General features: G+C 59.9%; 103 protein-coding genes, 1 tRNA gene, 1 other RNA gene and 1 riboswitch (1 of these 106 running past the window's edge). Of the genes, 43 read left to right on the top strand and 62 right to left on the bottom strand.

Translation table 11 applies throughout. From position 1 onward, the window contains the following. Positions 1 to 446 precede the first annotated feature (446 nt). Positions 447 to 1,487, bottom strand: coding sequence for a J domain-containing protein (locus ACLB1Z_RS02985; protein WP_409561973.1), 1,041 nt, complete (start codon positions 1,485 to 1,487; stop codon positions 447 to 449). 512 nt (positions 1,488 to 1,999) lie between these two features. On the opposite strand from ACLB1Z_RS02985, the gene ACLB1Z_RS02980 reads away from it, so the two are divergent. The 3 genes from ACLB1Z_RS02980 to ACLB1Z_RS02970 are packed head-to-tail and all read left to right on the top strand — an operon-like array spanning position 2,000 to position 6,186. Further along, positions 2,000 to 3,460, top strand: coding sequence for a TMEM143 family protein (locus ACLB1Z_RS02980; RefSeq protein WP_409561972.1), 1,461 nt, complete (start codon positions 2,000 to 2,002; stop codon positions 3,458 to 3,460). A gap of 6 nt (positions 3,461 to 3,466) precedes the next feature. Beyond that, positions 3,467 to 4,342, top strand: a complete 876-nt coding sequence (locus ACLB1Z_RS02975; protein ID WP_409561971.1) for a 50S ribosomal protein L11 methyltransferase — start codon at positions 3,467 to 3,469, stop codon at positions 4,340 to 4,342. A 32-nt stretch (positions 4,343 to 4,374) separates the two neighbouring features. Continuing rightward, positions 4,375 to 6,186, top strand: a complete 1,812-nt coding sequence (locus ACLB1Z_RS02970) for an aminopeptidase P family protein (protein ID WP_409561970.1) — start codon at positions 4,375 to 4,377, stop codon at positions 6,184 to 6,186. A gap of 9 nt (positions 6,187 to 6,195) precedes the next feature. Here the strand turns inward: ACLB1Z_RS02970 and ligA are convergent, their stop codons facing one another. The 19 genes from ligA to mraZ all read right to left on the bottom strand — a co-directional run bounded on the left by ligA (position 6,196) and on the right by mraZ (position 29,658). Beyond that, a complete protein-coding gene (gene ligA / locus ACLB1Z_RS02965; protein ID WP_409561969.1) occupies positions 6,196 to 8,337 on the bottom strand; it encodes an NAD-dependent DNA ligase LigA in 2,142 nt (713 codons plus the stop codon). A 119-nt stretch (positions 8,338 to 8,456) separates the two neighbouring features. Further along, positions 8,457 to 9,359, bottom strand: coding sequence for an outer membrane protein assembly factor BamD (locus ACLB1Z_RS02960; RefSeq protein ID WP_409561968.1), 903 nt, complete (start codon positions 9,357 to 9,359; stop codon positions 8,457 to 8,459). A gap of 221 nt (positions 9,360 to 9,580) precedes the next feature. After that, positions 9,581 to 10,522 carry a UDP-3-O-acyl-N-acetylglucosamine deacetylase gene (lpxC, locus tag ACLB1Z_RS02955; protein ID WP_013945988.1) on the bottom strand — a complete coding sequence of 314 codons (942 nt, stop codon included), beginning with the start codon at positions 10,520 to 10,522 and terminating at the stop codon, positions 9,581 to 9,583. Between the two features lie 372 nt (positions 10,523 to 10,894). Next, positions 10,895 to 12,463 (bottom strand): cell division protein FtsZ, encoded by a 1,569-nt coding sequence (ftsZ, locus tag ACLB1Z_RS02950; RefSeq protein ID WP_409561967.1) that lies wholly within the window; start codon positions 12,461 to 12,463, stop codon positions 10,895 to 10,897. A gap of 96 nt (positions 12,464 to 12,559) precedes the next feature. After that, the gene (ftsA, locus tag ACLB1Z_RS02945; RefSeq protein ID WP_409561966.1) at positions 12,560 to 13,816 is read right to left on the bottom strand and encodes a cell division protein FtsA; all 1,257 of its coding nucleotides are present in this window, start codon (positions 13,814 to 13,816) and stop codon (positions 12,560 to 12,562) included. A 9-nt stretch (positions 13,817 to 13,825) separates the two neighbouring features. Beyond that, complete coding sequence (locus ACLB1Z_RS02940; RefSeq protein ID WP_409561965.1) at positions 13,826 to 14,833, bottom strand: cell division protein FtsQ/DivIB; 1,008 nt, start codon at positions 14,831 to 14,833, stop codon at positions 13,826 to 13,828. Next, on the bottom strand, positions 14,821 to 15,774 hold the full coding sequence (locus ACLB1Z_RS02935; RefSeq protein ID WP_409561964.1) for a D-alanine--D-alanine ligase: 954 nt from the start codon (positions 15,772 to 15,774) through the stop codon (positions 14,821 to 14,823). The genes ACLB1Z_RS02940 and ACLB1Z_RS02935 overlap by 13 nt, the downstream gene beginning before the upstream one ends. A 39-nt stretch (positions 15,775 to 15,813) precedes the next feature. Then, the gene (murB, locus tag ACLB1Z_RS02930) at positions 15,814 to 16,782 is read right to left on the bottom strand and encodes a UDP-N-acetylmuramate dehydrogenase (RefSeq protein ID WP_409561963.1); all 969 of its coding nucleotides are present in this window, start codon (positions 16,780 to 16,782) and stop codon (positions 15,814 to 15,816) included. Next, positions 16,782 to 18,218: a UDP-N-acetylmuramate--L-alanine ligase gene (gene murC, locus ACLB1Z_RS02925; protein ID WP_409561962.1), complete on the bottom strand. Its 1,437-nt coding sequence runs from the start codon at positions 18,216 to 18,218 to the stop codon at positions 16,782 to 16,784. The genes murB and murC overlap by 1 nt, the downstream gene beginning before the upstream one ends. Positions 18,219 to 18,274: 56 nt before the next feature. Then, on the bottom strand, positions 18,275 to 19,402 hold the full coding sequence (gene murG, locus ACLB1Z_RS02920) for an undecaprenyldiphospho-muramoylpentapeptide beta-N-acetylglucosaminyltransferase (protein ID WP_409561961.1): 1,128 nt from the start codon (positions 19,400 to 19,402) through the stop codon (positions 18,275 to 18,277). 10 nt (positions 19,403 to 19,412) lie between these two features. Then, positions 19,413 to 20,594 (bottom strand): FtsW/RodA/SpoVE family cell cycle protein, encoded by a 1,182-nt coding sequence (locus ACLB1Z_RS02915; protein WP_409561960.1) that lies wholly within the window; start codon positions 20,592 to 20,594, stop codon positions 19,413 to 19,415. Next, the gene (gene murD, locus ACLB1Z_RS02910; RefSeq protein WP_409561959.1) at positions 20,591 to 22,006 is read right to left on the bottom strand and encodes a UDP-N-acetylmuramoyl-L-alanine--D-glutamate ligase; all 1,416 of its coding nucleotides are present in this window, start codon (positions 22,004 to 22,006) and stop codon (positions 20,591 to 20,593) included. Before murD ends, ACLB1Z_RS02915 begins: the two co-directional genes overlap by 4 nt. Before the next feature lie 37 nt (positions 22,007 to 22,043). Then, complete coding sequence (mraY, locus tag ACLB1Z_RS02905; RefSeq protein ID WP_013945977.1) at positions 22,044 to 23,126, bottom strand: phospho-N-acetylmuramoyl-pentapeptide-transferase; 1,083 nt, start codon at positions 23,124 to 23,126, stop codon at positions 22,044 to 22,046. A 35-nt stretch (positions 23,127 to 23,161) separates the two neighbouring features. Next, positions 23,162 to 24,586 carry a UDP-N-acetylmuramoylalanyl-D-glutamyl-2,6-diaminopimelate--D-alanyl-D-alanine ligase gene (locus ACLB1Z_RS02900; protein ID WP_409561958.1) on the bottom strand — a complete coding sequence of 475 codons (1,425 nt, stop codon included), beginning with the start codon at positions 24,584 to 24,586 and terminating at the stop codon, positions 23,162 to 23,164. Further along, a complete protein-coding gene (locus tag ACLB1Z_RS02895) occupies positions 24,586 to 26,031 on the bottom strand; it encodes a UDP-N-acetylmuramoyl-L-alanyl-D-glutamate--2,6-diaminopimelate ligase (protein ID WP_409563221.1) in 1,446 nt (481 codons plus the stop codon). The genes ACLB1Z_RS02900 and ACLB1Z_RS02895 overlap by 1 nt, the downstream gene beginning before the upstream one ends. 94 nt (positions 26,032 to 26,125) lie before the next feature. Beyond that, a complete protein-coding gene (locus ACLB1Z_RS02890) occupies positions 26,126 to 27,751 on the bottom strand; it encodes a peptidoglycan D,D-transpeptidase FtsI family protein (protein ID WP_409561957.1) in 1,626 nt (541 codons plus the stop codon). Between the two features lie 41 nt (positions 27,752 to 27,792). Continuing rightward, entirely contained in the window at positions 27,793 to 28,092 is a 300-nt protein-coding gene (ftsL, locus tag ACLB1Z_RS02885) for a cell division protein FtsL (protein WP_013945973.1), read from the bottom strand. A 40-nt stretch (positions 28,093 to 28,132) separates the two neighbouring features. After that, positions 28,133 to 29,137, bottom strand: a complete 1,005-nt coding sequence (rsmH, locus tag ACLB1Z_RS02880) for a 16S rRNA (cytosine(1402)-N(4))-methyltransferase RsmH (RefSeq protein WP_409563220.1) — start codon at positions 29,135 to 29,137, stop codon at positions 28,133 to 28,135. A gap of 29 nt (positions 29,138 to 29,166) precedes the next feature. Next, positions 29,167 to 29,658, bottom strand: coding sequence for a division/cell wall cluster transcriptional repressor MraZ (gene mraZ / locus ACLB1Z_RS02875; protein WP_409561956.1), 492 nt, complete (start codon positions 29,656 to 29,658; stop codon positions 29,167 to 29,169). Positions 29,659 to 30,206: 548 nt separating this feature from the next. On the opposite strand from mraZ, the gene ACLB1Z_RS02870 reads away from it, so the two are divergent. Beyond that, positions 30,207 to 31,046, top strand: a complete 840-nt coding sequence (locus ACLB1Z_RS02870) for a DUF2189 domain-containing protein (RefSeq protein WP_409561955.1) — start codon at positions 30,207 to 30,209, stop codon at positions 31,044 to 31,046. A gap of 7 nt (positions 31,047 to 31,053) precedes the next feature. Here ACLB1Z_RS02870 and ACLB1Z_RS02865 read toward each other — a convergent pair whose 3' ends face one another. Both ACLB1Z_RS02865 and ACLB1Z_RS02860 read right to left on the bottom strand, forming a co-directional pair. Next, complete coding sequence (locus ACLB1Z_RS02865; protein ID WP_409561954.1) at positions 31,054 to 31,971, bottom strand: alpha/beta hydrolase; 918 nt, start codon at positions 31,969 to 31,971, stop codon at positions 31,054 to 31,056. 16 nt (positions 31,972 to 31,987) lie between these two features. Then, on the bottom strand, positions 31,988 to 32,851 hold the full coding sequence (locus ACLB1Z_RS02860; protein WP_409561953.1) for a helix-turn-helix domain-containing protein: 864 nt from the start codon (positions 32,849 to 32,851) through the stop codon (positions 31,988 to 31,990). Between the two features lie 128 nt (positions 32,852 to 32,979). Between ACLB1Z_RS02860 and ACLB1Z_RS02855 the strand changes: the two genes are divergently transcribed. Continuing rightward, a complete protein-coding gene (locus tag ACLB1Z_RS02855) occupies positions 32,980 to 33,495 on the top strand; it encodes a hypothetical protein (RefSeq protein ID WP_409561952.1) in 516 nt (171 codons plus the stop codon). Positions 33,496 to 33,518: 23 nt separating this feature from the next. On the opposite strand, the gene rnpB is transcribed toward ACLB1Z_RS02855, so the two are convergent. Continuing rightward, positions 33,519 to 33,956: RNase P RNA component class A (gene rnpB / locus ACLB1Z_RS02850), an RNA gene on the bottom strand. 215 nt (positions 33,957 to 34,171) lie between these two features. Between rnpB and ACLB1Z_RS02845 the strand changes: the two genes are divergently transcribed. Continuing rightward, positions 34,172 to 34,336 (top strand): hypothetical protein, encoded by a 165-nt coding sequence (locus ACLB1Z_RS02845; protein ID WP_409561951.1) that lies wholly within the window; start codon positions 34,172 to 34,174, stop codon positions 34,334 to 34,336. An 87-nt stretch (positions 34,337 to 34,423) separates the two neighbouring features. Here the strand turns inward: ACLB1Z_RS02845 and eutB are convergent, their stop codons facing one another. The 12 genes from eutB to ACLB1Z_RS02785 all read right to left on the bottom strand — a co-directional run bounded on the left by eutB (position 34,424) and on the right by ACLB1Z_RS02785 (position 45,720). Next, on the bottom strand, positions 34,424 to 36,643 hold the full coding sequence (gene eutB, locus ACLB1Z_RS02840) for an ethanolamine ammonia-lyase subunit EutB (RefSeq protein WP_409561950.1): 2,220 nt from the start codon (positions 36,641 to 36,643) through the stop codon (positions 34,424 to 34,426). A 242-nt stretch (positions 36,644 to 36,885) separates the two neighbouring features. Next, positions 36,886 to 37,119 carry a hypothetical protein gene (locus ACLB1Z_RS02835; RefSeq protein ID WP_409561949.1) on the bottom strand — a complete coding sequence of 78 codons (234 nt, stop codon included), beginning with the start codon at positions 37,117 to 37,119 and terminating at the stop codon, positions 36,886 to 36,888. Positions 37,120 to 37,326: 207 nt separating this feature from the next. After that, positions 37,327 to 38,157, bottom strand: coding sequence for a pentapeptide repeat-containing protein (locus ACLB1Z_RS02830; RefSeq protein WP_409561948.1), 831 nt, complete (start codon positions 38,155 to 38,157; stop codon positions 37,327 to 37,329). A gap of 127 nt (positions 38,158 to 38,284) precedes the next feature. Beyond that, positions 38,285 to 39,934 (bottom strand): phosphoethanolamine transferase, encoded by a 1,650-nt coding sequence (locus ACLB1Z_RS02825; protein ID WP_409561947.1) that lies wholly within the window; start codon positions 39,932 to 39,934, stop codon positions 38,285 to 38,287. A 110-nt stretch (positions 39,935 to 40,044) separates the two neighbouring features. Continuing rightward, a complete protein-coding gene (locus tag ACLB1Z_RS02820) occupies positions 40,045 to 40,815 on the bottom strand; it encodes an N-acetylmuramoyl-L-alanine amidase (RefSeq protein WP_409561946.1) in 771 nt (256 codons plus the stop codon). Next, the gene (locus tag ACLB1Z_RS02815; protein ID WP_409561945.1) at positions 40,812 to 41,540 is read right to left on the bottom strand and encodes a TerB family tellurite resistance protein; all 729 of its coding nucleotides are present in this window, start codon (positions 41,538 to 41,540) and stop codon (positions 40,812 to 40,814) included. Before ACLB1Z_RS02815 ends, ACLB1Z_RS02820 begins: the two co-directional genes overlap by 4 nt. 162 nt (positions 41,541 to 41,702) lie before the next feature. Further along, the gene (locus tag ACLB1Z_RS02810; RefSeq protein ID WP_409561944.1) at positions 41,703 to 42,041 is read right to left on the bottom strand and encodes a DUF2852 domain-containing protein; all 339 of its coding nucleotides are present in this window, start codon (positions 42,039 to 42,041) and stop codon (positions 41,703 to 41,705) included. Positions 42,042 to 42,136: 95 nt separating this feature from the next. After that, on the bottom strand, positions 42,137 to 42,595 hold the full coding sequence (locus ACLB1Z_RS02805; RefSeq protein WP_409561943.1) for a DUF2852 domain-containing protein: 459 nt from the start codon (positions 42,593 to 42,595) through the stop codon (positions 42,137 to 42,139). 116 nt (positions 42,596 to 42,711) lie between these two features. After that, on the bottom strand, positions 42,712 to 42,921 hold the full coding sequence (locus ACLB1Z_RS02800; protein ID WP_013945958.1) for a hypothetical protein: 210 nt from the start codon (positions 42,919 to 42,921) through the stop codon (positions 42,712 to 42,714). Between the two features lie 161 nt (positions 42,922 to 43,082). Continuing rightward, positions 43,083 to 43,736 (bottom strand): TetR/AcrR family transcriptional regulator, encoded by a 654-nt coding sequence (locus ACLB1Z_RS02795; RefSeq protein WP_013945957.1) that lies wholly within the window; start codon positions 43,734 to 43,736, stop codon positions 43,083 to 43,085. Positions 43,737 to 43,778: 42 nt separating this feature from the next. Next, the gene (locus ACLB1Z_RS02790) at positions 43,779 to 44,438 is read right to left on the bottom strand and encodes an extensin family protein (RefSeq protein ID WP_409561942.1); all 660 of its coding nucleotides are present in this window, start codon (positions 44,436 to 44,438) and stop codon (positions 43,779 to 43,781) included. A gap of 505 nt (positions 44,439 to 44,943) precedes the next feature. After that, a complete protein-coding gene (locus tag ACLB1Z_RS02785) occupies positions 44,944 to 45,720 on the bottom strand; it encodes an alpha/beta fold hydrolase (RefSeq protein WP_409561941.1) in 777 nt (258 codons plus the stop codon). 103 nt (positions 45,721 to 45,823) lie between these two features. On the opposite strand from ACLB1Z_RS02785, the gene ACLB1Z_RS02780 reads away from it, so the two are divergent. From ACLB1Z_RS02780 to ACLB1Z_RS02765, 4 genes are all read left to right on the top strand, one after another. Continuing rightward, positions 45,824 to 46,066: a zinc-finger domain-containing protein gene (locus ACLB1Z_RS02780; RefSeq protein ID WP_013945954.1), complete on the top strand. Its 243-nt coding sequence runs from the start codon at positions 45,824 to 45,826 to the stop codon at positions 46,064 to 46,066. Positions 46,067 to 46,091: 25 nt separating this feature from the next. Next, positions 46,092 to 47,294 (top strand): FAD-dependent monooxygenase, encoded by a 1,203-nt coding sequence (locus ACLB1Z_RS02775; RefSeq protein ID WP_409561940.1) that lies wholly within the window; start codon positions 46,092 to 46,094, stop codon positions 47,292 to 47,294. Then, on the top strand, positions 47,288 to 47,734 hold the full coding sequence (locus ACLB1Z_RS02770; RefSeq protein WP_409561939.1) for an NUDIX domain-containing protein: 447 nt from the start codon (positions 47,288 to 47,290) through the stop codon (positions 47,732 to 47,734). The genes ACLB1Z_RS02775 and ACLB1Z_RS02770 overlap by 7 nt, the downstream gene beginning before the upstream one ends. A gap of 86 nt (positions 47,735 to 47,820) precedes the next feature. After that, positions 47,821 to 48,504, top strand: a complete 684-nt coding sequence (locus ACLB1Z_RS02765; RefSeq protein WP_013945951.1) for a MarC family protein — start codon at positions 47,821 to 47,823, stop codon at positions 48,502 to 48,504. Positions 48,505 to 48,510: 6 nt separating this feature from the next. On the opposite strand, the gene ACLB1Z_RS02760 is transcribed toward ACLB1Z_RS02765, so the two are convergent. Then, positions 48,511 to 49,290: a gamma-glutamyl-gamma-aminobutyrate hydrolase family protein gene (locus ACLB1Z_RS02760; protein WP_409561938.1), complete on the bottom strand. Its 780-nt coding sequence runs from the start codon at positions 49,288 to 49,290 to the stop codon at positions 48,511 to 48,513. A 188-nt stretch (positions 49,291 to 49,478) separates the two neighbouring features. Between ACLB1Z_RS02760 and ACLB1Z_RS02755 the strand changes: the two genes are divergently transcribed. Beyond that, positions 49,479 to 50,666, top strand: a complete 1,188-nt coding sequence (locus ACLB1Z_RS02755; protein ID WP_409561937.1) for an acyl-CoA dehydrogenase — start codon at positions 49,479 to 49,481, stop codon at positions 50,664 to 50,666. Continuing rightward, on the top strand, positions 50,663 to 51,862 hold the full coding sequence (locus tag ACLB1Z_RS02750) for a CaiB/BaiF CoA transferase family protein (RefSeq protein ID WP_409561936.1): 1,200 nt from the start codon (positions 50,663 to 50,665) through the stop codon (positions 51,860 to 51,862). Before ACLB1Z_RS02755 ends, ACLB1Z_RS02750 begins: the two co-directional genes overlap by 4 nt. 11 nt (positions 51,863 to 51,873) lie before the next feature. On the opposite strand, the gene ACLB1Z_RS02745 is transcribed toward ACLB1Z_RS02750, so the two are convergent. Next, on the bottom strand, positions 51,874 to 53,709 hold the full coding sequence (locus tag ACLB1Z_RS02745; RefSeq protein WP_409561935.1) for a putative bifunctional diguanylate cyclase/phosphodiesterase: 1,836 nt from the start codon (positions 53,707 to 53,709) through the stop codon (positions 51,874 to 51,876). Between the two features lie 676 nt (positions 53,710 to 54,385). On the opposite strand from ACLB1Z_RS02745, the gene ACLB1Z_RS02740 reads away from it, so the two are divergent. The 4 genes from ACLB1Z_RS02740 to ACLB1Z_RS02725 all read left to right on the top strand — a co-directional run bounded on the left by ACLB1Z_RS02740 (position 54,386) and on the right by ACLB1Z_RS02725 (position 59,352). Continuing rightward, positions 54,386 to 55,954: a glucan biosynthesis protein gene (locus tag ACLB1Z_RS02740; protein ID WP_013945944.1), complete on the top strand. Its 1,569-nt coding sequence runs from the start codon at positions 54,386 to 54,388 to the stop codon at positions 55,952 to 55,954. Between the two features lie 295 nt (positions 55,955 to 56,249). Next, complete coding sequence (locus ACLB1Z_RS02735) at positions 56,250 to 58,556, top strand: FdhF/YdeP family oxidoreductase (protein ID WP_409561934.1); 2,307 nt, start codon at positions 56,250 to 56,252, stop codon at positions 58,554 to 58,556. Then, the gene (locus ACLB1Z_RS02730; protein ID WP_409561933.1) at positions 58,553 to 58,876 is read left to right on the top strand and encodes a hypothetical protein; all 324 of its coding nucleotides are present in this window, start codon (positions 58,553 to 58,555) and stop codon (positions 58,874 to 58,876) included. The genes ACLB1Z_RS02735 and ACLB1Z_RS02730 overlap by 4 nt, the downstream gene beginning before the upstream one ends. Positions 58,877 to 59,094: 218 nt before the next feature. Next, a complete protein-coding gene (locus ACLB1Z_RS02725; protein WP_409561932.1) occupies positions 59,095 to 59,352 on the top strand; it encodes a hypothetical protein in 258 nt (85 codons plus the stop codon). A 355-nt stretch (positions 59,353 to 59,707) separates the two neighbouring features. Here the strand turns inward: ACLB1Z_RS02725 and ACLB1Z_RS02720 are convergent, their stop codons facing one another. From ACLB1Z_RS02720 to ACLB1Z_RS02710, 3 genes are all read right to left on the bottom strand, one after another. Beyond that, positions 59,708 to 60,178: a CreA family protein gene (locus ACLB1Z_RS02720; protein ID WP_409561931.1), complete on the bottom strand. Its 471-nt coding sequence runs from the start codon at positions 60,176 to 60,178 to the stop codon at positions 59,708 to 59,710. Between the two features lie 91 nt (positions 60,179 to 60,269). Then, on the bottom strand, positions 60,270 to 60,407 hold the full coding sequence (locus tag ACLB1Z_RS02715; protein WP_409561930.1) for a hypothetical protein: 138 nt from the start codon (positions 60,405 to 60,407) through the stop codon (positions 60,270 to 60,272). Between the two features lie 119 nt (positions 60,408 to 60,526). Beyond that, positions 60,527 to 60,790 (bottom strand): hypothetical protein, encoded by a 264-nt coding sequence (locus ACLB1Z_RS02710; protein WP_409561929.1) that lies wholly within the window; start codon positions 60,788 to 60,790, stop codon positions 60,527 to 60,529. A gap of 290 nt (positions 60,791 to 61,080) precedes the next feature. Here ACLB1Z_RS02710 and ACLB1Z_RS02705 point away from each other — a divergent pair, with 290 nt between their 5' ends. From ACLB1Z_RS02705 to ACLB1Z_RS02675, 7 genes are all read left to right on the top strand, one after another. Next, entirely contained in the window at positions 61,081 to 61,941 is an 861-nt protein-coding gene (locus tag ACLB1Z_RS02705) for a hypothetical protein (RefSeq protein ID WP_409561928.1), read from the top strand. Positions 61,942 to 62,031: 90 nt separating this feature from the next. Beyond that, positions 62,032 to 62,430 (top strand): hypothetical protein, encoded by a 399-nt coding sequence (locus tag ACLB1Z_RS02700; RefSeq protein WP_013945934.1) that lies wholly within the window; start codon positions 62,032 to 62,034, stop codon positions 62,428 to 62,430. Positions 62,431 to 62,590: 160 nt separating this feature from the next. Then, positions 62,591 to 62,998 carry an Hsp20/alpha crystallin family protein gene (locus tag ACLB1Z_RS02695; RefSeq protein ID WP_409561927.1) on the top strand — a complete coding sequence of 136 codons (408 nt, stop codon included), beginning with the start codon at positions 62,591 to 62,593 and terminating at the stop codon, positions 62,996 to 62,998. A gap of 10 nt (positions 62,999 to 63,008) precedes the next feature. Continuing rightward, entirely contained in the window at positions 63,009 to 65,420 is a 2,412-nt protein-coding gene (gene lon, locus ACLB1Z_RS02690) for an endopeptidase La (RefSeq protein WP_409561926.1), read from the top strand. Between the two features lie 64 nt (positions 65,421 to 65,484). Beyond that, positions 65,485 to 66,447 carry a cation diffusion facilitator family transporter gene (locus ACLB1Z_RS02685; protein WP_409561925.1) on the top strand — a complete coding sequence of 321 codons (963 nt, stop codon included), beginning with the start codon at positions 65,485 to 65,487 and terminating at the stop codon, positions 66,445 to 66,447. Between the two features lie 275 nt (positions 66,448 to 66,722). Further along, positions 66,723 to 67,607 (top strand): alpha/beta fold hydrolase, encoded by an 885-nt coding sequence (locus ACLB1Z_RS02680; RefSeq protein WP_409561924.1) that lies wholly within the window; start codon positions 66,723 to 66,725, stop codon positions 67,605 to 67,607. A gap of 134 nt (positions 67,608 to 67,741) precedes the next feature. Continuing rightward, positions 67,742 to 68,665 (top strand): hypothetical protein, encoded by a 924-nt coding sequence (locus ACLB1Z_RS02675; RefSeq protein WP_409561923.1) that lies wholly within the window; start codon positions 67,742 to 67,744, stop codon positions 68,663 to 68,665. A gap of 153 nt (positions 68,666 to 68,818) precedes the next feature. On the opposite strand, the gene ACLB1Z_RS02670 is transcribed toward ACLB1Z_RS02675, so the two are convergent. The 4 genes from ACLB1Z_RS02670 to ACLB1Z_RS02655 all read right to left on the bottom strand — a co-directional run bounded on the left by ACLB1Z_RS02670 (position 68,819) and on the right by ACLB1Z_RS02655 (position 74,104). Next, on the bottom strand, positions 68,819 to 69,385 hold the full coding sequence (locus tag ACLB1Z_RS02670; protein ID WP_409561922.1) for a hypothetical protein: 567 nt from the start codon (positions 69,383 to 69,385) through the stop codon (positions 68,819 to 68,821). A 95-nt stretch (positions 69,386 to 69,480) separates the two neighbouring features. Next, positions 69,481 to 71,571 carry a TonB-dependent receptor plug domain-containing protein gene (locus ACLB1Z_RS02665; RefSeq protein WP_409561921.1) on the bottom strand — a complete coding sequence of 697 codons (2,091 nt, stop codon included), beginning with the start codon at positions 71,569 to 71,571 and terminating at the stop codon, positions 69,481 to 69,483. 260 nt (positions 71,572 to 71,831) lie between these two features. Then, a riboswitch (cobalamin riboswitch) is annotated at positions 71,832 to 72,058 on the bottom strand. Between the two features lie 209 nt (positions 72,059 to 72,267). After that, positions 72,268 to 73,572 carry a nicotinate phosphoribosyltransferase gene (pncB, locus tag ACLB1Z_RS02660; protein WP_409561920.1) on the bottom strand — a complete coding sequence of 435 codons (1,305 nt, stop codon included), beginning with the start codon at positions 73,570 to 73,572 and terminating at the stop codon, positions 72,268 to 72,270. Between the two features lie 103 nt (positions 73,573 to 73,675). Next, entirely contained in the window at positions 73,676 to 74,104 is a 429-nt protein-coding gene (locus ACLB1Z_RS02655) for a MarR family winged helix-turn-helix transcriptional regulator (protein ID WP_013945925.1), read from the bottom strand. 67 nt (positions 74,105 to 74,171) lie between these two features. Between ACLB1Z_RS02655 and ACLB1Z_RS02650 the strand changes: the two genes are divergently transcribed. After that, positions 74,172 to 74,534: a VOC family protein gene (locus tag ACLB1Z_RS02650; protein WP_409561919.1), complete on the top strand. Its 363-nt coding sequence runs from the start codon at positions 74,172 to 74,174 to the stop codon at positions 74,532 to 74,534. A gap of 517 nt (positions 74,535 to 75,051) precedes the next feature. Here ACLB1Z_RS02650 and ACLB1Z_RS02645 read toward each other — a convergent pair. Then, the gene (locus ACLB1Z_RS02645; RefSeq protein WP_409561918.1) at positions 75,052 to 76,740 is read right to left on the bottom strand and encodes a bifunctional protein-serine/threonine kinase/phosphatase; all 1,689 of its coding nucleotides are present in this window, start codon (positions 76,738 to 76,740) and stop codon (positions 75,052 to 75,054) included. A 13-nt stretch (positions 76,741 to 76,753) separates the two neighbouring features. Further along, positions 76,754 to 78,229, bottom strand: coding sequence for a PLP-dependent aminotransferase family protein (locus tag ACLB1Z_RS02640; RefSeq protein ID WP_409561917.1), 1,476 nt, complete (start codon positions 78,227 to 78,229; stop codon positions 76,754 to 76,756). Positions 78,230 to 78,382: 153 nt separating this feature from the next. Here ACLB1Z_RS02640 and ACLB1Z_RS02635 point away from each other — a divergent pair, with 153 nt between their 5' ends. From ACLB1Z_RS02635 to ACLB1Z_RS02625, 3 genes are all read left to right on the top strand, one after another. Next, the gene (locus ACLB1Z_RS02635) at positions 78,383 to 79,810 is read left to right on the top strand and encodes an APC family permease (RefSeq protein WP_409561916.1); all 1,428 of its coding nucleotides are present in this window, start codon (positions 78,383 to 78,385) and stop codon (positions 79,808 to 79,810) included. A gap of 67 nt (positions 79,811 to 79,877) precedes the next feature. Next, entirely contained in the window at positions 79,878 to 80,669 is a 792-nt protein-coding gene (locus ACLB1Z_RS02630) for an aldolase (RefSeq protein ID WP_409561915.1), read from the top strand. Positions 80,670 to 80,693: 24 nt separating this feature from the next. Next, complete coding sequence (locus ACLB1Z_RS02625) at positions 80,694 to 81,602, top strand: dihydrodipicolinate synthase family protein (protein WP_409561914.1); 909 nt, start codon at positions 80,694 to 80,696, stop codon at positions 81,600 to 81,602. Positions 81,603 to 82,424: 822 nt separating this feature from the next. Here the strand turns inward: ACLB1Z_RS02625 and ACLB1Z_RS02620 are convergent. The 8 genes from ACLB1Z_RS02620 to ACLB1Z_RS02585 form a co-directional block, all read right to left on the bottom strand. Next, positions 82,425 to 83,069 (bottom strand): class I SAM-dependent methyltransferase, encoded by a 645-nt coding sequence (locus ACLB1Z_RS02620; RefSeq protein WP_013946155.1) that lies wholly within the window; start codon positions 83,067 to 83,069, stop codon positions 82,425 to 82,427. A 38-nt stretch (positions 83,070 to 83,107) separates the two neighbouring features. After that, positions 83,108 to 83,797 (bottom strand): tetratricopeptide repeat protein, encoded by a 690-nt coding sequence (locus ACLB1Z_RS02615; RefSeq protein WP_409561913.1) that lies wholly within the window; start codon positions 83,795 to 83,797, stop codon positions 83,108 to 83,110. Between the two features lie 51 nt (positions 83,798 to 83,848). After that, positions 83,849 to 84,733: an SDR family NAD(P)-dependent oxidoreductase gene (locus tag ACLB1Z_RS02610; protein ID WP_409561912.1), complete on the bottom strand. Its 885-nt coding sequence runs from the start codon at positions 84,731 to 84,733 to the stop codon at positions 83,849 to 83,851. After that, positions 84,690 to 85,358, bottom strand: coding sequence for a TenA family transcriptional regulator (locus ACLB1Z_RS02605; protein WP_409561911.1), 669 nt, complete (start codon positions 85,356 to 85,358; stop codon positions 84,690 to 84,692). Before ACLB1Z_RS02605 ends, ACLB1Z_RS02610 begins: the two co-directional genes overlap by 44 nt. Beyond that, on the bottom strand, positions 85,355 to 86,845 hold the full coding sequence (locus ACLB1Z_RS02600; RefSeq protein ID WP_409561910.1) for an AMP-binding protein: 1,491 nt from the start codon (positions 86,843 to 86,845) through the stop codon (positions 85,355 to 85,357). Before ACLB1Z_RS02600 ends, ACLB1Z_RS02605 begins: the two co-directional genes overlap by 4 nt. Next, positions 86,838 to 87,410 carry a thermostable hemolysin gene (locus ACLB1Z_RS02595; protein WP_409561909.1) on the bottom strand — a complete coding sequence of 191 codons (573 nt, stop codon included), beginning with the start codon at positions 87,408 to 87,410 and terminating at the stop codon, positions 86,838 to 86,840. The genes ACLB1Z_RS02600 and ACLB1Z_RS02595 overlap by 8 nt, the downstream gene beginning before the upstream one ends. 191 nt (positions 87,411 to 87,601) lie before the next feature. Next, the gene (locus ACLB1Z_RS02590; RefSeq protein ID WP_409561908.1) at positions 87,602 to 88,987 is read right to left on the bottom strand and encodes a sensor histidine kinase; all 1,386 of its coding nucleotides are present in this window, start codon (positions 88,985 to 88,987) and stop codon (positions 87,602 to 87,604) included. A 2-nt stretch (positions 88,988 to 88,989) separates the two neighbouring features. Then, positions 88,990 to 89,667, bottom strand: coding sequence for a response regulator (locus ACLB1Z_RS02585; protein WP_409561907.1), 678 nt, complete (start codon positions 89,665 to 89,667; stop codon positions 88,990 to 88,992). 900 nt (positions 89,668 to 90,567) lie between these two features. Here ACLB1Z_RS02585 and ACLB1Z_RS02580 point away from each other — a divergent pair. Together ACLB1Z_RS02580 and ACLB1Z_RS02575 are read left to right on the top strand one after the other, a co-directional pair. Beyond that, positions 90,568 to 90,822: an FAD:protein FMN transferase gene (locus tag ACLB1Z_RS02580; protein ID WP_409563219.1), complete on the top strand. Its 255-nt coding sequence runs from the start codon at positions 90,568 to 90,570 to the stop codon at positions 90,820 to 90,822. 482 nt (positions 90,823 to 91,304) lie between these two features. After that, positions 91,305 to 93,305 carry a DEAD/DEAH box helicase gene (locus ACLB1Z_RS02575; RefSeq protein ID WP_409561906.1) on the top strand — a complete coding sequence of 667 codons (2,001 nt, stop codon included), beginning with the start codon at positions 91,305 to 91,307 and terminating at the stop codon, positions 93,303 to 93,305. 343 nt (positions 93,306 to 93,648) lie between these two features. On the opposite strand, the gene ACLB1Z_RS02570 is transcribed toward ACLB1Z_RS02575, so the two are convergent. The 4 genes from ACLB1Z_RS02570 to ACLB1Z_RS02555 form a co-directional block, all read right to left on the bottom strand. Then, entirely contained in the window at positions 93,649 to 93,945 is a 297-nt protein-coding gene (locus tag ACLB1Z_RS02570; RefSeq protein ID WP_409561905.1) for a hypothetical protein, read from the bottom strand. A gap of 311 nt (positions 93,946 to 94,256) precedes the next feature. After that, positions 94,257 to 96,860, bottom strand: a complete 2,604-nt coding sequence (locus tag ACLB1Z_RS02565) for a TonB-dependent receptor domain-containing protein (protein WP_409561904.1) — start codon at positions 96,858 to 96,860, stop codon at positions 94,257 to 94,259. Between the two features lie 559 nt (positions 96,861 to 97,419). Further along, a tRNA-Ser gene (locus ACLB1Z_RS02560) sits at positions 97,420 to 97,509 on the bottom strand. Between the two features lie 65 nt (positions 97,510 to 97,574). Beyond that, entirely contained in the window at positions 97,575 to 98,615 is a 1,041-nt protein-coding gene (locus tag ACLB1Z_RS02555; RefSeq protein ID WP_409561903.1) for a hypothetical protein, read from the bottom strand. 288 nt (positions 98,616 to 98,903) lie between these two features. Between ACLB1Z_RS02555 and rplU the strand changes: the two genes are divergently transcribed. From rplU to ACLB1Z_RS02500, 11 genes are all read left to right on the top strand, one after another. Continuing rightward, positions 98,904 to 99,218 (top strand): 50S ribosomal protein L21, encoded by a 315-nt coding sequence (gene rplU / locus ACLB1Z_RS02550; RefSeq protein ID WP_409561902.1) that lies wholly within the window; start codon positions 98,904 to 98,906, stop codon positions 99,216 to 99,218. 30 nt (positions 99,219 to 99,248) lie between these two features. After that, a complete protein-coding gene (rpmA, locus tag ACLB1Z_RS02545; RefSeq protein ID WP_013945766.1) occupies positions 99,249 to 99,521 on the top strand; it encodes a 50S ribosomal protein L27 in 273 nt (90 codons plus the stop codon). Between the two features lie 139 nt (positions 99,522 to 99,660). Then, positions 99,661 to 100,182, top strand: coding sequence for a GNAT family N-acetyltransferase (locus ACLB1Z_RS02540; RefSeq protein ID WP_409561901.1), 522 nt, complete (start codon positions 99,661 to 99,663; stop codon positions 100,180 to 100,182). Continuing rightward, entirely contained in the window at positions 100,179 to 101,219 is a 1,041-nt protein-coding gene (gene obgE, locus ACLB1Z_RS02535; protein WP_013945764.1) for a GTPase ObgE, read from the top strand. Before ACLB1Z_RS02540 ends, obgE begins: the two co-directional genes overlap by 4 nt. A gap of 228 nt (positions 101,220 to 101,447) precedes the next feature. Then, the gene (locus tag ACLB1Z_RS02530; RefSeq protein WP_409561900.1) at positions 101,448 to 102,551 is read left to right on the top strand and encodes a calcium:proton antiporter; all 1,104 of its coding nucleotides are present in this window, start codon (positions 101,448 to 101,450) and stop codon (positions 102,549 to 102,551) included. A gap of 149 nt (positions 102,552 to 102,700) precedes the next feature. Continuing rightward, on the top strand, positions 102,701 to 103,861 hold the full coding sequence (proB, locus tag ACLB1Z_RS02525; RefSeq protein ID WP_409561899.1) for a glutamate 5-kinase: 1,161 nt from the start codon (positions 102,701 to 102,703) through the stop codon (positions 103,859 to 103,861). Between the two features lie 3 nt (positions 103,862 to 103,864). Next, a complete protein-coding gene (locus ACLB1Z_RS02520; RefSeq protein ID WP_409561898.1) occupies positions 103,865 to 105,151 on the top strand; it encodes a glutamate-5-semialdehyde dehydrogenase in 1,287 nt (428 codons plus the stop codon). Between the two features lie 26 nt (positions 105,152 to 105,177). Further along, on the top strand, positions 105,178 to 105,831 hold the full coding sequence (locus ACLB1Z_RS02515; RefSeq protein WP_409561897.1) for a nicotinate-nucleotide adenylyltransferase: 654 nt from the start codon (positions 105,178 to 105,180) through the stop codon (positions 105,829 to 105,831). A 111-nt stretch (positions 105,832 to 105,942) separates the two neighbouring features. Further along, the gene (gene rsfS, locus ACLB1Z_RS02510) at positions 105,943 to 106,404 is read left to right on the top strand and encodes a ribosome silencing factor (RefSeq protein WP_013945759.1); all 462 of its coding nucleotides are present in this window, start codon (positions 105,943 to 105,945) and stop codon (positions 106,402 to 106,404) included. 66 nt (positions 106,405 to 106,470) lie between these two features. Continuing rightward, on the top strand, positions 106,471 to 106,953 hold the full coding sequence (rlmH, locus tag ACLB1Z_RS02505; RefSeq protein WP_409561896.1) for a 23S rRNA (pseudouridine(1915)-N(3))-methyltransferase RlmH: 483 nt from the start codon (positions 106,471 to 106,473) through the stop codon (positions 106,951 to 106,953). A 37-nt stretch (positions 106,954 to 106,990) separates the two neighbouring features. Then, positions 106,991 to 107,503, top strand: a complete 513-nt coding sequence (locus ACLB1Z_RS02500) for a DNA-deoxyinosine glycosylase (protein WP_409561895.1) — start codon at positions 106,991 to 106,993, stop codon at positions 107,501 to 107,503. Between the two features lie 15 nt (positions 107,504 to 107,518). Here the strand turns inward: ACLB1Z_RS02500 and ACLB1Z_RS02495 are convergent, their stop codons facing one another. From ACLB1Z_RS02495 to ACLB1Z_RS02485, 3 genes are all read right to left on the bottom strand, one after another. Beyond that, on the bottom strand, positions 107,519 to 108,343 hold the full coding sequence (locus ACLB1Z_RS02495; RefSeq protein ID WP_409561894.1) for an SDR family NAD(P)-dependent oxidoreductase: 825 nt from the start codon (positions 108,341 to 108,343) through the stop codon (positions 107,519 to 107,521). A gap of 190 nt (positions 108,344 to 108,533) precedes the next feature. Further along, complete coding sequence (locus tag ACLB1Z_RS02490) at positions 108,534 to 108,926, bottom strand: META domain-containing protein (protein WP_409561893.1); 393 nt, start codon at positions 108,924 to 108,926, stop codon at positions 108,534 to 108,536. A 26-nt stretch (positions 108,927 to 108,952) separates the two neighbouring features. Further along, a complete protein-coding gene (locus ACLB1Z_RS02485) occupies positions 108,953 to 110,632 on the bottom strand; it encodes an acyl-CoA dehydrogenase family protein (RefSeq protein WP_409561892.1) in 1,680 nt (559 codons plus the stop codon). A gap of 354 nt (positions 110,633 to 110,986) precedes the next feature. On the opposite strand from ACLB1Z_RS02485, the gene ACLB1Z_RS02480 reads away from it, so the two are divergent. Next, a complete protein-coding gene (locus tag ACLB1Z_RS02480; protein WP_409561891.1) occupies positions 110,987 to 111,895 on the top strand; it encodes a YihY/virulence factor BrkB family protein in 909 nt (302 codons plus the stop codon). A 74-nt stretch (positions 111,896 to 111,969) separates the two neighbouring features. On the opposite strand, the gene ccrA is transcribed toward ACLB1Z_RS02480, so the two are convergent. Continuing rightward, a complete protein-coding gene (ccrA, locus tag ACLB1Z_RS02475; protein WP_013945752.1) occupies positions 111,970 to 113,283 on the bottom strand; it encodes a crotonyl-CoA carboxylase/reductase in 1,314 nt (437 codons plus the stop codon). A 224-nt stretch (positions 113,284 to 113,507) separates the two neighbouring features. Here ccrA and ACLB1Z_RS02470 point away from each other — a divergent pair, with 224 nt between their 5' ends. Further along, a complete protein-coding gene (locus tag ACLB1Z_RS02470; RefSeq protein ID WP_409561890.1) occupies positions 113,508 to 113,870 on the top strand; it encodes a hypothetical protein in 363 nt (120 codons plus the stop codon). A 135-nt stretch (positions 113,871 to 114,005) separates the two neighbouring features. Further along, positions 114,006 to 114,572, top strand: the beginning of a protein-coding gene (locus tag ACLB1Z_RS02465; RefSeq protein ID WP_409561889.1) for a methylmalonyl-CoA mutase family protein. Its footprint extends 1,410 nt past the window's final position; only the first 567 of its 1,977 coding nucleotides appear in the window; its start codon is at positions 114,006 to 114,008; its stop codon lies beyond the right edge, outside the window.

The following is a 114,572-nucleotide window of genomic DNA, read 5'->3' as shown; positions in this document are numbered from 1 at the left end:
ATCAGCTGCTGTAAATCTTTGCGCCGCCGGTTCATTACCGGCCGACGACGCATGCGTTGCGACCTAAGTTCCTGAAATAAAATGAAAAAAAAGTTGCGGGAGCGTGAAACTCGAGCGGGAATTCTTGGTTTGGGAGGGTAGAGTCCTTGAAAGGAGCTATCCATGAGCACTTACCGCTTTCCTCTGAGAGGTAAGATAGGCGTCGTGCGCGGGAAGGACGGGGAAACCCTAACGCGACGCATTGGTGCCCAGCGCGATTTGAGCCGGGCCAACCGGCGCAATTATGAATTAGCCGATATGCAACAGCCGCTGACCGAGGAGGAAGTCCGTAATCTTCCGGTCGCACATCGTTCTTCATCCTGATGACAGGCAAGAACAGCAAACCAGGACTCGAATGAACGGCATCGCAAATCGCGGTGCCGTTTATTTCTCTACAATCACCGTTATCAAGCCGCAGCCGCCCGCTTCACCTTCAACAAGTCCCACGCCGCATTGACCTGCTTGATCCGCTGCTCGCGATACCGCCGGTCGGCTTCGTTCTTGGCGTGATCCGGATGCCACGACATCCTCAGCGCGTCGACGATCTTCTTGACCGCCGCATCTGGTGCATCCGGGTTGAGACCCAGGATGCGGTAAGCCTCGAACACGGTTGACGGCACATCGGGCTCAGGCGCCGCCGACGCCCGCATCTCGGCCGAAGCCGGCATTGCCCCCTGCGCAATCCGGCTGACACGATCGAGATCCCGCACAATCGTCCGGATCGCGCTATTGACCCGCTCTACGCCAAGCTGCGCCTCACGACGTCCCAGATCCGCGAGGCGATCATGCAAGCTATCGAGTTCCGACGTGAGGACGTCACGCAACAAGAGATCAGCTGGAAGCATCGAAACGAGAAACTCGGTTTCGTGCAATCGTGTACGGATCGGCGCCAGCATCTCGGAGCCGTCGTCGTCATCGTCGGCTGCTGACGATCCCGGCCGCCAAGACTCGAACCGCCGCTGAAACAGCGAGAATGGCGCTGCCGCGAACTCCCAGAATCGCGCCCCAGCCGGAACAGCGTTTCCGGCTCCGAATGAAAATTCGAACGCCATCAGCTGCCGCCGCCGCACCAGAACGATGCACGCGAGCAAGAGCGACACCAACAGCGTTGAAATCACGCCCGCTACTTTAAAGGCGTTGCCGGTCGCAGCCGGAGGCGCTGCGACGGGATCGACGACGGTCACCCAAGCCGCGGATTCAGGTTCCACCTTCTGCGCCGGCGCCTCGATCACCGCATCGCGCGATAGCTTCTCTGAGGTGACGCTCGGCAGCATTGTCGTTTTGCCGAACCCGGGAAGAACGAAGCGGCCTTTGAGGCGGCTCACCGGCGCATATCCTGGCGGGAGTTTTTCCGGCAGGACGACGCCCAACGCCTTGGCTGAAGCGGCCACCTTGGCCCAAGCAACGCGTTCCCCGCCACACTCGACGGTGAACTTGTGGACCATCATCGTTTCGCAGGTCCAAGCCGCTGAAGATGCACAAGCTGTAAAGGGCTGATCTTCCCGTGGTCCGACAATCCGGTACGTTGTCATTTCGGACGGAGCGAGACGCGGAACACCTCTATCCATTATGCAGGAATAAGGCAGCACAAGCTCGTCAGCCGCCGCGACGGTGCTCGCAAGGGCCATGCACACAGCAAAGCCCAAGGCTAAAAAACGCAAAGCCCCCATTTCGCGCCCCCGCAAAATCCCCTGTCGTGCCGCCGTTCATGATCCTAGCTAAACAGCGGCAACACTGTGGCGAAAGAGCAAGTTATAAACGCAAATTATACAAGGCATGCGTGCATTTAATGATGTATCATCAACCAACTAGCGGACAACAAGTCCTTTGATCCTTGCGCCACGGCACGCGTCATTTTTCGGCGAAGAAGTGCTGACACGCTCGAAAATTCCCCGGTGACTCTATATGAGGTCCTGGGGGCAAGAAACTGGATCGCAAAGCAAGTTCGGGGGAGAGCATAATGGCGGCGACGGACTTTGCATCGGGTCGAATGCGCCGGAAGCAAAGCCTGTACGACAGGCTCTCGGATTTGGCCGACCTCGATCCAAAGCCAGCCGCGATGCCCGAGGACGCCGCGCGCGAACCCATCGATATTCTCGCGCCCGACGATAAGCGCAAACGCGAACGTTTCATCCCGGTGACGCGGTTCGCGCTGCTTGACCGCCTTACGCAGACGCACCTCTGGGCGCCCGGACGAGCCGCCGAGGCGCGGCGCTTCTTCCGCTATCTCGATTACTGGCGGCAACAGCAGTATTTCTCGATGCTGTTGGAACTCGAACAGACGTATGAGGCGTTCTCTCCCGACAGCGACCTCCTGATGACCCGCAAGTTCTCTGACGACGATCGCGAGGCCTTGCAGCATCGGGTCTTCGAAGGCGTCGAAAGCCTGCTCGTACGCGCCAACTACGAGCGCATCGATCCCAACGACGTCGAAGTCATCCTCACTCGCGAAAGCCATTACGGCCTCGATCTCTTCGTCGATATGAAAGCTTTCGAGCGGATTGCGATCTACTATCGCGGCGCTTCAAACCGGAAATACGAGAAACGCTCCCTGCGCAAATTCCTGCACAAGGAAGAGTTCGACGTACCAATTTTCCAGCGTCTGTTCCTGATGTTCAAACTGAAGACCACCGAGACACGCGTCGAAGAAGTCATGCGCGAGAGAAAGATGTCGCGCGATGCCGCGGAAAAATGGGTCGAACATCGTCGCCAGCATCTGCCGCCCAGCATCAACGACAGAAACATTTATCTGAAGCTCTTCAAGAATATTCCGCGCACTGACGTCGAGATGATCTTCCCGAACACCGAAGTTCGCTTTCGCGCCATGGACAAGCTACGCCTGGGCGTGACGGCCGGCGGCGGGCTCGGCATGGGCGCAGTCGGAGCGGCGGGCAAACTCGCGCTGGTGTTGAGCAATCCGATTGCAGCCATCGGCGCGTTGGCGGGCCTTGGCGGCATCGCCGTCCGCCAAGCGATGGGCTTTCTCAATCAGAAACAGCGCTACATGGTCGTGATGGCGCAGAACCTCTATTTTCACACGATGGCCGACAATCGCGGCGTCATCCTGAAAATCGCAGCGCGCGGCGCCGAGGAAGATGTGAAAGAGGAAATGCTGCTCTACAGCGTTCTCGCCAAGGAGCCCGCGACCCGCGCCGACCTGCCCTCCATCGACCTCGCCATTGAAAACTACCTGACGCGCACGTTCGGCATGAAAATCGACTTCGAGATCGACGATGCTTTGGATCGCCTAATCCGCGATGGAATCGTAACTGAAAAGCCCGACGGCACTTTTGTCACGTTGCCGCCGGCCGAGGCGGCGAAGCACATCGACGACAAATGGGATTTGTTCCTCGATCACCTGCCCGATCCGATTACCTCCGAGGGCTATGAATACGAGGGCAAATCCGTCCCCAACCCTTAGCATCCGATGTCAGTCAGAAAAGTCACAGCTCTTTTCGCCGATCGCACGCTCGCGTACGCGACCGGCAACGCCATGCAAGATCTGCTTGAGCCGCCGCCCGATGCCCTGACCGTCTTCGAAGACGGCCCGGATCGCTGGCGCGTCGAAGCTTATTTCGACGCCGAGTCCGGCGAACGCGACGTTGCCGCTGAATTGGCCGCGTTCGTCGAATGGCCGCTGCCGCCATTCGAAACAGAAGCGGTGCCGGAGTTAAACTGGGTCGCGATTTCGCAAGCTGCCCTGCCGCCCGTGCCCGCCGGTCGTTTCACGATCCATGGCAGCCACGATAAGGGCCGTGTCGCGCACGGACCGAACGCCATCCTGATCGACGCGGGCGAAGCCTTCGGAACGGCCCATCACGCGACGACGCTTGGATGCCTTCTCGCCATCGACCGGCTGACGCGCGCGCACGCTTACAAGAACATGCTCGACCTCGGCTGCGGCTCGGGCGTACTCGCTATCGCTGCCGCAAAGGCCATGCCGCACACACGCATCGTCGCCGCCGACATGGACCCGCAGTCTGTCAAGGTCGCGAGCGAAAACGTCCGCCTCAACGGTGCGGGCAAACGTATCGCGCTGTTCGTCGGTAACGGTCTTGGACATCCGAGAGTTCGCGAGCGCGCACCCTTTGATTTCCTGGTCGCAAATATCCTGGCGGGACCGCTGATTTACCTTTCGTCGTCGATTGCCTGCGCCGTCATTCCAGGAGGAACACTGGTGCTCTCCGGCATTCTCTTGCCGCAAGCGCCCGAGGTCATCGCGACATACCTGGCTCACGGCTTCACCCTTCAGCGCCACGACCGCATCACCGGCTGGTCGACCTTGACCTTCCGGCGGCGTTGAAATCTCACCGTCCGGTGCTTAGAAAATCAGCCATGCTGCAGACATTCCATTCCTTGTCCGAGCCCGAGCGCGTTGCGGAACGCGTAAAGGCGCTCCGTGCCTACATGGCGAAGTCGAAAATCGACGCCGTTCTTGTTCCCCGGGCCGATAAGCATCAGGGCGAATACGTTCCAGCCTGCGCCGAGCGCCTGAAATGGCTGACGGGGTTTTCGGGGTCCGCCGGCATCGCCGTTGTCGGCAAAAAAGCCGCCGTGCTGGCGATCGACGGCCGCTACACCGTGCAGGCCGCAGCCGAAACCGATACGAAGGTTTTCGAAGTTTCGCTCTTGTTACGTCCGAAGCTGGCGGACTGGTTGATCGCGAACGTCGCCAAGGGTGGCACGGTCGGATTCGACCCTTGGAACCACACCGCCGGAGAGATCAATCGCCTGACGGCGGCACTCGCGCCGAAAGGCATCAAGCTCAAGGCGCTGTCGAAAAATCCGATCGACGTTCTGTGGGGCAAGGACCGCCCTAAGCCGCCGCAAAATCCTGTCATCGCCCAGCCGATTGCCTTTGCAGGCCGAACGGCCGCCGACAAAATCTCCGAATTGCAGACGCGCTTGAAACAAGACGGCCAGAGCGCCGTCATCCTGACGCTGCCGGATTCGATCTGCTGGCTGTTCAACATTCGCGGCAGCGACGTTGCACATAACCCTGTCGTTCTCGCTTTCGCCATCGTTCCCGCGAGTGGCAAAGCCGAACTCTTCATTGCGCCCGATCGCCTCGACAACGAAGCCCGCGCCGACGTCGCACCCGTCGCCAGGCTGCTCCCACCCGCGATGCTGCCGGACCGCGTAAAAGAGCTGAAAGCCAAAGGCAAACGGGTTCGCCTCGATCCCGAAACAGCTGCCTATTGGTTCGAGCAAAAGCTCGGTGCCAAGCTCATCTCGCGCGGCCAGGATCCGTGCATCCTTCCCAAAGCCATCAAGTCCGATGCGGAGGTCGTCGGTGCACGCGCCGCCCATGTCCGCGACGGTCACGCCGTGGTACGTTTCCTCGCCTGGCTCGATGACTGGGCATCCGACGGCACGCTCGACGAAATCACCGCCGTGCAGAAGCTCGAAGAATTCCGCCGCGACACCAACATGCTGCGCGATGTGAGCTTCCCGACGATCTCCGGCTCCGGCCCAAACGGCGCCATCGTGCATTACCGCGTCTCCGACGAAACCAACCGCCGCGTGAAGCCCGGAGAACTGTTCCTGATCGACAGCGGCGGCCAGTATCCTGATGGCACCACCGACATCACCCGCACGATTGCCGTCGGCAAACCGACCAAGGACATGCAGCGGCATTTCACGGCTGTCCTGAAAGGTCATATTGCCGTCGCGACTGCGCGCTTTCCGAAAGGCACACGCGGCATCGACCTCGACCCGTTCGCACGTCGCGCACTTTGGCAGATCGGCGCTGACTTCGATCACGGCACAGGCCACGGAATCGGCAGCTATCTGTCAGTCCATGAAGGACCGCAGTCGATCTCGCGCGCCGGCATGGCGCCGTTGCACCCCGGCATGCTGATCTCGAACGAGCCCGGTTATTACAAGGTCGGCGAATACGGCATCCGCATCGAAAACGTCGTGCTCGTGACGATGCCCGACACCGTCGAGGGCGGCGACCGCGAAACGATGGAGTTCGAAACGTTGACGCTCGCACCCATCGACCGGCGGCTCATCCTTCCCGAGATGTTGGAAAAGAGCGAACTCGACTGGCTCAACGCCTATCACAAGCGCGTCTACGATACGCTTGCGCAGGGCCTCGATCCTTCGACGCGCAATTGGCTGAAGCAGGCGACGGCACCGGTTTAAGCGAGCTGCTCACGCCTGCCCGATCAGCGCGAGCCATTCGTCTTCATCGAGCACGGTAACGCCCAGCGCCCGTGCATTATCGAGCTTCGAGCCCGCTTCCGCGCCTGCAACGACGTAATCCGTCTTCTTCGAAACGGAACCTGAAACCTTCGCGCCGAGACGCTCCGCCTGCGCTTTCGCTTCATTGCGCGTTAGCTTGGTCAACGTTCCGGTGAAGACGACCGTCTTGCCTGTGACCGGCGACGCTTTCGTTTGCGTACGCACAAAAGGTGTAACGGTCACTTCCTTCAACAGTGCGGCGATCTGTTCCTGGTTGTGGTCCTCACCGAAGAAATCGACCAACGCATCGACCACCGTCTCGCCGATGCCTTCGATATTGTCGATATCCTGATAGGCGTCGCTTCCTTTTCCACCCTCGACCGCCGCATCGACGGCCGAACGCAGCGCTTCAAGCGTGCCGTATGCCTTGGCAAGGTCCTTGGCGGTCGTCTCGCCAATATGCCGGATGCCGAGCGAGAACAGGAAGCGATCAAGCGGCACCTCACGGCGCGCGTCGATGGCGGCAAACAGCTTGCGGACCGACGTTTCCTTGAAACCGCGGACTTTCAGCAGCGGTTCGTCCGACGCCTTATCGCGGGCTTCCAGCGTGAAAATATCCGCAGGCGATTTGATCCGCCCCGTATCGAAGAAAAACTCGATCTTCTCCGTGCCCAATCCCTCAATATCGAAGGCATTGCGCGACACGAAATGCTTCAGACGCTCTTTGACTTGCGCCGGACAAATGAGACCGCCCGTGCAACGGCGCACGACGTCCGCCTTGCCCGTTTCCTCGACGGCCTCTCGCACTGCATGACTGCCGCACACCGGGCAAACGGTCGGAAACTTGAATGGATGCGAGTGCGAGGGGCGCTTCGCCAGCACCACTTCGACGACCTGAGGAATGACATCGCCCGCTCGCTGCACGATGACCGTATCGCCTTCGCGAATATCTTTGCGCGCGATCTCATCTTCGTTGTGCAGCGTCGCGTTCGACACGACGACGCCGCCGACAGTCACGGGCTTCAGCTTCGCGACCGGCGTCAGCGCACCCGTGCGCCCCACTTGAATATCAATCTTTTCAAGAACGGTCGTCGCCTGCTCGGCGGCGAACTTGTGCGCAATCGCCCAGCGCGGCGAGCGCGACACAAACCCCAACCGTTCCTGGTAGTCGAGCCGGTTCACCTTGTAGACGACACCGTCGATGTCATAGCCCAGCGACGCGCGCTTCTCTTCGATATTGCGATAGAACGCCAGCAGCTCCTCCGTCGTCGTCGCGATCCGCATCAGTGGATTGACCGGCAATCCCCAATGCGCGAACGCTTTGACGACGCCCGCTTGCGTGTCCGCCGGAAGTTTCGAAACCGCACCCCACGCATACGCGAAAAAACGCAGCGGGCGCTTCGCCGTAATCGACGCATCGAGCTGCCGAAGCGAACCGGCAGCGGCGTTGCGGGGGTTGGCAAAGATCTTATCGCCGCTTTCAGCCTGTGCGGCATTCAACGCTTCGAAATCTTTGTGGCCGAGATAGATCTCGCCGCGAATGTCGATCAGCTCGGGAATGTCCTTGCCCTTGAGCTTATGCGGAATCTCGCGAACTGTCTTGATGTTGGCCGTAACGTTCTCGCCTTCCGCCCCATCGCCGCGCGTGGCGGCCTGCACCAACTCGCCATGCTCATAGCGGATCGAAATCGAAAGCCCGTCGATCTTCGGCTCGGAAGTCACTTCGAGCGTGTCGTCTTCGCCGAGCATGAGAAAACGGCGCACCCGCTCGACGAAATCGACGACGTCCTGATCGTCGAACGCGTTGCCCAGCGACAGCATCGGTACGTCGTGGCGAATCTTGCCGAACGCCGCGACCGGAGCCGCACCGACCTTCACCGTTGGGCTGTCTTCGCGCCGAAGCTCGGGATGGGCTTTCTCAAGATCACCAAGACGGCGACGCAGCGCATCGTATTCGGCGTCGGAAATCTCCGGTGCGTCATGCCGGTAATAAAGCTGATCGTGATGCGCGATTTCGGCTGATAGCCGGGCAATCTCGTCGGCAGGCGTCCCGCTTCCCGCTGACGCCGCTGAGACGGTCTTGCGCTTCTTTCTTGATTTGGCGTCAGACATCGTAATTTTCAAAGCATCGGAAAAAGCACAAGCCCGAAATAAAATCGGGCCCCGCTTTCAGATCTAGCACAATGTGGAGGGTGTTACAGCGACAGGTTCCACCCGCCGGACCGACAAGATCAGCCGCTACCCATGCTGATGCTCGGCATCTTGATCGTCGGGACCGAGAGCTTCGGAACGGAATTCCAGGTCTTGCTCAGCCAGGAATCGCTGTCCTCGCGTGGCGCCAGACCGCCCGATTCCAGTAGAGCGTAGGAATCCTTGTACCACTTGCTGTCGGGATAGTTGTGCCCAAGGATCGCCGCTGCGTTCTGGGCTTCCTTGGTGATGCCGAGCGCCATATAGCATTCGACAAGACGCGCCAGCGCCTCCTCGACATGCGCCGTCGTCTGATAATCGCTGACGACCGTCTTGAAGCGATTGATGGCGCCGACGTAGTTGTGCCGATCAAGATAATACCGCCCGACATTCATCTCTTGAGCGGCGAGATTGTCCAAGCAGATGCGAATTTTGTTGTCGGCGTCCTTAGCGTACTCGCTGTCCGGATAACGCGCCTTCAAGATTTTGAGCTGCTCAAGCGCCTTGCGAGCCGCCGTCTGATCGCGGTCCGCCTTGTTCATCTGATCGAAATAGGCTTCCGCGATAATATGGTGCGCCATGGGCGCTTCTTTCGTGCCCGGATGCATCGCGACGTAACGCTCGGCCGAGGCGATCGCTTCCGGCGCCTTGCCGGCACGATAATACGCATATGCGGCCATCACGATCGATTTGCGCGCTTCCTGCGAATAGGGGTGGTCACGATCGACGGCTTCGAACTTCGTCGCGGCGTCTTCGAAATTGCCTTTCGTCATCATCGCGTCGGCGTCGGCGAACATCTTCGCTGGCGGATCGGGATTGAGCGCAGCCGTATCGAGCTTCGGTCCATTGCTGCAACCGCCGACGGCAAGCATCGAGAACGCGAGCACTAGCAACACCGACACTGTGCTCACGATTTTCAGAAGATGCCGTGCCGATATCATCATACGCCGCGTTGCTTCCAAAAGAGGCCGACGGCTGCGTTGCTGTCGACCACACGTCTCAACGATCGCAAGCGGATAGCACCCCGAGACGCGCCCCGAAAGATGAATCGTCGGCAGCGCGCTGTCTGCTAACAGCCCCGTGTGGCGAGTGTATCGTCAGAATATGGTGCATTCCAGGCCGTCGATTGGGCCAGGAGCACCAGCCGACGGGAATAAGCCGAAGCTTATTCCGCGGCGACAACCGTCTCAGACACGATCTGAACCGGCGAGCGGCTTGCACGGGTGCGCGGTGCCTGTGCGTATTCCCAGTTCGACGCATCGGCGAACAGGGCCTGAAGCACCATCGAGTTGAGCTTGTGGCCGCCCTTGTAAGAGCGATACGCGCCAAGGAGCGGCAGCCCGGCGAGCGCCAAATCGCCAACCGCGTCGAGCATCTTGTGACGCACGAACTCCTGCGGATAGCGAAGACCGTCGCGGTTCATGACCTTGCCGTCACCGATCGCAACCGTGTTGGTGAGGTCGGCTCCGAGTGCAAGACCTGCCTTCCACAACTTCTCGACGTCGCTCATGAAGCCGAACGTGCGAGCGCGGGAGATCTCGTGGCGGAAAACGCCGGGGCTCATTTCGTACTGCAGCCGCTGGCGACCGATCACCGGCGTTGCAAAATCGATTTCAACGTCCATGCGGAACCCGGCATGCGGCTCAAGTTCGCCCCAGCAGCCGTTTTCTTCTACCCGCACAGGTTTGAGAACTTTGATGTATTTGCGCGGCTCTGAAAGCTCGCGAATGCCGACCCGGTCAATGGCATCGACGAATTCCGCCGAGCTGCCGTCCATGATCGGAACTTCTTTGCTGTCGATCTCGATATAGAGGTTGTCGATCGAGAGACCGCGAAGCGCGGCGAGGAGATGTTCGACTGTGCTGATCGTTGTGCCAGCGCTGTCGCCGATGACGGTACAAAGTGTAAGATTTTTGACGTTCGCTACGTGTGCCGCGATTTCCGAGACGACTCTTCCTCGTTTGGTAACGAGAAAGCGGAGCCCAGTATCAGCCTCTGCTGGATGCAGTGTGAGTGATACCGGAGCTCCGCTGTGCACCCCCGTGCCTGTCAACTGGATCTCGCGGGCAAGCGTGGTTTGCCGCGCACCGATGAATCGATTCGACATACAGCGCCGTCCCTCATTCTCTTGGCGGACCGCTGCTCCCCAGCATATGCGGCCAACCACCCCCTGACCTACCTTGAAGTCCTTCTGATTCTATCAGCTCGTTCCAGCCTTATTTTGGCCGCGTCCGCTCTGATCAAAGGCTCATCACAAGTGGTCAATGCACAAAAGCTAACTGCTTCGCTAAACACCGACAAATCACGCTTTCTTACATTGTGTTACGCTTTAGCAACCATTCTTGACGTTTCCCGAGACCTGATGCAGCCGCATTTTGACCGCGTTCTTCACCCGAAAAATCGCACTCTCTCGCCACCTTTCTATCACGTTCGAAGCCGGAAATGTGGCGGCGAGAAATTCTATTCCGTATACGGCTGATTATCTCCGGCCTAAACCGGCAAAACGTCCCAAAAGGCCCGGTTTTCTTTGCTCTTCTGCATCTCTGCCGTGGGTCCGCGGAGCACCGTTCTGACGCGCATTCCATTCCTTCTGCGCCTGCGGCGGAAATTCCTCGATGCCCGGCACCCGGCGCGCGCCACGCTGGATCTCCGTCGGGGCCTGCGGCTCGAATCGATGATCGTAATTTTGCGCCGGAGCGTCGGCCGGAAGGGGCGGGGTCCGTAACAATGCGTTACCGGACAGGGGAGGAAAATTTTCCAGCCCGTCCTCGATCATGACATTCCCTGGGGCTACCCAGCTGTCGCGGCCACCACGCGGTTGTTCTCTGTGGATAGGCTCAGAAAAATTCTGTGGTGCCGCAGCCGTCGGCGCCTGCAAAGCTTCAGCAAGACGCCGCTGCAGGTCGCCCGGAGGTGCGGGGAGCACGGCACTGCGTTCCACCTGCTGCTGTGGCGCTGCATGCTGCTGCGACATCTCCGCAGCCTGCTGCTGTGACTGGGGAGCATACGTGCCCTGACCGTGACCCTGCACCTGCTGCGCAGCATTGAAGGCCGCCTGCTGGGCCATCATACGTTCGGCCATCCGGTGATCCATGCCCGATGCAACAATCGAGACGCGAAGACGATCGCCGAGCTGCTCATCGAATGTCGCACCAACGATGATGTTGGCATCGTGATCGACCTCCTGGCGGATGCGGCTCGCTGCCTCATCAACCTCATAGAGCGTCATGTCGCGGCCGCCGGAGATCGACAGCAGCAATCCCTTGGCGCCGCGCAGCGTCACGTCATCGAGCAGCGGATTGGCAATGGCTTCTTCCGCCGCGAGTATGGCGCGCTGTTCACCGGTCGCTTCGCCCGTGCCCATCATCGCCGTACCCATGCCGCTCATGATCGTGCGGACATCGGCGAAATCGAGATTGATAAGGCCTTCCTTGAGAACAAGCTCGACGATGCAGGCGACGCCCGAATAGAGCACCTGGTCGGCCAGAACGAAGGCTTCCGCAAATGTCGTCCGCTCATTGGCAATCCGGAACAGGTTCTGGTTCGGAATGACGATCAACGTATCGACGAGATGGCGCAGGTTTTCGACACCCGCCTCCGCAATGCGCATGCGCCGCGCGCCTTCGAATTGGAACGGCTTGCAGACGACGCCGACCGTCAGCGCTCCAAGCTCCCGCGCAATCCGCGCGATGACGGATGCCGCGCCCGTGCCAGTGCCGCCGCCCATACCGGCCGCGATGAACACCATGTGCGCGCCTGCAATATGCGTACGAAGCTCTTCGAGCGCTTCTTCCGCCGCAGCTTCGCCGATCTCCGGCTTGGCGCCTGCGCCGAGCCCTTCGGTCAGATTGATGCCGAGCTGAATACGATGTTCCGCACTCGAAGCATCGAGCGATTGCGCGTCCGTGTTCGCAACCACGAACTGCACGCCCTGAAGCCCGGCGGCAATCATGTTGTTGACGGCATTGCAGCCCGCGCCGCCGACGCCGATGACGGTGATCCGAGGCTTGGCGTCGACCAGCTTCGGCAGTTGCAGCTTGATGCTCATGGCGTCCCCGAGAATGATAGTTGGGCGTTCGGCACGACTGTTTCTGCCGCCAACGCCGCCTGCTTCGACGATCTCATTTCTGTCTTCGACACGTCTTTAAAACCCGCCTTTAAGCCACGTTCCGACGCGACCGAGATATCCTTGCGTCACGGTCTTGCGACCGCGCGCCATGTTGAGTTCGCCGTCTCCGCGCGCCGCCACGATCGCAAGACCGGAAAGCGTCGCGAGCTGCGGCCCTGAGAGACTTGCGGCAAGACCGTGCAGATCCATCGGCCGACCGAGCCGGACCGAACGTCCGAACGTATCCGCGACGAATCCCGGCAATCCGGTGAGTTGGCTGGCCCCGCCCGTCAGTACGATCTTGTCTCCCACGTAGCGGCTCGCGGCGTTCAGCGTTAAGCGCTCGCGCACAAGCCCCAGGATCTGCTGCACGCGCGGCCGGATGATATCCGTGAGCCGCGCTTTCGTTGTTTCGTAGCTGCCGTCATCCTCCTCTCCGGCGATCGGATAGGAGAACGACTCATGCTCGTCTGACTGGGCGTTGAGGAGTGTGCCATAAAGCGTTTTGATTCGCTCGGCTTCTGCAAGTGGCGTCTGCAACGCCTTCGCAATATCGTAGGTAATATGTTGACTGCCGACCGGGATCACGTCGATGCCCGTAAAGCGCCCATCTGCGAAGAGCGTGATCGACGTCGTTCCGGCGCCGAAATCGATGCATGTCACACCGAATTGCCGCTCTTCTAGCGTTGTAGCAGCGAGCGCACTTGCATAAGGCGACGCGACGAGCGCATCGCAACTCGCATAGCACCGGTCGATCAGAACCAGCAGATTGCGCAGCGGCGCTTCATCCGCCGTCACGGCGTGCAGCCCGGCCGAGATTCGTCGCGCCGAAAGACCGAGCGGATCGCGGACACCCTGTGCCCCATCGACCTCATAGCCCAGGTGGTTGAGATGGAGCAGCGTTCGGCCGTTGCGCTCAGCGTAGCTTTCGCCCGCTGACATCAGCCGCGCCAGATCTTCTTCCCGCACGCTGCCGGTTTCGATATCCGCACGCGCCGTGCAATGAACCGATGAAATCCGCCCCGCCGATACAGACAGCGTAAAGCCGCCGACCGACGTTCCGGCCGCGCGCTCTGCTTGGCTGATGACGCCGCGAACGACGCCTTCCGCTTCATCGAGATCCGTCAAAACTCCGGCTTTGACGCCTTTCGAACGCTGCATGCCAAGACCCGCGAGCCGCAACGACGGCATCGCCATTCCGGCCACGTATTCGGCGACGACGACGCCGGCAACAGTCTTGCTAGTGCCGATATCGAGAAGCCCGAAGGTCTTGTAGGTGCGCCGCTCCGCCATGCCAGCCCCCTACTGTTGCGCCGAGGCGACCGCTGTCGTCCCGGAGCTTCTGAGAGATGCCGTCCGCGCAGATGACGTTACCGGCCGCATCGCGATCCGGCCCGGCGTGCGCACGTCGACGATCATCGGCGCGCCGGTCAAGGCTGCCTGGACCGCCGGCGTATTGGCGATTTCCTGCAAACCTTCGATCTCGCGATCGGCGGCGAGGTCGAGCGCCGTGCCGTTCCGCAAGACGATCCGCCACCGCCGCTCGGCAACACGCTCGCCATAGGCGTACTGCCGCTCGATCTTGGGAACGAGATGAACGGCTGAGAGCATCAGCATCGCTTCGCTGTCGGCGCCCTCACCGACCACGCGCGGCAATTTCCATGTGCTGGCGGTCGGCATCGGCCCAAGCGCCCGCCCCGTCGCATCAACGAGATAATTCGTTTCGCCCCGCGTCCACACGAAAGCCGGAGCGCGCTCATGAATGACGATATCGAGCGTCCCTGGATAGATGCGAGTAAGTTGCACGGTATCGACCCACGGAATGCGCTCGATCCGCTTCATGGCGGCGTCAGAATCGAAAGCTGCGAATGTTTTTACGTTGGTGAGGTCCAAGGCGTCGTACACGTCGGAATCGGATGTGAAATGCTGGCCGGAGAGGTTGACCTGATCGATGCCGAAACCCGCCGCGATCATCAGACTGTCAGCTTTGTCGGAGAAATCGAAAGCCACGAGCTTGTCGAGCGGCAGCGTATAGGCCGCCACGCCAGCGACAGCCGCGACCAGTGCGGCAACTGCCGACGGCATCACCCACCGCCGTCCGCGACGCGTGCGTCTCAGGCGACGTTCGCCACGCGGAATTTGAAGTTTGGTCGTCACGCGCTTGGAGATCGTATCCGCAGAGCTGCGCCCGCGGGTCGTCGGCGTCGCCTCGGGCGAGGGCGGCACCCATTGAGCAGCCTCCGGTTCCGGCGTTGGCGCATCATGTGCAGCCCGCCACCAGAACCGATGCTTGCTCTCTACCTGTTGCAACTCGCGTCCTCGACCATCCACCGGACTAGGTCACCGAACGACCACCCGGCATAACCCGCCAGCTCGGGCACCAGGGATGTCCCCGTCATGCCCGGCTGAGTGTTGACTTCGAGGCAGATCAGCTCGCCCGTTCCACCGGCCGTGTCGTCGTAGCGAAAGTCGGCCCGCGATACGCCGCGACAGCCCAAAGCCTGATGCGCCCTTAACGTTAAGGAACGGAGTGTCTGGTAAACATCTGGTAAAAGTTTCGCGGGCAGTTCGTGCTTCGAGCCGCCGGGTGCGTATTTGGCCTCATAATCGTAGAACGCGAGGCCGCGAAGCGGCACAATTTCAATGATATCCGTCACAAAATTGCCAATGACGGCGCAGGTTAACTCGCGCCCCGCCACATAACGCTCGACCATCACGATCTGATCGAGCGGACCACCAGCTGCGATCGAGTTCGGCGGCCGCTCGGCGCCGGGCGGCACGATTACGACGCCGACGCTCGACCCCTCCGTCACCGGCTTTACGACGTAAGGGGGAGCCATGACGTGGCCCTCCAGCGCCTCGCCGCGCGTCACCAGAGTGGCATCGGCAACGGGCACTCCCGCAAGCTTCATGATGTCCTTCGCCCGCTCCTTGTGCATGGCGAGTGCCGACGCCAGAACTCCGGAGTGAGTGTAGGGAATGCCGAGCAGCTCCAGCACGCCCTGCACGCAGCCATCCTCGCCGAACTTGCCGTGCAGCGCGTTGAAGCAAACGTCAGGCTTCAGCTCCTCCAACCGGCTGCCGAGATCGCGGTCGACGTCGATCTCGGTCACCGTGTAGCCGCTCTGCAGCAGCGCCTCCCCAACCGCCGCGCCGGAATTGAGGCTCACCTCGCGCTCAGCCGAAAGGCCACCCTTCAGAACGGCGACGTGATTGCGCGTACGCTTCGGGACCGGGCCGAGTGTGTTCATGTCTGGCTCGCTTGCAGATTGAAAATCATGTGCTGTGAATTAGTTTTGGTCGGCTCGCTCAGCGGCCAGCGCTTCCCCGACCGGACGGCCGGGTTTGGGAATACCGAGACGAATGATCTCCCAGTCGAGCGTGATGCCGGCCGTCTCGCGAACGCGCGCCCTAACCGTCTCACCGAGCGTCTCGACGTCTTCGCCGCTCGCTTGATTGTCATTGATCAGAAAATTGCAGTGCATCTCCGAAACCTTCGCACCACCGACGCGAAGCCCACGGCACCCCGCCTGATCGACAAGTTTCCACGCACTATGACCGGGCGGGTTCTTGAACGTTGAGCCGCCGGTCCGTTCCTTGATCGGCTGGTTCTTCTCTCGATACTCCGCGACCGCATCCATCTCTTTTAGGATTTCAGCCGGATCGCCGGGCTCACCCGCATACGTCGCTTCTGTGAAAATCCAGTCTTTCGGAATGCCGCAATGACGATAGGTGAAACCCATGTCGGCGAGCGACAGCACATGAACGGTGCCACTTGGATCAACCGCACGCGCGCCGATCAGACAATCTTTCGTCTCACGCCCGTGTGCACCCGCATTCATACGCAGCGCGCCGCCGATGGACCCCGGAATGCCGCGATAGAACGCGAGCCCACAAATGCCCGCGTCCGCCGCCGCCCGCGCGACCTTCACGTCGGGAACTGCCGTGCCGACGCGCAGCCGATGCCCGTCTTCGACGGCGATTTCAGAAAACCCGCGCCCGAGCCGGATGACGACACCCGGCACTCCCCCATCGCGGACGAGCAGGTTCGAGCCGAGCCCGATGACCTGCACCGGAACATCGCTCGGCCGATGCTTCAGGAAATACGCAAGGTCAGCTTCGTCGGCAGGCATGAACAGCATCTGCGCCGGACCGCCCACCCGAAACCAAGTGACATCCGCTAAAGAGGCATTCGCGCTCAGCCTGCCCTTGAGCTCCGGCATCGCGGCCTTGAGGTCGTCGGTGATGTCCGTGAACATCACCCCGCGCTCCCGGTACGTTTCGGTTCTTCCGCCAGCCATGCCGGCAAAGCATTTGCCCACTCGGTCGAATTACCGGCACCGAGGCAAATGACGAGATCCCCCGGCCGCGCCAGCCGCTTAATGGCTTGCACGATAAGCGCCGGATCGTCGACGGCCTCTGCGGGACGTCCGCCAACCGTTCGGATGCGGTCAGCCAGCGAGCGATTATCGACGCCGTCGATCGGGTTTTCGCCAGCGGTATAGAGCGGCGCCACGATCACGCTGTCGGCGTCCTTGAAGCATTGCGCGAACTCGTCCATCAGGTCGCGCACGCGCGTGTAGCGATGCGGTTCGACGACCGCGATCACGCGACCTTTCGTGCCGCCGCGCGCTGCTGCCAGCACCGCCGCGATTTCCGCCGGATGATGGCCGTAGTCGTCGTAAATCGTCACGCCGTTCCATTCGCCGGTGAACTGGAAGCGGCGCTTCACGCCGGAGAAACCGGCCATCGCGGCCTTGATCTTGGCGTCGGACAATCCGGCGTGCGTCGAAACCGCAACTGCTGCAAGCGCATTGAGCGCATTGTGCGCGCCGGGCACCGGCACCGACCAATCCAGCAACACGCGCGCACCGCCTTTGACCCGCGCCGCCAGGCTCGCATCGAAATAGGTCGTGTTGCCGACGATGCGGACGCCCGTCAGCCGAAGATCGGCATCCTCGCTCTGTCCGTACGTCAGCAGTCGGCGGCCATCGGCGCGCAGGTTCAGTCTCTGCACCATCTCCCGCACGACGGGATGATCGATGCAGACAACCGTCAGTCCGAAGAACGGAATGTTGCGCAGAAAGGCTTCGTATTCGCGGTGCATCGCTTCGACCGAGCCGAAGTAATCGAGATGCTCCGGATCGATGTTCGTCACGATGCCGATTTCCGTCGGCAGCCGCGTGAACGTGCCATCGCTCTCGTCCGCTTCGACGATCATCCACTTGCCCTGGCCGAGCCGCGCGTTCGAGCCCCAGGCGTTGATGATACCGCCCGTGATAACGGTCGGCTCTTCACCCGCTTCCGTGAAGATATGGGACAGCAGCGACGTCGTCGTCGTCTTGCCGTGCGTGCCCGTCACCGAGACCGTCGAATAGAGCCGCATCAGCTCGGCGAGAATTTCAGCGCGGCGGATGATCGTCAGGCCCTTCTGACGCGCCGCGACCAATTCCGGATTGAGCGCCTTCACCGCCGTCGAAATTACGACGTACCGCGCGCCGATGAGGTTCACCGGATCATGGCCGACAAAAACGCGAATACCCTTCGAGCGCAGGCGTTTGACGTTGGCGCTTTCTTTCTGATCGGATCCCTGAACGGTGTATCCTTTGGCGACCAGAATTTCGGCAATCGCGCTCATGCCGATACCGCCAATGCCGATGATGTGGAAAGGTCCGATGTCGCGCGGCATTTGCATGGCCGGAAGCTTCCTCGCTGTCTCTATCTCGCGCGGTTCGACGAAATGCAGATCCCTCAATGGTCACGCCCCGTACCTGTTTTACGCCCTTCTGCTAAAGCCAGCGTAAAATCGGCCAAATTCCGGACGGCATCGGGGCGTCCAGCGGTTTTAGCGGCCTTCGCTGCCGCCGCAAGGGCGTCAGGCGCAATCAAGAGCTTTTCCAGTTCGTCAGCGAGGCGTTCCGGCGACAGGTTTCGCTGCTCGATGCACCACGCGCCGCCCGATTCCGCTAAGCGGCGCGCATTGTTGAGCTGATCGTTGTCGAGCGCGTGCGGCAACGGCACCAGGATGGAGGGCCGCCCCATCACCGTCAATTCCGCAACCGTGGAAGCACCCGCCCGCCCGATGACGAGATGCGCGGCCGCCATCCGAGCCGGGAGATCTGCGAAAAACGGCGCAATTTCGGCGCTGATGTTCGCCTCCAAATAGGCATCGTTGACGCGCTCGATATCCTCTTCGCGCGCTTGCTGCACCACGCGCAGCCGCCCCCGGATGTGATCGGGAAGCGCAAAAAGCGCGAGCGGGACAGTATCTGAGAAAAACCGCGCACCCTGGCTGCCGCCGAAAATTAGAAGACGGATCACGCCCTCCCCGGCTGGCGCTTCATAAGGGCGCGTCGCGGCATCCATGACCGCTTGGCGCACTGGATTTCCGGTCAGCACCGCTTTTTCGGCGAGCTTTCCTTCCAGAAACTTCGTGCGCTCGAATGACGTGGCGATTGCCGTGACGCGTTTCGCTAACAGCTTGTTGGCGCGCCCGAGCACGGCATTCTGCTCATGAATAGCAGTCGGAATTCCGCGCAGCCGCGCCGCAACGAGCGGCGGATATGTCGGATAGCCACCGAAGCCAATGATCGCTGCAGGCTTTACGCGGCCGAGGATCGAATACGCCGCCTTCGTGCCGCGCGCCAGCATCAGCGCCGTCTTCGCGATATTGCCAGGAGACCGCGACGCAAGCGTCGCCGACGGCACCTGATAAATATCGCGCGCCGGAAAACCGCCGCCATAACGATCGCCACGCATGTCCGTCATCAGATCGACGACGACGCCGCGGCGCTTCAGCTCTTCGGCCAAGGCGAATGCCGGGAACAAATGCCCGCCCGTTCCCCCTGCGGCAAGCATGATGGATTGCGCGCCCGCCATTACCTCTTGCTCATCGTGTTGGAGTTTGACCCCCGAGTTGTACTTCGTCGATAGCTGGAATCCATCGCGGCTTTTTGAGGCGCTGTGGATCGGGCCGCCATCGCGTCAACGCCAGCAGCATGCCCGCGGTAACTGCCAGCGCCAACATCGACGATCCGCCCGCGGAAATGAACGGCAGCGTCATGCCCTTCGGCGGCAGCAGCCCGATATTGACGCCCATGTTGATAAGCGATTGCAGCCCGAAAACGAGCGCCAGCCCCTGGATCGCGAGCCGGTCGGCGGTGTTGGGTTCGTTCGCAGCGCGCCGCATGGCCCGCGCCACGATAAAAGCGAAAACGCCGAGCAGCGCGATACACGCGATCGCACCGTATTCCTCGCCGATCACCGCGAAAATGTAATCGGTGTGCGCGTCGGGCAGGATCGACTTGATCACGCCCTCACCCGGCCCACGGCCGAACAAGCCGCCTTCCGTAAACGATTGAATAGCCCGGCCCGCCTGCGAATTCTCCATCGGCGCCGCGCCGAAAAACTTGTCGAAGCGCGATTGCACGTGCGGAAAGTAGATATAGGCCATCCCCATTCCGCAACCGCCAAGAACCACCAGAATGCCCGCACCGATCACCGGCATTCCAGCGAGCAGATACATGAGGCCCGCGGTCGCGCTGATCAGCACGGTCTGGCCGACGTCAGGTTGCGCCACCAGGATCGCCCCGAAGAACGCCCAGAGCGCCAACCCGAACGGGAGCGCCGGCATATCGCCGCGCTTTCCCGCCTCACCGAACAGCCACGCCAGGATGACGATAAACGCCGGCTTCGCAAATTCGGACGGCTGAATCGTATAGCCGCCGAAACTCAGCCACCGCTGCGCGCCGTTGATCTCGGCACCGGAAAAAATCACGACGATCATGCCGCCGATCGCGACGAGAAACAGCCCTGCCGCCAGTCGCCTGACGCCGCCCGGCGTAAAAAACGAAATGACGATCATCAGGATCGTACCGAGCGCCGCGAAGAACACATGCCGCTCGACGAAATAATAGGTCGGCAAACCTTTCTTGATCGCAACCGCAGGCGACGCCGCAACCGACAGCACGACACCAATGGCGATGAGCGACAGCAGCGCGATCAGCAGCCCGCGATCGATCGTGAACGACCACTCCGCAAGCAGACTGCGATCGGCGCGCGAGAGCTTCATGGCCCAGCCCGCAATTCGATGCCGGGAAGAGCTGCGACCAGCCCCCGGAAACAATCGCCGCGGACTTCGAAATTACGGAACTGATCGTAGCTCGCGCACGCGGGCGAAAGCAGCACGACGGGTTCCTGCCCATCGCTCAACTGAGCGTCAGCCGAAGCCGCCCATAGCGCCTCGTTCAGCGTGCCGCTGCGCTCGAACGGAACTTTGCCGTCGAGCGTCGCTGCGAAGGCATCCGTGGCCTCGCCGATCAAATATGCTTTCGTGATACCGCCGAAATGCGGCTCCAAGCTCTCGATGCCGCCTGCCTTCGGCTTGCCGCCTGCGATCCAATAGACATCACGCGGAAACGACTGTAGCGCTTTCTCCGTCGAGTCCGCATTCGTCGCTTTGCTATCGTTGATGAACAGCACCTTGCCGATGCGGCCGATCTCTTCCATCCGGTGCGGCAGACCGGGGAACGACGACAGCGCACCCTGCCAATCGAGATCGGTCGTCCGCCCGAGCGCGCTGAGACACTCCCGAACCGCCGCAACGGCGGCCAACGCGTTCTGACCATTGTGCTTGCCGCGCAGCGTCGGGACACCTTCGAGTGTACCGAGCTTGACGGCGAGGCCTTCGCGATTGCTGCATACGATCGTATCGCCGAGCAGGCTGTAACCCGGTGCGATGGATTTTTCCGCGCTGAAGGCCACAACAGGACCGACGTTGATCCGCCTGCGCAGCATCGCCAGGCCGAAGTCGTCATCGATGCCGACCGCCGCAATGTCCGCGCCGAGCACGAGGCGCTCCTTGATCTCGGCGTAATGCTCGATCGAGCCGTGGCGGTCGAGATGATCGGGCGTGACGTTCAGCATCACACCGACGGTCGGACCGAGCGTCGGTGTCAGGTCGATCTGGAACGACGACAGCTCGACGACATGAAACCGTCCCGGCTCTGGCGGCTCAAGCGTCAGGATCGGCCTGCCGATATTGCCCCCCATCTGCACGTCGAGCCCCGCGTGCCGCAGAATGTGCGAGATCAGCGCCGTCGTCGTCGATTTGCCATTGGTGCCGGTGACCCCAATGAACGGCGAGCCGGGGGCATGCAGCGCCCGCTCGCGCGCAAAAATCTCGATATCGCCGATGACCGCAACACCGTGCTCGGTCGCGCGTTTCACCGTCCAATGCGGCTCCGGATGGGTCAGCGGCACGCCCGGTGCCAGCACCAGCGCGGCGAAGCCCGACCAATCCACAACGGACAGATCAAAAAGCGGAATATCCCTGGCGATGGCTGCATCCCGCGCCGCGATGCCGTCATCCCAAGCGGAGACGATGGCGCCGCCGGCAATCAAAGCCTCGGCGGCCGCGATGCCGGAGGCACCCAGCCCAAATACCGCTACGGATTTTCCCTTAAAGGACGTCGCGCGAATCATCGAGGTCAATCTACAGCAAGTCGCGTCGTTTGGCGTCCTAGCGCAGTTTCAGGGACGAAAGGCCGATCAGCGCCAAAATCACCGAAATGATCCAGAACCGGATCACGACCGTCGATTCCTTCCAGCCCTTTTGCTCGTAGTGGTGATGCAATGGCGCCATCTTGAAGACGCGCTTGCCGGTCCACTTGAACGACAGCACCTGGATGATGACGGACAGCGTTTCGAGCACGAACAGGCCGCCGACGACCGCCAGCACGATCTCGTGTTTGATCGCGACCGCAATCGCCCCGAGCGTGCCGCCCAGCGCCAGCGAGCCGGTGTCGCCCATGAAGATCATGGCGGGCGGTGCATTGAACCACAGGAAGCCAAGGCCAGCGCCGATCAGCGCCCCGCAGATGACGGACAACTCGCCCGTGCCCGGCACGTGATGAATTTGCAGGTAGCCCGCGAATTTCGCGTTACCCGAGAGATACGCAATCATGCCGAACGTCGCCGCCGCGATCATGACCGGAACGATGGCAAGGCCGTCGAGCCCGTCCGTCAGGTTGACGGCATTGCCCGCACCCGCGATCACCAATACGGCCATCAGCACGAAAAACGGCCCGAGATCGATGACCAGCTCTTTGAAGAACGGAAACGTCAAATCCGTCGCGAGCCCGGCCGGACTGAGCTTCATCAGCGCAAAGCCCGCCAGCGCGGCCACGAAAAGTTCGAGCAGGAAGCGGATGCGGCCTGAGAAGCCCGCAGTCGACCGCTTCGTCACCTTCAGAAAGTCGTCATAAAAACCGATCGCGCCATACGAAAGCGCAACGCCGAGCACGACCCAGATATAGCCGTTGTCGAGCTGCGCCCAGAGCAGCGTCGAGACCGTGACGCCGGCGAGGATCATCAGCCCGCCCATCGTCGGCGTACCACGCTTCAAAAGATGCGTTGCCGGGCCGTCGTCGCGGATCGGCTGCCCTTTGCCCTGCTTGACGCGAAGGAGATCGATGATCGCCGGTCCGAACATCATCACGAACAACAGCGCTGTAAAGATCGCGCCGCCGGTGCGGAAGGTGATGTAGCGAAAGACGTTCAGCGCGCTGATCTGGTCGCTGAAATTGACGAGCTCGTAGAGCATGCCGCGCGAACTTCCCCCTCAATGATCCCGGCCGGCTAAGCGGCGGGCCCGTCTTTGCCAAACTGTGATTTCAGCGCCGCCACCACAGCGCCGAGCCGCGTCCCGTTCGATGCCTTCACCATCACGACATCGCCCGCCCTCAGACGATCCGCAAGCGCGATTTCGAGCGGCGCCGACGTCAGAGAGTAGCCGCCTTTCTTGGCCGCTGGTAGGGCATCATAAAGGCCTTTCATATGCGGCCCGCATGCGAACACCAAATCGACATCCGCCGCATCGACGGCACTTTTGAGGCCGGAGTGTAGCGCCGGAGCCTCGCTGCCGAGTTCCAGCATGTCGCCGAGCACCGCAATCCGTCGCATAAATCTTTGTCGAGGAACCGCTCCGAGGGTCGCCAGAGCCGCCTGCATCGAGGCCGGATTGGCGTTGTAGCTCTCGTCGATGAGCAGCACTTCTCCATCGCCGACGTAGAGCGTGCTGCGCGCGCCCCGGCCGCTCGGCGGCACAAGATCGGCCAGCGCAGCGAGCGCTGTGGGGACCTCCGCGCCGATGGCGGCAACCGCGGCCGCAACCGCCAGTGCATTCTCCGCGATATGCCGTCCCGGCATCGCCAGATGAACCGGAATGCTCAGGCCCGCAATAGAAACGGTCATATCGCTGCCATCGTCGGACATCCGGAAATCCGACCCGCAAGCGTCGGCATTGCTGTCAAAACCGAACGTCACCGGCTTCGCGCCGAAAGCCTCGGCGATAGCTTTGAGGCGACCCGCAAACGGATTGTCATATTTGATGATCGCCCCCCCGCCATGCGGCAAGCCTTCGAAAATCTCGCCCTTGGCATCCGCGATGGCCGCGACCGACGGAAAATACTCTAGATGCACCGCTTCGACCGTGGTGATGATCGCCGCATGTGGACGCACCATCTTGGTCAGCGGCCGGATCTCGCCCGCGTGATTCATCCCGATCTCAAACACGGCGAACCGCGTATCGGCCGGCATCCGCGCCAACGTCAACGGCACGCCCCAATGGTTGTTGTAGGATTTCTCCGACGCGTGCGTAGCCCCGAGCCGCGACAGACACGCGCGCAGCATCTCCTTGGTACCGGTCTTGCCTACGCTGCCCGTCACGCCGACGACGCGCGCATCTGTCGACAACCGTTTGCGCGACGCTAGCCCCAACGCCACCAACCCATCAAGCGGATCGGTTACGCGAAACAAAGCGCCATCGCCCACTTGGCGAACATAATCGCGGCTGACCAGGGCCGCAGCAGCCCCGGCCTTGAACGCCGCCGAAACGAACTCGTGCCCGTCGCGCTGATCCTTGAGCGCGACGAAAAGATCGCCCGCTTGCATCGTCCGCGTATCGATCGATACGCCCGTGATGGCAACGCCGTCACCGTCGGACGCAACGCCCAATGCAGAAGAAAGTTCGGAGAAAGACCACAGAGCGTTCATTGCGTTCATCAGCTTGCGAGCGCCTTCCGAACTTCGTCGTGATCGGAAAACGGAATGATCCGATCGCCGATGATCTGGCCGGTTTCGTGACCCTTTCCGGCCACAAGCACGACATCGCCCGGAGTCATCATGCGAACCGCCGTCGCGATGGCTTCCGCGCGGTCGCCGATTTCGCGAGCGCCCACCGCACCCGCGAGAATTTCCTTGCGGATTTCAGCCGGTTGCTCGCTGCGTGGATTATCGTCGGTCACAATCGTGATGTCGGCGCGTTCGACCGAAATGCGGCCCATGATCGGCCGCTTGCCCTTGTCCCTGTCGCCGCCGCAGCCGAACACCGAAATCAGCCGCCCGGTCGCAAACGGACGGCACGCATCGAGCGCCGCCGCCAGCGCCTCAGGCTTGTGCGCATAATCGACGATGGCGAGACCGCCGTTGCGCTCACCGATGATTTCGAGCCGCCCAGGCACGCCCTTCAAACCGCGAAGCGTCTGCAGCACGGCTTCCGTCTCTTCTCCGACGGCTATCGCAAGACCGGCAGCCACCAGCGCATTCTCGACCTGATACGCACCGACCAAAGGCAAATGAACCTCGTAAGATTTACCACCCGCGCTCACGCCGATGATCTGGCGAAATCCATCACGCGATAGCGACGTGCGCTGAAGCGCATCGCCGCCCGTGCCCACCATCATCACGCGCAAGTCCCGCGTCTTCGCCGCCGCCGCGACGTCACGCGAATAAGCCCCGTCCGCATTGATGACAGCAGGCTGCCCCGGTTGCAGAAGCTCCGTGAACAGCCGCAGCTTCGCACGCAAATAATCTTCGACTGTCGGATGATAATCCATGTGATCGCGGCCGAGGTTCGTGAACGCCGCCGCCGAAAGCTCCACGCCGTCGAGCCGATGCTGGTCAAGTCCGTGCGACGACGCCTCGAACGCCAGATGCGTCACACCTTCGTCCGCGAGCGCCGCAAGCGCGGCATGCAGCGTGACGGGATCCGGCGTCGTCAGCGAACCGTAAACGGCGCCGGACGGCTTGACGATGCCGATGGTTCCGACCGATGCCGCCTTGTGACCCAGCGCCGTGAAGATCTGCCGCGTGAAATCGGCGACGGACGTTTTCCCGCTCGTTCCTGTGACAGCGACGGCTGTTTTCGGTTGGCGGCCCGCGAACTTCGCCGCGATCTTGGCCAATGCGGCGCGGGGATTATTGACCTCGATCAGCGCCACGCCTTCGGGAACGCGCACGCCCTTGTTCCTGCCAACGATGACGGCAACTGCGCCCCGCTCGATCGCTTCAGGAACGAAACTAGAGCCATCAACTTTCGTGCCCGGCAGCCCGGCGAAAATCGCTCCCGGACCTACCGCAGCACTCGCGGCCGTGATGCCTGAAACGGAAATGGCGTCCGCACCTGGCGGCGGCGCGATATCCGCCGGAAGCACCTCGCTAAGCCGCATCATCCCCGCCTTATCGTCCCCCGGCCGCACCGCCCCTTGTCTGGAACGTGATAGGAGGCGCCAAGCGAACCGTCAAATCCAGCTGCCGTCGCGATCATCGGCTGGCCGTCTGGGTCTCCGGCGCGACGCCCAGCTGCGCCGCAATGCGGGCGATAAGTTGGCCGGTAATCGGCGCCGCGTTCCATCCCGCGGTACGATAACCGTGTGTTTCTTTACGGCCCTTCGGCTCGAACAGTACGACATACGTCAGGAACTGCGGATCATCTGTCGGAAATGTCGCGAGAAACGACGAAATGACCGAATTCGACGTGTACCCGCCTTTTGCAGCGACGTCGGCTGTACCAGTCTTACCGCCGACCCGATAGCCCGGGACATCGGCCTTCCCGCCCGTACCATCACGATTGACGACGTTGAGACGCATGAGGTGCGCCATTAGCCGCGACGTTGCCGGGCTGACGACGGCCTTGCCGTCTGCCGTCCCCGCATCGAATTTGCGCAGGAATGTCGGATGCACGGTCTTGCCGTCGTTCAGAATGGTCGCGGCGGCGGCGACGAACTGAAGCGGCGAAACGGCGATACCGTGCCCGAATGACGTCGTGATCGTCGAAATCCGGTTCCAGCGCTGCGGCAGTTGCGGCGCCGCGAGCGGCCCTTCCTCGGTTTCCATCTGATCCAAAAGACCGAGCTTCTTGAAGAACGCTTCAAGCTTTTCCGGCCCCGCTTCAAGCGCCAGCATGCCGGCGCCGACGTTCGAGGAATGGGTGTAGACCTCGGTCACGGTCAGCGGGCGGCTTGCCGGATGAAGGTCCTTGACGGTGAAGCGTCCCGCTTCGAGCGGCTGGCGCACGTCGAGCAGCGTATCGGGCCGCGCCAGACCTTCGTCGAACGCCATCGCGAGTGTCAGCGTTTTGAATACCGAGCCAAGCTCGTATGTACCCCCCGCCGTGCGGTCGATATGCTTCTGGTCGAGTGCCTCCATCGGCCACGACGGGTCGACACGCGGCAGCGATGCGCTCGCCAGGATTTCGCCGGTCTTGACGTTGAGGACGACACCCGCCGCGCCCGCCGCCTTGTAGTCGCGCACGCCGTCGTCGAGCTCGTCTTCGAGGGCATGCTGCACCCCGATATCGAGCGACAGCCGCACGGGCGGGCGGCTCGATAGCACCGCCGAATGCACCGGATCGACGCCGACTTTCTGGTCGATATAGCGTTCGATGCCCGAGACGCCGCGATTGTCGACGTCGGTATAGCCGAGCACATGGCCGGCCATCATGCCGCCGGGATAGGCGCGTTTCAGCTCATATCGGAAGGCGATACCCGGCAGACCGAGATCATGCACTTTTTGCGCGATGCCCGGCGAGACGCCCCGGCGCACCCAAAGAAAGCGCCGCGATTTATCGGCAAGATCACGAAAGAGCTGGTCGCCGTCGAGATCGGGCAGCACGGTCCGTAGCTTTTCGACGACCTCGTCGCGATCGATCACGAGCCCAGGGTCAGCAAAGATCGACGGCGCTTCGAGGTCGGTCGCGAGCAGACGGCCGTTGCGGTCGACGATATCGGGACGGCTGAAGCTCGTTGCCGCGACGGGTTCGGAAATGGCGAGTGTGATGTCGGTATGCCGCGATGCCGCCAACACCAGAAGCTGGCCCGCGACGCCCGCAAAGGCCGCGATCAGCACGCCGTAAACGACGCGTTCCGAACCTCGGCGCGAACCACGCATCATGATCTCTGAACGCCCCCCAGCCACGACCAACCGTCCCTCTATTGTCCGCCGGAAGTGTTCGCTCGTCCGCTGAGTTGGGACACTTGGCCCTCGCCTTCAAACTGTTCGGGCTTCGGCGGGCCTAGTCCGAGTTGCCGCGCAAGCCCATCAATCCGGTCGGGCCGCGAGAGCGTGCCGCGTTCCGCCTTGAGCACGGCGATGTCGCTGCGTGCCTGGTCGGCGTAACGTTCCTTCTCCTGAACCTCGGCTTCGAGGCGGCGGGTATCGTAGTTCAAGGCATAAAGAAGCAGCGCACTCGACACTGCAAAAAAGAAAGCTGCAATATTCAAGAGACGCATTTTGAAACAGTTCCCGTTGAGCTTGCAATCAAGCTGCGCATTATCGCCGGTGCTGGGAGAGGCCCGTCGCGCCCGTATCTAAAGGCCACGCCGCTGCGTCTAAGCGGATGGCTGCCCGCAAACGTGCGGACCGGGAACGGGGGTTCACTTCCAATTCACCTTTAGAAGGTGTTAACGGGCGCGAGTTAACAAGTCGGAAACTTGGATCGGCAGATTTTATCAATTCCGGCGGCTGATGCCGCGACGCACCAGCAGTCTTGCCGCTGCGCTCGGTCAGAAACTTTTTGACGATGCGATCTTCCAAGCTGTGAAAGCTGACGACGACGAGCCGTCCGCCGGGCTTTAAAATGCGCTCTGCTGCCGCCAATCCGGTTGTCAGCTCACCGAGTTCGTCGTTGACGAAGATCCGCAATGCCTGAAACGTCCGCGTCGCCGGATGGCGGCCGTCGACCTTCCGGCCATGAAAAACCCGTGACACCACATCGGCGAGTTCGAGCGTGCGCGAGAACGGCGCGTCAACGCGTCTTTTGACGATTGCCCGCGCAATCGCGCGTGAGCGATGCTCCTCGCCGAACTCGTAGATAACGTTTGCGATGTCTTCCTCATCCGCAGTGTTGAGAAAATCGGCGGCACTCATACCCGATGACGACATGCGCATGTCGAGCGGGCCATCCGACTGGAATGAGAACCCGCGCTCCGCATCGTCGAGCTGCATCGAGGAAACGCCGATATCAAGCACGACGCCATCGACCTGCTGTCCCGGCAGCTCGGCGCCGACAGCGTCTTCCATCTGGCTGAAAGGCGTCTCGATGATCTTCAGCCGTCTGCCGAATTGCGCAATAAGCGGCGCCGCACCGCGAATGGCGTTCGGATCGCGATCGAGCGCGAGAACAGAGCAGTCGGCTTTTTCGAGGATGGCGCGCGTATATCCACCCGCGCCGAACGTGCCGTCGATATAGATTTCGCCCGCCTTTGGCGCGAGCGTCTCCAGCACTTCCGAGATCAGCACGGGAATGTGGCGCGGATGCTTGTCAGCTGGCCCCAGCGAGGCTCCCTCTGCCCCGCCACCGCGCGTCATTCCCGTGCTCCCTCGTTGCCGTTGTCATCCGACGAACGGCCACCCGCTGCGAAAAGTTTGCGCGTCACTTGGACTTTGCTGCGCGCTTCCTTGCGGCGTTCTTCGAAGGCTTTGGGCTCCCACATCTGGAACTTGTCACCAAGGCCAACAAACGTGACGGCGGTTGCCAGGTTGGCGTGCTCGCGAAGGCTTTCAGGAAGGACGATGCGGCCGTCGCCATCGATCGAGAGAACCTGGACGTCGCCGTAGAGTGCGACAGAGAGCTCGTCTCGCTCATCCGAATAGTCCGGCAAGCCCGCGAGAAGCCCGTCGATTTTCTTTGCAAGTCTTTCGCCGCCTGCATCGAGAGCAGAAGCATCGAGCGAGGGGTAGCAGTAGAGGCCGCCGGCGTAACCATCGCGCTCAAGGACGGCGCGAAACGAGGCTGGAACGGAAACGCGCCCTTTTGAGTCGATCTTGTTTGTGAATGTCGAGACAAAGCGGTCCATCCCCCAGCTACGATTTCCGTCCTCCTACTCACTTACTGGGCCCTGACGACTCCGCTTCGCGGAGCCGGCCGTCAGGGCCGCACCAAAAACTCGGCCGCCGCGGCCGGGACGCTCCGTTTCGGGCGGCCGGCGCGCGGAACGCGTGTCGCCCGAAACAATCAAGAAAGGGGCCGTGGCGGTCGCTCAGATTTGGGCCCTCTAACCAAATCGGCGCCCAGCCACGGAGTCCTGCCCGGTGCGGACGGGCACATATGGGATCGCATGGGAATTGATGGTCGTCAACGGAATATTAAGGATATTTCGTGGTGAGAACTGGAATTGTCACCCGTGATCCACAGCCCGATGCCGACGGGCCTGTCCATCGAACGTCGCGGCCTACTGCAAGCTTCTGAAAACCTGGAAATTTTCCGAAACGCGCAAACGCGGTCACGGAGACCTGATTGGCCGCGACGCACGCGGGAGCGCATGATCCCCGCAGCGCAAAGCGGGGCACACGTCATCTGGTGCCGAGGCGGATGAGACCGTCGGCACCCACAAGGAGGTGCACCATGGCGAATCTCACGCGTCCGACGCCGTCCCATCCTCATTCCGACATCGAACTTCGTTGGCCCGCGTCCGTTCTGTGGCGCGACGGCGATCCGGCAGTCCGCTCGATCACGACGGCAGACGTCTGGCAGTCGCTGCGCGAGGGCATCGATGATTTCCGCGCGATGCCGACGCACGTCGTCTTCGCCTGCATCATCTATCCGGTCGTCGGCATCATCCTCGCGCGACTGATATTCGGTTATGAGCTGTTGCATCTGATCTACCCGATGGCGGCAGGCTTCGCGCTGCTCGGACCGTTCATCGCCATCGGCCTTTATGAATTGAGCCGCCGCCGCGAGCAGGGCCTCGACGTATCGCCCGCCCGCGCGCTCGACGTACTGCATCGGCCCGGCATCGACTCGATCTTCACGCTCGGCGCTTTCCTGGCGCTGCTGTTCGTCGGCTGGCTCTACGTCGCGAACATGATGTACACGCAGATCATAGGCGGCACGCCGACGTCGCTGTCGGACTTCGTCAATCAGGTCATGACGACCGATAAGGGACGGCAATTGATGTTCGCCGGCAATCTCGTCGGCTTTCTCTTTGCCCTGTTTGTGCTGGCAATCAGCGTCGTGTCGTTCCCGCTGCTCGTCGATCGTGACGTCGGCGTCGGTGCTGCCATCCGAACATCCGTTCGCGCCACGCTGGAAAACCCCATTCCGGTGGCGCTGTGGGGCCTGATCGTTGCCGTCGGTCTCGTTCTAGGTGCGCTGCCGTTCCTGTTCGGGCTCGCCATCGTGCTCCCGATCCTGGGCCACGCGACTTGGCACCTCTATCGCAAGCTCGTCGTGACCAGTCCGTGATGCACCCTCAGTGCTTGCGCACGAAATCCGCGAGCACAGGAAGAAGCTGAGGATCGAGCGGCAAAAACGAATTACCGTACGTCGCGAAATTTTGCGCGCGATCCTCAGGCGCTTCCTTCAAGATGTGGTTCATGCCTGGAATGACGACCAGCCGTGCCGACGGCAATGCCGCCGAAAGGTGGTGCGCGTCGTCGAGAAACACCTGCAAATCGGTACTGCCCTGTACGATGAGGACCGGGCACGTCACCGCCGAAAGTTCGGCCGCCGGATCAAGCGGCATCCACGACATCAGATACTCTTGCACGCGCGGCTGATAGAGCGCCACGAGTTCAGCCGGAACGTTCGGAACGGCAACGCCGTGTTCCAATCGCTCCGTAATCTGCTTTGAAATGCCCTGTAGCTTTGGCGAAACACCTGCGCTCGCGAGTTGCCGCGCCAAAACATCAGCAATCGGCCTCCCTGCGCCCTCAAGCAAGATAAGCCCCGTGACACTCATTTTTTTCGCCGCGAGCGTGCCGACAAGAGCGCCTTCGCTGTGCCCGAGAATGAACAGCTTCGAGACGTCAGGCCGATTGCGCAAAAAATCGAGCCACGTGATTGCGTCATCGACATATGTGCCAAAGCGCAAGTCCTCGACGCGTGGACCGGCGGCATAGCTCTCGCCCACACCGCGCTTGTCGATCCGAAGCGAGCTGATGCCGAGATCGGCGAGGCCCCGTGCCACAAGCTTGAGACTGTCGGTATCCATTCCAGGTGCATTGCCGTCGCGATCCACAGGACCGGAACCGGGCAAGATCAACACCATCGGCCCAGGCTTGCCGCCGGTCGCCGGGATCAGAGAACCGGCAAGGCCCTTGTGGAAAATGTCCTGTTCCGTCCAAGCCATCGCGGGAAATGATATCGCCGTGAATGCGGCAACGGTCATAATCGCGCGCTTCGCCCTAGGTAGCAACGAAAGGCTGACGTGTACGACGAGAGCGATACTCCTTCGGAGAGCGGCCATAGCGCGCGCGAAATGCGCGGCTAAAATGGCTGAGATCATTGAACCCATAGGAATATGCGATCTCACCAATCGACAGGTTGTCATAGTAGGCATCGCTCAGCATTTCCCTACAGCCGGCCAAACGCTCGCCGATTATGAACCGCCCCAGCGATGTATTTTCCTCCGCTAGAAGGCGGTTGGCATGTCGAACGCTGATACCTGCCGAACGCGCGGCAAGTGTGGGACAGAAATCAGGATCGCGAATGTGCCGTCGTATCGCCTGCTTCAAGCGTGAACGCATCGCAGCATGGCCGTTCGCAAGCTGAAAAGCATCGCCGCGCTTGCTTCCGAGCGACAATGCCAACAGATCGACGACATGCTCTGCAACGCCTTCTGCAGCGGCTTTATCCAATTCAGAAACTCTTTTCGGCAACATACGCGCCAGCTCCAGGAAGAGACTGGAAACTCCATGTTCTCCGCCTACTGTTCTAGCCACGAACGGCGAAACCGGCCCGAGACGACCGACGATCTCGCTGCGCGGAAATTGCAGGCAAATAAGCCGCGTATCGTCGGACATGCGCAGGACGTAAGGTCGAGAGCTATCGTAAAGGGCAAAATCACCAGCATTTAGCACAGCCTCGTGGCCGTCCTGTATGAGCTGCGTCTTTCCCTTGATTTGGATGGAAACTAAGAGGTCATCTTCACAGCCCTTGGCGATCTGCCGTCGCGAGCGCTGAGCCTCGATGGCATCGCTTTCCGCTTCTACGACGCGAAGCCAACCGAGAGTGTCATAAAGCATCGTGGCCTTGAAGCGATCTCGCACTGTCGAATTGCAATCGAGCTTTACGAAGACATCGCAAACGAGATCGCTCCAATAAGCGAACGCATCTTTTGCAGCCACGCGATCCGTTGAAAAGGATCCCCTCATCCCACCTCCCGACGCTGGCCGCCGTGGCCAAGACTTTTGTCCTGATCAGTCAAGCGACTGCGCTGACGATTGTCTATGTAAATTCGCGAAAACAGTGGGAAATCGGAGCCAAGAAAGCCGTGCCAACACAATTCCTGTTGCTGACTGCAAGCCTATGTCTTGTCGTGGCCCTGCTTCAGGCTTGGCTCCTCGTCGCCGTCTTTTCATCCGACGACAGCCCAGTGATCAAACTTATTCCCGGCCGCCAGGATCTGCTGAAGTCTCATATCGACTATCTGATGATGGCGCAGTTTCAGTTCATCTTTTTCATGCTGTTTCGGACGCTTGAAATCATACCGCCGGTATGGATGACGGCCTTCATTTGCATCGGCTCTTTTTTCAACCCGTTTGCATTCTTCGTTCGGGCGCTCCGGCCGGGCTACCTGAAATCGCCACCGATCGCTTTCACGGCGATGATCACGTTGAGCTGTATTTTGACGACGGTCGGATATGGTGCGGCAGCCTGGTTCGCGGCAAAAGAGGCACTTTCGACTCTCTAATCGCGAGGCATGCAAAGGAATAAAATACCAGCCGGCCTGTAAGCCGGGTTCTGTTTGGAGGATTGCGCCTCCGCGACGACCATTCATCTGGGACGCCTGTCGCCAAGCGCCTCGTGCAATCAACCCGGGCAGGTAGCGTGAGAACGCGCCTTGCGTCTGCGGTTTCTCGCTCCGCGCGCCCACCCCTATTTGATCTTGCTCCCGGTGGGGTTTGCCCTGCCACTTCTGTTGCCAGAAGCGCGGTGCGCTCTTACCGCACCTTTTCACCCTTACCGCCGAGCCCGAAGGCGCGGAGGCGGTATGTTCTCTGTGGCACTTTCCCTGGGGTCGCCCCCGGCGGCCGTTAGCCGCCACCGTGTTCTCTGGGAGCCCGGACTTTCCTCCACCGGACGCTATGCTCGCGAGCCTTTAGAGCCCGTTTCGCCTCAACGATATCCGGCAGCGGCCGCCCGGCCGGCTGGTATGGGGAGATAAGCGATGTGCAAGACCAAAGGTCAAGGGCCGTGTGACGGTTCTGGGGTCGGGAGGCATTCGCGACCCACTTCCATGCACCGCCACTTTGAAATTCGGTTAAGAGCCTGCCGTGCCGAGCAAAAATATATGTCACCAATGTAACGGAACCGGAGATTTGCTGGCCCGTTTTTCAGGTCATCTACCAGGCGAGCGGAACCGGAAAATGTACGACGAAGAATGGATGACGAGCTTTAGCGCGAAGGCGGCGCCGCGGTTGAAATCCCTCTTCGAGGCAGATCTTCGCGAGCCCTCGCCTCGGCTGGAGGAACTGCTGACAAGGCTAGGGGAGACCGAAGCCCAAGCGGGGGCCTTGGCATTGGCCGCCTAGAACCCGCGGGATATGAGCCACGCGGAATAATTTCACCCATAAACGGCGTGAGGCGTCGGGGCCGGAGTGGACAACACTCCGGCCTTTTCAAAGTGCGGCGGCCCGCATGTTATGGGAGCGATCGTGAATGGCGCGCTCCAAGCGGTTGCCGGCAGCCTTCGTCGTCAGAATCTGGTTGACGCGTTCGGCGATCTGTACGGCGGCTTCGCTCGGCGGCAAGCCGCCAGCATAGATGTTCGAGATCACCGTGTATTCGTAGCGCACATCCGGGTTGCCGCTGAACTGCGCTGCCGCTTTCTTCGCATCGTCATCGAGACGATACGCGATATAAGCCGACATGCTGCGCGAAGCGAGCGCGTCGCCGCCCGGTCGCTCCCCGATGAGATTGATCACGAGCTTCGGCTGCAACGCATCACCCAGCGCTTCGGCGAGCTTCACGCGGCCATACGGCGCGAGGATTGGCTTGCCGGCTGAAATGCTCTGCTCCTTCAAGCCGTCAAGCAACGCGGGCAGCAGGTCCGGAATGTTGTGATGCACGGCTTCCGCGCTCAATCCGTCCGACACGATGATCTGCACGTCGACGCTTTCCGGCGCCAACTCGGCTAAAATCTCATCCGCCGGTTTTGCACCCCGATCCGGATGACTCAAATGCACTTCCTTGCTCTCAGCCGATGTCTTCACGCGCCGGAAGTCAATGCCGGCAAGGCGTTCCGGCGTGACCTCGGCATAAATCGCTTCGCGCGCAGCCGCGAGATTAGCTTTGATCGCGCGCGATACCTGCTCGCTCGGCCGCGGACCGGCGCTCTCGAAGCCGTAAGCTGCCGGCAGGTTCTTGCGCAGCCGCTCGAACTCTTCCTCCGAGCAAAAGATCTTCGGATTGCCCCAGTTCGGCCCGCGCTCTATCTCGCCGTCTTCGTTACGCACGAAGATGCCGCGCGAAATCGTCCACTCGAGAAACTCGGGCGCTGGCGTCAGGTCGTGCACCTCGCGCATCGTCTGGTCGTCGTGCCCGCACGTATCGAAATAGGCGAGCATGCGATCGATCGAGAGATAGACGTCCATAAAATAGTTGGCGCCCGCAGCCGTCAGCAACTCGGCTGCGATCTGCTGACCTTCCATCGTGATCTCGGAATGCAGCGTATAGCAGGGGGCCATGCCCATCGGCAGGCCGAGCAGCTTGCCCATGAAATGATCTTGCAGGTTCGATACGATCATCTCGAAGTTCGAGCGATGTGTTTCCGGCCCGATGAAGCCCGTCACGTTGTTGACCATGAACGGATCCCAGCGGCGCGCCAGTCCATAGCAGAGCGCTTCCGTCGTCGTCATGTCGATGTCGTTGTGTTTGCCGTAGGTCAGCTCGCTGCCCTGGCCGGTCTCGAAATACATGAATTGATCGGCTTCGCCCGCGAGCGGCCCATGCTTCGCCATCGTTGTATAGGCTTGGTCGAGCACGTCGGCCGTGCAGTCGAACTCTTCGATGAGCGTGCGATCCGTGCCGGCCAGCGACTGGAACATGATCTCGACCGGCGCGCCGCTTTCAAGGCACGCGAGCTGCGTCTTGACGTGGGAGAGCACGCAGATCTGCGTCGGCGCACCCGTTTCGCGGCGCAGCTTGTCGAGATGCTTCAGCGCCTTCGTGATGTTCTCGACCGTGTCGATTGCAGGATTGAGCCCGAGCAGCGCATCCCCCGAGCCCATCGACAGGCCCGTATAGACCAGCGCCGACATTGCATCGAGATCGTCGGTCGGGTGGTTGGGTTGCAGACGCGACGATAATGTGCCGGGCGCGCCGACGAGCGTCCTCGCCTTCCCGGACCGTTTCAATTTCTTCGCCGCATAGACAAGCTCATGCACGTCCATGAGTTTGGCGATGGCCGCTGCCATGACGCCTGTCAGCGCCCCGCCGATGCGCTTGGCTTCTGCCGACTTCGCGCGCAGCAGTAGGTTCTTGATCTCGCCGAGCGTCTTCGGCGCCAGCTCCGCGAAGGTCGCAAGATCGATATCGTAGTTGATCCGCATAACTGAATCGACCTGGCCTTCGTCGTCGGTCAGCGGCCGGTCGTAAAGGTGTTGCAGCGTGAGACCTGAAAGGATCGTCCGCGCGGCTTCGCGCTCGACGTCGTCCTTCGCTGCCAGTCCGCAATTGCGATCGCCCGCTTTGTCGAAGTCGGCCGCGCCGAGCAGCGCCTTCAGACCGCGAAAGCTATAGGTCTTGTCGAAAAGCGAAAGCTGATAAAGCTCGTCCGGCTGCGGCTCCGGAACGTCGATCTGCCGCCATGGCTTTAGCTCGATCCTCGGTTCGCCCATGTCACCGCCCTCATTGCTCTCATCTGGCCGGTTCGGAACGCGCGACGCTCTCGCCGCTAAAGGCGTCCTCAACGCATGTACGGCCGACTGAGCACATCATAAACGAAGTTCGTGAGGCGCAAGTCAAGTTCCTATTAGTCAAATCTGGCAACTGCCGGAAAAGACGTCTGGATGCCTATTGGGGCAGCGAAGAACAGGACACACCCTGTCATCCTTGGGAGGAGCCGAGGACGAGAGCGCCACTACTGGCGCAGTGCCGCCGCGCGCCGGGCAACTTCCGTCGGGCTCACCTCACCCGCGTCGACCAGGGCGTTGAAGCAGCGTTCCGATAGCCGCTTGCCGACCGAGCGCATGCACTGGCGAACCTCGGGGCTGTCCGAAGCGAACTGGCTGCAATAGGCATAGTAATCACGCGAGCAGGCCAGCTTGACGTGCAGGCTGACCGCTTCAGCGCCGGTCGCCCAGACAGAAGCCACTGCGAAAAATCCAACCGCAAACGATGCACATGGACGCAAACGGACAACTCCGCTTAGCTTCGACATTTCAGCACCCTGGTGTGGCATGAGGTGTTAACAGCCTGACAATAAACCCTTTAACAAAGGTTAATAGCAGTTTGCGATTTGTTTAAAGATGGTCCGATGTCTAGCAAACGCCAGCCTGACGTCGTGACATCTGAACATCGCTTATCTGACGGCGCGATCAAGATTGACGGCCTGATCGAGACCTTTGGCCTGAGCAATGCCGATCGCCCCCACGAAATTGGCGCCGTCGAGATCGGCGCGCGTAAAGTCGGCACCCGAGATATCCGCACCTGAGAAATCCGCTCGCGACAGGTCCGCTTCGGTGAAGTCCGTGCCTTTGAGATTGGCGCCGTTGAACCGGGCGAACCAAAGTACGGCTCGCGTCATCTTCGCGTCTTCGAGACGCGCCCCAGAGAAATCGCAATACTTGAGAATGTTGCGATACGTCGTGGCAAGCGTTCCCTCACCCGGCCGGCCCTCAAGCGGATAGAAGTTGGCGTGAAAAAGGTTTGCGCCGCGAAAGTCGGCGCCGGACAATTCCGCCTGAACATGAACGTCTGTCAGATTGGCCCCGGTGAAATGGGGCGCATCTTGAGTGTTTGCTGAAAGATCCGTGTAAATTGTCGGCCTGAGAATTGTCGCGCCAGTCAAGTCGGCACCCGAGAGGTCGGCACGGATCAGCACCGACCGGTCCAGACGCGTATGTGACAGATCGGCTCCTTTCAGATTAGCACCGGTGAAATCCGTGCCATAGAAATCCGAATGCGCCAGGTTCGCGCCTTTGAAATTAAGTTCCGACAGATCAAGGTAAACGAGAAACTTGCCTGAGAGATCGGGCCGGACGCCCGGCTTGGCTTGAAAAAGCAGAGTCGTGATGGCTCGGGCGTTCATTTCCGGCTTTTCCGGAACCGGACCGATCGGCTGTTCAGCCCACGCCACCATCGGGCCGCAGATCACAGCCAGAAAAGACAACGCGGCAAGAATTCGACCCATGCTCAAATTTTCCAAGCGTGATCCATATACGGATCATGCATGAGTCCGGATGACCCGAGGATATCATTTTCGTCGCGCCTGGGTGGTGAAATCGTCGCGTCACAACCTGTCACGCTACGTTATCTCGTTATGGCGTGAGCTGCCCATAAGCTTTTCGCGTGCGGTTGCGGCAGCCCGCGAATAGATCGAGCGCCGGATCATAAACGCGCGTCTTCACGTTCATGATCCCAAGGGCAGAATGAAAAAGATTGTCGTGACTGACTCGCTCGCTCGCGTGCGCCACCATGCAGGACTGATCGATGCCGCGCGATTCACGCAGCGTCGGTGACAGCCACACCACCATCGGCACGTGTATCTGCGCTTCAGGCGCCAGCGCATAAGGCATGCCGTGAAGGTACATACCGTGCTCGCCGAGGCTCTCGCCGTGATCAGACACATAAAGCATTCCGGCATCGACGCCGCGGTTTTGCGCATCTGCGAGCACGCCGATAAGCCGCGCCAGAACGTGGTCTGTGTAGACGAGCGTATTGTCGTAAGCGTTGACAATCGTCTGTAGCTCGCACCGGCTGAACTGCGCGTCTTTGCAAGCCGGCGTGAACGTCTCGTATTGCGGCGGATAGCGCCGCCAGTACGCAGGACCGTGACTGCCCATCATGTGCAGCACGATGACCTCGTTGTGCTGCATCTTCTCGATGCGTTCCTTGAGACCATCGACGAGAATATCGTCGTAGTTTTCGGTGCTCGGAAAGAACGTCGGAACTTTGTGTCCGGTCAGAGTTTCGGTTTCAATGCGTGCGCAGACGCCCTTACAGCCCGCTTGATTTTCACGCCATAGCACATTCACGCCCGCTCGCTTCAAGACATCCAAAAGGTTCTGGCGCGTCTCCGCCTTTGCATTGGTGAAGCCGTCGTGGCCGTACCCTGAAAACATGCACGGCACCGACTGGGCGGTATCGGTTCCGCATGAATAAGCATGCGGATAATTGATGAGGTCCGGCACCTTGGAGAGTTCCGGATTGGTTGGCCGCGCGTAACCGTTGAGCGCGAAATGATCTGCACGCGCAGTTTCCCCGACGACGATTACGAACAGCGACTTGCGCGCCGGATTCGACGCTGCCGCCTGATACGCATCTTCGCCGTAAGGTGCGGCCACCTTGACCTGCTTACGCCCTTCCCGCCGCCAATACGTCGTAACCGCCGAGATGTAGTTCAGCGGCGTCAGCGTCATCTTCAGTTCGCGATGCTCGCGGCCGAGCGAAAGAATATTGCCTAGGAACGGCAGAACCACCGCTACGCAGATGACCGAAGCCACCGTCGCGTATTTGAGTTTCGCCAGCGTTTCATCGCGCCACGACCGCTCCATCCACGGCACGAGCCAGAATAGAACGCCGGGCACAATCCCGAGAAATACGACGTACCCGATGAGCTTCCACGTGACGAGATCGCCCGACTCGCCCCTGTCCGTCTCAAGGATATTTCGCACCATATGCGCATCGATGAGGATGCCATACTCGCCCATAAAATACGCAGCCGCCGCCGTCACCGGCAGCAGAACGAGAACGAGCACACGCAGCAATGGCTTCAGCGAAACGGCAAGCAGCGCAAGATACGCGATGACAATAGTCGCGACACCAACCGCGCCGACAAACACCCAATCGCTGAACCGATGCGGCGCGACGAGGTTCAGAAATTTGTGCCAGAACGGCCGGTTCAGAACCAGCGCGACGTAGACGGCAACGATAAGCGCCAGAATTTCCGGCCGCCGCGGCTTAAACACTGTCTGCCCTGCTTCGGTTGTTTGTGCCGAGTTTCGCCGAGCCCCGGCCGGCGAGATGCGCTGCAATTCGTCAGCACACTCCCGGCATCAACATCACCGCTGAAGTTGCGTCAAGCAGCAGCCGGCTTCGACGATGCCGCAATAAGGCGTTCGAGCGTGCCTTCGGTCGAACGATCGAGCCGTCCATCCACCCGGCGTGGCCTGAAATGCAGTTGAAAAGCCTTGAGAACCTTTTCCGTATCGGCGTCCAGTACGCCACTGGCGTCGAGGCCATATCCGTAGGCGGCAAGATTTTTCTGTGCATTGAGAACACGCGGACCTTCGGCGCCAAGCTCCAGCCCCGGATCGTCGGCCCGAACGGGCAACGGCCGGACCCACAGCCCCAGACCTTCCCGCGCCATCAGAAGCCAGTTGAACTTCTCGCCCGGATCGATCTTCCGCCCTGGCGCCACATCCGAATGCGCCAGAATGTTTTCAGGCCGGATATGATTTCTGCGAACGATATCCTTCGACAGCGCAATGACGGACCGCATCTGCGCTGCGGGAAAATCGGGATAGCCGTTCTGATGTCCAGGATTGTGGATCTCGATCCCGATCGAGTGCGAATTGATGTCCGTTTCGCCCTTCCAATTGGACACGCCCGCGTGCCACGCCCGGAGTTCTTCCGGCACGAGCTGCGTCACAACACCATGCTCGTCCACGACGTAATGGCAGGACACGCCGCTTTCCGGCCGCGACAGCCAGTCGATCGCTTTCGCAGCCGACCCCATGCCGGTGTAATGCAGAACGAGCAGCGACGGCTTTACGCCGCCGCGTCGCGGCTCCCGATTATGGGCCGTACAAACCGCATGCGTCAGCGGCGTATCCGGCACGAAAGTCACGGAGTGGGTTCCAGCTCGCGCACCGCCCGCTGACCACGCTCTTCGAGAATGGCTTCGTAAGCCGCCGTGATCGCCGCCAGCCGCCGTTCGGCCCCGGCAAGAAACTCCGGCGGTACGCCCTTCGAAACGAGCGCATCGGGGTGGTGGCCTTTGACCAGTTCGCGATACCGCGCCTTAAGCTCGGCATCCGAAGCGAGCGGCGAAACGTGCAGCACCTCGTACGGGCTGTCGGCATCGAAGACGAAGCCGCGGCGCACGCAGCGGAACTCCCCTTTGCTCAAGCCGAAGATCTCGGCGACGCGCTCAAGGTACTTGTCTTCGCCGGGGTGCAAAACGCCGTCCGCGCTCGCGATATGGAAGAGGCTTTCAAGGACCGAGACCTTGATCTCGGGCTGGCCTTCGAGAATGTGCGCGATCTGCGAGGCGTACGTCTCGTATCCGGCCACATCCCGGCTCGCGAGTTCATAGAGCTTGCGTACGTGCGCGCACTCGCTTTCCGGCACCTGGAATTGGCGCTTGAACGCTTCCGCTTCAATCGGCAGCGAAACGCCGTCCGCCTTGCTCATCTTGGCCGCCAGCGCCACCACCGCGATCGTAAATGCAACGCGTGATTGTCCAGGCGTCTGCGCGCCGTCGAAGCCGAACGCCTCCTTGAGGTGTTCAAGCGCCGAGCGCAAGCCTCCACCATACGCAACAACTGCGTTTTTCAAAAATTGCCAGGCCATGATCGTCCGTGATTTTCGCCTCGAACAAGCCCGTCCGCCGTGACGGCCCTAGCGTTCAGCATAGCCGAGCCGGTACGGTAACTCCCCTAAAATATCAGCAACATGGGCGGAAAATGGGGAATTTCTGCTATGCAGACGGGGCGCGTCGCCACGCCCCGGTCTTCAGGCCGCTGGCCCGTTTTCTGCACGCCGCGATTTAAGAAACGCCTCGAACGCCGCCGCGTCGGCCGCCCGCCGCAACCCATCGAGATACTTGCGGAATTCCTCCGCCTCAGCCTCGAGCTTCCGCAAAGTCGTGCGCCGATAATCATCGAACGCCTCATTTCCGAAACGCGCCGGCCGTGTTGCCTCCGACCTCTCCATTTTGCGAGAGGCGCTGCCGCACCGCCGTCGGCGGAACGCTTTCGTCAGAATCACCGCTGCAAACGCCAGGAAGAGAAAACCGACGACGTGAAACAGAACGAAAAACGGCAAGAAGATCAGATGGTGAAGATGAAACATCGAGTCCGCTCCGCGTGATTGGGCACACCGAATGAAAAGCCGGAAAAGATGAAGCAGGGCGGCCACGACAGCCGCCCCGCCTTATGTCTTGGAAATCAAGTCGTGGGACTGGTACCGGGTTCCTGTCCAGGTTCCGGACGATCACGCCTTTCAGCCATGAACTGATCGAACTCGGACTTGTCCTTGGCCTGCCGTAAACGCTCCAGAAATTCCCGGAATTCGCGCTCTTCGTCTTCGAGCCGTTTCAGCGTTGCTTCGCGATAATCGTCGAAGGCCTTGTTACCGCTGGAATAACCGCCGCCTCTAGGTCCATGGCCGAAAGCGCCGAATTTCTCTTCCATTCGGCATCGCGCCCGCTCGAAACGTTCCGCCATCCGATTTTCCCAGCGTTCGCGACCCCGACCACCGTGCCATCCGCAGTTCATGCGTCCACTCCAAAGCATATAGGCCAGGATGACAGCCCCAACCGGCCAGAAGACGATGAACCCCAGAACCATCGCGGCAAGCCACGCGGGCCTGCCGAAGTCATCGAGTGTCTGCACCACTTGCGTCATTGCCACCCTCTCCTCATTCAGGATGTAAATGTATTTTACATTCACATACGTGGGACGGCAAGGGGTGAGTTCAAGGGCTGGCCGCAGCTATCGCGTAAAAAAGGTTCGCGACAGGCTCACCGGCCGCCGCGCATCCGCTTCATCACTTCAATGGCGATCTCGTTCTTGAACGCATAGGGATCGACCACGACCCCCAGGATCGTCTGGCAATGCGGGCAAACATAGCTCGCCCCGCTGAAAGTGTTGCCCGCCATGTTTGTAATACCGATCTGCTCGGCGCGAACGTTGCCAACGACGTTTTGACATTTCGGGCATTTGCCGGGCATCGCGAACTCCTGAAGACGTTTTTAAAAATCGCATTCAAAAAATCAGACACGTCTGAGAAACGAGGATCAGACGACGGCGATTCAGCCGTTACCGAGTATGCGGATCATCGCGGGAGCGGCAATGATCCCAAGGGGGAAACCGCGCAGCTTTAAGCGGGCTATCAACCGCTGTTTGCTTTTCTAACGCCCAGCCCGTCGAGATAGATCAGGACGGCGGCGTCGAGCAGGTCTTCGGGCGTCATCGGGATCGGCCGGCGCGCCTCGTCGCCACGGGCAAAGAGCGAGGCAATCCCGTGCGCCTCAGCCCAAATGTGAAGCGCCATCATCATCACCGGCGGCCGCTTGGCCTCCGGCATCGTCGCGACCAGGGCCGCACATCCGTCCTTCAGCACATCAAACGCCCGCTCCCCTGCCACATGCAGATCAGGAAAAGCGGCGAACGACAGACCTGATTCGAACATCGCCGAATATTGCGCCGGTTCCTGCCGCGCGAAATCGAGATACGCCTTGCCGACACGCTCGAATGCCTTGAACGGATCAGGCGCACCGCCCGCCCAGGCTTGCCGCAGCTTCGCTTCGAACTGCTCGAACGCATGCCGCGCGACATCTGCCATCAGCGCGTCGCGGTCGCGATAATGCCGATAGGGTGCCGCGGGGCTCACGCCAGCCGCCCGCGCCGCTTCGGCAAACGTAAATCCGGACGGCCCCTTTGCCGCGATCAAATCAAGCGCCGCCTTCATCAAGGCTTCGCGCAAGTTGCCGTGGTGGTAGCCGCGCCGGTGGCCGCGCGGTGGCGGATCGTGATCCCAAGTCATGGGGCGCTTCTAGCGGATTTGCGCGCACTCTGCACGCGGACCCTACTTGCAGATATGCATCAACCCGTCGCGGCCGTGGTGCGCCAGGTCGAGATGAAAATGATTGCTGTGCAGGCTGTTGTAGTTCGGACCGAGCACTGTCGTGAAATAAGCGCACGATCCGTCATGCACGACCCTCAGAAAGGCTTGTTCCGCCCGCGACCCATTCCAGCCGCGCTGGACGCTGATCGTCGTTCCGTCGGCGAGCGTGAAACCGCCGACGTCGATCGCATTCGCGTAGGCATGCTCCGAGATCATCGCCCCTTCGACATTGTTCATCGGCCGGCAGGAATAAGAGGCGAGCACTTTGATGCCGACAAGCTCCTGCCGGAATTGATAACGCGCCGCCGGTTCGACGACTTCCTTCACCCAGCGGTCGAGCTGCGGAATCATCGGACAGCGCAATGCCGCCGGCGGATTGAACGCGACCCGGCCGTTGTCCGCCGCCGACATCTCGAATGGTTCGACAGCGCCGCAAACGCTAGGACCACCCAGCGCCGAGCGCGCTCGCACGAATGCCGTCTGCCGCACCACGCCGGATGCCAAACAGGCGCGCTCTTCTGGCGTGCGCCACGGATCGTCTCGGACTTGAAAGCTCGGCCCTGTCGTTCCGCAGCCCCAAAGCAGACCGAGCCCTGAAATCATCAGGACGGCCGTGGGCACAAGAACTCGGATACGACGCGGAACCATGACGGCGAGTAAGCGGCGTTAACGTTAACGGCCGGTTAAGGAAGTGTGAGATCCACCCGGAAAACAGTTATATCGCTGGCTTTTCAGACGGATTTTGGCCGCCGGCTTGACGATGAAAAGACCGACTGCGGCGGTCCGGAGGCGGCGCCGTCATGTGGCAGTCAAGTCGCACAAAGTTGCAGCGCCAAAGTTATCCACAGTTAAAGCCGCGCCGACACACGCCTGAAATCGCCGCGTCATTGAGCAAGGCTATTTCGCAAGCGCTCCCGGAGGCGCTACCGGGCTCGAACTCGTATCTCGTGCGAGACCGGAATGAGTGCCGTCCCCGCGTCTTCGATCGGACTAGTACCGCGTACCGGTCCGAAGACGCACCATCGGGACAGATAAGCGCTTGCCGAAGCCACTCGCCTCGGCAGGAGCGTGTGCCCTGAGGACCTTCGAATCGGCCTAAGCGATCAATCCCCCGTGCCGGTCCGGTTCATCGGTCCCCAGGGCCACCGTTTCCCTCGAAAAATGCCAGCGCCTCGGACTTGAACGATCGGTCGCCGACGGCCCGATTGTGATCCTTGCCCGGAATTGTATAGGCCCTCGCGCCGGAAATGAGCTTGGCAAGCTCCTCCGCCGATCCGCCAATGACGTCCTCGTCTCCCACGGCAACCAGTACCGGAACCGAGATTTCCCCGATCATCTCCGCCGTGATCGGCGCACGCGACGACCGTATGCACGCCGCCAGCGCCTGCAGATCGCTCTTCGTCTGCTCGGCAAAAGCGCGGAACGTTCGCGCCGTCGGGTTGGTCACGTCCGCGATGCTCGGCGCTTCGAGCGCCCGCGCGATGGGACCGGTCCCGGCCATTCCACGCACCATGTTGATGCCAAGTCCGCCGAACACGACGCGCGCCACCCGATCGGCATGCGTCAACGCCAGAAACGCTGAAATCCGTGCGCCCATCGAATATCCGATGACGTTCGCTGTCCTCACGCCGACATGGTCAAGCAACCGCCGCGCATCTTCCGCCATCAGCGGCGCACCATAATCGACAAGCTCGTAAAGCTTCTGACTTTGCCCATGACCGCGGTTATCAAGCGCGATGACACGATATCCGGCGCGCGTCAGAAATGTCACCCAGCCGGTATTGACCCAGTTGGTCTCAACGTTCGACGCAAAGCCATGGATGAGCAGAACCGGGGGTTTGTCGCCGCCGCCTCCGGTGTCGAGAAATGCGATGTCGACCCCGTCGCTGTCGAAATGGTCCATGCTGCCGCACTCAATTGCCCGAAAGTTTTTTATGTCCCCTACCATCCCCGCCGCCACGAGGATATGGTGCGGCCAAACATCTCCCATCGCGGAAGGATGAAGCATGGCCGGAGCCGTAATCCCGCACTTCGCCAACGACGTTGGCGCCGAGCGAATCTTTGTCGGCGTGAAAGAATTCAACTGCATGGGCGCCCGGCCGCCCTTTGATCATCCGCACGTCTACCTCGACATGGGACAGGACAATCAGATCCTGTGCCCCTACTGCTCGACTCTGTACATCTACGATCCGCGCCTGAAAGCGACCGAGAGCGATCCCAAAGACAGCCTCGTCGCAGACGCCGCTTGAACTCTAGACACGTTTCGGAATTCGCGTGACCGGCTCCCAACGCCCGAGCGCCCTGATCGCCCTGATCGCCGGCGGTGGCATTGGCGGCCTCGCGACCGCCCTCGCGCTCGCCCAGCGCGGCATCGACGTTCGCGTTTGTGAACGCCGCGCTGAATTTCCCGAAGAAGGCGCCGGCATCCAGATCGGCCCCAACGGCACGCGCATTCTGCAACAGCTCGGCGTCGCGGAATTTCTGGAAGACAAGGTCGCGAGCCCCGACACGCTCGTTGTCCATGATGGTGCGTCTGGCCGCGAGCTGACGCGCTTACCGCTCGGTTCGTGGCTTGCCAAGCGCCATGGTGCTCCATACTGGACCGCGCATCGCCGCGATTTGCATTCCGCGCTGCGAACGCGCGCCGAAAGCGAGCCGCGCATCACGCTATCGCGCGCGACTGAAATTACCTCTTGCCGTGACGAGCCGAATGGTATCGCCGCGGTCGATGCATCAGGCGAAGTGTTGAGCGCTTCGCTTCTCGTCGCGGCGGACGGGCTGTGGTCCACGCTCCGCCGCGGCATCGCAGGCGAATCGGCCGTTCCGACGCCCGTCGGCAAAACCGCCTTTCGCAGCGTCACGACAGCAGAAAACATGCCGCCCGAACTTGCGCGCAACGCCGTCCATATCTGGCTGTCGCCGGGCGCACACGCAGTGCATTATCCCGTCACCGGCGGACGCGACGTCGCCATCGTCGTCATCGCCGACGATCCGGCGTTGAGCGAAGACTGGGACGCACCTGCCGCCACCGACGCCGTCAAAGACAAAATGAAATCCTTCGCGCCGTCGCTTCGGTCGCTGGCGTATAGCACGCAGACTTGGCGGCAATGGTCGCTCTATCGTCTGCCACCCCTCACACATTGGACGTCGGGCCGCGCGGCACTCCTCGGCGATGCCGCGCATCCGATGCTGCCGTTTCTCGCGCAAGGCGCCGTCATGGCACTCGAAGACGCTGTCGCGCTGGCGTCGTCCATCGCGGCTTCGAACGGTGAACTCGAACATGCGCTTCAGAACTACGAACAAGCCCGCCGCCCGCGCGTTAGCAAAGTTGTCGAGGCTTCCATCCGCAACGGGCGCATCTATCATATGCATGGCCCAACAGCACTCGCCCGCAACGCGGTCATGAAACTGCGGCCGCCCGAGCGCGTCATGGCAGGCTTTGATTGGCTCTACGGCTGGACCTCGAAATCATGCTGAGCCGCCTGAAATCTTTTCTCGCGCGACGCGCCGATATCGTCACGCTCGGCGCTCAAGGCCTGATCATCGACGACGCCTCGCGCGTACTTCTCATTCGTCACGGCTATCGTCCCGGCTGGCACTTTCCTGGCGGCGGCATCGAGCATGGCGAAAACGTCGAAACCGCGCTCGCACGAGAGGTGCTGGAGGAAACCGGCATTACCATCACCGCACCACCGCGTCTGATCGGCATCTATTCCCACTTCGATGATTACCCCGGCGATCACATCATTCTTTTTCTTATTCGTCATTGGCAGCGCGACGTCATGCCCGAAGCCAACGCCGAAATCGCCGAACAGCGTTTCTGCACCCTCGACGATCTGCCCGAACGGCTGTCGCCCGGCACGGACCGGCGGCTGAGAGAAGTTTTCGGCGGAACAGAACAATCACTCAAGTGGTAGTCCGTTCGGCCGCACTATCGCGTCAGCGCTATCAAGGCTAGAAGATCATCCTTCGATCTACCCGGGGCGTCCTTTAAGCGAAATCCATGGCTTACCTCAGCGGCATCATCACGAGTTTTCTCGTTGCCTTTCCCGCCTTGTTCTCGATCGTCAATCCGCTCGGCGGCGCGCTGATCTACAGCCAGATCACGCTCGGTCGCCCGCATCCCGAACGTGTCTCATTGGCGTGGCGTGTCGCGACCTATGCTGCCATCGTCATGCTCGTCTCGCTGCTCGTCGGCGCAACGTTGATGAGCTTTTTCGGCGTCGGCATCGATGCTCTACGCGTCGCGGGTGGCACCGTCGTCGCTGTCTCCGGCTGGCGCATGCTCTACAATCCGCAAGAGACCGAAGACCGCAAGCAGGACCATGCGTCCGGCACCAACAGGGCCGCCGCATGGGGCAGCGACGTTGCGTTCTTTCCGTTGACCATGCCGTTCACCACGGGACCCGGCACGATCTCGGTTGCGATTGCGTTGAGCGCCAACCGGCCACGCGAAGCCGCCGAGCTGCTGCCGTTCTTCGCCGGCACCTGCGGGGCAGCTATCGCCGTCGCGCTGACAGTGGGCGCCTGCTATGCCTACGCCGACCGCCTTGTCTCACTGCTTGGCCCAGGCCGCGCCCGCATCCTGACGCGGCTCTCAGCGTTCCTGCTGCTCTGCATCGGCGTGCAAATTCTGATGACCGGCATCCAGGGCGCTCTGCAGGCGACCCTCACCTCAGTTCATTGAGGAACGTCAGCCGGCCTGCCGCGCCATCTCGGCGACGCGCTCGGCGGCTTCCTGCATCGTCGCGCCTCTGAGCAGCAATCCGAACCACGCGAAAAGCTCGCGCGAGTTGGCATTGTCCGCGACACGCCATTCAGGATGCCATTGCACCGCCAGGATTCGCTCGCCGGACTTCGGCCGAATGCCCTCGACGACGCCGTCGGGACTCGTCGCCTCGACGGCGAGCTTGCTGCCGAGATCGCGGATGCCCTGAAAGTGGACCGAATTGACGGTGATCGACGGCGCGCCCATCACGCGTTCCAGCACGCCCTCTGGCGCTAGATCAACAGGATGCTCAAACGCGAACATATCCGCAAACGCCACGTCGGGCGCCGCATGATGAACCTGCTCGCGTCCGGCGGCACCGAGGTCCGGCCTGAGCGTCGCGCCATAGGCAACCGCGACTTCCTGAAAGCCGCGGCAGATGCCGAGCACCGGCCGGTTCTGCTCCGCCGATTCAGCGATCAGCCGGAACGACATCGCATCGCGGCCGGGATCGAACGGCCCTTCACCTGCATCAGCGCTGCCATAGAGCTTCGGCGCGACGTTCGACGGGCTTCCTGTCAGCATGACGCCGTCCAGACGACTAAGGATCGAAGTCGCATCCATGATGTCCGGCAGCGACGGCACCAGCACGAGATCCGCCTCCATAAAAGGCGCGACCTTGAGATACCGCTCGGCAACGCCCTGAAACGGATCATCCGGATTGCGCTGGCAGCAAATGACACCGACGAGAGGGCGCTTGGACATGGAATGAAACCTTGAAGGATGGCGCGATGTGCCGCCCATATGGCATTGCGAAGCGTCGGCGGCAATGGACGGCGAAATATCTTGATCCGCGTCAAGACCAAATAAAACCAATTCATCGGCTATATTCCATATCGCTTCGACGACACCTATGGTGACGCCGAATTAGGAGTGCCGATCAGGAGCGCAACGTGTCGAGCGGTTTGAAATTCGACTGGGAAGACCCTCTTCTTTTGGAAGATCAGCTATCGGAAGACGAGAAGCTGATCCGCGACACGGCCCGCGCGTTCGCCCAAGATAAGCTGCAGCCACACGTCATCGAAACCTACGCTGAGGAAAAGACCGATCCCGGCATCTTCCACGAGATGGGCGCGCTCGGTCTGCTCGGCCCGACGCTTCCCGCAGACTACGGCGGCTCAGATTCGAACTACGTCTCCTACGGACTGATTGCGCGCGAGGTCGAGCGCGTTGATTCCGGCTACCGTTCGATGATGAGCGTGCAGTCCTCGCTCGTCATGCATCCGATCTATGGCTATGGCAGCGAGGCGCAGCGCACAAAATATCTGCCCAAACTCGCCAGCGGCGAATGGATCGGCTGCTTCGGGCTGACCGAACCCGACGCCGGTTCCGATCCCGGCGGCATGCGCACGCGCGCGGAGAAGATCGACGGCGGTTACCGCCTCTCAGGCGCGAAGATGTGGATCACCAACGCGCCGATCGCCGACGTCTTTGTCGTCTGGGCAAAATCTCAGGCGCACGGCGACAAGATCAAAGGCTTCGTCCTCGAAAAAGGCATGAAAGGCCTGTCCGCGCCGAAGATCGCCGGCAAGCTATCGCTGCGCACCTCCATCACCGGCGAGATCGTCATGGACGGCGTCGAAGTCGCCGACGAGGCGCTGCTGCCGAACGCGGAAGGCTTGGCCGGCCCGTTCGGCTGCTTGAACCGTGCCCGCTACGGCATCGCCTGGGGCGTGCTTGGCGCCGCCGAGTTCTGCTTCCACGCGGCACGGCAATACACGCTCGACCGCAAGCAGTTTAACCGCCCGCTCGCGGCGACGCAGCTCGTCCAGAAGAAGCTCGCCGACATGGAGACCGAAATCACGCTCGGCCTGCAGGCGGCGCTGCGCGTCGGCCGCTTGCTCGACGATGGCAAGTTTGCGCCCGAAATGATCTCGCTGATCAAGCGCAACAACTGCGGCAAGGCCCTGGACATCGCCCGCATGGCCCGCGACATGCACGGCGGCAACGGCATTTCGGAAGAGTTCCAGGTCATGCGTCACATGCTGAACCTCGAAACGGTCAACACGTACGAAGGCACGCACGACATTCACGCTCTGATCCTCGGTCGCGCCATCACCGGACTGCAGGCCTTCGCATGACGACGTCTGAAAGTCCGAAACCGCTCGCGGGCCTACGCGTGCTGGAACTTGCCCGCGTGCTCGCCGGCCCCTGGGCCGGACAGACGCTTGCCGACCTCGGGGCCTCCGTCATCAAGGTCGAACGGCCCGACGGTGGCGACGATACCCGAGCCTGGGGGCCGCCCTTCATCGCCGATGACGATGGTCCCGGATCGGCGGCCTACTTCCACGCGACGAACCGCGGCAAGCGATCAATCGCGCTCGACTACGATAGCCCCGAAGGCCGTGAAGCGGCGGTCGCGCTCGCCAAACAGGCCGACGTCATCATCGAGAACTTCAAGGTCGGCGGCCTTGCCAAATACGATCTCGACTATCCGGCGATCAAAGCCATCAACCCCGGCGTCATCTATTGCTCGATCACCGGCTTCGGCCAGACGGGGCCGTATGCCCCGCGCGCAGGATATGACTTCATCGTCCAGGGCATGGGCGGCATCATGGACCTGACCGGCGCGCCGGACGGCGAGCCTCAGAAGATCGGCGTGGCATTTGCCGACATCTTCACCGGCATCTACGGCACCATCGGCATCCTTGCGGCCCTTAACCGCCGCAATGCGACAGGCGAAGGCGCACATGTCGACATGGCGCTGCTCGATACGCAGGTCTCGGTGCTGGCCAACCAGGCCATGAACTATCTGGCGTCCGGAACGCCGCCGCGCCGCCTCGGCAATGCGCACCCCAACATCGTGCCTTATCAAGTGTTCGAAACGGCCGATGGACCGATCATCATCGCCGCCGGCAACGACGGCCAGTTCGCGCGCGTCTGCGATCTGCTCGGACTCAAAAGCCTCGCTGCCGACGAGCGCTTCAAGACCAATGCCCGCCGCGTCACCAACCGTGCCGAACTGATCCCGCTTATCGCCGTTGAAATTGCAAAACGGACCGCAAGCGACCTGCTTGCGGCTCTGGAAGCCGCCGGCGTTCCGGCTGGTCCGGTCAACCGGCTCGACCAGGTCTTTGCCGATCCTCATGTCGTTGCGCGTGGACTACGCCAAGATCTTCATCGGCCCGGCGCGCCCCCCGTGCCCACCGTCCGCAGCCCCATCGTGATCGACGGAAAGGCGTGCTTCTCCACAATCGCAAGTCCGACACTCGGCGAGCATACCGATGTCATTATCGAGCGGCTCCGAACGAAGAACGATCCGTGGAGTGAGGAATAGGCGTTCAGCTCTTAGAGCGTAGCCGAGTGCTTGTCGTGAATGTCGTTGAACACGACTTGCGGCCCCGTAATGTCGGCATAGCTTTCTGCCGGAAGCGGCTTGCCGAACAGGTAGCCCTGAATTTCGTCACAACCGATAAGGCGCAACATCGCCAGCTGTTCCTGAGACTCAACGCCTTCGGCCACCACACACAGCCCCATCGCGCGCCCAAGCCCGATGACCGAATTGACGATCGCGGCCGCGTCTGAATTGTTGATCATGTCTCTAACGAAGCTGCGATCGACCTTGATGCGGTCGAACGGAAATGCCCTCAGCGTGCTGAGCGATGAATACCCGGTGCCGAAATCGTCCATCGCAACGCTGACGCCCAACCGCTTCAAGCGGCGCAAGATCGATGAAGCGGCGGCGAGATCCTGAATGAAGAGGCTTTCCGTCACCTCGATTTCGAGACGAGAGGGTTCAAGCCCCGTCTCGGCCAGCACATCGGTCACGAGTTGCACGAAATCGCTGCGCATGATCTGTGCCGCAGACACGTTTATCGCAACCCGAAACTTTTCACGCCATTGCGCCGCTTCCCGACAGGCTTCTCGTAATACAAATTCGCCTATCTCATGAATGGCGCCATTGGCCTCCGCGACCGGGATGAAACGATCCGGCGAGATCAGACCTGCGTCGGGATGCGCCCAGCGCACTAGAACCTCGAAAGCTGTGACCGATCCAGTTTTCGCATCGACCTGAGGTTGAAAGACAAGCGAGAGTTCCTGTCTCTCGACGGCAAGGCCTACGTCGCGTTCAAGCGACCGACGTTGACGCCGCTCGTACTCCATTTGCGGCTCGAACAATGCAAAGCGCGCACCGTTCCGTTTGGCGCGCAACAACGCCATCTCGGCGCGTTCGAGCAATTCGTCCTGATCTTCGCCGTCCTGCGGAAAACTAGCCACGCCAGCGCGCACATCGATCATGAACTCTTCGCCGCGCTCGACCCGATAGCGTCCGCGCAGACCCGAAACGATGGCTTCGGCGAATTGCTTGGAATCGGAATCGTCTGACGCCTTGGTTTTCACGACGACGAACTCATCTCCACCCATCCGCACGATGAGATCACAATCCAATGCCACAGAGCGCAGCACCTGGGCGACCTTGATCAGCGCCATGTCGCCGACGACACGGCCGTGAAGATCGTTGATTGCGCGGAATTCAGAGATATCGATATGATACACGGCAACGGCGCGCCGCATCTCGCTCGCCCGCTGCAGAATAATGCCAAGCCTGTTCTTGAGCGTGACGCGATTTCCAAGTCCGGTCAGTGGATCGAAGAACGCCAGATTATTGAGCCGCTTCCTCGCCTCGGAATTTTCGATGGCCATCGCGCAGAACTTGACGCATTCGCCCGCAATCTGACGTTCGAATAAATTGACGCCGCGCTTTTCCCGAAAATAGAAAGCGAAGGCACCAAGAACGCGTCCATCGGCAGCCTCGATCGGACACGACCAGCATGCCCGCAGATCGAAGGGCAAAGCGAGCGATTTATAGGGCGCCCACAGCGGATCCGTCTCGATGTCACGAACCTCAACGGCGCGGCGTAAATAAATGGCGGTCCCGCAAGATCCAACATTAGGCCCTACTCGAATGCCGGCAATCTGGCGCGCATATAAATCGGGGACGGAAGGACCGGCGACAAACGTCAGCCGCTCGTCGTCCACGCCCGAGATCGAGCAGATGACCCCCGGCGCCAGCGCCTCAACGCCGATACAGAAAGTTGTCAGGACATTCTCAAGCGAATCGCCCAGCGCAATTCCTACAAGAATTTCCTGCTGGAGAGCATGCAGCCGCTCTCCAACATGCATTTGGTCCGGAACTCTTACCTGCCCGGTCATTGCCCGCCGGCTATCACTCGTTAAATGCGCGAACGCGCATAGAGAAAAACTGCTCGAATATCGTCCAATAGAAAATGCAGCGAAAGAGTTTAAGAAACTAAAACTGGGGCGCGAAACAAGAATATCGTCCGAATAGTGAGCGATTGTATAATAAGTTCTTCAATATGACCGCATCTGTAAAAATCGCATACTTGGACCGCGCACTGATCCGATCTGCCCGGAAACGGCGGGAAATTAACCGTTGGCCCCACCACGCTGCCGTTCGGCGGTGCAAAAACATCCTGCCGGAGACAAATCCGGCGCACAGGTAAGCGCATGGCCGCCCTTAAGCACAAAGCTAGGAGGTGGGCAGCGTTCACCACCGTCAGTATCTTGCCCGATCCCGTACCTTATTGCCATTTTGTCAGTCGACGAACCGCCAAATTCGTGGCTTGGATCCGCCTAGTCGCAATATTGCCAAACTAACTCCGTGTCTCTGACCACAGCGTGCGTTTGAAAGGCAACGATTGAAACCTAACTGCCATCCAAAGTTGCCTTCCGCCGACGAAGGGCTTGGCCCTGCGACAAAGTTGAAATAACCGTCGGGCCGCCGATATAAGCCCTCGCAACATCCAATCATCCAACCCTCATCTGGTCTCTGAACAACATGCCTTTCACGCTCGACCGTCGACACGTTTTAGCCGGCGCTCTCACGACCACGGTTGCGGGATGGACGACCTCGGCCAGAAGCGACACACCTGTCGGTGCAGCCAACCTTGGCGCGCCGCAGCCGTTTTCCTTCGATGCCCTGAAGCAGCAGGCGAAGACGCTCTCGAAATCGCCGTACGTTCCGCCGCCGCAGCCCGACAAGTCCGATCCCTTGCGCGACATGACGTTCGATACGTTCGCTCAGGCCGTGTTCAAACCTGACATGGAGCTTTGGCATGGCGTCCCGGGCGCCCAGACCGTGCGATTGTTTCCGCAGGGCCGCTTCTACGCCGAGCCCGTTCGCATCTACGTGCTCGAAAACGGCTCGGCGCGGGAAGTTGTCTATAGTCCCGACTATTTCGATATGCCGGCCGATCATCCGCTGCGCAAACTGAAGAACGCCGGTTTCGCGGGGTTCCGCCTGATGAGCCGCGGCGGCGTCAGCGATTGGCTCGCCTATCTCGGCGCGTCCTACTTCCGTTCCTCCGATCCAAACGATCAATACGGCGGCTCGGCGCGCGGACTTGCCATCAACACCGGCAAACCGGAGGAATTCCCCCGCTTCACGAGCTTCTGGCTCGAACAGAACGGCAGCGGCATGACGATCTATGCGCTGCTCGAAAGCCAGAGCGTGACGGGTGCCTATCGCATGGACAGTCGACGGATCGAAGGCGGCCAAGGCGGCGCGCTGCAGGACATCGAGTGCGAACTCTATTTCCGCGCCCCTGTTGACATGCTCGGCATCGCACCGCTCACCGGCATGTTCTGGTATGGCGAAAACTCCGGTTTTACACGCGGCGACTGGCGGCCTGAAGTCCACGACTGCGATGGACTGTCGATGTGGACCGGCCGCGGCGAACGCATCTGGCGCCCACTCTCCAATCCGCCGCGCATCGTGACGAACAGCTTCGTCGACGAAAATCCGAAGGGCTTCGGATTGATTCAGCGCGACCGCAATTTCGAAAACTACCAGGACGACAGCTTGTTCTACGATCGGCGGCCGAGCATGTGGGTTGAACCCCTGTCGGGCTGGGGCAAAGGCTCCGTCAACCTCGTCCAGCTGCCGACGACCAACGAAACCGAAGACAACATGGTCGCCTTCTGGACGCCGGCGGAGCCCGTGGTTGCCGGCTCGGTCATCAACTCGCGCTATCGCTTGTTCTGGGGCATCGATTCCCCGCCGGTCGGTGATGTCGCGCGTATCGTGGCGACCCGGATCGGAATAGGTGGTCTCGGCGGCCGCGACCTTGACCTGCGCCATATCAAGCGAAATGCCAAGAAATTCATGATCGATGTCGAAGGCAAGACGCTTGACGATGAGACCCGCTATGGCGGCACCAAAACCGTGGTGACGACGAGCCACGGCACGCTGAGCGGCATCGAGGCCTTCCCGGTTGTCGGCACCAACCGCTGGCGCATGATGTTCGACCTTAGTGACCTGAACGGCCAGCCTGCGGATCTCCGCGCCTATCTTGCGAAGGACGGCGAAGCCCTGAGCGAAACCTGGATCTATCAGGCCTTCCCCTAAGCGAAGTTTCCGGCCAGCGATTTGTGTTGTAGCAGCCGCACAGCCCAAAGCTGTGCGGTGCAATCCATTTTTGACCTGGCGCAGATCGCCGGGAGGCGTCTTGCGCCGTGATTTTGCTGCGACAGAGCGCCTTTTTGAGGCACACTCCTGCCCAATCCCTGAGCGCTAAAATGCTGAAAACGCTTTGGATATACCGTTTACGCATAACGGTTATTCCGCCACCAAGCGTTGCAGAAAAAGCCCATTTCGCAGATGCAAAAGAATTGCCGGGGCGGCGATTGATGGAAAAGGTGCGATGGGCAAACCCGAATTCATTGGCAAGAAGTCGAAAGCCGCTGGCGGCTGGGGCGCACTGAAAAGCTGCGGGAAAAAACTTCTCGCAAGCGGCGCGCCGCTGTCCGGCGCCGTCACGATGCTAAAGGCCAACCAGCCCGACGGTTTCGATTGCCCGGGGTGCGCATGGGGCGATCCCGAGCACGGCTCATCGTTTGAGTTCTGCGAGAACGGCGTCAAGGCCGTCGCCTGGGAATCGACGGACAAGCGCGTCCATCCCGACTTCTTCAAAAGCCACACCGTCACCGAGCTTCGCACCTGGACCGACTACGAAGTCGAACGCGCCGGCCGCCTGACCAACCCGATGCGTTACGACCGCGCAACCGACCGCTACGTTCAAGTCACCTGGGACGAGGCTTTCTCGGAAATTGGTCAGGTCCTGCGGAGCCTCGACAGTCCCGACCGCGCCGAGTTCTACACCTCCGGTCGCGCATCCAACGAAGCCGCCTATATTTATCAGCTCTTCGTCCGCCTCTACGGCACGAACAATTTCCCCGATTGCTCCAACATGTGCCACGAGGCGAGTGGCGTAGCGCTTGAGCAAGCCGTCGGCATCGGCAAGGGCTCCGTTCTGCTCGAAGACTTCGAGAAGGCCGACGCGATCTTCGTCATTGGGCAAAACCCCGGCACCAATCACCCGCGCATGCTGGGTGATCTCCGTCGTGCCGCGCTACGCGGCGCCAAGATCGCGGTCTTCAATCCGGTCCGCGAAAAAGGACTTGAGCGCTTCGCCGACCCACAAGACAAGCTCGAAATGATCACCGGCGGCAGCACTGCGATCGCCAATGAATATTATCAGGTCCGTCTCGGCGGCGACATGGCCGCCATCCGCGGTATCGCCAAAGCCGTGTTGGCAGCCGATGACGCCGCAATTGCCGCCGGGCACGCCTCGCTTCTCGATCGCGCATTTCTGAAGCAGCACACAACCAGCTTCGAAGCCTATCGCGCCGCCGTCGATGCGACGACGTGGGAACATATCGAAGATCAGTCCGGCATGTCGCGCGAGCAGCTCGAAGGACTGGCGAAAATCTATATCGAATCCAATCGCACGATCTGCACATGGGCGATGGGTGTCACCCAGCACCGCCACTCGGTGCAGACGATCCGCGAGATTGCAAATTTCCTGTTCCTCCGCGGCAATGTCGGTCGCCCCGGCACCGGTCTATGCCCTGTGCGCGGCCACTCTAATGTGCAGGGCGACCGCACGGTCGGCATCAACGAAAAGCCGTCGAAGGCTTTCCTTGACGCGATGGAAAAAGAATTCCGCGTGCCTATGCCCCGCAATCCCGGCCATAACGTTCTGGCCGCCATCGGCGCCATGCTCGACGGCACGGCGCAAGCGTTCATCGGCCTCGGCGGCAACTTCGCCCGCGCGACGCCCGACAGCCCGTTGATCGCCAAAGCGCTGATGAACCAGAAGCTGACGGTCAACATCGCAACCAAGCTCAATCATGGCCATCTGCTGCCGGGCGAAGTGAGCTATGTGCTCCCTTGCCTCGGCCGCACCGAGATCGACCGCAACTCCGATGGCGTCGCGCAGATCGTGACGGTCGAAGATTCGATGAGCATGGTGCATGGCTCGGGCGGCATCAACAAACCGGCTTCGCCAGAGCTGAAGTCTGAAATCGCCATCATTGCGGGTATCGCCGAAGCGACCGTCGGCTCCGAGATCGTCGACTGGAAAGGCCTCGCCCACCATTACGATCGCATCCGCGATCTGATCGCGCGAACCATTCCTGGCTTCCACGACTTCAACACGCGCGTTCGCAAGCCACGCGGCTTCCGCCTGCCGAACGGCCCAGCCGAACGCATCTGGAATACGCACTCGGGCAAGGCGACGTTCTCGGACTGCGAGCTTCCCGTAAAGACCGAGCATCAGCGCGCGCTCGGCGAGCACGGGACGTTCGTGCTTCAGACGTTCCGCTCTCACGACCAATATAACACCACGGTGTACGGCCTCGACGACCGCTATCGCGGCATCTACGGTGAGCGCCGCGTCGTATTCGTCAACCCGGACGACCTCGCCGAGATCGGCGCCAATGCCGGTGATCGCGTCGATATCATCGGCCTGCACGACGATGGCGTCGAACGCATCGCCGAAAGCTTCCGAGTCGTGCCCTATCAGCTGCCGCGCGGCTCCGTCGCCGGGTACTATCCGGAATTGAACGTGCTCGTACCGATTTCAACGGCGGGTGAACTCAGCGATACACCGACGTCAAAATCGGTTCTCGTGACCTTCCGGCTGTCCGAGCAAGCTCAGACCGCATGAGCTCTGCGCCTGAAAGCGAACTCACCGAAGACGGTTTTCTCGAGGCCGTCTCTGCCATCCGCTTTATCGCGCCCGATCTTTCACCGATCGGCGCGGCGATGCTGGCTGCCATTCATTTCGACATCGCCAACGACAGTCGCGCCTTTTCACTGAAGCTCGGCGTCGAGCATGCTCTGACCCTTCGCGAAGTCACGGCACTATCGAGCCCCGAGCTTGGACTTTTGAATATCGTCAGTCGTAGTGAGCGCACACAACGCACGCACTTTGCGTTGACTGACAAAAGCAATCAGCTCATTGCACGCGCATTCGCTTCAAATTGAACGAATGCCGCGCCGATATCGCTCGCGACAATGTGATGATCTCTGAAACGTACTTTCTCTCACACTGCGGAAATGCACGCATTCTTGCGATGAACACCGACCAATCGGCATATGCTCTCCAGCAATGCGTATAGAGCTGATGGCTTCAGTGTCTTCGATCTGACGTGAGCATGTGCTACGGTGTTGCGTGTGGGGGAAGAAAGTTCGGGAGTGAACTGATGGACTCTTCTCGCGCGTACCTGCCAGACGCACTCGATCGCATGACGATCGTCCTCCAACGCGCCGCCAAAGAGCTCAATCTCGCTGGCTTGCCGTCTTCAGAAAAAGAGCGACTGGCTGCCTGCATTCTCTCAGTCGGCAACACATATACCGACGTCAATCGCCTGCTCGAAAAATCGGTCCGCATTTATCTTCGCGCCCGCACGGCGAGCATCACGCAGCGACGTCAGCCTGCTGAAGTGACGGCCTTCTTCTAATCTTGTGTCGGCGCCAAACTCGGAATCACGTCGTTATCGGCATCCGTTTGCGTTACGACGCCGTTTCGTTCCGACAAGCTCTTGTCGTTATCGATGCTGTAGCCGACCGCAAACAGCATCCCGAGCACAAAAACGGCCAATAGCCAAGGGAACGGGCCGTGCTCCGTTACACCGTCTAAGCTGCGTTGCGTTGATCGAGGCGTTCGGACCATACGTCCTCCGGAACGTTTCTTTCGTTTCCTCCGAACCCGCCATCATCGTCGAAGTTCCACGCTTTCAATATTTGCAACGCAGCTCCAGAGCGCGCCAAATCACCACGGTCGAGCGAATTGGATAATTTCGAACTGAGCCGGGCTCAGTGCCCGCTCCACGGCATGATCGGAACCGTCGAAATGGCATTATACGGCGAGCCATCGACCAGCCGGTCGCTGATCGCGACGTAAACCAACGTGTTGCGCTTTTTGTCGATAGCTCGGTAAACGTGCGTGTGCTTGAAGAACAGCGACGTGCTTTCCGAATAGACTTTCTCTTCGTCGGCGAGCTTCGCAATGTCGACGGTGATCGGGCCGACTTGGCGGCAAGCGATAGAAAATCTCGACGGATCTTCAGCGATTCCGAACGTGCCCTTGAGACCGCCCGTCCTAGCCTGACTGATGTGGCAAGCCACGCCAGGAACTTTAGGATCGTCAAAAGCGCTGATGCAGACTTTGTCGTTGGCGCCGATCAGCCGGAACGTCGTGCTGATGCAGGCGATGTCATCCGCCCTGGCGCCCGGAGCGTTGGCCATCCAAAGCCCGAGAGCTGCCACCAACCAAGTATATCGCATCAAATATCTCCATTCCGGTCGTTCGTCGAAGAATGGAGAAGTGGCCATTACCCAAGAAACGCGCAAGGCCGAGGCGCGCTTGGGCGCGCCGTCAGCCCGCAGCGATCAAGCGCTCAAGCTCGGCAAGATAAACCTGATCGACCTCGCGCATTTCGCTCGTCAGGTTTTCATTGTGAAGCCGCTCCTCGGCCTCAGCCTTTTGCAGCCTGAGCAGATCCAGCAATCCCATTCCCGCCTCCATGGTAGCTTCCAAAAAGGCTACACCGAACCATGCTCTGCGCGAAGAAAAGCGCAGAGCATGCAGGATTTATGTTGTGGATTGTCGATTCGCTCTAAACGCGGATACCGCTACCTTCGTTGCTTGAGATAGCGCGCCGGAACTTCGCCCGCATCAACCAGCGCCTGCACGCATTCAGTGGAGAGCACGCGGCGATTGCTCTCGAAGCAACGGCGAAGCTCCGCGCTTCCCTGCTTGTACTTCGCGCAGAGGCTCCCATAGTCTGCCGAACAGGCGTCCTTGACCTTCTGCGAATAGGCGAGGGCCGGTGTGCTCGCGAGGCCAACCGCACCTGCGGCAATTACAAGGTTCAGCGCGATTTTGCTTTTCTTCATTGCGTCCTTCCCAACAACTTGCCCCTCAACTTCTTAACCCGATTTGCCAATGCCACGACATTGGTTTCCACGTTATGCATTTTGCACGGATGGAGGCTAATGTGGCACTTCGCGCCATGAACCTGCGATGAACCCGCATTGTCTCGGCCGCATCTTGCAACCCATTTCAAGATAACCATATTTTTGCCGCGATGAACCTTCGCGTTTGCTGGCCGCCAGAAAGCCCTTAAAGTCGTTGGGATGTGCGGTTGTACTGGATTTGGTTCGCAAATCTTCGGGACAGGGTCGCGATGACGGACGGACTGAGCATTGGTTGGCGTTGGAAATCGCTACGCAGCGGCATCTGCGGCGGCGCCGTATTGGCTATGTCGCTGCTTTCGAATTCCGCCGCCTACGCCGTTAGCGATCGCGTCAAAAGTGCCTGCCGAAACGACTATTTTCAACATTGCAGCCAATACATGGTCGGCAGTGAAGAGCTTCGCCAATGCATGCGCAAGGTCGGCGAAGACCTCTCGACACCATGCCTTGTAGCCCTCGTTCAGGACGGCGAGATCACCAAGCAGGACGTTGAACGCCACAACGCCGCAAAGACTGCGGTCGAGAAGACCGGAACAGCGAAGACTGGGCCCACCAAAAAGACCAGGGTCGGCCAGGCGGCAAACGAAGCGATGGAAGACCCCAAGGCCGCGGCAGCCAAGGCAACAGCCGCTCAGACCGCCAAAACGCATAAGACGGCCGGCAAGAAAAAACATGCCAAGAAGACGGACGCGGAGAGCGCCGCGAAACCAAAGAGCGCAACTGAGCCAGCCGTGACGTCGGCCAAAACCCACCACTCCGGGAAGAAAACCAAATCGGCGAAATCGACGAAGGCAGCCAAGACGACCACCAAAAAACCGATCTCTGGCAAAAAGGCGAAGGCGACCGCGGCTAAGCCTGCAAAGCCTGCCGCAACCGCGAAGGCGAAAACTGCCGCGAAGACCGCCACGAAAAAGGCTTCGCACTCCAAAAAGACCGCCAATGCCGCTCACGCCAAAACCAAGTCCGCAAAGACGGCAAGCAGCGCCGGGACAGCCGTTAAAGCCAAGAAAACCTCAAAGAAAAAGAGCACGGCCAAACATGCAACAAAACCCGTTGACGCGACGGCGCCTTAAGGATTTTGACAAATCGCAAACGACCGCCGCGCAGGACAGGCGATCGTAGTCAGGCACTCCGCCCTTCAGGCCAGCCCAATGGGAGAATTCATGTCAGGCCATTTCCACGCTGTCGTTTGGATCGATCACCACGAAGCCCGCGTTTTCCACTTCAGCGCTTCAGAGGCCGATACCATCGTTGTCCATCCCAAGGATCCTGTCCGCCACATCCATCACAAGGCGAATTCCATCGGCAGCGGCCACGCGAGCGAAGATCAGGAATTTCTGCAAAATGTCACGAATGCGCTCGCAGATGCCGGAGCCATTCTCGTCACCGGCCCGGCCAACGAAAAGAACGTCCTTGTAAACCATATCGCACAGCACGCACCTGCGCTGAAGGCAAAGATCCAAGGCGTCGAAACGCTCGGCCATCCCACGGACGGTGAGGTGCTGGCGTTGGCACGCAAATTCTTCTGGGAAGACCACCAGGAACCGCCCCGCGTCAGCTAATTACGATGGGTCGAGCCTCCTATAGCGGCTTGCTTCGCGGCATTGCTAAAACGCCCGATTAACGGCGGCGCGGATAGCGACAGATCGCGGATAGCGCGCTAGATTTCCCCTCCAACGAGCAAAAACGTCGACGGACCGATCCCTAAGGGAAAAAGTATCTATGTCGAACAAAGACCCGATGAGCTGGATGTTGTCCGAGGCCGTCGAATCCCTCGCCCGCGCCGAACGCATGCATCGCCAGTTTTTCCGGCTGCAGCCTTCGGGGCCAGCGAACGAACCTTCGTGGGAACCGCCTATTGACGTTCTGGAGACCGAAACCGAAATCCTGGTGTTCGTGGCGTTGCCGGGCGTCGATCCCGACAACGTCACAGCCGCCATCGACAACGGCGTTCTTGTCGTCTCGGGACGCCGTGTCCTGCCGCGCGAGCTTCGCGACGCAATCATCCACCGCCTCGAACTGCCGCAGGGCCGCTTCGAGCGCCGCCTTCAATTGCCGGCGGGCCGCTACGTCGTGCGGCAGTTCGTACAAAATGGCTGCCTTGTCTTTTCGCTGACAAAGGCCGGTTGAGGGATTCCCAATGAAGACACTCGGTGAGACGAACCCACCCACCTCGGAAGGCTCTGCGCCTTCGAGTCAGGGCGCTACGCCGAACATTGCACTACCGTCGGACGCACTGATCCTCGTGCCGGTTCGCAAGCTTGTGCTTTTTCCGGGCCTCATTCTGCCGATCACCGTCGGTCGCGCGAAATCCATTTCCGCAGTTCAGCAGGCCGTGCGTGAGGAACGCCAGATCGGCATCGTCCTGCAACGCGATCCGGAAAACGATGATCCCGGCCCCGACGATCTGCACCGTGTCGGCACACTTGCCAACATCGTCCGCTACATCGCGGCGCCCGACGGAACGCATCACATCGTCGTCCAAGGCGTGCAGCGCATTCGCATCCTGGATTTCCTTCCCGGCACCCCGTTCCCGGTGGCTCGCGTAGTCAACATTCCCGAGCCCGAAACGCGCTCGACGGAAATCGAAGCGCGCTTCCGCAATTTGCAGGCCCAGGCGCTCGAAGCCGTTCAGCTTCTCCCGCAGGCGCCGCCGGAACTGATCGCGACGATCCAGAACGCGACATCCCCGGCCACCCTCGCCGATCTCGCGGCAGGCTACATGGACATCCCATCCGAGCAGAAGCAGTCCATCCTCGAAACTGTCGACCTCTCGACGCGCATAGACCGCGTCTCGGCGCTCCTTGCCGAGCGCATCGAAGTCATGCGTCTCACCCAGGAAATCGGCCGCCAGACCAAAGCTGCTTTCGACGAGCGTCAGCGCGAAGCCGTGCTGCGCGAGCAGATGGCCGCCATTCAGCGCCAGCTTGGCGAAGGCGACGGCAAATCGCAGGAGGTCGCCGAGCTGACGGAGGCCATCGCCAAAGCGAAAATGCCTCCCGAAGTCGAGAGCCAGGCCAAGAAGGAACTCGCACGCTATCAGCGCATGCCGGAAGCGGCAGGCGAAGCAGGCATGATCCGTACCTATCTTGACTGGCTGATCGAATTGCCGTGGAGCTTGCCGGAAGTAAAGCCGATCGACATCGCCGAAGCCCGGCGCATCCTCGATCAAGATCACTTCGGCCTCGAAAAGATCAAGACGCGCATCATCGAATATCTCGCGGTGCGTAAGCTGGCCCCTCAGGGCAAGGCTCCGATCCTGTGCTTCGTTGGTCCTCCAGGCGTCGGCAAGACGTCACTCGGTCAGTCGATCGCGCGCGCCATGGGCCGCCCGTTCGTACGCGTCAGCCTCGGCGGCGTTCACGATGAAGCCGAAATCCGTGGCCATCGCCGCACGTATGTCGGCGCGCTGCCGGGCAACATCATTCAAGGCATCAAGAAAGCCGGGGCGCGCAATTGCGTCATGATGCTCGACGAAATCGACAAGATGGGCCGCGGCATCCAGGGCGATCCGTCAGCCGCGATGCTGGAGGTCCTCGATCCTGAACAGAACAGCACCTTCCGCGACAACTATCTCGGCGTGCCGTTCGACCTGAGCCGCGTCGTTTTTATCGCGACAGCGAACATGCTGGACACAATTCCTGGCCCGCTGCGCGACCGCATGGAGATCATCAGCCTTGCGGGCTATACGGAAACGGAAAAGTTGCAGATCGCGCGCCGCTATCTCGTCAAACGCCAGCTCGAGGCCAACGGCCTGAAGCCGGAGCAAGCCGATATTGACGACGAAGCAATCGCCGCGATCATTCGGGGTTACACCCGTGAGGCCGGCGTCCGCAATCTCGAACGCGATATCGGTCAGGTGTTCCGCCACGCCGCCGTGCAGATCGCGGAAGGCAGCACCCAGCATGTCCATATCGGCGTCGCGGACGTCAGCGCGACGCTTGGACAGCCACGCTTCGAGAACGAAGTCGCCATGCGCACCAGCGTTCCGGGCGTCGCGACAGGCCTAGCCTGGACACCCGTCGGCGGCGACATCCTCTTCATCGAAGCGACCCGCGCACCCGGCAAAGGCGGCCTTATCCTGACCGGCCAGCTCGGAGACGTCATGCGTGAAAGCGCCCAGGCGGCGATGACGCTCGTCAAGAGCCGCGCGACCTCGCTCGGTATCGATCCCGCCATTTTCGAACGAAACGATATCCACGTGCACGTCCCCGCCGGGGCTACGCCAAAGGACGGCCCGAGCGCGGGCGTCGCGATGTTCATGGCGCTCGTCTCGCTGCTGACGAACCGCACGATCCGCAGCGACACCGCAATGACTGGCGAAATCTCGCTGCGCGGGCTCGTGTTGCCGGTCGGCGGCATCAAGGAGAAAGTTGTTGCAGCAGCCGCGGCCGGCATCACCCGCGTGATGCTACCCGCGCGCAATCGCCGAGACTACGACGACATCCCGGAGGATGCCCGCAAGCACCTGGAGTTCTTCTGGCTCGAACGCGTCGACGATGCTGTAGCTGCAGCGCTCGAAAGCGCGCCTTCCGAGAAAGTGGAAAGCTGATACTGCCGCTCGCCGAGCGATAGGGAATTGCAATTGCGGCCAAGCTCTAGCAACCATACGGCAAATGAGCGAAACCGCACTTTCCAAAAAAGTTGTCTACGCCGCCCTCATCGGCAATCTGCTCGTCGCCGCCACTAAATTTGTCGCCGCGGCGGCGACCGGAAGCTCGTCGATGCTGAGCGAAGCGGTTCATTCGCTGGTCGACACCGGCAACGAAGCTCTGCTGCTCTATGGCTATTTCCGCTCCAGCCGCCGACCCGACGACTCGCATCCCTTAGGATACGGTCGCGAACTCTATTTCTGGAGTTTCATTGTCTCGTTACTGCTGTTCGCGATCGGTGCGGGCGTGTCGATCTATGAAGGCATCGCTCATATCATCGAGCCTAATCCGATCACTAATCCGGCCGTCAATTATATCGTATTGGCGCTGTCGGCGATCTTCGAAGGCGCGTCTTGGTGGATCGCTTTGAAGCGGTTCGGCAAGCTCAAAGGGCGGCGCAGTTATTGGGAAACGGTGCGCGACAGCAAAGATCCGCCCTCGTTCATGGTGCTGTTCGAAGACACTGCAGCGCTCATCGGTATTGCAATTGCGGCGGCCGGAAACTTCGCCGCACAGCATTGGGATATTTCCTGGGTCGATGGCGCAGCGTCGATTCTCATCGGCATCGTTCTCGCGATCGCCGCGACTGTCCTTGCCCGCGAAAACAAGGCGCTCCTTATCGGCGAGCGCGCCAGCGACGAAGTGATCAATTCGATCCTCTCGCTCGCGATCGGAGAACCGAGCGTCGATGGTGCCAACAACGTCTTCGCGCTGCATTTGGCGCCCGATCAGATTCTGGTCGCACTGAGCCTAGAATTCTCCGATGAACTTCGCACACCGCAAATTGAAGCCGCCGTCGTCCGTCTCGAAGAGCGAATTCGCGCCAAGCACCCGGAGGTCATATCGCTCTTCATCAAGCCGCAGACGCGCCGCACGTTCGAAAAAATGCGCGCAGAATTCTACGGCGATAGCGAAGAAACCGGCTGACGACGCAACAGCGGAAACGTCGTCGACGTCGACCTTTCAACAGCCAAAACCCGGCGATCGCGGGGTTGCGTGCGATTGTGCGTAACGCGCATCGAAGCGGCAACGTAACGCTTCTGTATGTTCCCAGTGCCCCCAACCCTTCGCATGTGCCCGCCAAACTACCGGTCCAGCCAATCCGCCTCCTTCATGGAACGAGGACACGAACCGTGAAAGCTTTTATTATCCTCGCCCTCGCAGTCTCTTTCTTGGCGGCCGATGCCGCGCAGGGGGCTCCCTTGGAATCGACGTCCGCTTCGACGACTTATCACCGCGTTGCGATCGACGGCATCGGCATATTCTATCGCGAGGCCGGCCCGAAGAACGCACCGGCGATCGTTCTGCTGCATGGCTTTCCGTCGTCCTCTCGCGAGTTCGACACGCTCATTCCTCTGCTCGCGACGCGCTATCATATGATCGTACCGGATTTTCCGGGCTTCGGCCAGAGCGACGCGCCCCCACCGTCAGCTTATGCTTACACGTTCGATCATCTAGCGAACACGATGGACGCGTTCCTCGATCAACTCGATATCAAGACGTACTCGTTCTATCTCCACGATTATGGTGGACCTGTAGGATTCCGCATCATGCTCGCGCATTCGGAGCGCGTTCAGTCGCTCATCATCCAGAACGCGAACGTCTACCAGGAAGGTCTGGGAACCAAGTGGGCGACTATCGCAAAGTACTGGTCCGATCCGAAATCCCACCCCGAGGTATTTGAAGCATTTGTTTCGCGGACAGCGACCGAGCAGCGCCACACCTTGGGCACATCGCATCCGGAGCGTTACAATCCAGATACGTGGACGGACGAGTACGCTCATCTCTCAAAACCCGGACAGCACGCCATACAATCCGCGCTTCTCTATGATTATCGCACGAACGTTGCATCCTATTCGGAATGGCAAGCGTGGCTGCAGGCGCACAAGCCGCCGACGCTGGTGGTGTGGGGACGGAATGATCCCTCGTTCATTGCGCCGGGTGCCGAAGCATTCAAGCGCGACCTACCCGATGCCGAAATACATTTGCTTGATGCAGGACACTTCGCGCTGGACGAGAAAAATGACGACATCGCTCGTCTGATACTCCAATTCCTGGCGAAACATGTCGACCGGGCCGCGCCCTAAGAAGCGGCGGCACCCTCCGGGCGGCAAGTAACAAACCGATCCCAATGCACGTAGTGCTCGATGGCAGGGCAGTCATGCTTGCCGCGATCTCTCATGTTCGCTCAGCTTTCCAAGTATTCAACCCGGAGCATCCGATGACCCCCCGCATCGCAATCATATTAACCGGCGTCTTGATCGCCGCAGGAAGCAACGTCGCGCAGGCAAAGCCTCACGCCAAGAATCCCGATAAGGCACAGATCGTCGCCGTAGATCGCTTCAGCGCCAAGGCGGCGCATTTACAATTGCGCACCTCAACCAATGGCATCCCGGGCCCCAATAAGCCCGTCCATTTCGACAAAGGCCCTTTCATTACCACCGGACTGTCACCGACCACGGGCAAGCCGGTGCGCTATTACAATTTCGATGTCCAGAATCTGACCCCTGCTCCCGTTTATGTCTTCTATCGCAAGGGTGAGAAAAGCCCGATCTCAGATCAGCTCGACATCATCGACAATCTGCCGGGAGAAAAGGGCTATAACGATTTCCGCCAGGTCTACAAAGTCTCGGTTCCATCCGATTATGTGGCGAATTCAATCACCGATAAAACTCAATTGCGCCAGTACGGTTACACGATCGAGAAAACCGATACCCTGTTCAACATGCCTGTGGTTCCCGACAAATCGGTTGCGAGACAACGTTTGAACGGTGAGAGCGCCGAACTGCAGCGCGCCTGGTACAAGGGCAAAGTTGCGAAGTATTTCGCTTTCAACGAAGCGCCGCTTTCTGTGGCTGGGGCGGACGTCCCCATTTCGCCGATCTACGTAACTTTCAATGTCAATCCCAATGAGCCGAAGGGCGGTCCAGGTTCGGGTTTCCGCAGCGAACCCAACTCCCCGCAAACCCACAACGTCCCAGCCACGCTTCCGGGCGAAGAAGGTTATTCGCCGCTGTGGTCGGTCAACGTCTACGACAATGCCGATTGGTCGAAAGTCAGCAATCTGGATACCGCGCAGAACGCCAAATTGCTCGGCCCAGGGGTCGCAAACGTGAATTGCCCGATCGTTTTCGTCACCCCTTGAGGTGACAAGAATGCGGAGACCACCGGGGCCTCTGACACTCCCGCACTTCGCCGCGCGTGAGCCGCGTTACCGGCCACGCCGGCGAATTGGCCCTATAAGCTGACCGCGGGATGACGGCATCGTCGTCCCGAGATCAACAGAAGTTGAGATGGTTCACGCCGTGCGCGGAGCTTGCTGCGCAGAAACCAACGGGCGAGCGAAACGGCTCGCAATGACGGACAGAATCAACAACCCAGCAAACGAAAGGGCGTTGACTTCAAACACTCGGGCGACGGTTGCGACCGAGAAGGCATCATCCGAGCTTCCGAGCGGGATGCCTGCGACGTAGAGCGCCAGCTCATAGGCAGCGAAAGCCAGCAAGAACGAGACGGTCAGAAGCACCGGCCAAGCGCGGGTCATCCCAGTTGCAAGCCGAGCAGCAGCGAATGCAGCGATCGTTGCGATCGCCGCGCCCCAGGCATACGACTCGAACGTGTGCGGATAGCTCAGGAACGCATAACCGACGATCTGGTTGGTGAGCCATGCCGTGACGACGAGCGCCAATCCCGTGCGGGCATCCATTCGTGTCGCCGCCAGCGCTGCAATAGCGGCGAGCGGCGCGGCGCAGGCGAACGCGAAGCTGCCGCCAACGCTCAAAGCTGCGATGAGCGCCACCCAAATGGCACTCAGGGCAAGCGAGGAGGAAAACGTTTGATCGTCAAATCGGGAACCAAATTTCATTGTCATGTCCTTCTGAAATCGTTCTCTGTCGGACGAAAGCGCCGGGACGGGAGGCTATCCGTAAATACCATAGCCGTCGCCCGCCAGAGAAGCCCTTAGTTCGTAAACCTGATACCGCCATAGGCGCCGATGCCGGTCGCCAGGAAGCCGTCAGGAATCTCGTAGTGCTCGTCGAAAAGGTTATCGATGCGGCCGTAGATGCTCATATTGTCGGTCAGCTTGTAGTCGGCCGCGACGTTGACCACCGTGAAGCTCGGCAAGATCTCGTTCTCGAATGTCGCGCGATTGATGTCGAGCGAGTCACCGTAGTAGAGCACCGCACCCGTCAGGAGCAGCTTGTCCGTCGGCGTCCATCCGAGAGTGACGCTCGCCTTGTTGTGCGGGCGGCGCAGAAGCCATCCGCCCGTATCTTCGTTGGTTGCCTGCGTGTAGGTATAATCCGCACGGATACGAAGATCCTTCGTCAAATCCGCTGAAATAAACGCTTCGACGCCATCCGTTTTCGCCTTACCGACATTGGCATACGTTGAAACGAAGGTCGTTGGATCGTAAGTGCTCTCGATCAGATCCGTGATGTCGTTCCGGAAGTAGGTCGCGCCAAACTGTGCGCGGCCACCAAAAATTGCTTGCTCGAAGCCGACATCGTAACCGGTATTTTCCTCCGGTTTGAGATCAGGGTTTCCATAGAAAAAGTAAGCGGGATAATCCTGAAACCGCTGGCTGAGGCTCGGCGCTTTGAAGCCTGTGCCAATGCTGCCCTTGATCTTGGTTCCTGTGCTCTCGATCACATAGGCCGGCGCAACGCGCCAAGTCGTGTGACCGCCGAAGTTCTCGTTATCATCGTAGCGCACGTTCGCCGCGACGAAGAGATTGCGAATGACCTCAGCCTGAAGCTCCGTATAGACACCGTTGTTCCACTCCTCGGCGAATGTGCGCTGGCCCTCATAGGAAGAACCACCGCCCGAAAAGACCTCATTGATCTGGCGGCCATCAAATTGCTCGATCTGATGTTCGGCGCCTGTAACCAGCGTATAGCCCGGCGCGAGGTTCCAAACATTGCGCCAATCGTACTTAACCCGGTCACCCTGATAGTAGTTGTTGCCCGTGAGGTTGACGTGGTCGATATTATCGGTCTGAGAGTTGGAATAATTGATGCCGAAATAGTTCGTCAGATTGCTGAACGTGCGCCAGACTACTTCGCTGCGCGAGTAAAAATCATCGACGTCGGAACCCGATTGATATGGCGCCGGATAGGATGTGTTTGTGAACGGATCGTAGGCGTCACCCGTGTAATGCAGCGTGCCGTCGGTGTATCGGGCGACGAGATTGACCGTCACATCCTTGGTGATATCGACACCGACTTTCGATGAGTAGGTCCAGTTATCGTATCGGTTCGAATGACGCTGCTCTCCCGGAAGAAGTAAATTCTCGGGCGTCACGGGGATGTCGTCGGCGCGAAAATGCGAGACATTGAAGTAGTAGTTGTACTTGTTCGTGCCACCGCTAATGCTCGCAGCCTGATTGAACGTCCCAAAAGAGCCGCCCTCTATCATTGCGGTCGTCTTCGGCGGACCATAGCCCCTCTTCGTGTAAATCAGGATCACGCCACCGAGCGCATCCGCGCCGTAAAGACCACTCTGCGGACCGCGCAAAACTTCAACGCGTTCGATATCCATGGCGAGCATCTGGCCCAGATCGAACGTGCGATTGGGTGTGGTCGGATCGCTGACGTCGATGCCGTCGATCAGAATCTTCGTGTGATTGGAGTTCGTTCCGCGCATGAACACCGACGTCTGACCGCCAGGACCGCCGGTCTGCACGATGTTAAGGCCGGGAACCATCTTCAAAACGTCAGGCAGCGTGCGGCGCTGTTGAGCCGCGATTTCTTTTGCGGTGATCACGGTGACGGAACTTCCGATCTGATCGACTGGCTCGGGCGTACCCGTTGGAGACACCGCGATGTCAGAGGAATCGGCGGTCGCCGAAGAACCGCTGGAATTCGAAACGGCCGGCGTTGAAACCTGTTGGGCCGCTGCCGGCGCGTTGACCTTTTTGGACGGCGCATCGCTGTCGTCGTCCGCCATGACGTTGACCGCCGGCAACTTGGTATTCGGCGAAGCTGGAACTTGCGCGCTCGCTTCCTGAGCTGAAATTCCAACTGTTGCAAAGGCGAACGCTATCCGCATTTTTCTCCGTCTTGACACGCGCAGCATGAGACCCCCGGTCGCTGAAATCGGGGTGAGTTTCCAATTCGATCTGCAGATGTGCGGGATACGAGCGCGCGGACTCTGCGACGCGGCTCTTGAAAGCTGCGTCCCATGAATGCCTGCACACTTGAAAGTTTTTATCCGCTCAGCATAACGACCTGCACGACCGAAGTGGTTGCCCACCGGTTGACATACAGCCGCCGCTACGGGTTTCCGCTCTACCGCGCCCTGCGCACGGGAGATGGGCAGCTTGTGCCGGCAGGTCTCCTGACTTGCGGCTCAGGCGTCTTCTCCGGCCTTCCCGAGGATCTCTAATGCAAGATCTTCAGTGGCTTTAGTCGGAGCCGACTCGCCGCTTACAGTTGCGAGGGCAGTCTCGGCATTGGCGCAAGAAGCGCCGCACCGCGTTCCCTTTTCATGACCGCTCAGCTTTCGCCGAGGGCCAACCGTCACGCTAACGATAAAGAAATAAGTCGGCCGAGCTGTCAATCCGGGATTTAAAGAAATTCAGCAGCACGCGTTTTGCGGATTTGCAATGCATTTGCCGCTGCCTTCCGGGAATCGGACAAATTCAGCATACGGATGTATCTCCCTGGATATTTTTCAAGGATGATTACGACCGGCGAGGATTGGCTTTTCTTTCTTCGCAACCTTTCGAGATCAGTGCTTCGACCATCACACGCGCACTGGATGAATAGCACGACCCTCCACTCCAAAGACACGCTCGTAGCGTTTCATTTCCGCGGACTCTCCCGTAGCTTTCGCGGAATTGTCAGACAGCTTGACCGCCGGTTTGCCATTGACGCGCGTGACCTTGCAGACAAGCGAGATCGCATCAAGACCAGGAGCGCCGTCCGGATCGCAGCCGCGAAAATCATTGGTGAGATTGGTGCCCCAGCCGAAGCTGGTTCGCACCCGCCCGTGAAAATGACGATACGTGTCTTCGATACTGTCGATATCCATACCGTCGGAGAAGATTAGTAGTTTTCCGCGCGGATCGACACCGTGCGCCTTCCACCACGCGATAATCTGTTCTCCGCCCTCGATCGGAGGCGCGCTGTCCGGGCGAAAGCCAGTCCATCCTGCAAGCCAATCGGGCGCACGCGCCAGAAAGGCTTTGGTTCCGAAAGTATCGGGCAACGCGATCAGCAGATTCCCGCGGTATTCCTGCCGCCATTGCTCCAAGACGCGATAGGGCGCCTTCGCCAAGTCCTCGTCACTATCTGCAAGAGCGGCTTCCACCATCGGCAATTCGTGAGCGTTGGTGCCGATAGCTTCTAAGTCGGCATCCATTGCAAGCAGCACATTCGACGTTCCGATGAAGTGTCCGTCCAGCCCTTCTTTCAGTGCTTCGACGCACCAACGTTGCCATAGAAATCCGTGCCGACGCCGCGTGCCGAAGTCGGAAACGACAACGTCCGGCAGAGCGCGCAGCCGCTCCACCTTCTGCCAGAGCTTCGCCTTGGCGCGCGCGTAGAGCACGTCGAGCGCAAAGCGACCCTTGGCGCGCATCGCGGCGCGCGACCTGAGTTCGTTGACGATCGCCAACGCCGGAATTTCCCACATGGTCGTGTGGGTCCAAGGCCCTGCGAAATCGAGTTCATACTGACCATCGACTTTGCGAAGCTCATAATCCGGCAACTGAAAATCGGCGAGCCATGCGATAAAGTCAGCACCGAACATCTGCGTTTCGCCGTAAAAGCTGTTACCGGCGAGCCAGATCAGCTCCTTCTTGGTAAAACGTAGAGCACGCGCATGATCGAGCTGAGCACGCAACTCGCCCTCATCGATGATGTCGGCAAGACGCACATCCTTCGAGCGGTTTATGAGCGAGAAAGTCACCCGCACGTCCGGGTGGACCTTGCGGATCATTTGCAGCATCAGCAATTTGTAGAAATCGGTATCGAGCAAACTGCGGATGATCGGATCGAGCCGAAAATTGTGATTGTAGGTACGCGTCGCAATGTCGGTGACGGTCATGATGTCAATCTAAGATGATGCGCTAAATGATGAGCTACAGCAAACGCCAAAGTTATCAGCAGCAATAGTGGATAAGCCCTGAAGCGCCATACCTCCAACAGTTCTATTTGCACATGGCATTGTGAAGCCGGTTCATCAGATCTACGGCATCCGTCACGGTATCTGGAGAGACCGCAGCCTCAAGAACCTCCTCAATCCGCATCACCTCAGCATTTGCCGCCTCGGCCTTCAGACGCCCTTTGGGCGTTAAACGCGCAAGCTGCCGGCGACCATGATGAGCGTCCTGTCGGCGCTCCACGAGCTTCCATCCTTCGAGCTTCGCCAAAACGCCCTGCATCGATTGCGGCGTTATGAATGCGCGCTCCGCAAGATCCGCGTTGGTCTGGTCCGGCCTCGCATTCAATTGGGCGAGCACCGCATATTGCGCAGGATTGAGCCCAAGGGGCTTTAAAGCCTCCTCCAAACGGCGATGCAGGGCATGCTGAGCAAGCTTCAGCCGGTAACCCAGCAGCGGGGTCATGTCCTTGTTCATTGCAATATCAGCCGCCTTATATTATATCAGGTGACTGATATTATCACCGCACGCCAAGGAGGCAACGATGAGCAGACTGACTGGACCCGATTTTATCGCCATCCAAACCGAAGACCTTCAAGCTGCCCGAGCCTTCTATGGCGACAAGTTGGGCCTGCCCCTGCTGCAAGAGACGCCCGAAGCGATCGTCTTCAACAGCAAGCCTGTTCCGTTCGCGGTCCGAAAGCCGCTGATGGATCTGGAAGCCGCTCAAGGAAAATTGGGCTGGGGCATTGCGCTATGGTTCGCCTGCGATGATGCCGACGCGCTGCACGAAGAATTAGAGGCAGCAGGAACACCCATCATCTTCTCGCCGAAGGACGGCCCATTCGGAAGGTATTTCGCGTTCCGCGATCCATTTGGCTACACGATCACGGCGCATACCGCATGACACGCTAATGGATAGGCATTGCAAATCGCGAAAGCAGACTTCGACAAATTCGCAGGCGCGGCCGAAACGTGATCTCAAGATTCAAGATGCAGCGGAAAGCAATTTGCACCGGCCAGCCCATACCCAATCGATTAAAGAGGTAAATCTGCAGCATGGGCGTCAGACGTTCGCAAGGGTAGCCAAAACTGACCGTGCGGACGGTATGACGCGAACTCGTGTCTCGCAAACCAAATTCCCTGCGTTTTAAGCGAAGCAGCGAACTTAGCGCGCGATCAGACATCTAAGCCGAATGCGGAGCCACAGTACTGCGCCCATCCGTTGCTGTCCGCATTCGGATTACGAGTGGGCGGCATAGCTAAAGGATCGAAGCCTCGTCACGACCCTTAGCGGTCATCACGCTAACTCGGAACCCCGTCGCTTGTTTTGCGATCAACAGAGAAAGCAGACACCGCCCCTTGCTCGCTCCGGTCCGAAAGCTGAGCAATTCTCCCCATGGCGGGGCCAAGCGCACCTCACCTTATCTCATAAGGAGGAACTCGACGATCGCGACAGCGATAAGCAATGCGGAAATGCATTTCCAAAGAAGAACCGGATTGCGCCTGAACAGAGGCACCGCATTTCGTGGCGGCAACACATTCAGCATCCCTGTTTCAAGCTGGTAGATCAGCTCTTCCACGTCTGCAAAGCGGTCGTCTCGGCGCAGGGAAATCGCTTTCATGATTGCGGCCTCCAATCGCGCCGGCATCTCAGGACGGTATTGAGAAGCGGGGATGGGTGGACCAAAAAGAGGTGTAGTAAATGGTGCGGTCTCTCCATACGGATAATGCCCCGTGAAGAGGCGATAGATCGTGACGCCGAGAGAAAATTGGTCGGAGATCGCATCGCCAAGCTCTCCTTTGAAGAGTTCGGGAGCCATATAACTTGCGGTTCCGGGCACTTCCTTTTCCGGAAGTTCTTTAAAATTTGGTACGCGTGCGATGCCGAGGTCGATGAGTTTGAGCCCTCCTTCACTCGTCAAAATGACGTTTCCGGGCTTGATATCGCGATGTGCGATGCCACGGCGGTGAAGCGAGGCAACTCCGCGGGATAATTTTAGTGCGATCGTAACCGCATCGCGGAGGGGCACATGTTCTTCGGAAATTTTTGTCTCGAGGCTTTCGCCCGCATAGAAGGGCATCGCAATATAGAGCCGGCTTTGACTGCCTTCGGGCAAGGCTAGTGTCCGTCCCACATAGGGACTTTCGACTTGCCGCCCAAGAAAGCTCTCGCGCAGGAAGGCAAGCCTTGCACCATCCTCCGACAGTAACATCGTTTTTGGAAATTTCAGGACGATCCGATTTTCCCGATCTCTAGCGACGAAGATACGAGCGTATGCCGCGTCGGAGAGAAGATGTTCGAGACGGTAACCGTCGATTGTTTCTCCTTCTTCCGGAGGCGGCAGAATCGCGAGGTCATCCATTTCCGCCGCCAACGCATCAAAATCAACCGATGGCAGCGCAATGAAATCGACGACCAATGCGGTCACATTGTCCTGCGATCCGGCAGCGAGCGCTGCGGCTGTGATCGCGTCCGCGTCAGCCTGGGAACTTTTTCGAGCGCAAAGCAATCGAGCGATCTCTTGCTGCGTGAGGACCCCGTGTACGCCGTCGCTCGTGAGGAGGAGCCGATCGTGATCGTCAAGTGACTGCCGAATGAAGTCTAGCCGCAACACCGGTTCAAGCCCCAGCGCGCGCAACAGAACTGCCCTATCATCGCTACTGATCGAAACATGATCTTCGGTCAAGAGCGCCAACGCAGCACCACGCAAATGCCAAGCCCGACTATCGCCGATATGCAAAACAAGTGCCTCTCGACCGCGAAGGACGACGCCCGTGAAGGTCGTTGCGGCGCCCTTCATAGTGGGCGTTCGAGCCTGAGCGTTCAGCCATCGATTGAAGCCATCCATGGTCTTTGTCGCCGCCGAAGCCACCCCACCCAGAGGATTTTGCGAACGATACCCATCAAAAAAATTTTGGACTGCAAGTTCGGCTGCGATACGGCCACCTTTGCTGCCGCCGACGCCATCGGCGAGAGCCACGAGCACGCCCTGAAGTGCACGCTCCTCCTCAGAACCGAGATCGGCGGCGGCAAAATCCTGATTGTCGAGGCGGGCACCGCAGTGGCTGGAGAAACCTATGCTGACTTCTATGTTGGTGCGGCGCGCCATCACAATTTCCCGATTAACGTTTCGTTTCGGCGAGTGCCGCACCCAATCGCGCTGTCGCGGCGGCCAGTTCCTTGACGTCGAGGCTCGCAAAACCCAACCGAAGCGCGCCGACCGCTTGTCCGGTGGACGAGAATGCATCCGGCATTTGAATATGGAGCTGCTTCTCCCGGCACCGCGCGACCAGACGCTTCAAGTCAATACCATCGAAGCGAACCCAAAAGGCGAGACCACCGTCAGGAACGTTGAATCTTGCTCTCCCTCGAAGTACTGCATTCAGCCCATCAGCAAACTTCGCCCGCCGCTCGATATAATGGCGAAGCATTTTGCGCGTGTGGCGATGGATTTCGCCTGCTTCGATCAGCTCCGTGATTGCTGCCTCCATCGCCGGATCGCCCTGCCGGTCGATCATCATGACTTCTCCCGCCATCCGATCAATAAGTGACCTGGGCGCACAAACGTATCCGAGCCGCAAACTCGGGCTCAGGAGTTTCGAAAGCGACCCGATATAAATGACATGCCCGGCAGTGTCGAAGCTTGCCAGCGGTAGCATCGGCTGATGGCTGAAATGAAATTCATGCTCGTAGTCATCTTCGATGATCGCGAAGCCGAACTGAGCCGCCAACAGAATAAGCCGCATCCGCCGCTCGGGCGTCATGCAAACCGTCGTTGGAAAGTGATGATGCGGCGTCACGTAGACCGCGCGCACACGCTTCCTGCGGCACACCCGCTCAAGATCCTCGACATCGATACCATCATCATCAATATGGACCGTCGCGATTTCCGCGCCCACGCGCCGAAACGCTTCCCGTGCGGGAGGATAGCTCAACGTCTCAACGACGACCGTATCTCCAGGGTTAATGAGCGTCTGCGCTGCGAGAAAAATACCCATCTGACTTCCTCGCGTCAGACAGATGTTGTCGGAGCCAGCCGCCAAGCCCCGGTCCGCCGTCAGCATCGCCGCGAGCGCAGATCTGAGGCCCTCCGATCCCCGAGGATCACCATAGCCCAACCGGCGGAGTTGCAGCGTTGAGCGTAAGCCGTTTCTATAGGCGCGCGCCACGGCTTCGATTGGCACGTGACGTATTTCGGGTGCGCCGTCATTGAAGCTGAGCCATTTCGATGGTGGCAGATCGGCAGCAAGCGTGACTTCCGGTCGAGAGAGCTTGAAAGATGGCTCTAGCGGAATGGTACTGGCGCGCGGCCGCTTGTCGACGCTGACCTTTGCCAGTTGCGGAAGATTTTCCGCAACGAACGTTCCACGACGCAATTCCGTTGAAACCCAACCTTGGGCCTCCAGCTCGGCGTAGGCGTCCATCACCGTTTTTCGATTGATGCCCAGCGTCTCACCGAGTTCACGGCTTCCTGGCAATGGGAAGCCCGGCGCAAGCCGTCCGCGTCTCACATCCTCGATGACGGCGTGAACAATCTGTTGGGAGACGGATTTCTTTCCCCGCGTGAGTGCGAGAGAGAGGTGCCAGGGGCGCAACATTCTGGTCCACTCGCTTTTTAAGATCTGGCTGTGTTGATGGGGCCAGTTGCTAGCATATCCTTTTCGCAGATGCAGCAGGAAAGAGCCGAATGACGGGTCGCGAGAAACACGCGGCACCGAACGATGTCCCTCGCGCTCAATAGGAGATACGGGATGCAACCCACGAACCAGCTGAAGTCGAACTGTCTCAGCTTCACGGAACTATTGGCCCAAGCTGTGGCCTTGATTTCGCCCACCATGACGGCAGCGCTAATCATTCCCGTCATGTACTCGAACACCGGCGACTGGAGCTGGCTTTCCTATGCTCTTGGCACGGTCATGTTGCTGTTCGTTGCCTTCAATCTCAATCAGTTCGCGCGGCGCTCGACAGGGTCTGGTTCGATGTACGCTTACATCTGCCGCGGGCTTGGCCTTAATGCTGGCGCTGTTGGGGGATGGTCACTGCTGTGGGCGTATATGGGAATCACCACCGCAGGGGTGACAGGCTTCACGATATTCTCAGGCAAACTTCTGGCGATGGCTGGAATCAGTGCGCCGCCGCTGCTGCTTTCCGCCGTTTGCGTCGCCACCGCCTGGTTCCTGGCATGGAAGAACGTGCAGCTTTCGGCGATCATGATGCTCGTCTGCGAAGGCGCCTCGATGGCCCTGATCGGCTTGCTCTGCTTCATTGTCCTTTTCCAGCATCACTTTGCAATCGACAGCGCTCAGTTCGCGACGTCGACTTTCCCGGCGTCTAGCATGGGACTTGGCGTGGTGGTCGCGATCTTCAGCCTTGTCGGTTTCGAGTGTGCGACCGCTTTTGGCGATGAGGCGAAAGATCCGCTGAAAACGATCCCTCGCGCCGTCATCATGAGCTTGCTGATTTCCGGCGCCTTCTTTGTCTTCGTCACATACGTCATGGTGCTCGGAACGCGTGGATACTCGACGTCTCTTGATAAGCTCGACGCGCCCCTGAACGTTCTCGCCGATCTCGCACACGTGGGCGCTCTTCAAGTTCCGCTTTCGCTGGGCGCGATGATCAGCTTCTTTGCGCTCGCGCTATCTTGCCTCAATGCCGGATCACGCATCCTCTACACGATGGGTCGCCACGGCATACTTCCGCCCGTTACCGCGACATCGCACAAAACGAATGAAACACCGCATGTCGCTGTGACCGCGCTCGCTGGCATCGCCTTCCTCATCCCCGTCGCGGCGACCGCCGGCGGAATCGCGATGCTTGATCTCTTCAATTATGCTGGCACATGCGCAGCGTTTGGTTTCCTTGTCCCGTACGCGCTAATAACGATCGCTGCCCCCGTCTATCTGAAAGCCATCGGCCAACTTCAAACGAAAGATGTGGCGGTTTGTATAGTCGCGTTGATGCTGCTCGCGATCCCGACTGTCGGAAGTGTCTATCCTGTGCCGGCCGCGCCCGTGGACAGCTTCCCATATCTTTTCCTCGCCTATCTCGCGATCGGCCTTGTCTGGATCCTAGCCTTCCACCGCCGCAAACCCTCGGCCGCTGCAGATATCATCAGCGACCTCAAGAGCAATCACGACCGCTTCGTTCCTGGCAGCGGCCCGGCCCTCAATGCTCCCTGACGCCGACGTGAGAGGCCGAGCCGCCGGCCTCTCTCACTTTACCGCGCGATCGAAGGAGAGAAAATGAATGTCCGATACACTTACGCTTTCAAAAAGCGAGTTGGTCTCGATAGCCCACCAAAGAATGGGCACCGAACTGGCCGACGGCGATTACTCGACGAGGCAGAAGCTCGCGCTTACCTGCCGCATTCTTTTTGACGGTGGCCACGATTCAGGCCTTGCTGGCCAGATCACGGCGCGAGCCGAGGAGCCCGGCACTTATTACACACAGCCCTTCGGGCACGGTTTCGACGAGATCACCGAAGACAATCTTCTTCGGGTCAATGAGAATCTCGAGACCGTCGACGGTCGAGGAATGCCAAATCCAGCCAATCGGTTCCATACCTGGATTTATCGCGAGCATCCGCGCGTCAACTGCGTAATCCACACGCATCCATTCTATTGCTCCGCGCTTTCCATGCTCGAAATTCCTTTGGTGATTTCGCACATGGATACGTGTCCGCTCTACGAGGACTGCGCGTTCCTCGAGAAGTGGCCGGGTATCCCTGTTGGTAATGAAGAAGGGACCATCATATCGGGAGCGTTGGGGGAAAAGCGCGCCATCTTGCTTTCTCACCACGGAATGCTCGTTACCGGCTCCACGGTCGAGGAAGCTTGTGTGCTCGCGTTGCTAATGGAGCGAGCAGCAAAGCTTCAGCTGACTGCAATGCCCGTCTCGGACATCAAGCCTGTCCCCGAGCTTTTGGCTCGCGAGGCGCATGACTGGATTTCGACGCCCAAGCGCTATTCCGTCGCTTTCAATTATTACGTCCGCCGCGCCCTCAAGAACCACGCGGACGCCATCAGAGACACAGCCTAAATCACCGTCAAAAAGAGGTTTATCATGACACCGAAATTCAAGGGCATCATCGCTTATCCGATTACGCCTTTCACGAGCAATGAAGGCATCGACGCTGCGGCGCTCAAGGCATCGATCGACATGATGATCGCAGATGGCGTGCACGCGATTGCGCCATTGGGAAGCACAGGCGAAAGCGCCTACCTCACCGATAGTGAATGGGACGAGACGGCTGAGACGGCGATCAATCAGGTGGGAAAGAGAGTTCCGGTTGTTGTCGGCATTTCCGATCTTACGACGCGCAACGCCGTACGCCGGGCGAAATTTGCCGAGCAAGCCGGTGCAGACGCGGTTATGGTGCTTCCGATTTCATATTGGAAGCTCAACGAGCAAGAGATCTTCGCGCATTACGCCGCGATCGCGCAGAGCATCAGCATCCCGATCATGCTTTACAACAATCCAGCAACTAGCGGCATCGATATGCGGCCGCCCTTCATCGCCAAAATGGTGAAGGAGATCGACAATATCACGATGGTCAAAGAAAGCACCGGCGACATCCAACGGATGCATCAGCTCTACAAGCTCTCCGACGGTCAGATCCCATTTTACAATGGTAGCAATCCGCTTGCGTTCGAGGCTTTCGTTGCCGGAGCTACCGGTTGGTGCACCGCGGCGCCCAATCTCATTCCAAAGCTCAATCTCGAACTTTACAGTGCGATACAGGCGGGCGATCTCCCGGGGGCGCGCAAGGTGTTTTACGACCAGTTGCCGCTGCTGGAGTTTATTGTCGGCAACGGAGGATTGCCGCCGACGATCAAAGCGGGCCTCAAGATCAAAGGTCTTGATGCCGGCAAGCCGCGGAGCCCATTGAAGCCTCTTTCGGACGAGAACGTAGCGATCCTTTCGAATCTCATGCGCACGCTCAGCGCCGACCCTTACAAGGCGGCGGCGTAGGCGCAGGGTTTGTGCGAAGGATCTGACGGTTGAAAAACTCGTCATCTTCGGCAACGGCATGGCACCGGGGCGGATGCTCGAGCATTTGCTCGAAGCCGCGCCGGATCGCCATGCCGTGAAGATCTTCAACGCAGAGCTACGCATCACAAGTGGTTGTTGCACTGGGTCATGCCGGCGGCCACAACCATGCGCCTCCTGACGAAGTCGATTTCGGGTAAAAGCGCTTGAGAACCTGATGGTGTCGAAGGCGCTGTTCGACCCCACCGCGACTGACGAAATGGTGGACTACTACGAAAAACGGATCGGGCCGCATATAGTCCGAAAATCGTTGCGACAGCGTGGAACAATGCAGCATTCAAACATCGTCTGCTCACCGTGCCTTTGCTTGTCGTCTCAGAGAATGCTTAGATACTTGCCAGTGGTGCTGGCTCGGTTTCGGGTCAGGGCGGCGGGCCTGCCTACCGCAGCTACTGAGCCGCCTTTTGATCCTGCTCCATTGGGGTAAGTTTGTGCAGGTCTATTCCTAATCAGACAGCCGACCTCATGACTTATTCTGCTAATGGCCATTCAGCGGAAAGCGGCGCGGATGGCCCGAGAAATCGGTCGCAAGCTGGATCAGCACGTCGGCGGATCCACCTATGGTGGCGTGACCTGACTATCGCGAATGTCGGGGGGCGGCATGTCATGGTTCTGCATGGTCGAGCAAGCCGCGAGAGAAAGCGGCGCGACCAATAAAAAAAGCAGCGCAATTCGTGTCATATTTTCGCCTTCGCATTCTCCGCTGTGTAGCCTTTGACGATCCCGTCGTACGCAATCCGTCCTTCAGTTCTTGACCGCCGCCGCTACCAAGCCCCGCATGCCAAAGGGCAGCCTGATCATTTCGATGAAGATGTCCTGATCGTCGAAGCCGCCCTGGCGAAGGGTGCGGTTTAGGTCGGCGGCGTCATAGAGCCTGTGGGTGTCAGAGCCTGAGAACTTCCACTTGCGCATCGTTGCGCGGTCAGTGACGTAGATCACGACGCGTCCTTTGGGCTGCAACACCCGATAGATCTCGGCAATCTCCTTGCCCTCAATGCCGAAGAAATAGGCGACGTTGATCGCGATCACCTTACTGATGCTGTCATCAGCATAAGGAAGATCGTCAAAATGACCGAGACGTAGATGCACTCGGCCGTGGGAAATTTCTTGACGGTTGGCGCGCTTGGCGATGTCGAGCATCTCGGGCGAATGATCGATTCCGAGCACTTTTCCCCGCATGGCTTGTCGTGCCAGGCTGACGATGCCTCGGCCCGGGCCAAAACCAAGTTCCAACACCGTATCGTGAGGCTGAACGTCGAGCGCAGCAATGGCGCACCTGTATGGTGCGCCATTAATGAGTGCCATTAGCCGACCAGCAAACCGGCCGTAGCGCCCGCTAGGTGTGCGCAGTTGCTTGCCGAGGCCGGCCCAGATCGAGACCATGTGCATGGCGGTCCTTTTTCTTCAATGCATGCAAAGTCCGCCCATCACGAGCGTTCTTTTTCCTGCACTTTGGCGAGGAGGCCTTGCATTACCTTTGGGAAATACGTGTTCCAGATTGGCCGCTCCGGATGCGCCGGAGATGACAGCCCTTGTTTCAGCTCATACTCAGCTGCTTTGTAGTCTCCCTGCTCGTATAAGAAGTCTGCATAGAAATAGTGGGCGTCTCTACCGTTTGGGGCGTTCTTGACCGCTTCCTCCAGGTAAGCGCGGGCCTTGTCTTTGTCGCCCCAACCGAAGGGAAAACCGGGCACGCGATAATAGAGGACGCCGAGGCTGGTGGGTGCACCGGCGTCGGCGGCCTTGGGATTCAAGCTTTCAGCTTTAAGAAGCACGTCGCGCGCCTTCGAGGCGAGGTTGAGGGCGCCGATGCCCCAGGTAAGCGAAGCGCGCTCGCTGGTAACGATCCCGTCCCAAATCAAGGCCTCTGGCCGATCGGGATACCGCTGCGCGAGCTCATCGGCCTTCGCTCCAACCGCATCCATATTCCGCTGGCGCTCGTCATTCGACTTGCTCAAATATTTGACGCGCGCCCAGTCATTGGCAACGGCTAGAACATCCTCGTCGAAGCGACTTTTTGCTGCTGGAGCGGACTTGGCATGCGATACGAATCCGCTGGCGATCACTGCGGTGATGGCAGCGGCAGCGATCGTGAGGTGATTGTTAGCCAGTTTCATGAGTTTCCTCATTGGTTGCTTGTTTTTGAGTCTGCGGCTGACTTGCGATTTTCACGTGCTTCCACTGCTCCGCAATCCGACCTCAAGCGTCGTAGGGGATCCGTTCTGGCTCATTAAGAATGCACGCACGCGCGTGTCCGCCATCTGTGCCTCCAGCGAGCGATCAACGAACTGCGGGAACAGTCTCTGCACGAGTACGAACAGACGCTCGGGGCCTTTCGCATAGACGCTGTCCGCATCACGTGCGACGGCCGCCCAGACATCTCGGGCGACCTTCGCAGGATCATCGACGCGCATCCGCAGCGGGTCGATGAGACGTGCGAAGTTGCTAAATGCATCCGTTTTTGTTGCGCGCGGCGCCGCATAAGTAATGCCGACCCCGAACTCCTTGAACTCGCGCCGCAGTGCAATCGAAAGCCCGCGAAGGCCGAATTTAGATGCCGAATAGGCCCCAAACAGTGGGTAGGCAATGTCACCGAACATGGACCCGATGTTGACAACTCGCGAGGGAGCTCCACGATGAAGCAACGGCAACAGTTCACGAATTAGAGCTGCTGGCGCGATTACATTTGTCTTCATCAGACGCTCCAGTTCGGCGTCGCTGGTACTCGCGAGTGGCCCGACGGCTAGCACACCAGCGTTGTTGACAAGAACGTCGAGCCGCCCCCACCAGTGCGCGATGTAGTTTTTCAAGGCGATGCGAATTTCCGGATCCGTGATGTCGCCGGGAAGCGCCACGTGATTGCGCTGATGGCCCATCATCTCGAGCGTTCCATGCAATGCGTCGGCGCGGCGGCCGATTAATGCCACCGTCAGACCTCGCCGAGCCGCTTCGACAGCAAGCTGGCGACCGATACCCGAACCCGCGCCGGTTATGACGGCTAGCTTACCCTTAAGCTGCATCGCGGAGGCCCGGATGACGCAGAGATAGCTCACGGAAGATGTCGCCGTAGAGCCTGTAAATAATCTTCGATGTCGAGATGATGACGGGACGCGCCTCAGCTGAAATTTCGTCGACAAGGCTTTTGAAAAAGGCGACGTGCTGAATATCAAGCGCACCGTGCGAGCGAAGGTAGGAGAAGCCTGACTCGTCCGGAGGAGCAAGTGAGCGCTGAATGGCGTCAGCGGCTTTGTCGGCCAGCATCGTCGACATGCCCTCCAGCACATGCACGCTGCCGAGCATTGCATAGGGGCTGATCCACTCGATCGCATAGTAGGTGTAGCCGACCATGATCTGGCATGCCTGTCCCGGCGTACCACATCTCACCGCTTCGACATCGCCACCGAATGCGCGAATATCATCGAGTATCCACTTCTCATGCCCGCGCTCTTCCTCCATGTATTCGACGAGTGCATCCTGGTAGGTCTCGTCGTGCGTGCGCGCAGAAGCGAACGCCAACAGTGGAAAGGTGTGCTTCACGTGGTGATAGGCCTGCGTGAGAAAGTCGACATAGAGTTGGCGCGACGCTCCTTTCTGCATGGCCGTCTGAATGAGCGGTATGGACAGGAAGGCCTGACGGTCAGGTGCTGTCTCGGCTTGCAACGTGTCGTAAAAGCTCATGCGCTCATCTCCTCTTCTTGCGTAACAGGACGCCGCTCGGCGGCGGCTTTGATCTCGGCGTAGGCGTCAGGCAGTAACGCGCGGCGGAATCGGCCGTTGGGTGTGAGAAGGTTGCGCCGAACTGCATCGTTGCGAGCGAGCAGGACGAAATCGCGCGGTATCGCGTGCACAGGGGCGTCGCGGCAGATATTGGAGAGCGCCAACAGCACTTCTGCTTTGCTGACAGTGGCGAACCAATCTGCACTTCGAGAACTCGGAACTATGAGTACGCTCAAATATGGCTCGCCGTGACCCAGCACGGCGCACGCGGCAATTCGCTCGTCCGTCGTTATCAGTGCCTCGATCCATTCGGGGCTCACATTGCGGCCGAACGAAGTGACGATAAGGTTGTCCTTGCGGCCGGAGATCCGGAGATAGCCATCGGCGTCGAGCATACCCAGATCGCCGGTCCGCCAAGGATGGGCCGCATCGCAGCCATTCTGATAACCCTGCATGATCGTCGGCCCGTCGACGACGATCTCGCCGTCTTCGATGCTGATGTTCAAACCTGGCAGTGGCTGTCCCACCGTCCCGGGTCTGCGCTTGCCGGGGCGGTTGACTGCGACGACGGAACAGCATTCGGAAAGACCGTAGCCCTCATGCGCGGGGATGCCTTTGCTCCAGGCCTTATCGGTTATGGCTGTCGCAACCGGGGCACCGCCGATCGCAACAAAACGCAGACTAGTCGGTGCCCTTTGGCCGCTTGCATCGAGCTCCGCCACCCATGTGGCGAGAAGCTCGGGTACGAGGACGGAAGTTGTCGGATCATGCTTGGCAAAGGTTGCGCTCAGTCCTTGCGGCTGGCCTCGTGCCACCGAGGCGGTCATGGCCCGATCGAAGCGCGTGCGTGCCTTGGCGAACAACGGCACGCAGATCGCGCATATCGTCTCGAGAAGGAGGGGAAGCGGCAGCACAGAAAGATACAAGTCGTCTTGCGTGGCGCATGTCGCTTGCGCCAACATGGCTGCCGAGCGCTCGATCTGGGACAAGGCAAGCCGCACGCCCTTTGGGCGCCCAGTGCTTCCTGATGTGTAGATGATTTGTCCGCCACCATGGCGAAGCTCCGGCGGAGAGGCCCGCCGCCCGTTTTTCACCGGCACAACCTCGACACCGAGCTGGCGTGCCGCATCGACCGCGTTCGGAGTCGCGATGACGTGCGAAACGCTGCAGTCGGCAAGAATGTGCTTCTGCTGTTCAGAGCTGAAGAATGCAGGGATCGGGATGATTATTTTGCCTGCGACCCAACCTGCGAGTTGCGCGACGACCGCGTCGTTTGAGTTTTCTCCCAAAAGTCCCAGGTGGTGGGGCAACGACTCCAGATTGGCCGCACATTCAGCGACACGGGCTGAAAGATCAGCGTGCGTTAGCGAGCCAGAGTCATCGGAAAAAGCCGGAGAGGCATCTTGGTCGATAGCGTTGCGGCGCAGTGCGGAGATGATATCAAGCATGGACCACCGTGCTCGTCTGCTTGTTGAGATAGATTTGCGCCGCAGAGCGGCTGACAGCACAAACGAGCGGCGCGCCGTCGTAATAGGATCCCCACACTTGGGGATTTTGGGCGCGCTGCTTGTAAGCATCTCCTAAGACGATGTGCGGTAGGCCGAGAGCGCTGAGGAGACTGCGTAGGCGCTTGGTGGCGGTGAAGAAGGCCCAGTCGAAGCCAGCGGTATCACCATACGAAACGATGTAGTGAAGAAATTGTGCGGCCCGCGCCGGTGCACGGCTGGCGAGGCCGGAAACCTCGAAGATGCTTTCGCGATTTACAGCTGCCCCAGAAGCTCGTGCGAGAAGTATCTCGATCGGATCATCAAGATAGCACTCGGAAAAAAAATCGCTCTCAGCAAAGCGCAGTCCCGAAGCGCACAGCCAATTACCATCGCGCCCGAGCAAAGCAAGGAGTGTAGGTGAGAATTCTGGAACGGAAGCCCCGTAATGCCTACGATAAACATCAGCAATGAAGTGCTCAACCTCGGACCGACGAGCATGGCTCTGCGTCACGACAATGATCTGCACCGAATCGCTCCCCTCGTTGTTGCGACCGGCCATGACCATCGAGGTAAGCGCTTACGGCGTGCTTACAGCCTTCAAGAAATCACAATGAAAAGTTGGGTCCGCTGTTTAGTTCGAAGGCGAGGGGACAGCCTCTCGATGAAGGCGATACGAGGCAACGGCAGTGAAGTAAGATGGGATTTCAATTTACAAAATTACGAAAAGCGAACGTCTGTTGTCCGCGCCACATCTTTTGGCGGTAGGAAGCGCAATGTGAACACCGCGCCTCCTCCTGGGGCATCGCCTACGGACACGGATCCGCCAAGAGCGGCAACAGTGCGTGCAACGATATCGAGGCCCAACCCGGCACCGCCGCCTCGGTCTCGCGTACCTTGCCAGAAGCGCTTAAATATGCGCTCGCGCTCTTCCACCTTAACACCAGGTCCGTGATCAATTACCTCGAGCGCGGGAGGGTAAGAAACGACCATCACGACAGACGTGCCAGGGGCAGTGAAGCGAATTGCGTTCTCGACCAAATTGCGCACGGCAGACGCCAGCATATCGTGGCAACCATTCACCTCAACCTTCATCGGACAAGGTAAAACCTCCAGGCACTTGCCGCATTTGATGGCCATCGGCCCAAGTTGCAAAACGACTTCTTCGACAATCGAGTTGAGATCCGTCACATCAGTTGCGTCCAACACGACGACATCCAGCCGAGCCGAATCGAGCAGCTGATTGACGAGGCGTTCGGCAGCCCTGATCTCCTCCTTGAGAGACTCAATTTCGGGCGAATTGGGAAGAATGCCGACGTGGGCTTTGATCACCGCAATGGGCGTTCTCAGTTCATGCGCAGCATCAGCGATGAAATGTTGCTGAGAATGGAATGCGATTTCAAGCCGGTCGAGAGCCCTGTTTACAGAACTCACGAGCGCGTCCACCTCACGCGGAAGTCCTTCATTTGACAACCTAGTCGAAACAGCGCTCGGGCCAATGGATTCGGCCTGCAAAGCGGCGATCCGTAACGGCCGCAAACCGATCCGGGCAACAAGAAGATTTGTTAGCAGGAGGAAGATGACGAAGGGCAGCCAGATCCATCCGATATCGACGACAAAGTTTTGTAGCAAGGAGTCAAAGGCTGCCTCACCTTGTGGTAATGCGATTTGAATCCAAACTGGCTTTGATCCAAACATCCCTTTGAGGGTAAAACCATACAGTCGTCCTTTTCGCCTATCGGCCGCGGAGACGAAGAAATCGCGGGTATTTTGGCCGTCGATCGGAGCCAGCGGCGCGTTGACACCAGTTGAGGCAGCCAGAAGAACTCCGTTTTCGCTAACGATGGCGAACTTGCCATTCCCGTTTCGGAAGTCGCCTGTCAGGAAATCCGAAAGTTGAAGCGGCCTCCCTTCGGCCGCACGCTGAAGAAGGTTTTTTATAGCACGCGCGTCGTTCTGAAGCGTGCGATCCCTAAATTCAGAATTCGTCGAGACAAATCTCTCGTAAATCAGCCAGCTCGTGGCCGTTGCGGCAAGTAGCGAAACTGTAACAAGGCCGACGATCAATCGCAGCCAGATCGAGGGTGCTGCTTTCGAACTCTGCATGCCTAGTTCGTGGAATTTGATAAAATATACCCAACTCCGCGCAATGTGTGGATATGGACATTGGCGTTGGCATCGCTCATGCGTTTGCGTAAACGATGGATGAGAACTTCGATTGCGTTAGATGAAAGCTCCTCGTCGAAGCTGTAGAGCGCTTCCTCGATTGCGGTCTTGGGAACGACCCGCCCCGCGCGTCGGAGCAAAAGCTCGAGCGCACTGCATTCGCGTTTTCCAACTTCGACCCCGACGCCATCGACGAGCACTTCTCGCGTGCTCGTATTGAGCGAGATATTGCCGTGAGAGAGATGCGTCCCGATGGTATGGTTCGGCCGCCTCAGCAATGCGCGCACGCGCGCAACGAGTTCATCGACCTCGAACGGCTTGCGCATATAGTCGTCTGCGCCAGAATCGAGCCCCTGCACCAAATCGCGTAAAGCGTCTCGGGCAGTTAGAACGAGAATGGGAACTTGATTGACTTGCTTTCTAACGGCGCCAAGCCAAGTAAGGCCGTCGATATCAGGTAATCCAAGATCGAGAATAACTGCGTCGTAGGATGTTGTCGCGATCGCGGCATCACCATCCGCGCCCGTTCCTACGGCATCGACGGCAAATCCTTGAGCGCGAAGTGCTGTTCCTATGTATTCAGCAATTCGCACATTATCTTCTACGATCAACAAGCGCATGCATTTCCCCGAATCCCCGAATGCATTCACGTCCGCGACTGCGGGTTCGGCCCCCTTTCCGGCCCAACAGCAGTGTGATGACGTCAGTGCCTGATGGACCCGCGGAAGGGATGCAAATGCGGCCCTTAAAATACAGAATTGTTATTCTTGGACGCTTTCCTGCACGCGTCTGACACAAGTCACAATTGTAAAAAATGAGCTTAGGTGGAGCCTCTCCAACTTTGTCTCATTGGCGATATTTCAAATCCAGGCATCCAAAAATTCCGCACTCGTTTGTGAGCTGTCCGTTGCCGGCTTGGTTCGATTCAAAGAAATCTATCGTTTCGACGCGAAGCGTTTCCGAACAACTGCGTCGGCAGAATACCCATTGTCCTCCGGGCAGCTGCACTTGCCATCCCAGTTTATCCTGTCTGATCGGAGCAGTGATCATTCCATTGCCGTATCTGCTAACAGCACTGACGCTGTCGCCAATTTCAGTACCGTGAACCGGAGTGGACAACATAAGCGAATAAAAACTCGCTCGGATGAAGTGCCGACGATTTTTCCCGAAGTTCATATTGTGCGCGAACAAGACATGAAGGTTTGGCGGCAACCGGTGACGAGTGAAGCTAGTAAGTGCTTAACACAATCTGCTTCGCGCGCTGTAGCGGAGCGACCACAGGCAAAGTCCAGTCACTTGTGGCTCTTGTCGTACGAAGATGGTGGCACTTGTCGTCACCAATTTTGATTGCGCGACGTAAGCAAGTCGTAATGTTCGCAGCTCACAATGTGCTGTCGAGTCCGTCGGCGGCGTGCTCTCATCCCGATCTTTTTCCGACATGCACCGGTACCGCTGCAGTGAAGCGGACATAGTCAGCCCTGTTCTCGCATCACGTAAGACGCGTGTAATGAGGCCTCGACATCAAAACCCGTCATAGGAAAGCGTCCGACGACGCCACTTGGTCAATCGGAATTGCCGACCCTTTCGGCTCAAGTACAGCACTTGCTGCTTTGTTCGTAACTGGTGGTGGCATTGCGACCAGCGGGACTTATGAGCGATGGCGAACTTCTCGCGTTATGGGGCAGCGAGTTTCTTTTCTAGACACGAAGAGACTTCGCTCCACCATCCGCATCGCTCGTTCTGAATCTGAAAGCGGACATCCGGTCTGTTCTTGAGTGAGGAGCAGACGTGCGCAGGCGCCATCCGATGTCATTCGGCGAATGCTGCTCGATGCCCGCCTGCTCTGCATCGCGACAACAGGAGCAACAGAAGGTGTGAACTTGTGGGGAAATTCACCGCCTGTCCTAATGAGACCATTGAGAGAATGCCGTTGGACCTAATTCAGGCATACGAGATCTCAGTCGATTATGTTCTATCTCAATCGTGCCTATCCCGCTCTGCCGCTCAGGGGCGCTACCGACCAACTCTGCGCGACAAACCAAAAAGTCCTTGCCAACGGGGTGCCGTCCACACATGGGACCTTCTGGCCGAAAGTCTTACGTGGCAGGCTAACCAATATTCGAAGCGCGCCAACCTGCCTCTGGCGTTTACGCCGAATACCGGCTAGGCACGCTAAATAACGACATTCTTGACGAAGTGCGCCTGCCACTCGAACAGAGCCAGGTGGGCTTTCTCCATTTGAAAAGTCTTCACAATCATGACCTTCCCGTCGGTTCACTCCGCGCTCGGGCGCGCTCTTTCCGCGCGCGGCTACTCCGCACCGACCGCCGTGCAATTAGCGGTTCTCGAAGCCAACACGGTAGGGCGCGATTTGCTGGTCTCGGCGCAAACCGGCTCAGGAAAAACGGTCGCCTTCGGACTTGCGATGGCGCCGACGCTGCTTGGAGAAGCGGAACGCCTCCCGCAAGCCGCTGAGCCGCTGGCGTTGATCATCGCGCCGACGCGTGAGCTTGCGATGCAAGTTCAGCGCGAACTCGACTGGCTCTATGCAGACACCGGGGCGCGTGTTGTGACCTGCGTCGGGGGCATGGACGCACGTGCGGAAGCCCGCCAACTCGGCTTCGGCGCCCATATCGTGGTCGGCACGCCCGGACGTCTGCGGGACCATTTAGAACGACGGCGGCTTGACCTGACAAAACTCGCAGCCGTTGTGCTCGACGAGGCCGATGAGATGCTCGATCTCGGATTTCGCGAGGATCTGGAATTCATTCTCGACGCAACCCCTGAAGGGCGCCAGACGCTCCTGTTCTCGGCCACCATGCCGCGCGAGATCGAAGCACTGGCGCGCCGCTACCAGCGCGACGCCGTTCGCATCGAAACGGTGAAGCGCAACGAGCAGCATGCCGACATCGAGTATCGCGCCATTCGCGTGGTTCCGGGCGATATTGAAAACGCCATCGTCAACGTGCTTCGGTTTCACGAGGCCGGCGCCGCGATTGTGTTCTGTTCGACGCGCGAAGCTGTAAAGCGGACGCACGCGCGTCTGGTGGAACGAGGCTTCTCTGCGGTCGCCCTATCCGGAGAGTTGACGCAGAACGAGCGCACGCATGCGCTGCAAGCGCTGCGCGATGGCCGCGCGCGCGTTCTCGTCGCGACGGATGTGGCGGCGCGCGGGCTCGACTTGCCGGCTCTCTCGCTCGTCATTCACGCCGATCTGCCCAATGATGCAGAGACACTTCTTCACCGCTCGGGTCGCACGGGGCGGGCCGGCAACAAGGGCCTGTGTGTGTTGATTGTCCCGTTCAACCGCCGGCGTAAGGCAGATGCGCTGCTGGCCGGTGCGAAGCTCAAGGTCACGTGGGGCCCGGCACCGACCGCTGAGGAGATCCGCGCACGAGATCAGGAGCGCTTTCTGGCCAGCTCTATCTTCACCGCTCCCGCGACGGACGAGGATCTGAAGCTTGCGCAATCCCTTCAGTCTAGCCGCACGGCAGAAGAGATTGCTCTCGCGTTGGTCCGCATCCACCGAGCCCAGCTGCCCGCGCCGGAAGATCTTACTGAGGATACGGGCCCGCCGCGGCGGCGCGATGATCATGCGCGAGTACCTCGGGAGCGGGTCGAGGATAGAAAAGTACGCAGCCAAGGGCCGCAAGGCCGAGAGGAGCGCGCGAGGGCGCGCCCGAGAGACGGCCGCTCCACGCACGCCGTTCGTGATCAGGGCCGTGAGATGGTCTGGTTCCGGATCGATATAGGCCGCGAGCGTAATGCCGAGCCCCGCTGGCTGCTGCCGCTTCTCTGCCGCGCCGGCAATGTGACGAAATCCGAGATCGGTTCTATCAAGATCTTCGACCGCGACACGCGCTTCCAGATCGCCGCCAATTCCGCAGACACGTTCGCGGATGCCGCGCGCACCATGAAGCCTAACGAGGGGCGGATTTCGCGCATCGGCGCCACCATGGGTGACGACGCTGGCACGCACGGCGATCCGCCCCTCGCTGCCCGGCAGCAGAAAGACGACGAAGCCAGAGCCGCAACCTTGTCTGATCCTCAAACGGGTCGGCACGCGAAGACGCCATGGCGGGATCGAAACAAAGAAAAAGCTGGCGCGCATCCTCATCGAAAGCGTGACGCGCAGAAAACTCATCCCAAGGGCACCGGGCCTCACCCAGGTTCATCAAAATCAAGCGGCGAATATAAGCCTGTGCCAAAATACGCCCATGGGAAGAAGCAGCAGAAGAAGCATCGCCCGGCCTCATAGCGATTTCCGAACGTGAACAAGTCAATTCAGGGCTTGAACACGTGAACGAGCATCCGAAGATTCGACCTATCTCGTCTCACAGCGAACGTGGTCGGCGGGGCTCCCGCATCGCCGATCGCTGCCACTCCACGCGACAGCTATTGGGACCGACCGTCGGCTCTGCCGAGACGCCGACGCCTCCTGGCTCTGCTTTCCCGGAGGTGAAGCGATCCGTTAGCTTCACTCGAACGGCCGCGTTACGGGCAATAAGCGCCCGATGCATCTTTGCGGATAGTGCTCGACATAACTGCGAGGTTCGAGCCGCAAGAACAGATTCAAAACGAGGCCACGTCTAGTGCCTAGTTTAGAAGCAAAGCCAGGGGCCTAAGCAGGCCGCAGGCGTCCCGCCCTTACAGGCCATCTGCGAGGAGTAACACTCAATCATCGCCCCTGATTTGCAGGTGGTTTTCACTGGCCCCTTCGGTATAAGCCCTTTCCCGGCGATCGTATTCTTAAGTGCGTTGTGAGAGAACAGCACCGCCAAATCGTGGGTGAAGTTATCGCCAATGGCGGCGACCCTCGTACATTCGGCCGCCTGAGCCGTCGCCGAAAGCGCGCACACCATAATCGCGGCCACGAAGCCTGACTTGAAAACCTGCATTGCAACCCCCCGGTCCGGACAAATCACCTCTAACGCTAGTCGAGTGCTCGGCAGTTGCCAAGTAAAGGACTGTTGCTGTCACAGATATTTTCCGCAATGCGACTCTCCACACACACGCCATGGCCATCCATGCGTGTCCGATTTGGGTCAAAAGCGTTGACCACTAACCAAGCTACGAAAGTTTTAGCCAGAATCCGGTTGTCGAGTAAGGCGCAGGTGTTGCCGCGGAGCATGTTCGTTTGTCTCTCGAGAAATGAGACAAATCATGGAACAGGAACATACCCGAAAGCCAGTGACCCGAGTGCGACTACTTAGAATCTGACCTTCATTCCACCGTAAGCCGCAAGCGGTGTCGCCGGGACTATCGTGCGCGGGTCCGTGAAATCTATGGTTCCGAGCGATGCTGCGGTTGCGTCATCGAGCGTGAAGTAGTTGCCGTACGTTCCGTACTGATGATCGAAAATGTTATTCACGATCGCATAGAGCTGTATGTTTTGCGTGACGTCGTAGGACGTATGAAGATTGACGACGGCATACCCAGCTAACGGCTTATTCAAGTTCGCCTCGTCGCCGAAGAAAATCTGATCGGACGCGGCCGTCAAATCGCCGCCGAACTTCCACTGGTGCGTCAGCCAGTAGTCGAAACCCGCCTTGAACCTGTGCTGCGGGATACCCGGCATACGATCACCCGGATGCACGGTCGTTATGAAATCGTCGCCGTTCGATGGGTTCTGAGGGTTGTTGGGCGAATTGACGTCGAACGTGCTCTCAAAGCGCGCATCGGTGAAGTTATAGTTGGCGAAGAGATACAAACGATCGTTGCGATAATCGATGCTGGCATCGAGCCCTTCGCGAAGCGTGTTGCCCGCGTTCTGAAAGTAGCTTCGGCCGGCGATCGACGACGCCACATTTATAATGTCGTCGCTATTCATGGCGTGAAAGAAGCCAAGTGTCCAAGTGACTTTTTGATTGTCGCCGAAGCTGGTGATCTCACCGCGGAGGCCCGCTTCCGCGGTGCGCGAGACGACCTGCTTTAACGGAGGATCTGAGGTCAGGAAGCTCGAAATAAGACAGGGATTGTTGGGATCTGCGCAGGCAAGCTCAGCCGCGACCGGCGCGCGGTTGGCTTCTGAATATCCGCTGTAGAGCGACAACCCTGGAAGAAGTTGATAGGTACCTCCGGCCATCGGATTGAAACGCTGGTAGACGTTGTTGCCGTTAAGATCGGGAGCCAGCCCCGTGTTGTCCTTGAGACGAATATCGGCGTAATTGAAGCGGCCGCCGGCCGTCAGCGAGAGCCGGTCAGTTACATCAAAGGTGTCGGAAAAGAAGACGCCGTAATAGGTGTTGGTCGTCGTGATATCGACCGGCGCTATATCCGAGTTGGCGACGATCTGGCCGTCGCCGGTTACCGTGAAATTGGGACCGATACTTCCGATCTCGGCGCTGGTCTGATAGCCGACGCGGCCATGATCGATGCTGCCGCCCAACAAAAATTGATTCTTATGGCCGAAGATCTTCGCCTTCTGCACGCCCTGCAATGACGCCCCGTAACTTTCGGCCTGTTGCGATGTACGATCAATTTCGCCGACGTAATTGTCGCCGCCAGCCGGCGTTAACACCGGGTTGCCGTTTTGATCGACGAGCTGAACGGTCGTGCCGTCGAGATTGTCAAAGCAGAGCACGCTTGCATCGCCCGCGCAGGGCGCCGCTTCGGAACCGTTGGCATCGACATGATGCTGATTAAACCGACGATAGTAGCCGACGCCCGAGACCTTCAACGTATCCGTGACATTCACAGAGCCGTTGACCGATCCCATCGCCATGTCGTTCTGCGTCGTCTGCGGATTTGTGTAGACGGCGCTGTAGCTTTCATCCAGCAGCTGGACCGGGGAGGCTGTAACGGCCCCAACGAAGTTGTCGGCGCCAGTGAAGTTCGCATGGAACTCGGCGTCATGGTTCTTGAACCCGATATCGGCGAACGTGCGGCGGATATCGGAAGGCGAGAACTGCCGCCAACCGCCATCGTGAATATCTTCGACGGCGATGTAGGCTGCGTAGTTGCCGACTTGCTGACCAGCCTGTACCGACCCTTGTATGCGTCCGAACGAACCGCCGCGGATGTCGGTCTCGACGCCCTGGAAATTAAATCCATCCTTCATCGATATGCTGATCGAGCCACCGAGCGCATTGAGGCCGAACGCCGGATTGTTGCTCATCACCGCAATATCAGCGATGGCAATCGAGGGCAGGAAGTCCCAGTTGACGACGTCGCCGAATGCCTCGTTGATGCGGACGCCATTTTCGTACACCGCCAAGCCTTGAGGCACGCCATCGAGAGGCGAGGCTTCAAAGCCGTGGAATTGGACGTTCGTCTGGAATTCATTGCCCTGCAAGTCATTCACGATAACACCCGGAATGCGCGATTGGAGCACGTCCTGCACTGCCATCGTGCCACTGCGCGTCACGTCGGAAGATGAAACTGTACCGACCGAACCCGGAACCTTCGCGATCGGAAGTTCGCTGCCGCCCACGGGCGACATCTTCACCTGCGTGGGCTCAGCAACCGAGAAGTCCTTTTCAACCGGTGCCATCGGCGGCGTCACCGGGGCCTGGGCAACGGAAGCTTTCTTCGGCTTCGCAGTCTGCTGGACCTTTCGCGGTGGTGGAGCTTTTGCCTGCTGCTGGATGACCTCTACTTCCGGAAGCTGCTGCGTGTTCGCGGCCGGAGGCGTGGTCGTAGTCCCGCTCGCGGCGGGTGGGGGCTGCGTGGTGGGTGCTTGCGTCACCGTGGCGGGGGGTGGGGTTGGAGCTATATCCGTGCTGCCGCCGGTCTGCTGCGCGAAGACACTGTCGACGCCCCCCGTCAACAGAAGAGCAGCTGCGAGCGCGGCCAGGCGATAGATCGGCAGCATTCCAATTTCCCCCGGTGCGATCTCTTGGAGTCGGCTTTTTCCCGCCGATTCACCCCTCGTCGGAGGAAATCTTCCTTCCTGAAAGCGGTCAAACGATCTGGCAGCAATTGCATCTTTTTCCTGAAGGAGGTTGTAAGGACGCAACCGTTCGAGCGAGAAAAGGAAAATGTCGAATTCAAATTATCCCGATTTAAGCAGTGGTCTCGATATGAATTCGATATGCACCTGCGTGTTTCTTGACCGGCTTGTCGGACCGGGGCGCGCGGCGAACGAGAAAATAATCTGCTCCGAAACGGAGACGTTCCAACCTTAGAGCGGGGGAAACCGGCTATGCTGATCCGGTGGATGCTGACATCGAAGACCCCACTCCCTTCCGACACCCAGCGATACCACCTGAAAGCCGACAAGAGACTTTCGGCACGACGGCCTCGCAATTCCGGTCCGAAACCCGTCTCTCAGTCGCGCGCCGACGGCGTGCACGCGCTAAGTCTCCGACGGCGCCCAGGAATTTGCGACGACCGTAGAGATACGAATTTTCCTATTTGTATTCAATAATTTATGGCGGAGAGGGAGGGATTCGAACCCCCGGTACCCTTGCGAGTACTCCGCATTTCGAGTGCGGCGCGATCGACCACTCTGCCACCTCTCCGGAAGCCGTGGCGCCTGACGGCGAAGTGGGGCTTTTAGCGGCGCTCGCTTCCGGACGCAAGCGGCTCAGACCGCCGCATGCCATTCAAGGTCGAGGGATTGCGTCGCAGGGCCATCCGCCTCGTAGCCACGCGCGAGGAGACGGCCGGTCTTGGCATCAGCAACCATCGCCAACCGCGTCTTGGCGTTGAGCACCGGCGAGGCAAGCCACGCGAAGCCGTCATCGAATGTCGGCGGAACACTCTTAAGGGCTCGGCACCGCTCAAAGCTGCTGTCACCGCGCGGCCGTCCCCTCCAGCCCGCCTCGCTCCAATGGTTGGCGGCGACCGCATCGACACCGTTACGCACACGCGCCTCATGCTCCGTCCGTTCGATGACGACGGTCTCGTCAGGTGCCAGCCCCGCAAGCGTGAAGATGCCGGGCGTGGAAATCAGCGCATCCGTCAGCATCCGGCGCGCCTCGGCGAAGTCTCGTGCCTCTTCCGCAACCCGGCGCAGCAGGTGCGCAGGTGTTGGAAAGGGCATTTTCCACACGCGACGTCGATTGACGGCCCAATCGACGTAAAAAAGCCCCGTCGGATCACGCATCGGCGCCTGGTTCAGCGCCGCCGAGAACCGGCCCGGCGCCATCACCTGCAGCACGCCGGTGTATCCCGGCCAGGTGAGAACGGCGAACGGCCCGGCGGACGAACCCACGACTTTTGCGCAAACGAGGTTCGCGCCAAGCCCCGGCGTCTGCCAATCGAGCACTCGGATCAAACGCGCCGAACGGCCATCCGCCGACGACGCCGCTCGGCAGGTGCAGCCCCACTCATAGTTGATCGAAAAGAAATAGGCGCCTGGTCGGCCCAGCGCTTCGGCAATGGCGTCGATCTCGGACAAATGCACATTGTTCGCGCGAACGAGCCACGCCCGCGACACCCCGTCGAGGCCCGCCAATAGTCGCTTCGGATAGCGCCGCGTCGCCACATCGAGCAGCGCATGTGTTTTTTCTACTGAGGCACGCAGCGTTGCCAGCGGAAAATCCAGCCCGGTTTCGATCACAGGTATCGCCGGCAGGACATCGCTCTGCGGCCGCGTGCTGACAGACGAAGCAGGAACGGCCATCATCACCTCTGGTGACAATCCCAGGAGCCCCTAAAATGGGCGACTCGAGCGGCATTTACGATGTGTTATCAAAAAGAAATTGGCCGGCTGAAACGCCGCACGGCCGTTGACAATAGCCCTCACATCGACAATAAAGCCCGCCACCCGTGGGCCAGGAAAACTGCCCGCGTTGAACGCGCTGCCCGAGGCTCCTTGCTGGCTTTAGCTGGCAACATATTGAAAGTTCACCGTTTTCGGTGACGCCATAGGGCGCGGCAACAGGCCTGAAAGGCCGAAAGGACAAGAGCCATGTACGCTGTCATCAAGACAGGCGGCAAGCAATACCGCGTTTCCAAAGACGACGTCGTAACGATCGAACGTGTAGCTGGCGATGCCGGCACTACCGTTGAATTCGGTGAAGTTTTGATGGTCGGCTCGGGTGCCGATGTCACCATCGGCGCGCCGTTCGTATCGGGCGCCAAAGTGGTCGCCGAACTCGTGAAGCAGTCGCGCGGGCCGAAGCTGATTGCCTTCAAGAAGCGCCGCCGCAAGAACTCTCGCCGCAAGAAGGGCCACCGTCAGGACCTTTCTGTCGTGCGCATCACCGACATCGCAGGCGCGTAACGAACCGCCGCTCCATTCGAGGATTTTGAAATGGCACAAAAGAAAGCAGGCGGTTCGACACGTAACGGCCGCGATTCAGAAAGCAAACGCCTTGGCATCAAACGCTACGGCGGCGAATACGTGATTCCGGGTAACATCCTCTGCCGCCAGCGTGGCACGCAGTGGCATCCGGGTTCGGGTGTCGGCATGGGCACCGATCACACGATCTTTGCCGTCGAGGAAGGCACCGTCGAATTCGCCACCAAGCGCAACGGCCGCACCTATATTTCGGTGAAGCCGGTCAAAGCGATCGCCGCGGAATAATCCGCTTTCGATCGAAAAGCTCGGTTGTACGGACTACGGGGATGGCTCTGCCATCCCCTTTTGCCTTTTCAGAGCTCCCCTCATATCGTCAACGGATTGCCCCACAAGCCCAAGGCCCCTTCGCCTTTGATCGGACGTCATGAAAACCGCCCGTCTCACTCTCCGGACTGTTGTCCATGGTGATGCCGCCCGCATCGCCGTGCTGGCCGGTGACTGGGACGTCGCAAGTATGACAGGGCGCATTCCGTTTCCCTATTCCGAGGAAGCCGCCAATCACTGGGTCGATGGCGTCGCCGAGCATGAAGAAGTGTTCGGTATTGACCTCAACGGTGAGCTGATCGGCATCTGCGGCTTCACGCTCGACGACAACGGCGACGCCGAGCTCGGCTATTGGATCGGCAAGCCCTACTGGGGCCAAGGATACGCCACCGAAGCCGCACGCGCCGTGATGGCGCATGGCTTCGCGAAATCCGGCGTTCGCCGCTTCATCTGCAAACATCTAACCGGCAACGAGGCGTCGGCGCGCGTCATTCGCAAACTCGGCTTCCGCCCCACCGGCACCTCCACGGGCTGGTGCGAGGCGCGCCAATGTGAACTTCCGGCGCTGACGTATGAACGCCGGCGTCCGTGGACCATGGCCATTCGAGCGCGCGCATCATGAAATTTCTGGATCAGGCAAAAATCTACATTCGATCGGGCGCAGGCGGAAACGGCTGCATCGCCTTTCGTCGCGAGAAATTCATCGAGTTCGGTGGGCCGAACGGCGGTGATGGCGGCAAGGGCGGCGACGTCTGGGTCGAATGCGTGCAGAACCTCAATACGCTGATCGACTACCGCTACCAGCAGCATTTTTTCGCCCAGAACGGCACGCCCGGCATGGGTCAGAACCGCGCCGGACCGAACGGCAAGGACATGATCGTCAAGGTGCCACCCGGCACGCAGGTTTTCGCTGAGGACGGCGAAACGCTCCTTGCCGATCTCACCCATCCGGGCGAGCGCGTACGCTTGGCGAAGGGTGGTAACGGCGGCTTCGGGAACGCGCACTTCAAAAGCGCGACGAACCAAGCGCCGCGCCACGCCAATCCGGGCCAGCCGGGCGAAGAGCTGACGATCTGGCTCAAGCTGAAGCTCATCGCCGACGCCGGTCTCGTGGGCCTGCCGAATGCGGGCAAATCGACATTCCTCGCGGCTGTCTCGGCGGCCAAGCCGAAGATCGCCGACTATCCGTTCACAACGCTGCATCCCAACCTCGGCGTCGTCCGTGCGGGCGATACCGATTTCGTGCTCGCTGACATTCCAGGCTTGATCGAAGGCGCCCACGATGGCGCCGGATTGGGCGATCGCTTCCTTGGACACATCGAGCGCTGCCGCGTGCTTCTCCATTTGGTCGATGCGACCTCCGAAGACGTCGCGGCCGACTACAAAACCGTCCGCCGCGAGCTTAAGGCCTATGGCGAGGGCATCGAAAAAAAGAAAGAGATCGTCGCGCTGTCGAAGTGCGATGCGCTTGACGAAGCCACACTCGCAGAACGCCGCGAGATTTTGAAGAAGGCCGCCCGCAAGACGCCGCTGATGCTGTCGGCGGTCTCCGGCCAAGGTGTCAAAGATGCTCTCTATGCGCTCGTCCGCGAGATCACGCGCGCAAATGAGACAGACGATGAAGCTGACGGCGACGAGGCCGGTCCCTGGCAACCCTAATCGCCATGATGTCATCCTCGGCTTCAGGCCGAGGATGACATCATGCAGATCACTCGCTGATGAGTAGATCCTCAGACTGTCCGGAGGATAACATTCTGCGGCGTTCTCAGACATCGCAGAGGCTACAACGCAGCCCTTGAGCCAAAACGATCGCCTTGCCGCCCGCTGCCAACTCGCTCACAATAGCGGCCTCGCATCCAGCAATTCCCAACATCAGGAAGTCTCGAAATGACCCACTCCGCGCGCACACCGGTCTGGACATGGGTCGTGCCTGTGCTTGGGCTTCTACTTTTCATCGAAGCCACTGCTACGAGCTATGGCGAGGATTTCTCGACGCACACTCTCGGTATCGTCAACACAATCCTCCTCGTCCCGATGCTCATCGGCGTTGTGTTTGCGGCCGTCTACCACGCGGAGGAAGTCGCCCACATTATGGGTGAGCCAGTCGGCACACTCGTCCTGACAGTCGCCGTCACGATCATCGAGTTGGCGCTAATCATCTCATTGATGCTCACCGGCAAGGCGACGCCGACGCTCGTGCGAGAAACCGTCTTCGCCGTCATCATGATCGTCACGACCGGTCTCGTCGGGCTTTGCATCGTCGTTGGAGGTCTTCGCTTCCGAGAACAGACCTTCGACGTGACGTCGGCGAAGATCTACCTCGCCATGCTGATCGTTCTGGCGACGCTCACGCTCATCCTGCCGAACTACACGACGACGGTTCCAGGAGGGCTCTATTCGGAAAGCCAGCTTAGCTACATCAGCATCGTGACGATCGCGCTCTATCTGGTGTTCCTATATACGCAGACCGTTCTGCATCGTGGCTATTTCGTCGGCGAGCACCCCCATACCGCAACGGAGTCGTCGGGTCCGGCGGAGGGCAAGCTCGCGCTCTCGGCGTTCTTCCTTTGTGTTGCATTGGCGGCCGTCGTTCTCTTGGCGAAGCTCGTAGCGATCATCATCAACGTCGGCGTCTCGAAGCTCGACGCACCATCGAGCATCAGCGGCGTCATCATCGCACTGATTGTGCTCATGCCGGAATCGATTGCAGCCGTGAAGTCCGCCCGAAATAATCAGCTTCAGAAAAGCCTGAACCTGGCGCTCGGTTCGTCGCTGGCGACCATCGGCCTGACCATACCGGCTATTGCGGCCGCCAACCTCTTTCTGCACACGCCCCTGGTCCTCGGTCTCGAACCGGGGGATTTGGCGCTCATCGTCATGACGCTGGCGGCCAGCATCCTGACGTTTGGAACCGGCCGCACCAACGTCCTGTTCGGCTTTCTTCACCTTGTGATCTTTGGGACGTTCCTGTTTCTCGCCTTCGTGCCGTAAAGAGGCGTTTAGCGACGTTTTCGCGGCATATTTGGTAAAATTCCGCCCGGCATTGCCGATATGCGAGCCCTTCCCCTTGCCGGAATGGCGACATTTGCAGATAAGGCACGCCCAAGCTTACCTATTTTGACACCGTTTCCGAGATGACAATGGCCGGCATCACCGCTTCCAACGCTACGACGCCGACCGCACGGCCCGAATGGGCCGAGGCGCAGCGCATTGTCGTCAAGATCGGCTCCGCGCTGCTGACGGACCGGACAACCGGCGGCCTGAAAGCCGAGTGGCTCAATTCGTTAATGGATGACGTCGCCGCCCTTTCGCGCGCGGGCAAGGAAGTCATCCTGGTCTCGTCGGGCTCGATCGCACTCGGCCGCCATGCATTGGGCTTGCCGAAAGGCCCGTTGGCGCTCGAACAGAGCCAGGCGGCCGCCGCCGTCGGCCAGATCAGCCTCGCCCACGCCTATCGCGAGCTTGCCGGAGCCCGCGGCCTGACGGCTGCCCAAGTGTTGCTGACGCTCGGCGACACTGAAGAGCGCCGCCGCTATTTGAACGCCCGCAACACCATTGAAGTCCTGCTCAACCTAAAGGCCATTCCCGTCGTCAACGAGAACGACACCGTCGCCACCACAGAAATCCGCTACGGCGACAACGACCGGCTGTCCGCCCGCGTCGCGTCGATGGTATCCGCTGATTGCTTGGTGCTGCTGTCGGATATCGACGGCCTCTACACCGCACCGCCGAACGAAGATTCGGACGCCAAGCATATTCCGCTCGTCACCGAGATTACGCCGGAGATCGAAGCGATGGCGGGTGACGCCGGAACCGAGCTGTCGAAAGGCGGCATGAAGACCAAGATCACCGCCGGCAAGATCGCGCTCGCCGCGGGCACCAACATGGTCATCACGACAGGCAAGATTCATCATCCGCTGCGCGCCATTTCCGAAGGCGCGCGTGTGACGTGGTTTATTGCCAAATCCGATCCCGTGACGGCCCGTAAGCGCTGGATTTCCGGCCAGCTCGTGCCCAACGGCCAGATTTTCCTGGATCTCGGCGCCGAGAAAGCCTTGTTGACAGGCAAAAGCCTCCTGCCTGCTGGCGTAACGCGCATCGACGGCTCGTTCGACAGAGGCGATGCCGTTATTATACGGTCTGCCGACGGCCGTGAGCTTGGGCGCGGCCTGATTGCCTATGCGGCGGCCGATGCCCGGCGTATCATGGGCAAGCATTCGAGCGATATTGCCACGATCCTGGGCTACGAAGGGCGCACCACTCTCATCCATCGGGATGACATGGCGCTGACGAGGACTTGAGCGATGAACAAACCGGAGCGCATCGAAAACGAAACCGCAGCGATCATGCGCGGCATCGGCGAAGCTGCGAAAGCTGCGAGCCGCCGCCTCGCCATCGCCGCGCCGGAAGAAAAGAACACGGCTCTGAAGGCCGCGGCCAAAGCGTTGCGCGCTGCCGTTCCGAAAATCCTTGAGGCCAATGCCAAGGATGTCGAAGCCGCGAAAGCCGCCAACCGCCTCGCATCCTACATCGACCGCCTCGAACTCAACGAGAAGCGCATCGAAGGCGTCGCCAAGGGTATGGAAGAGATCGCGGAGTTGCCCGATCCCGTCGGCACCGTTCTGGCGGAATGGACTCGGCCGAACGGCCTGAAATTCCAGCGCGTGCGTGTTCCGCTTGGCACCATCGGCATCATTTATGAGAGCCGCCCGAACGTAACGGCTGACGCCGGTGCGCTTTCGCTCAAGGCGGGCAATGCCTCGATCCTGCGTGGCGGCTCCGACAGCCACCATTCGAGTATCGCCATTCACGCTTGCCTCGTCGAGGGCCTGCGCGCGGCCGGACTGCCCGAAGCCGCGATCCAACTCGTGCCGACGACCGACCGCGAAGCCGTCGGCATGATGCTGCGCGGCCTCGAAGGCGCCGTTGACGTCATCGTACCCCGCGGCGGCAAAAGCCTCGTCGAGCGCGTGCAGACGGAAGCGCGTGTGCCGGTCTTCGCGCATCTCGAAGGCATCTGCCACACCTACGTCGACAAGGCCGCGAACATGGACATTGCGGTACCGCTCGTCGTCAACGCCAAGATGCGCCGCATCGGCGTCTGCGGCGCGACTGAGTGTCTGCTGATCGACAAGAACGCGACGTCTGATATCGTCACGCCGCTGGTGAAAGCCTTGCTGGAAGCGGGCTGCGAAGTCCGCGGCGACGCTGCGATCCAGAAAACCGATGCGCGCGTGAAGCCCGTTGCGCCCGACGACTTCGGCAAAGAGTTTCTGGATGCGATCATCGCCGTGAAGCTGGTCGACGGGGTCGAAGGCGCCATCGACCATATCGCACGCTATAGCTCGCAGCATACCGACGCCATCATCACCGAAGATGCTGCCGCAGCCGAACGGTTCCTCAACGAGGTCGACTCGGCAATCGTTCTGGTCAACGCCTCGACCCAGTTCGCCGATGGCGGCGAGTTCGGCTTTGGCGGCGAGATCGGCATCGCGACCGGCAAGATGCACGCGCGCGGCCCGGTCGGCGTCGAACAGCTGACGAGCTTCAAGTACAAGGTGCGCGGCACCGGCCAGATCCGGCCGAAGTGACGTATGTGGAATGAGGCACGTCTGAGTTGACGCGAAAGATTCCGCCGCAAAGCTTTGGCTCCCTTCGCGTCCACACCCCTCTCTGCCTTCCCGGGCAGCGCATCGGGATCATGGGGGGAACGTTCAATCCGCCCCACGACGGTCACCGCATCGCTGCGGAGGCCGCCGTGAATCGGCTTGGCCTCGACCAGTTGTGGTGGCTGATCACGCCCGGCAATCCGCTCAAATCCCACGACGGCCTGTCGGGACTCGACAGCCGCATGGAACTCGTCGAGGTCTTCGCTCACGGCCCGCGCATGAAGATCACCGGTTTCGAGCGCGAACTCGGCACCCGCTACACGGCGGGCACCCTGTCGTTCCTCCGTCACCGCTTCCCGGCCGTTCGCTTCGTCTGGGTCATGGGCGCCGATAACCTAGCCTCGTTCCACCGATGGCAGCATTGGCGCGAGATCGCCCAGACCATGCCGATTGCCGTCGTCGACCGGCCCGGATGGCGACACGCTGGCCTCGCCTCCCCCGCCGCCCAGTGGCTGAAACGCTACCGGCTTCCGGAGTCCGAAGCCGCTTCTCTGGCCGACCGCCAGCCCCCCGCCTGGATGCTGCTGACCATCCGGCTTTCCGGGCTTTCCTCCACCGCCCTGCGCAGAGCCGCACCCCACTCTGCGCGTGAAAACGCCTAAGCCTATGACTTTTATGACACTTTTAAGACGGCCTAGAGCGCATTTCCAATTGCGGCTCAGGCCGACGCCCTTTAGTATCAGCGGTGTCCGGATTGTCCGGGCCGTAGTGACATGCGGGACCAACCAGCAAAGGACGCTCGCCGCTTGATCCGACCCACAACCGAGGCCGCTCGCAAGAGCTCCTCAATTGCCCCGTCCGCCGCCAAGGCGCCGGACACGGCAGCCCTGCTCGATGACATCGTCAATTGGCTTGACGAGGCTAAGGCAGAAGAAATCGTTTCCATCCCCCTCGAAGGCAAGTCAGCGCTCGGCGACTTCATGGTCGTCGCGTCGGGCCGTAACGACCGGCACGTCGGCGCCATTGCCGAGCAGCTGCGCGAGAAGCTGAAGGCGCGCGGCGAAGCCCGGGTTCGCGTCGAAGGCCTGAACGCCTGCGACTGGGTGCTGATCGACACGGGCGATATCATCGTCCACGTCTTCCGCCCCGAGGTCCGCGAATTCTACAACCTCGAAAAGATGTGGCAGGCGGAGATTCCGCCGGACGCATCGCGTGGCGATAGCTCGCAGCACTAAGCGCGAGACCCGAGAAGCATTTTGTTGAAACGCGGCTGAACCCTTCGGCCGCGGAGCCTCCCCTTGATGCGCATCGCCATTTCCGCGGTCGGCAAATTGAAAGACGCCGAGGAGCGCGCCATCGTCGAGCGCTATGCCAAACGGCTGAACGGCGCCGGTAAGCCGCTTGGTCTCGGCCCAATCGACATTCGCGAATATCCCGAAAGCCGCGCCGCCGACGTCGCCGAGCGCAAGCGTGACGAGGCTGCGAGATTGCTGCGCGATGTCGGACCAGGCGACATCACGGTCGCCCTTGAGCCGATCGGCAAATCGCTTACCAGCGAAGCCTTCGCTGCCTTCCTGCGTGAGACGCGCGACGGCGGTGCGAAGTCCTGCGTCTTCCTCATTGGCGGTCCGGACGGCCACGGCGAAGCTGTCCTAAGCGCAGCCACCCTGAAACTCTCCCTCGGCGCGTTGACGCTTCCCCACGGCCTTGCGCGTGTTGTATTGGCTGAGCAGCTTTATCGTGCCGCCACGATCCTCGCGGGTCATCCTTATCATCGCGCATGAGATCGATGTTCCGAAACGCCAGCTGTAGAGGTCCAGAATGGAAGTCCTATCGAAGTATAGTTTTCTTCCAATCGTCGGGCCGAATGCACGTCTTCTTGTTCTCGGTACTTTGCCAGGCGAGGTATCGCTGGAACTGCAGCAATACTACGGTCACGCCCGCAATCAGTTCTGGCCGATCATGGCAGAGATATGCGGAGAAAAGCTTCCATCAGCATACGCTGACCGAGTCGATATGGTGCGGCGGAGTAAAGTTGCTCTATGGGATGTTCTGCATAGTGCCGAGAGGAACGGAACTGCACTCGACTCCGCCATCAAAAACGAATGCGCCAACGATTTGGCGAGCTTCTTTCGTCAATATCCGATGATCCGAACCGTCGCTTTCAATGGAAATAACGCGAATAAATTCTTCAAGCGACACGTGCAGAAAAAGCAGGATCTTCCTGCCAATCTCGTTTTGTTGCCGGCGTTGCCGTCCACCAGTCCGGCCTTTGCGCGGGCGCCAGCGGCAAAAGCCGCCAAGTGGCAAGAGATACTCGCAGCCACCCTCTGACCTTCCGGCCCAAAATCAAAACCGCCGCGCGAAATAATCAATCGCAAACTGCGGTAGAAACCGGCGCATCGCCGCCGCCAAGTAAGTTGGCGTCGTCACATAGTAATGCCGCCGCGGCCTGGAACTTTCGACCGCATGGATCAGCTTCTTCGTTACCGCTTCTGGTTCGAGCTTGAACGTTTGCTGTCCGCCGGCCTGCATGGCTTCGAGCCGCGTACGATAAACGTCGCGATGGGGAGAATTGTCGATATCAACCGTCGCCAGCAATCGGTCCACCGAATGCTCGACAAAGCGCGTCCGGATCGGCCCCGGCTCGATCAGCGACACATGAATGCCTGCCCCCTCGAGTTCAAGCCGCAACGACGTCGTCAGCGCTTCAAGCGCAAATTTTGATGCGCAATAAGCGCCGCGATAAGGCGCGACGATCATGCCGAGCACCGACGAGCAATTGACGATCCGCCCCGCGCCGTTCTTGCGCATCGCCGGAATGAGCCGCCGCGTCAGATCGTGCGTGCCGACGACGTTTACTTCGAACTGCTCGCGCAGAAGCTTCGGCGTCAGATCTTCCACCGCGCCCGGCTGACCGAACGCAGCATTGTTGAACAGCGCATCGAGTTTGCCGCGCGTCATCTCCAAGGCACGAATGGCGCACGTTGCGATCGACTGTGAGTCGGCAAGTTCGAGCGGCAGCACTTCGACGTTCAGGAAGTTCTTCAAACGCGCGAGATCGTCTGCCTTTCGCGCCGTCGCGATAACACGCCACCCGCGCTCACGCATGGTCCGGGCTGCATCAAGCCCGATGCCGGACGAGCATCCGGTAATGAGAATAGACCGTGTCATTGGACTCCAGTGATCGAGGCCATTCGTTCGCGCCTTCCGGCCGGCTCTTCGGAGAAGAGTTGGAAGGCGCAAACAAAATACTGGAGGTTTGCCTTAGCACGAGCCGAAGCGCCGCGTCTTTCCCCGAGAGCCGGGTTATGCCGCATATGTTTTGAGCTTGATCCCGTGCGCGCGTGTCACCCGCCTCGAATCACTTCCGGAACTTCACGAGATCGTGGCCATCTTCGGCTTTGAGAGTCAGCGTATCACCCTGCACGGTGAAAGACCGCGCCGCTTCGAGCGCGGCGAAATACTGCGCCTCGATCTCCGATTTGCCCTCGCACATCATCTTCGTCGCAGCAAGCGGCCCGATCTGGATGGCATCGTCCTCAATAGTGATCGGGCCCTTGAAGCGATTGCAGCCGCCCGTGCCCGACACGCGGTCCGTCGTGTAGGCAAGCGTCGGTCCATCGACCGGCTTGCCACCAAGTTCCGTCGCGACCCACGTTGCGGTCAGCGGCCCATCATCGTCCTCTTGCGCCATGGCCTGCGCTCCGAGCGCAAACCAGAGCACACCGGCGAGGATTGTTATGATGTACCGCATACCGACGGCTTCCCTCGCTGCCCCACTCAGTTTGCGCCTTCGAGCAGACGCCGCGCGATAACCTGCGCCTGAATCTCGGCCGCACCTTCGAAGATGTTCAGAATGCGCGCATCGCAAAGCACGCGGCTGATCGGATATTCGAGAGCGAAACCGTTGCCGCCGTGAATCTGCAGCGCGTTATCCGCGTTGGCCCAAGCGACACGCGCGCCGAGCAGCTTCGCCATGCCCGCTTCAAGATCGCAGCGCCGGCCGGCATCCTTCTGGCGCGCCGAGAAATAGGTGAGCTGCCGCGCGATCATCGTTTCGACCGCCATCATCACGACCTTGTTGCGCACGCGCGGGAACGAATAGATCGGCTTACCGAACTGCACGCGTTCCAGCGCATACTTGAGGCCGAGGTCCATCGCGCACTGCGCCACGCCGACCGCACGCGCCGCCGTCTGGATGCGCGCACCCTCGAACGTGTTCATGAGCTGCTTGAAGCCCTGTCCCTCGACGCCACCGAGCAAGTTTTCCGCCGGGACCTCGAAGCTGTCGAAGGAGATGTCGTATTCCTTCATGCCGCGATAGCCGAGAACTTCGATCTCGCCACCCGTCATGCCCTTGGCGGGGAACGGCTCGTCGTCTGAACCGCGCGGCTTCTCGGCGAGGAACATCGACAGGCCCTTGTAACCCGCCTCATTCGGATTGGTGCGCGTCAGCACGGTCATGATGTCAGCGCGGACGGGATGCGTGATCCACGTCTTCTGGCCTGTGATCTTGTAAACGTCGCCGTCCTTCACAGCGCGCGTCTTGAGCGACGCGAGGTCGGAGCCCGTGTTCGGTTCGGTGAAAACGGCCGTCGGCAGCATTTCGCCGGACGCGATCTTCGGCAGATACTTCTCTTTCTGCTCTGGCGTGCCGTTGTGCAATATGAGCTCGCCCGCGATTTCTGCGCGCGTACCGAGCGAACCGACGCCGATGTAGCCGCGCGACAGCTCTTCCGAAGCGACGCACATCGATTCCTTGCCCAGCGCCATGCCGCCGAATTCTTCCGGTAGCGCCAGACCGAAAACGCCAAGCTCCGCCAGCTTCGCGATCACATCGAGCGGAATGTATTCGTTCTTGAGGTGCCACTCGTGTGCGTGCGGAATGACTTCCTCAAGGCTGAACTTGCGCATCAGATCCTGGATCTGCGCGTGCGTCTCATCGAGGCCCGTATCACCGAAGGTCATGGCTTCGGGCTGCGCCGCGATCAGCTCGGCAAGGCGGGCCTTCACACTTTCCGCACCACCTTCCGCGACGAGATCCGCAACCGAATCCTCGTAACGGCGAAGCTCTGCCTTCGGCACGCCCAGCGCATCAGCGCGGGCGATTTCGAGCTGGCTCATCGGGATGCCGTTCGCGATCTGCGCCGCGTATTCGCCAAAAGCTGCGATCAGCAATAGTTGCTCGAACTCGCCGAACCGTCCTTCCTCCTGGAGGCGGGCCGCCCAGTCGTGCATCTGGCGCAGACCTTCGACCGTCGTCGCCAGCCACGCCAGACCGTGCGCGGCATGTTGCGCCTGATCAACGCCGCCCTCTTCCTGAATTTTTATCCTGACACCGGCTTTGGCGGCCTGCAGGATCTTGTCCGCCGACGCCACGGCTTCGCCGCACCGCTCAATAAGCTTGACGGGACCGGCGGCGAGAAGATTTTCTCCAGCCTTCATGGGCGTCACGGACATTCGTTTCTCCTGAGGAATACCTATATGCCCGGGGCAATGCCGGGCCAAATCTGATGCGCTGCGCGACCAATTCACCGCTCGGGAATGATTAGTCAACTGGTCATCGACCGCAACAAATGCTCTCGCGACCTATCCGCGCGAAAATGCGTCGCGGCCCACCTCCCCGAAAGCATTACGAACCGCACCGGCCTTTCCGTGTTTACGATATCGAGCCCGTCCTTTGGACTGTGTCCGAATTGCCGACGTCTCGCTAGACCCGCACTCACAGCCGGAAATTGACCTGTGGACCGGAGTTGGCCGAAACACTAGGTTCCGCGCCACAAAATCAAGGCGTCCCGGGAGAAGAGACACCATATGAAGCGCATGCGCAGATTGGTCGAAGCCCTTTATCGGGTTTACGAGCATTCGGGCTTCGCGATGGCCGGCGCAGTCGCGTTCTCGTTCGTCGTCTCGATCTTTCCGTTCTGCATCTTTCTCGGCGCCTTATCAGGCTATTTCGGCGGCCGTGAGCTGGCACAGGACGCGATCAATCAGCTGTTTGCAATTCTGCCCGCCCCTGTCGCCCAGGGCATCGCCCCTCAGATCGAAGCCGTGATGGGCACGCGGCGTATCGATCTTGCCACCGTCAGCGGTTTCCTGGCGCTGTTTTTCGCAACAAGCGCCGTCGAAACGCTGCGCGCGGCTTTGAACGGCGCCTACCGGGTCCGCGAAAAACGCCCCTATCCGTTATGCCTGCTCATCAGCATGCTGTTCGTTTTCGTTAACGGCATCTCGACGCTGGTGCTTACCTGGGCGGTCGTCGTCGGCCCGAGCGTCTTCGGCCCGGCGATCGCGTCGCACCTGCCCGACAACTGGGTCCGAATTCTCGTCGATTCGAGCGACATCGGACCGGTCATTCGCTACGGCCTCTCAGGTGCCGTGATGGCCGCTCAGCTCTTTGCGTTGCATTTACTGCTGGCGGCAGGCCAGCGGCGGATGGCCGATGTCTGGCCCGGAATCGCGCTGACGATCGTACTCTGGCTGGCGCTGGCGGGACTATGGTCGAACTATCTCGAAATCACGAACTACTCTCTGTTCTACGCCGGTCTTTCCCAGCTCATGATCGCGCTGATCTTTTTCCAATTCACGGCCATCACGATCCTGCTCGGTGCCGAATTCAACCGTGGAATCATGGAAATGAAGCGCATGCGCCGGGAAGCTGCCGAACGCGCCGCCTTCCGCGCCGACGCCTCGCGACAAGCGCCAGCGCAACAAAAATCCTGATAGGGCACAAATGCAAAAGGGCCCCTCACCGGCAAGTCCGGTAAGGGGCCCTCGATATTAGATCGTGAGTAAAATCAGGCTGACTTCGGCCCGGCCTCGATGACATCTTCAAGCGTGCGAAGACCCGTCGTCGGCGCCTGGACAAGCACCGCCATATTGCCCGGCTTGTGCTCGTTCCTCATCATGCGCATGTGCGCCTTGGGGATCTGCTCCCACGAGAACACTTCCGACATGCACGGGTCGATGCGCCGCTCGATGACGAGACGGTTGGCCTGGCTTGCCTGCATCAGGTTGGCGAAGTGCGAACCTTGCACGCGCTTCTGGTGCATCCAGAGATAACGCGCATCCATCGTCAGATTATAACCGGTGGTGCCGGCGCAAATCACGACCATGCCGCCGCGCTTCACGACCTGCACCGAGACCGGAATCGTCGTCTCGCCGGGATGCTCGAACACGCAGTCGACGTTGACGCCTTTGCCCGTGATGTCCCAGATCGCCTTGCCGAACTTGCGCATCTCCTTCAGCCACTCGTGATACTCAGGCGAGTTCACTTTCGGCAGCTGTCCCCAGCACTTGAAGTCCTTGCGGTTGATGACGCCTTTTGCACCGAGCTGCATGACGAAGTCGCGCTTGTCGTCATCGGACACGACGCCGATGGCGTTGGCGCCCGACGTCGCACACAGCTGCACCGCGAATGCGCCAAGACCGCCGGCAGCACCCCACACCAGCACGTTATGGCCGGGCCGCAGGACATGCGGACGATGGCCGAACAGCATGCGGTAAGCGGTTGCGAGCGTCAGCGTGTAGCAGGCGCTTTCTTCCCACGTCAGATGCTTCGGACGTTCGAGAAGCTGGCGGTCCTGCACGCGGCAAAATTGCGCAAACGAACCGTCCGGCGTCTCGTAGCCCCAGATGCGCTGCGACGTCGAAAACATCGGATCGCCGCCGTTGCATTCTTCATCGTCGCCGTCGTCTTGGTTGCAGTGAACCACAACCTCGTCCCCGACCTTCCAGCGCTTCACCTTTGAGCCAACGGCCCAAACGATGCCCGAAGCATCCGATCCAGCAATGTGGTAAGGCTGCTTGTGGACGTCGAACATTGAGATCGGCACGCCCAGCGATGCCCACACGCCGTTGTAGTTGACGCCGGCCGCCATAACGAGGACGAGCACGTCGTGGCTATCGAGTTCCCACGTCGGCACCACCTCAACCTGCATCGCCTTGTCGGGCTCGCCCTGACGCTCCTTGCGGATCGTCCAGGCGTACATGTTTTTGGGAACATGTCCGAGCGGGGGAATTTCCCCTATTTCATATAGGTCTTTCTTAATTCCTGCCGTCACCGAAGCATCGGATACTTCGCTTTTGGCTGCCAAGTTCTGGCTCGACATTGGTGTTGCGTCTCCCGACCTTGTCCCCGCGACGAGGGCCGTTATGGCTCGTCTTCTTCGCGTTTGCCCCCTGCTCTCCGCGCGGGGATCGCAGTATGAAGCACGTTTTTGCGCTGCAATGAAGAGGGTTAGTCCGCAGTTAATATTCGCTCAATTCCTCTTTAACGGGAGAACGATATTTTAGCTGCCTAATCCGCCCTATATGGGCCTCTAGGACGCACGCAATGCAAGACTTTTGGTGGCAGCTCCAGGACGTCGATTCCATCACTGTCTATATTTCCCTCGCATTTGCGGGCGCCGTCTGTCTGTTTATTCACGAGATTGTCGGCTCGCCAACGCTCGCTTGGCTCTCCACGCCCATTCTAGCGGCTGGAGGCATCCTCGCCCCTACCCTTCTGGCCCAACAGTTGATTACCCTTTCGTACGATAAGACCGTCAACACCGCGATCTCGGTGGCGATCGGGACGCTGGCCGCATTGTTTCTTATTCTCATGGGCAACTGGCTTTGGGCGCTTTTCACCGAATACCGCGTGAGCCGGACGAAGCTCGTCGCCATCCCATCCAGGCCGCCGCGCATCCGCCGCTAGGCTGATTGCATCGCCGCCGACAAAACCGCCGCAACCCGAAAACGCGGCGAACTGCCGATTTTGCTGTATCGCCGCAATCGGTTACTTTAGGTCTTTTCCAGTGTCTTTGACCCGAGCCTAAGGGGCACCCTTTCGATGTCGGATAAAATCGTGCGCGACAAGCCGTGGCTGTTCCGGACCTACGCCGGACACTCGACCGCTGCGAAGTCGAACGCGCTCTATAAGAAAAACTTGGCAAAGGGCCAGACGGGCCTCTCGATTGCTTTCGATCTCCCGACTCAGACCGGCTACGATTCCGACCATGAGCTTGCCCGTGGCGAAGTCGGCAAGGTCGGCGTCCCGGTCTCGCATCTGGGAGATATGCGCACCCTGTTCGCCGATATCCCCATCGAGCAGATGAACACCTCGATGACGATCAACGCCACGGCGGCTTGGCTGCTGTCGCTCTACATCGCCACAGCCGACGAGCAGGGTGCCGACCGCAGGAAGCTGCAGGGCACCATTCAGAACGACATCATCAAGGAATACCTGTCGCGCGGCACCTACGTCTTCCCGCCGGAGCCGTCGCTGCGTCTCATCAAGGACACGATTGTTTACTCCTACCAGCACGTGCCGAAGTGGAACCCGACGAACGTCTGCTCTTACCATCTGCAGGAAGCAGGGGCCACGCCGGTGCAGGAACTCGCCTACGCGTTGGCGACC

Source organism: Hyphomicrobium sp. MC8b (genome assembly GCF_905067615.1).
Lineage (GTDB): Bacteria > Pseudomonadota > Alphaproteobacteria > Rhizobiales > Hyphomicrobiaceae > Hyphomicrobium_B.
Note: the sequence above shows the minus strand (reverse complement) of the source record. Positions and strands in the feature narration are given on the sequence as shown.

Excerpts from the sequence above, each read along its gene's own strand:
- ACLB1Z_RS02935 (WP_409561964.1), bottom strand. The coding sequence starts at position 15,774 with ATGAACACACTCGGCCCGGTCCCGAAGCGTACGCGCAATCACGTCGCC.
- ACLB1Z_RS02780 (WP_013945954.1), top strand. The coding sequence starts at position 45,824 with ATGGCCGGAGCCGTAATCCCGCACTTCGCCAACGACGTTGGCGCCGAG.
- ACLB1Z_RS02750 (WP_409561936.1), top strand. The coding sequence starts at position 50,663 with ATGACGACGTCTGAAAGTCCGAAACCGCTCGCGGGCCTACGCGTGCTG.
- ACLB1Z_RS02915 (WP_409561960.1), bottom strand. The coding sequence starts at position 20,594 with ATGAAGCTCTCGCGCGCCGATCGCAGTCTGCTTGCGGAGTGGTCGTTC.
- ACLB1Z_RS02500 (WP_409561895.1), top strand. The coding sequence starts at position 106,991 with ATGGAAGTCCTATCGAAGTATAGTTTTCTTCCAATCGTCGGGCCGAAT.
- murD (WP_409561959.1), bottom strand. The coding sequence starts at position 22,006 with ATGATTCGCGCGACGTCCTTTAAGGGAAAATCCGTAGCGGTATTTGGG.
- ACLB1Z_RS02485 (WP_409561892.1), bottom strand. The coding sequence starts at position 110,632 with ATGTCCGTGACGCCCATGAAGGCTGGAGAAAATCTTCTCGCCGCCGGT.
- ACLB1Z_RS02615 (WP_409561913.1), bottom strand. The coding sequence starts at position 83,797 with ATGAAACTGGCTAACAATCACCTCACGATCGCTGCCGCTGCCATCACC.
- ACLB1Z_RS02730 (WP_409561933.1), top strand. The coding sequence starts at position 58,553 with ATGAGCTCTGCGCCTGAAAGCGAACTCACCGAAGACGGTTTTCTCGAG.
- ACLB1Z_RS02975 (WP_409561971.1), top strand. The coding sequence starts at position 3,467 with ATGTCAGTCAGAAAAGTCACAGCTCTTTTCGCCGATCGCACGCTCGCG.
- mraZ (WP_409561956.1), bottom strand. The coding sequence starts at position 29,658 with ATGGACCGCTTTGTCTCGACATTCACAAACAAGATCGACTCAAAAGGG.
- murG (WP_409561961.1), bottom strand. The coding sequence starts at position 19,402 with ATGGCGGGCGCGCAATCCATCATGCTTGCCGCAGGGGGAACGGGCGGG.
- ACLB1Z_RS02800 (WP_013945958.1), bottom strand. The coding sequence starts at position 42,921 with ATGCCCGGCAAATGCCCGAAATGTCAAAACGTCGTTGGCAACGTTCGC.
- ACLB1Z_RS02760 (WP_409561938.1), bottom strand. The coding sequence starts at position 49,290 with ATGTCCAAGCGCCCTCTCGTCGGTGTCATTTGCTGCCAGCGCAATCCG.
- ACLB1Z_RS02675 (WP_409561923.1), top strand. The coding sequence starts at position 67,742 with ATGACCCCCCGCATCGCAATCATATTAACCGGCGTCTTGATCGCCGCA.
- murC (WP_409561962.1), bottom strand. The coding sequence starts at position 18,218 with ATGCAAATGCCGCGCGACATCGGACCTTTCCACATCATCGGCATTGGC.
- ACLB1Z_RS02710 (WP_409561929.1), bottom strand. The coding sequence starts at position 60,790 with ATGAAGAAAAGCAAAATCGCGCTGAACCTTGTAATTGCCGCAGGTGCG.
- ligA (WP_409561969.1), bottom strand. The coding sequence starts at position 8,337 with ATGTCTGACGCCAAATCAAGAAAGAAGCGCAAGACCGTCTCAGCGGCG.
- ACLB1Z_RS02795 (WP_013945957.1), bottom strand. The coding sequence starts at position 43,736 with ATGACTTGGGATCACGATCCGCCACCGCGCGGCCACCGGCGCGGCTAC.
- ACLB1Z_RS02620 (WP_013946155.1), bottom strand. The coding sequence starts at position 83,069 with ATGCACATGGTCTCGATCTGGGCCGGCCTCGGCAAGCAACTGCGCACA.
- ACLB1Z_RS02745 (WP_409561935.1), bottom strand. The coding sequence starts at position 53,709 with ATGCATGTTGGAGAGCGGCTGCATGCTCTCCAGCAGGAAATTCTTGTA.
- ACLB1Z_RS02480 (WP_409561891.1), top strand. The coding sequence starts at position 110,987 with ATGAAGCGCATGCGCAGATTGGTCGAAGCCCTTTATCGGGTTTACGAG.
- ACLB1Z_RS02865 (WP_409561954.1), bottom strand. The coding sequence starts at position 31,971 with ATGACCGTTGCCGCATTCACGGCGATATCATTTCCCGCGATGGCTTGG.
- eutB (WP_409561950.1), bottom strand. The coding sequence starts at position 36,643 with ATGGGCGAACCGAGGATCGAGCTAAAGCCATGGCGGCAGATCGACGTT.
- ACLB1Z_RS02625 (WP_409561914.1), top strand. The coding sequence starts at position 80,694 with ATGACACCGAAATTCAAGGGCATCATCGCTTATCCGATTACGCCTTTC.
- ACLB1Z_RS02470 (WP_409561890.1), top strand. The coding sequence starts at position 113,508 with ATGCAAGACTTTTGGTGGCAGCTCCAGGACGTCGATTCCATCACTGTC.
- ACLB1Z_RS02700 (WP_013945934.1), top strand. The coding sequence starts at position 62,032 with ATGTCAGGCCATTTCCACGCTGTCGTTTGGATCGATCACCACGAAGCC.
- ACLB1Z_RS02765 (WP_013945951.1), top strand. The coding sequence starts at position 47,821 with ATGGCTTACCTCAGCGGCATCATCACGAGTTTTCTCGTTGCCTTTCCC.
- ACLB1Z_RS02705 (WP_409561928.1), top strand. The coding sequence starts at position 61,081 with ATGACGGACGGACTGAGCATTGGTTGGCGTTGGAAATCGCTACGCAGC.
- ACLB1Z_RS02520 (WP_409561898.1), top strand. The coding sequence starts at position 103,865 with ATGAACAAACCGGAGCGCATCGAAAACGAAACCGCAGCGATCATGCGC.
- ACLB1Z_RS02845 (WP_409561951.1), top strand. The coding sequence starts at position 34,172 with ATGTACGACGAAGAATGGATGACGAGCTTTAGCGCGAAGGCGGCGCCG.
- ACLB1Z_RS02570 (WP_409561905.1), bottom strand. The coding sequence starts at position 93,945 with ATGCAGGTTTTCAAGTCAGGCTTCGTGGCCGCGATTATGGTGTGCGCG.
- ACLB1Z_RS02805 (WP_409561943.1), bottom strand. The coding sequence starts at position 42,595 with ATGACGCAAGTGGTGCAGACACTCGATGACTTCGGCAGGCCCGCGTGG.
- ACLB1Z_RS02600 (WP_409561910.1), bottom strand. The coding sequence starts at position 86,845 with ATGCTTGATATCATCTCCGCACTGCGCCGCAACGCTATCGACCAAGAT.
- ACLB1Z_RS02695 (WP_409561927.1), top strand. The coding sequence starts at position 62,591 with ATGTCGAACAAAGACCCGATGAGCTGGATGTTGTCCGAGGCCGTCGAA.
- ACLB1Z_RS02830 (WP_409561948.1), bottom strand. The coding sequence starts at position 38,157 with ATGGGTCGAATTCTTGCCGCGTTGTCTTTTCTGGCTGTGATCTGCGGC.
- ACLB1Z_RS02985 (WP_409561973.1), bottom strand. The coding sequence starts at position 1,487 with ATGATGGTCCACAAGTTCACCGTCGAGTGTGGCGGGGAACGCGTTGCT.
- ACLB1Z_RS02650 (WP_409561919.1), top strand. The coding sequence starts at position 74,172 with ATGAGCAGACTGACTGGACCCGATTTTATCGCCATCCAAACCGAAGAC.
- rsfS (WP_013945759.1), top strand. The coding sequence starts at position 105,943 with ATGCGGGACCAACCAGCAAAGGACGCTCGCCGCTTGATCCGACCCACA.
- ACLB1Z_RS02670 (WP_409561922.1), bottom strand. The coding sequence starts at position 69,385 with ATGAAATTTGGTTCCCGATTTGACGATCAAACGTTTTCCTCCTCGCTT.
- ftsL (WP_013945973.1), bottom strand. The coding sequence starts at position 28,092 with ATGCGTCTCTTGAATATTGCAGCTTTCTTTTTTGCAGTGTCGAGTGCG.
- ACLB1Z_RS02715 (WP_409561930.1), bottom strand. The coding sequence starts at position 60,407 with ATGGGATTGCTGGATCTGCTCAGGCTGCAAAAGGCTGAGGCCGAGGAG.
- ACLB1Z_RS02970 (WP_409561970.1), top strand. The coding sequence starts at position 4,375 with ATGCTGCAGACATTCCATTCCTTGTCCGAGCCCGAGCGCGTTGCGGAA.
- ftsZ (WP_409561967.1), bottom strand. The coding sequence starts at position 12,463 with ATGAGCATCAAGCTGCAACTGCCGAAGCTGGTCGACGCCAAGCCTCGG.
- ACLB1Z_RS02785 (WP_409561941.1), bottom strand. The coding sequence starts at position 45,720 with ATGGACCATTTCGACAGCGACGGGGTCGACATCGCATTTCTCGACACC.
- ACLB1Z_RS02980 (WP_409561972.1), top strand. The coding sequence starts at position 2,000 with ATGGCGGCGACGGACTTTGCATCGGGTCGAATGCGCCGGAAGCAAAGC.
- ACLB1Z_RS02810 (WP_409561944.1), bottom strand. The coding sequence starts at position 42,041 with ATGTTTCATCTTCACCATCTGATCTTCTTGCCGTTTTTCGTTCTGTTT.
- ACLB1Z_RS02565 (WP_409561904.1), bottom strand. The coding sequence starts at position 96,860 with ATGCTGCCGATCTATCGCCTGGCCGCGCTCGCAGCTGCTCTTCTGTTG.
- ACLB1Z_RS02490 (WP_409561893.1), bottom strand. The coding sequence starts at position 108,926 with ATGCGGTACATCATAACAATCCTCGCCGGTGTGCTCTGGTTTGCGCTC.
- ACLB1Z_RS02495 (WP_409561894.1), bottom strand. The coding sequence starts at position 108,343 with ATGACACGGTCTATTCTCATTACCGGATGCTCGTCCGGCATCGGGCTT.
- murB (WP_409561963.1), bottom strand. The coding sequence starts at position 16,782 with ATGTTCACGGACATCACCGACGACCTCAAGGCCGCGATGCCGGAGCTC.
- ACLB1Z_RS02960 (WP_409561968.1), bottom strand. The coding sequence starts at position 9,359 with ATGATGATATCGGCACGGCATCTTCTGAAAATCGTGAGCACAGTGTCG.
- ACLB1Z_RS02630 (WP_409561915.1), top strand. The coding sequence starts at position 79,878 with ATGTCCGATACACTTACGCTTTCAAAAAGCGAGTTGGTCTCGATAGCC.
- ACLB1Z_RS02870 (WP_409561955.1), top strand. The coding sequence starts at position 30,207 with ATGGCGAATCTCACGCGTCCGACGCCGTCCCATCCTCATTCCGACATC.
- proB (WP_409561899.1), top strand. The coding sequence starts at position 102,701 with ATGGCCGGCATCACCGCTTCCAACGCTACGACGCCGACCGCACGGCCC.
- ACLB1Z_RS02605 (WP_409561911.1), bottom strand. The coding sequence starts at position 85,358 with ATGAGCTTTTACGACACGTTGCAAGCCGAGACAGCACCTGACCGTCAG.
- ACLB1Z_RS02575 (WP_409561906.1), top strand. The coding sequence starts at position 91,305 with ATGACCTTCCCGTCGGTTCACTCCGCGCTCGGGCGCGCTCTTTCCGCG.
- ftsA (WP_409561966.1), bottom strand. The coding sequence starts at position 13,816 with ATGGCGGAGCGGCGCACCTACAAGACCTTCGGGCTTCTCGATATCGGC.
- pncB (WP_409561920.1), bottom strand. The coding sequence starts at position 73,572 with ATGACCGTCACCGACATTGCGACGCGTACCTACAATCACAATTTTCGG.
- ACLB1Z_RS02640 (WP_409561917.1), bottom strand. The coding sequence starts at position 78,229 with ATGTTGCGCCCCTGGCACCTCTCTCTCGCACTCACGCGGGGAAAGAAA.
- ACLB1Z_RS02770 (WP_409561939.1), top strand. The coding sequence starts at position 47,288 with ATGCTGAGCCGCCTGAAATCTTTTCTCGCGCGACGCGCCGATATCGTC.
- ACLB1Z_RS02720 (WP_409561931.1), bottom strand. The coding sequence starts at position 60,178 with ATGCGATATACTTGGTTGGTGGCAGCTCTCGGGCTTTGGATGGCCAAC.
- rpmA (WP_013945766.1), top strand. The coding sequence starts at position 99,249 with ATGGCACAAAAGAAAGCAGGCGGTTCGACACGTAACGGCCGCGATTCA.
- ACLB1Z_RS02540 (WP_409561901.1), top strand. The coding sequence starts at position 99,661 with ATGAAAACCGCCCGTCTCACTCTCCGGACTGTTGTCCATGGTGATGCC.
- ACLB1Z_RS02635 (WP_409561916.1), top strand. The coding sequence starts at position 78,383 with ATGCAACCCACGAACCAGCTGAAGTCGAACTGTCTCAGCTTCACGGAA.
- ACLB1Z_RS02655 (WP_013945925.1), bottom strand. The coding sequence starts at position 74,104 with ATGAACAAGGACATGACCCCGCTGCTGGGTTACCGGCTGAAGCTTGCT.
- ACLB1Z_RS02900 (WP_409561958.1), bottom strand. The coding sequence starts at position 24,586 with ATGAACGCAATGAACGCTCTGTGGTCTTTCTCCGAACTTTCTTCTGCA.
- ACLB1Z_RS02645 (WP_409561918.1), bottom strand. The coding sequence starts at position 76,740 with ATGGCGCGCCGCACCAACATAGAAGTCAGCATAGGTTTCTCCAGCCAC.
- lpxC (WP_013945988.1), bottom strand. The coding sequence starts at position 10,522 with ATGTCGAATCGATTCATCGGTGCGCGGCAAACCACGCTTGCCCGCGAG.
- ACLB1Z_RS02590 (WP_409561908.1), bottom strand. The coding sequence starts at position 88,987 with ATGCAGAGTTCGAAAGCAGCACCCTCGATCTGGCTGCGATTGATCGTC.
- ACLB1Z_RS02530 (WP_409561900.1), top strand. The coding sequence starts at position 101,448 with ATGACCCACTCCGCGCGCACACCGGTCTGGACATGGGTCGTGCCTGTG.
- rplU (WP_409561902.1), top strand. The coding sequence starts at position 98,904 with ATGTACGCTGTCATCAAGACAGGCGGCAAGCAATACCGCGTTTCCAAA.
- ACLB1Z_RS02665 (WP_409561921.1), bottom strand. The coding sequence starts at position 71,571 with ATGCGGATAGCGTTCGCCTTTGCAACAGTTGGAATTTCAGCTCAGGAA.
- ACLB1Z_RS02735 (WP_409561934.1), top strand. The coding sequence starts at position 56,250 with ATGGGCAAACCCGAATTCATTGGCAAGAAGTCGAAAGCCGCTGGCGGC.
- mraY (WP_013945977.1), bottom strand. The coding sequence starts at position 23,126 with ATGCTCTACGAGCTCGTCAATTTCAGCGACCAGATCAGCGCGCTGAAC.
- ACLB1Z_RS02890 (WP_409561957.1), bottom strand. The coding sequence starts at position 27,751 with ATGCGTGGTTCGCGCCGAGGTTCGGAACGCGTCGTTTACGGCGTGCTG.
- ACLB1Z_RS02685 (WP_409561925.1), top strand. The coding sequence starts at position 65,485 with ATGAGCGAAACCGCACTTTCCAAAAAAGTTGTCTACGCCGCCCTCATC.
- ccrA (WP_013945752.1), bottom strand. The coding sequence starts at position 113,283 with ATGTCGAGCCAGAACTTGGCAGCCAAAAGCGAAGTATCCGATGCTTCG.
- ACLB1Z_RS02815 (WP_409561945.1), bottom strand. The coding sequence starts at position 41,540 with ATGGCCTGGCAATTTTTGAAAAACGCAGTTGTTGCGTATGGTGGAGGC.
- lon (WP_409561926.1), top strand. The coding sequence starts at position 63,009 with ATGAAGACACTCGGTGAGACGAACCCACCCACCTCGGAAGGCTCTGCG.
- rlmH (WP_409561896.1), top strand. The coding sequence starts at position 106,471 with ATGCGCATCGCCATTTCCGCGGTCGGCAAATTGAAAGACGCCGAGGAG.
- ACLB1Z_RS02585 (WP_409561907.1), bottom strand. The coding sequence starts at position 89,667 with ATGCGCTTGTTGATCGTAGAAGATAATGTGCGAATTGCTGAATACATA.
- obgE (WP_013945764.1), top strand. The coding sequence starts at position 100,179 with ATGAAATTTCTGGATCAGGCAAAAATCTACATTCGATCGGGCGCAGGC.
- ACLB1Z_RS02895 (WP_409563221.1), bottom strand. The coding sequence starts at position 26,031 with ATGCGGCTTAGCGAGGTGCTTCCGGCGGATATCGCGCCGCCGCCAGGT.
- ACLB1Z_RS02740 (WP_013945944.1), top strand. The coding sequence starts at position 54,386 with ATGCCTTTCACGCTCGACCGTCGACACGTTTTAGCCGGCGCTCTCACG.
- ACLB1Z_RS02725 (WP_409561932.1), top strand. The coding sequence starts at position 59,095 with ATGGACTCTTCTCGCGCGTACCTGCCAGACGCACTCGATCGCATGACG.
- ACLB1Z_RS02555 (WP_409561903.1), bottom strand. The coding sequence starts at position 98,615 with ATGGCCGTTCCTGCTTCGTCTGTCAGCACGCGGCCGCAGAGCGATGTC.